Raw genomic sequence first — 110,748 nt, forward strand, 5'->3', positions numbered from 1 at the left:
CATTGATCCTTAGCAACAAAGTGTTACGGATTCAACCCCTGCGACAACCGGTCGCGCCCCGTATTCAAAGGGCTGCAGCCCGATCAGCCGGATGTCGGGTGGATGGTGCGGGGGTGGCGTGACAGAATGCCCCGGTTTTCTGGCCGGCCCATCCCAGGGGTCGGCACCTTCCCTGTAAAGGATGGTTCCATGAATGATCTGTTGACCCGGCGCGCGGTTGTCGCCGGGATGGGCGTACTGGGGCTTGGCCTGTTGGCGGGCTGCAGCCCGGCCAGGGGCCTGGACTTCAAGTACGGCAAGAACATGAGCAACGAGATCCTCGGGCGCAAGTTCAAGCTCAAGGACCCGCAAGGCAACGAGCGCACCTTGTCGAGCTTCTACGGCTCGATGCCGATGATCTTCTTCGGCTTCACCCAGTGCCCGGCCGTCTGCCCGACCGCCATGGCGCGTGTGGCGCAGATCCGCAAGATCCTGCGTGGCCGCGACCGCGACCTGTTCCAGCCGGTGTTCATCACCCTGGACCCGGAGCGCGACACCCCCGAGGTGCTCGATGCCTACGTCAAGGCCTTCGACCCGTCGATCGTCGCCCTGACCGGCACCCCCGAGGAAATCGACGCGGTGGCCCGTGAATTCAAGGTGTTCTACGAGAAAGTCCCGGCCGGCGATACCTACACCATCTCTCACTCGTCCACCAGCTACGTCTACGATACCCGTGGCACCCTGCGCCTGAGCCTGGGCCATTCCCTGAACGCCCAGGAATGCGCCGAAGACCTGGTCACCCTGATGGAGATCTGCTGAATGTCGATGCAACCGATCAAGCGCGGCCTGGCCGCCCTGGCACTGATGAGCCTGGCCCTGCCGGCCCTGGCCCAGACCACCGTAAGCGACGCCTGGGTACGCGCCAGCGTGCCGCACCAGCATGCCACCGGGGCCTTCATGACCCTGACCGCCAGCAGCGACAGCAAGCTGGTCAGCGTCGCCTCGCCCGTGGCCAAGACCGTGCAGGTGCACGAGATGACCATGAACGGCGACGTGATGGGCATGCGTGAGGTGAAGGCGGTGGAGTTGCCGGCCGGCAAGGCGGTGAAGCTGGACCCGAACGGCTTCCACGTGATGTTGATGGGCCTGAACCAGCAGGTGAAGGAGGGTGAGCAGGTGCCGCTGACCCTGACCATCGAGGATGCCAAGGGCGCGAAGGAAACCCTGCAGGTGCAGGCTCCGGTGCGTGCGCTCAACGCCGAGGCCGGCGCTGGCCACGACCATATGCACATGAACCACTGAACAAGTAGGGGGCGCTAGGCGCCCCTTTCGCTGGCAAGCCACCGAAGGACTGCAAGTCAGCCCCCTGCTTGATTTCTGACCGGCGCTACCTCAAAACCTTGCCTGTAGGTCAACTGCGGAATCTGGGCAGCGGCCGTTCGATGTTCAGCGAGGTCAGCGTCTTGCGCACCTGGGCGTCTTCGGCCTCGAGTTCCTTGAGGCTGGCGCGGATCTTGCCGGCGGCGGGCACGTCGCCCTGGCGGTCGATCCAGTCGGCGATCTCCTTGCAGGCGCTGCTCAGACAGGCTTGGCGCTGGCTCATCAGCGACAGGAGCGTGGTGATTTCTCGTTCGGACATGGCGGGTTCCTCCGTTCAGCCTTGTGAGTGTAGCAGCGGCTGGATCCGACGGTGTCAGCCGCGCAGATAGCGCAAATAGCCCAGGCTCAGCGCGCAGATGGCGAGCGCGATCAGCAGCAACCCAGGCGCCAGTATCTGCAGCATGCCGACCAGCAGCAGCCCCGCGCCGATCTGCAGGTAATACAGCAGGCCGAACAAAGCTGCCGCCGTACCCCGGCAATCGGCGTAGGCCACCAGTGCCGAGCCGAGCAGCAAGGGGATGGCCATGGCGAACGCGACCATCACCAGGGCCATTGGCGCGACGATCCACGGTGATTCACCGATCGCCGTCATGCCCAGCGCGCCGAGCACGAGCAGCAGCGCGGCACCCTTCATCAGGGTGGCGGCCGCGACTGCGGGCCCCAGCAGCAGGGCATTGAGCCTGGCGCCAGCCAGCGAGCCGAGGGCCAGGGCCACGCCCGAATAGCCCATCCACTGTGCCTGACCCAGGCGTTCGAAGACGAACGGCGCCAAGCTGTACCAGGCGAACACGGCGATATTGAACAAGGCCACCAGCGCACTGGCCAGCAGCACCCGGCGGTCCGCCAGCAGGCGCATCAGCACCTGGCGCAACGGTGTCAGTGCGGGCGCGGCGGCCTGGGTCTCGGGCATCGCCTGCCAGCCCCAGGCCAGCAATGCCGATGCCAGGCTCAGCTGTGCGGCCAGCACGCCGCGATAGCCGAACGCCTGATCCAACCAGCCGCCACCGAGCATGCCCAGTGCGGGGCTGATGGCCAGGCACGCGCCGATCAGGGAGAACACCCGGGCCAGTTCCGCGCCGTCGTAGCGGTCGCGCAATGCGGTCTGGGTCACCACCGAACCGACCGCGACGGCGAAAGCGGCGACCATCCGCGCTGCCAGCAACTGGCTGAAATCGCTGGCCAGCAGTGCCGCCAGCGCCGCCAGGGCGTACAGCGCAAGGCCCGCGAGCATGGTCGGCCGCCGGCCCTTGATATCGCACAACCGACCCCAGAACAGCACGCCGACCGCGAAGGCGACGAAGTACAACGACAGGGTCAACGAGGCATCCGCAGCGGAAACCGCGAAGCCTTCGGCCAGCGATACGAGTGCCGGGCTGTAAAGGGTTTCGGCTATTTGCGGGAACATGAGCATGGCAGTGGTGAAAGCCAGCCACCAACGATTTTGCATGGGCTTGTCCTCTGCAGTTTATCGGAGGCCCATGGTAGGGTTGGCAAGCTGTGATCCATTATCGTGATCAGGCCATAAAATCAATGAAACAGGACAAGCTGCAATGGCATGGCTCGCACCCGATAGCGCTTTTGACCCGGACGCCCACTGCGCACCGGTGATCGGCATCTGTTCGGCCCTGGGCGACCATGATTCCGGCAACCACTGGCATGTCCGAGGCCAGGTGCTGTTCACCCGCCAGGGCTGCGTGCGCATCGATTCGCCGGGGCTGCTGTGCCTGTTGCCGCCGAGCCGCGCAGCGTGGATACCGGGCGGTCTGGCACACCGCGCGCGGATGCGCGAGACGGTGGATTACCGCTCGGTGTACCTGGATGCGACGGCGGCGGCGGGGCTGCCGGAGCAGGTGACGATCCTCGACGTCAACCCATTGTTGCGCGAGTTGCTCGAGCGGATTGCCGAGGCACCCTTCGACAGCGACTGGCGGCATGGGGCCAATCATCATTTGCTGGGCTTGTGTCGTGCCGAACTGCAGCGCGCGCAGCGCCAGCCAATGCTGCTGCCGCTGCCGCGCGACCGACGCCTGGCGCGCCTGGTGGACGGACTCGACCGCTTGCCGCCGGCGCTGGGCGAACTGGCACGGCAAGCCGGGGCCAGTGAAAAGACCATCGGCCGCCTGCTGCGTCGCGACACCGGGATGAGTTACCAGCAATGGCGCCAGCAGTGGCGGTTGCTGCGGGCGGTCGAGCGTCTGGCGCTGAACGTGCCGCTGGGGGAGATCGCCGATGAGCTGGGCTTCTCCAGCGACAGCGCCTTCATCGCGTTCTTCCGCGGCATGACCGGGCTGACGCCGGGCGCCTGGAGTCGTGCCGCTACGCCAGGTTGAGACAGGCCTGGCGATAGGCGCCCGGCGGCACGCCATAGGCCTGCTTGAACTGCCGGCTCAGATGGCTCTGGTCGGCAAAACCCAGGGTAAAGGCGACTTCGAGGACGGCTTGGCCGCGTTTGAGCAGTTCCCGGGCGCGTGCCAGGCGGCGCTGCTTGAGCCAGGCATGCGGCGGCAGGCCGGTGGCCTGGCGGAATACCCGGGCGAAGTGGAACGGCGAAAGGTTCACAGCAGCCGCCAAGGCCTCCAGTGACGGCGGATCGGCCAGCTGGCTCTCCAGCAGCTCGCGGGCGCGGGCCACGGCCAGCGGTTCGTTGCCGGGGGCGACGGGTTCGGCGCAATGGCCATGGCGCTGCACCAGGGCCAGCACTGCCTGGCGCCAGGCGGTCTGTTGCTCAAGGGCGCTGGCGCAGGACTCCGAAAGCCGATGCAGGTGGCTGAACGTGGCGGCCAGGGCCGGGTCCTGGATCACGCTGTCCTTGAACCGGGGCAGGCCATGGCGGCCCAGTTCCAGTTCGTCGAGCACGCCGGTGACCCGTTCGTGCTCGGGGTAAAAGCCACGGTAGCGCCAGCCGGCCTCGTGGGCGGTGGCGCCGGTGTGCAGCTCGTCGGGGTTGATCAGCACCATGCTGCCCACCGGCGCCAGGTGCTCGCTGCCTCGGTGCCAGAAGCGCTGGGCGCCGGACTCGATCACGGTGAACACATAGCCTTCGTGTACGTGCGGAGCGAAGCGCTGCTGGATATAGCGGGCGTGCAGCATCTCGACATCGCCCAGGGCGGGCGCCTGCCACAGGTGGGCCTGTTCACGCAGGGGCGTGGTCATGCCAGCCAGCTGCGTAGGAGGAAGAAGATCAGCATGCTCGCCAGCATGCTCAGCAATACGCTGCGGGTCAACAGCACCAGGGCGATGGCCACCAGCGAACCGAGCAGGTAGGGGTTCAGCGGGCTCAGGTCGAGCTGGTGCCCGGGCAGGAAAATGATCGGCCCGCAGATCGCGGTGAGCATGCCGGGCACGGCAAAGCCGAGGAACTGCCGAGCATTGGAGCTCAGGCGCAGGGGCAGGCGCGGTTCGAGGAAGGCGTAGCGGTTGAGGAATACCACCGCGCCCATGGCGAAGATCAGCAGCCAGATCATGGGCGGCCTCCGGAAAACTTCTGGCAGATGAAACCGGCGGCCATGCCCAGCAGGCCGGCGGCGACCAGGGCGGTCTCCCAGTGCCAGTAACTGAACAGCACCGAGCAGAACAGCGACACCGCCACGCACACCACGGTCGGCAGGTTGCGCACCAGCGGCGCGATCAGTGCGACGAAGGTGGCGACGATGGAGAAGTCCAGGCCCAACTGATCCAGGTGCGGGATGTTCTGGCCGAGGACAATGCCGGCCAGGGTGAACAGGTTCCACGCCACATAGAACGTCAGGCCAACGCCCAGGGCGTACCAGCGGTTGAACTGCTGCTGGTCGTGGTGGCTGGTCAGGGCGAAGAACTCATCGGTGAGCAGGAAGCCCAGGCCCAGCCGCCAGCGAGTCGGCAGCCCCGACAGGACCGGGCGCATCGACAGCCCGTAGAGCAGGTGCTGGGAGGTCAGCAGCAGGGTGGTGAGCAGGATCGAGAACAGGTTGGCGCCCCCTTTGAGCATGCCGATGGCCACCAGTTGCGCGGCACCGGCGAAGACGATGGCCGACAGACCCTGGCCTTGCCAGGTGCTGAGGTTGGCTTCGATGGCCATGCTGCCTGCGAGCAGGCCCCAGGGGGCAACGGCCACGGACAGCGGCAGGATGGCGATGGCGCCGTGGAGGAACGCTTGGCGGGCGAGGGGTGGGCTGGGCATGGAAGCGGCAACGAATCGACAGGGCAGACAAGCATGCCAGAGGGGGCCGGAGGTGGCTTGAACGATCTTGCTTTGTTGTCGCCTTTGCTGGCCGCGTCAAAGGGCAAGCCCACAGGCTTGAGCAGCGGGCTTGCCCTTTACTTCAACGCAACTCGACCTGCGCGCACAGTCCTCCTTCGGCGCGGTTGCGCAAGGTCAGGCTGCCGCCCATGGCCTGGGTCAGTTGCTGGGCGATCGCCAGCCCCAGCCCGGTGCCGCCGGTACTGCGGTTGCGCGAGCTTTCGACCCGGTAGAACGGCTTGAGCACGTCATCGAGTTCCGCCTCGGGGATACCGGGGCCATCGTCGAGCACGCGGATCAGCGTCACGCCGTTCTCGCAGCCGACTTCCAGCTGCGCGGCACCGGAGAACTTCAGCGCATTGTCCACCAGGTTCACCAGCACCCGGCGCAAGGCGTGGGGGCGGGTTTCCAGGGTGGCCTGGGCGCTGCCGCTGCGATTCACCTGCGCGCCGCTGTCCTGGTAGTCGAATACCAGGCTGTCGAGGAAGGCGTCGAGGTTGACCCGGCACGGCGCCTCGGTGCCGCTGTCCATGCTGCGGGCATAGGCCACGCCCTCGCGCACCAGGTGCTCCATGGCGTCGAGGTCGTGCCACAGCTTGTCCTTCTCCAGCCCGTCGTCCATCTGCTCGACCCGCAGCTTCATGCGCGTGATTGGCGTCTGCAGGTCGTGGGAGATGGCGGCCAGCAATTGCATGCGCTCCTTGAGGTAGGCGGCGATGCGCGCCTGCAGCGCATTGAAGGCCACGGCGGCGTAGCGCACCTCGCGCGGGCCGCTTTCGTCGAGCAGCGGGCCGGGGCTGTTCGGGTCAAGGTCGTCCACGGCCTGGACCAGCCGGGTCAGCGGGCCGATGGCCAGGCGCACGGCGAGCCAGGTGCAGGCCAGCAGCACCGCCAGCTGAATCAGCAGCACCACGGGCAGCCAGGTGGCCACCGGTACCGGTGCCGGGGTGACGTCGATGGTCAGCGGCGCGCCGTCGGCCAGGCGCAGGTGGGCCTGGAAGTGCGCATTGGGGCCGGGGATTTCCTGGAAGGTCAGGCGGTAGCGGTCGCCGATGGCGTTGACGATCGAGTCGGCGGCCATCGGCGGGTTCTCGCTGGGCATGGCCTCGCCGGACAGCCCCTCGTCCAGCCGGTAGCGGTAGGTGCGCCGTTCCAGGCGCGACAGCCAGGCCGGGCGCTCGGCGGCGGGCAGGCGGTCGAGGATGGCGACCGAGGTCGACACGTCCAGCTCCAGGTTGCTGAGCATCATCGAGCGGCTGCTGACATAGCGCTCGTAAGCCTGCAGGCTGAACGACAGGCCGTAGGCCAGCACCAATCCTGTGAAGAAGATCAGCGCCAGGCGCGAGGCCAGGGTGCGTGGCCACTTCATGCCGGTGACTCCAGCAGCTGCACCGGCAGCGAAAACACATAGCCTTCGCTGCGCACGGTCTTGATGCAGGTGGGCTCGCGGGCGTCGTCGCCCAGGCGTTGGCGCAGGCGGCTGACCAGCAGGTCGATGGAGCGGTCGAAGATGTCCGCCTCGCGGCCCTGGGTCAGGTTGAGCAGTTGTTCACGGCTGAGCACCCGCTGCGGATGGTCGAGGAATACCCGCAGCAGGCGGTACTCGGCGCCGGACAGCGCCACCAGGGTGCCTTCGCTGTCGAGCAGGTGGCGCGCGGTGGTGTCCAGGCGCCAGGGGCCGAAGGCGATCAGGCGCCCGCTTTCGCTGATGGTCAGGTTAGGCGGCAGCATGCGCGTGCGGCGCAGCACGGCGTTGATCCGCGCCAGCAGCTCGCGGGCGGAGAACGGCTTGGTCAGGTAGTCGTCGGCGCCCATTTCCAGGCCGATGATGCGGTCGGTCTCGTCGTTGCGCGCGGTCAGCATCAGCACCGGCGTGTTGCGGTGCTTGCCGGCGCGCAGTTCGCGGCACAGCAGCAGACCGTCGTCGCCGGGCATCATGATGTCGAGGACGATCAGGTCGACCGTGTTGTTTTCCAGGAAGGCGCGCATCTGCCGGCCATCGGCGACGATGCTGGTGCGCAGACCGTTCTTCTTCAGGTAGTTGCCGACCAGTTCGCGGATTTCGCGGTCGTCGTCGACGACCAGGATGTGATCGACATGCTCCATCGGGGTGTCCTTGTAGGTGAGGGTTGGGCGCAGTGTACCGAGCGAATCCGGGCTTGCCTGCCACGGTTTGTATTGCAGTGTATCTGGCGCTGCCGTGGATACAGGAGCAAGCACTTCACAGCCTGGGCGGACACAAGTGGGATACCTGGCGGGAGTGAAATGGCTCTACCGGGGAGCGACGCCTCCCCAATGCCAAGACCTCGCATCAGGAGAACCACCATGACTATCAAGACCCTCGCCAGCGCCGCCCTGTTCGCCGCCCTCGGTCTCGGCGCCATCACCGCCCAGGCCAGCAGCACCTCGCTCAACGAGGCCAGCGTGATGCAGTACCGCTACGGCGACAAGCTGGATGTGAAGAAGGTGCTGTCAGTGAAGGATGACCGCAGTGACACCTGCGGCGTGGTCAACACCCGCATGGACTACCTCGACTCCCAGGGCAAGCCGCAGAGCGTCGAGTACCGCTCCTACGCCACCAGTGGCTGCCATGACAACTGAGGCGCGCGGCAAGCGCCGCCTGCTCAAGGCCGGCGGCGTGGCCCTGGCCCTGCTCGGGCTGAGCCTGGCCGGCCACCTGCTGGCCCGCGACAGCTATGGCCCCATGCCTTCGCTGGCCGGGGCCGAGCAGTGGCTCAACTCGCCGCCGCTGGACGGCCCGGCCCTGAAGGGCAAGGTGGTGCTGGTGGATTTCTGGACCTACGACTGCATCAACTGCCGGCGCAGCCTGCCGCATGTCAACGACTGGGCGCGGCGCTACAGCGCGCAGGGGCTGGTGGTGGTCGGGGTGCACACGCCGGAGTACGACTACGAGCATGACATTGACAGTGTTCGGGCGCAGGTGCAGCAACTGGGCATCGCCTATCCGGTGGCGGTGGATAACGGCTACCGGATCTGGAACGCCTGGGGCAACCAGTTCTGGCCGGCACACTACTTCGTCGACCGCAAGGGGCAGGTGCGCCATGTACACTTTGGCGAAGGCGATTATGCGGGGCAGGAGCGGGTGATCCAGGCATTGCTCGATGAGCAGGGCTGATCCGTTGTCCGTTCCGGCCCTATCACGGGGCAAGCCCGCTCCCACGACCGCCGTCTAGCAACCTGCGCGGGCTTGCCCCGCGATATGGCCCGCCCAGGCAGCATCATTCGCCGAGCCGCTGCTCCCGCGACGGCGGATAGCCGAAGTACGCCGCATAGCACTTGCTGAAATGCGATACCGAAACGAAGCCGCAGGCCACCGCCACCTCCATCACCGACAGGTCCGAATACTGTAATAGCCGCCGGCTCTTGGTGATGCGCAGTTCCATGTAGTAGCGCCTGGGCGAGGTCCCCAGCTGGGCCTGGAACAAACGGTCGATCTGCCGCCGCGAGCGCCCGGAGTAGGCGGCCAGCTGGTCGAGGCTCAGGGTTTCCTCGAGGTTGTTCTCCATCAGTTCGACGATGGTGCGCAGGTGCAGGCTCATGGACTTCTTCGCCCCGGGTCCGACCTGGCGATAGCGTGCGCCGGAGAACGACAGGATCTCTTCCACGCCTTCGGCCAGGGCATCGCCGTACAGGCGCCGTACCAGGCCGAGCATCAGCTCCATGGCGCCATTGGGGCTGGCGGCGCTCAGGCGATCGCGGTCCAGGGTGAAGCTGGCCGGGGTGATGCGCGTCTGTGGGCTGATCTCGGCCAGGCTGGCGCGCTGCTCGGGGTGTACGCTGCAGCCGTAGTCGTCGAGCACTCCGGCCCGGCCGAGGAACCAGGCGCCGTTCCACAGCCCGCCGAGGGTCATGCCGTGGCTGGCGCAATCGCCCAGCAGGCGGTCGAGGTCAGGGTACTTCAATGGCGTGCGCAGGCCGCCGCACACCACCAACAGGTCGAGGTCCTGCAGGCTGCGGGGATCGAGCGGGCTGGCGATCAGTTCCAGGCCCAGGTCGCTGAGCACGCGATCACCGCCCAGTGACAGCGGGGTGGAGGTGAAGCTGTCGGCGCGCAGCAGGTTGGCGGTGACCAGCACGTCCATCGCCACGGTGAAGCTGGCCATGGAGAAGTGTTCGAGCAGGACGAAGTCGACGCGATAGGGGCGCTGGTTGCCGGCGTCGCCGGACTTGAGCCGCAGCATGTTGCTGGTGCTGGTCTTTTTGCTGAACTGACGTGGCGTGGGCACTGCGGACTCCGCTTCCTGGCTGGCGGGGTCGAGTGTGCGGTGGGGCGGGGGGAAAGACAACAGGGCGTTGGATGTCGCTGAAAACACAGCGCCCCCTCGAGAGGGGGCGCCGGTTGTTGCCGTGCGGGGTTTAGAAGTCGCCGCGCAGGGTGAACATGTAGCTACGCGGAGTACCGTAGGTGGTGCCGCGACTCCAGTAGCCCATCGAGTCGAAGTACTTGCGGTCGAACAGGTTCTCGACGTCCACGCCTACGGTCCAGTGCTCGTCGAGCTTGTAGGCGGCACGCGCGTCGAAGATCGCCCGGCCGCTGTTGTACGCCTCGTTGTAGGCATCGACGTAGGAGTTCTGCGCCGAAACGCCACCCCCGACGCTCAGGCGGTTCCACTCGCCCGGGAAGGTGTAGTTGGTGTTCACGCGCACCATGTGTTTCGGGGTCTGCGCCGAGATCGGGCCACCTTCGGAGGAGCTGGTGGTGTTGTAGGTGTAGCCAGCCGCCACTTGCAGGCCCGGCAGCAGTTCGCCGGTGGCCTCGGCTTCAAAGCCCTTGCTGCGGTTGATGCCATCGCCGTTGACGTAGCACACCAAGCCCGCATTCGTAGGGCATACATTGGTTCGGTTTGGGTCCCGCTTATAGACATCTTCCTGCTCGATGTAGAACACCGCGAAGGACACGTTCAGGCGTTTGTCGAACAGCTCACCCTTGATACCGGTTTCGTAGTTCGAACCGACTGATGGATCCAGCACGCTGCCGCTGACGGTGCGGTAGTTGGACTGCGGCAGGAAGATGTCGGCATAGCTGGCATACCAGGACCACTGGTCGTTCAGGTCGTAGATCGCACCGACGAAGGGCGTGAACTCTTCATCCTGGCGACTGGTAGTTACCGTTGGGCCGTTCCAAGCTTCGTTCTTGTACCAGCTCAGGCGGCCACCGAGAACGAAGCTCAGGTCTTCGGTCGCGTGCAGTCGGGCGCTCAGGTAGGTGCCGTAGCGGGTGTCAATGGTGTCGTTCTTTGAATCCCAGCCTTGACGCGCCAGCTCAGGAATATTGCTATGGCTGGGGTTGAATACATCGAGCCAAATTGGCTCAGGCAGCCGCTCAGTACGGTCCTTGTCATTCATCTTGCGCTTAGACCAGTTAGCGCCCAGCGTGACCTGGTGGGTCAGGCCGAAGGCCTCGAATGTACCGTCCAGATGGCCGTCGACAGCGTTGGAGGTCACGTCAAACTTGTGGTAACTGACGTCATTGACTCTAGGACTATCGGGAGCACCGTACTCCAAGGTGGGATTGTCGTAACCCACGCCCCACTCGATGGCGCTGCGGTTGTAGCCGCCTTCGGAGTGAGACAGCGCCAGCTTGCCGGTCCAGTTGTCGTTGAAGCGGTGGGTGAGGTCGGCGAACACCTCGTCCATGTTGGTCTGCAACTTGGTCCAGTCCTGCCCGAGGTAGGTCGAGCGCTTCAGGTGCGGGTTGCTGCCGTCGGGGTTGTTGGGGATACCCAGCACACTGTAGCCGTCGATGCGCGAGGTCTGGCGGCGCAGGCCGACAGCGACGGTGGTGGCATCGTTGAGGTCGGCTTCGACGATGCCGTACAGCAGCGGCCGCTTGGACTTGGTGACGTCGGTGAAGTAGCCACGGTCTTCATAGGAGGCAACCATGCGCCCGCGCAGGGTGCCCTGGGGGTTGAGGCGGCCGCTGGCATCCAGGTCCAGGCGGTAGTTGTCCCAGGAGCCGGCGCGGGTGATGACGGAAAAACGCGGGTCGGCGGTCGGGCGCTTGCGCACCAGGTTCACCGCGCCGCCCGGGTTGCCCGCGCCCACCAGTAGGCCGGAGGCGCCGCGCAGCACTTCGACGCGGTCGAAGATCGCCATGTCCGGGGTCATCCAGCCGGTGTAGGCGTAGGCCTGGCCGGGCACGCCGTCGACCATGTAGCTTTCGTCGGTGAGGTCGAAGCCACGGGAGCTGAAGTGGTGGTTGCCATAGCCGCGGTTGGCGCGGGTGATACCGGTGGTCTGGGCCATCACCTGGTCCAGCGAGACCAGGTTCTTGTCGTCCATCAGCTTGCGCGTGACCACGGTGACCGACTGTGGGGTCTCGCGCAGCGATTGCGCGGTCTTGCCGATGGTCACCGCGCCGGTGGTGTAGGAGTTGCTGCCTTCGGTGGTGGCACCCAGCACCTGGCCATTGATGGTGGTGGCGTCCAGGGTCATGGCCGAGCCGGATTCAGCCGCGCCGCTGATGATCAGGGTGTTGTCCTGCACGCTGTAGCGAATCCCGCTGTTCTTCAGCAGCTCCCCAGCTGCCTGGGTTGGCGAGAAGCGGCCCTTGACCGGGCTGCTGCGCAGGCCCTGTACGGTTTCCGGGCTGAACAGCACCTGCAGATTGCCCTGGCGGCCCAGCTCTTGCAGCGCGCTGCTCAGCGATTGTGCAGGGATGTCGAAGTCCTGCTCCTGGGCTTGCACCTGGGCGGCGAGCGGCAGGGACAGGGCGAGGCCGAGGGTGGCCATGGCCGGCGAGGAACGCAGCATCCGGCGCAGCATCAGCGCCTTGCTCAAGGGGGTCAGTGTGTTGGCTGGTAGTGGCATTTTTATGCTCTGGCTCAAGGTACGCAAAGTAAATGAAAATTATTCCGTTGCGAGTAGGACGCATGCGCATGCCAAAACCGGAAAAATATTTTCGGTTGGCAGGGGCCTGACCTGTGACTTCCCTGTAGGCAGGAGTGATTCAGCGTGCGGCTATAGGGGAACGAGCGGAGCGGCGGGGAATTTACAACGTGCGGGCGGTGGCGAGGACCACCGCCCGTGAGGCGGGGTCAGGCGGGCAGGGCGGGTTCCTGGTTGCGCTCGACGACGATCTGGCCGCCGTGCATGCGCACCAGTTGGTCGGCCACCGGGAAATAACGGTCGTCGTGGGAGATGACGATGATGGTCTTGCCTTGCTGTTTCAGTTCCGGCAACAGCTCGGTGTAGAACACGCGGCGGAAGGCCGGGTCCTGGTCGGCGGCCCATTCATCGAACACCAGCACCGGGCGCTGGTCGAGCCAGGCATTGATCAGCGCCAGGCGCTTGCGCTGGCCGGTGGACAGGTCGGTGGTGGTGAAACTGCCGTCGCGGATGCTCACCTTGTGGGAGATATCCAGGCGCTCGAGGTACTTGCCGGCCTCGGGCGGCAGCTCGGCCTGGCCGGGCAGCGGCTCGTCGAACAGGTAGTAGTCGGCGAAAATGGTGGTGAACAGCTGGCGGTAGTCGTCCAGGCGCTGCGGGGTGACCGTTTCGCCATTGAGGCGCACTTCGCCCTGTTGCGGGCTGTACAGGCCCAGCAGCAGCTTGATCAGGGTGGTCTTGCCGCAGCCGTTCTCGCCGACGATGAAGACGATGTCGCCCTGGCGGATGCTCAGGTTCACCGGCCCCAGGTGGAACGGCTGGCTGCCCTCGACCTGCGGGTAGTCATAGCGCAGTTGGCGCAGCTCGATAGACTCGACGCTGGACACGGCCGGGGCGCGGTCGCTCACCAGCAGGTGCGGCTCGGGCGACGAGAAGCGCGCCGACAGCTCGGCGATGCGGCGCAGGGCGATCTGCGCGCGGCTGATGCTCGGCAGGTTGGTGATCAATTGCTCCAACGGCCCCTTCATGTACAGCATCACCAGTACGAAGCCGCCGAGCACGGTGCGCTCGGTGTTCGGCCACAGCGCCTGGAAGGCGATGGCGACGCCGATGACGGCGAAGAACAGCATCGAGCCGAAGGTCTCGGCGCTGACGAAGATGTTCGCCGCGCGGATGTTGGCCTTGCAGATGCGCTCGGTGGCGCCGTGGATCAGCTGGTCATGCATGTGCTGGCGGCGCTTGCGCTGGATGCGCAGTTCCTTGGCGCCGCCGGAGAGGGCCTGGTAGTGCTTCTGCAGCTCGTCCTCGCCGTTGCGGGCGGTGAGGATGTTCTTCATGCCGAAGCGGTGGGCGAGGAACTGCGCGCCAGTGCCGATCACCACGGTCAGGGCGGTGATCAGCAGGATCTGCCAGGACAGCAGCGCCAGGTAGGCCAGGCAGCCGAGGGTGACGGTGAAGGCGATGACCATCGGCGCCACGGACAGGGCGAAGGCGCTGATGGTGCTGACATCGTTTAGCAGCACCGGGATCAGGCGGTGGGCACGGTAGCGCTCCAGTTGCGCGATCGGCGCCACCAGCACCTTGGCGGACAATTCGCGGCGCAGCCGCGCCACCACCTTCTGGCCCACGTAGTTGGTCAGCAAGTTCGAGCCGGTGGAGCAGGCCAGGGTCAGCACGCACAGGCCGCCGAACAGCAGGGCGGTATGGGTGTCAGGCCCGCCGGCGGCATTCATCGCGCTGTTGATGGTGGCCAGCAGGGCGGTGACGCTCAGGCCGCTGACCACGCCAAGGGCCGCCGAAAGCGCGACCAGCATCCAGAACGGCTTGAGTATGCGCAGGGTTTCCTGGGCGAGGCTGGGTGTCTTGAGCGTCATGGGGGCATCTCGTGAGTATTCGTTGGCGCCGGGCAGGAGCAGGTCCTGATCTTGGTAGACGAGAGGGTTTTGCGCGGATTTAGTCGCCCGGCGCCGAGGGCGCCGGGGCGGGGCAGGGCTTACAGCTCGCGGGCGACGCGGAAACCGATCCAGTCGCCGCGCAGGGTGGAGCTGCGCTCGTTGCGGTTGCCCGAGCGCGAGAAGATCGGCGCCTCGGTGTAGTCGTTGCCGCGGATCACCCGACGATCCTCGCATTCGCTGCTTTTCGTCTGCGGGCTGCCGTCGGTGGGGGCGCTGGCGTAGCTGTCGACGTAGCAGTCGCGGGTCCATTCGTAGACGTTGCCGTGGCCGTCGTAGACGCCGAAAGCGTTGGGCGGGAAGCTGCCGACCGGCGAGGTGAAGGAGAAGCCGTCGGTAGGGCCGTAGGTGTTGGCGTGCTTGGAGATCTGGTACTTCTGCTCGTCGTTGTCATCGAGCGGGAAGGGGAACGGCCCGCTGCTGCCGCCACGCACGGCGTACTCGCGCTGGGATTCGCTGAGCACCTTATAGACCTTGCCGGTCTTCTTCGACAGCCAGCTGGCATAGGCCTCGGCTTCGTGGAAGTTCAGGCACACGGCAGGCTGGCGGTCGCCTTGCTGGTAGCGCGGCACGCCGGCGATGCACTCGCGGCCTGGGCGGGTATCGCCGTTGGGGACCTTGTAGCCGGTGGCCTTGAGGTAGGCCTTCCACTCCCCGTTGGTGATCTGGTACTGGCTGACAGCAAAGGCCTTCTTGAACGTTACCTCGTGCAGCGGGCCTTCGTCGTCCTGGCGGCCTTTTTCGTCAGCCGGGGTGCCCATCATGAAGCTGCCGGCGGGCAGCACCACCATTTCCGGGCAGGTCTTGGCGCAGTCGCGGAACACGCTGCCGGGTTTGTGCGCGGGCGCCGCGGCCAGGGCCGGCAGGCTGCAGGCGACCAGCAGGGCGGCCAGGGTGAGGCGGTTCAGGGGTGCGGTCATGGGGAAGCCTTGTTCAGGGTTGCTGGGCAGACAGCGGGAGTTCGTGCTGTTGGACGAACTGAACGAGGCGATGTTTAAGGGGGATTTGTATCCAGGTGTGGTAGGGCTGCGCCTGTAATCGCGCAGCCCGTACGCAATCAGCCCAACTCAAGCCAGATCGGCGCATGGTCCGAAGGCTTTTCCATCCCCCGCAGCTCATAGTCGACCCCGGCGGCCCTGACCCGCGGCAGCAGCCCATGGGAGGCCATGATCAGGTCGATGCGCAGGCCGCGCTTGGGCTCGTCCTCGAAACCGCGGCTGCGGTAGTCGAACCAGCTGAAGCGGTCGGCCACGTCCGGGTACAGGTGGCGGAAGCTGTCGACCAGGCCCCAGCCCTTGAGACGCTCCATCCACTCGCGCTCTTCGGGCAGGAAGCTGCACTTGCCGGTCTTCAGCCAGCGCTTGGCGTTGTCCGGGCCGATACCGATGTCGCAGTCCTGGGGCGAGATGTTCAGGTCGCCCATCACCACCACAGGCTGGTCGTTCTTGAACTGCCCCTCGAGCAGGGCCTGCAGGTCGCTGTAGAAGCGCTGCTTGGCCGGGAACTTGGTGGGGTGGTCGCGGCTTTCGCCTTGGGGGAAGTAGCCGTTCATGATGGTGATCGGCGTGCCGTCGGCATCGGCGAAGGTGCCCCAGATGAAGCGACGCTGGGCGTCCTCCTCGTCACTGGCGAAGCCCTTGGACAGTGACAGCGGTTTTTCCCGCGAGAGCAGGGCGACGCCATAGTGGCCCTTCTGGCCGTGGTAGTGCACGTGGTAGCCGAGTGCCTCGACGTCGGCCAACGGGAACTGATCGTCGCTGACCTTGGTTTCCTGCAGGCCGATCACGTCCGGCTGGTGTTTGTCGATCAGCGCCGCCAGCTGGTGCGGGCGGGCGCGCAGGCCGTTGATGTTGAACGAGACGATCTTCATGGAAAGACGATCCTGGTAAAAGCCACGGATGCTAGCCGACATCGCCGGCCACGGCCAGCATGGCGCCGCGCTGCGGGCGCTGCTAACGTGCTGGAGGAGGTGAACCCAGCGCCGGAATCTGGTTCCAAGGCCCTGTACGCCCATTCCAGGAGGACTGCCCGCAATGCCCGACGACATCGCCGCCCCGGCCCGGATCTGCCTGCTCGACGCCGGCTACGCCCGCGAGGCGCGTTCGCTGCTCTACCATGCCTACCGCCACGAACCGACCTTCGCCTGGCTGTTCGAGGCCCAGCGCCCCGGGTACGAGCGCCGCCTGCGGGTGATGGTGCGCGAGTGGGTGCGCCAGCACTTTTATCTGCAATTGCCGGCGATCGGCCTGTTGCTGGAGGATCGCCTGATCGGCCTGGCGCTGATCGTGCCGCCGCAACGCCGGCTCGGCGTGGCCGACAGTTGGGCCTGGCGCCTGCGCATGATCCTCGGCACCGGCCTGCGCTGCACCCGCCGCTACCTGGATTACCAGGCCGCGCTGGCCGGTTGCCTGCCGGGGGACAAGGTGCATGTGCTGCCGCTGTTGGGCGTGCATCCGCAGTTCCAGGGCCAGCACTACGGCGAGCAACTGCTGCAGGCCGTGCATGACTGGTGCGCCGAGGACGCCGGTACCGAGGGCGTGGTGCTGGACACCGGCAATGCGCACTACCTGGCGTTCTACCAGCGCCAGGGTTATGAAGAGATCGGCGAGATCGCCGTGGGGCCGATCCGTGAGCGGGTGTTCTTCCATCCCAACCCGCGCTCGTCGAGGGTAGCGAACCTGTGACAGGCGTTTTCTGAAAGCCCCTTGGCCGTTGCGCTCTGGTAGCATGCCGCGCATGACGTATTCAGGAAGACTTGGCTGGGGCCTGCTGTTGCTGGCCGCCAGCTCCATGGCATGGGCGCAGAGCGAATTGCTGGTGCGGGTCAAACCCGCCAACAAGGCGCTCAAGTCCAATATCGAAGGGTATATCGGCAGCCTGGGTGATCGCGACGAAGAGGCCTTGCTGCGCTTCAGCCGGGGGGCCGAGGAGCAGGCGCGCAAGGCGGCCCAGGCCCTGGGCTATTACCAGGCGCGGGTCGAGACCGAGGTCAAGGCGCCGGCCGAAAAAGACAAGCCACCGCAACTGATCATCCAGGTCGAGCCCGGCGAACCGATTCGCCTGCGCAACGTGACCGTGCGTATCGAAGGGCCGGCCAGCGAGCTCAGGGGGTTCCGCATTCCCGACAGCAAGGCGCTGCGTCCGGGCGAGCAGCTCAACCATGGCACCTACGAGGACGCCAAGCGGCTGATCCAGAACCAGGCCTCGCGCTACGGCTTCTTCGCCGGGCGCTTCGAGCGCCAGCGCCTGGCGGTCGATCCGCAGGCCGGTGTGGCCGACATCGAACTGGTCTACCAGAGCGGCCCGCGCTACCGCCTTGGCGCGGTGAGCTTCGGTGGCGATGCGCCGCTGGACAACGACCTGCTGCAGCGCATGGTGGGGTTCAAGCCCGGCACCCCGTACGACTCGGAACTGATCGCCGAACTCAACAACGACCTGCAGTCCAGCGGCTACTTCGACAGCGTGCGCGTGGACGCCGCGCCCACCGCCGCAGTCGGCGAGGACATCCCGGTGGACGTCCACCTCGACACCCGCAAGCCACGCACCCTAGGCCTGGGCCTGGGTTTCTCAACCGACGTCGGCCCGCGCGGCAAGGCCAACTGGACCCGCCACTGGGTCAACCCGCAAGGGCACAGCTACGGCTGGGAAACCGAGCTGTCGGCGCCCCGGCAGAACGTCGGCTTGTGGTACGACGTTCCGCTGGACCCGCCGCTCACCGACAAGCTGCGCTTCGCCGGCGGCTACCAGAACGAGGAGATTTCCGGCACCGATACCTTGAGCAAGCTGCTCACCGTCGGCCCGGAGTGGCACAGCAAGCTGCCCAGCGGCTGGCAGCGGGTGATTTCGCTCAAGTACCAGCGCGAGGAGTATCGCCTGGGCGACGACTCGGGGCTGAGCAACCTGCTGATGCCGGGTGTCAGCTTCTCCTACCTGCGTAGCGACAACCGCATCGACCCGCACAATGGCTATCGCCTGCAGTTCGACCTGCAGACGGCCAAGGAGGGCCTGGGTTCGGACACCAACCTGATCCACGGCAACGTGCTGCTCAAGGGCCTGACCACCCTGGGCCAGAACCATCGCTTCCTTGGCCGCGTGCAGTTCGGCGGCAGTGCCACCAATGGCTACCAGCAGAACATCCCGCCGTCACTGCGCTTCTTCGCCGGTGGCGACCAGAGCGTGCGCGGCTACGACTACCAGTCGCTGTCACCGAAGAACAACCAGGGCGACCGCATCGGTGGGCGCTACCTGGTGGCCGGCAGCGCCGAGTACCAGTACTCGATTGCCGAGAAATGGCGCCTGGCTACCTTCATCGACCAGGGCAATTCGTTCAACTCGCTGGAACTGCCCAGCCTCAAGACCGGCGTCGGCATCGGCGTGCGCTGGGTGTCGCCGGTGGGGCCGCTGCGCCTGGACCTGGCCCGCGCCCTGGATGACGACGGTGGTTTTCGTTTGCACTTCTCCATGGGGCCTGAGCTGTGACGCGTGTAGTCAAACCCATCCTGCTGGCACTGCTGGGCCTGCTGTTGCTGATCGTCCTGGCGCTGGGCCTGGTGCTGGGTACCCAGGGCGGCAGCCGCTGGGTGCTGGGCCTGGTGCCGGGGCTGCAAGTCAGCGATTTTTCCGGACGCCTCGGCGGCAGTTGGCAGGCCAGCCAACTGCGCTGGACGGCGGGCGAAGACCGTGTCGAGGTGCAGGCCCCGCAACTGGACTGGTCGCCAGCCTGCCTGCTGCGCGCCACCTTGTGCGTCGAGCGTCTGCAGGCCGAGCGTATCGACATGGCCTTCGCCCCGGGCGAGGACAAGCCCGATAGCGGCCCGCTGCAACTGCCGATGCTGAATCTGCCGTTGGCCATTGAGCTGGGCGAGGTCAAGCTGGGCCAGCTGCGCCTGGATGGCAGCGACCTGCTGGGCGACCTTAGCCTGGCCGCGCACTGGACTGCGAGCGGCCTGCGCGTGGACAGCCTGCAACTGCGCCGCGACGACCTGCGCCTGGACGTGCAGGGCGACCTTACGCCCCAAGGCGACTGGCCGCTGCAGTTGCAAGGTACGCTGCAACTGCCCGCGGTCGATGGCAAGCCTTGGCAACTGGCGTTGAGCGCCAAGGGCGAGTTGCAGAAGTCCCTTGCCGTCGACGCCACCAGCAGTGGCTATCTGGACGCACGGCTGAGCGGTGAGCTGCAGGCCCTGGCCGAGCACCTGCCGGCCCACCTGAGCATTCGCGCGGACAGCTTCAAACCCGCCGCCGAGCTGCCCGACACCCTGCAACTCGACCAGCTGCGGCTCGATGCCCAGGGTGACTTGCTCAAGGGTTATCAGCTGTCCGGCTCGGCCACGCTGCCCGCCGAGCAAGGGCCGATCGGCCTGGTGCTGGCCGGCAAGGTCGATGCCAAGGGTGCCCGGCTCGATGCCTTGGACCTGAACGCCAGCGACCAGCAACGCCTCAAGCTGCAGGCCAGCGCCGACTGGCAGCAAGGCCTGAGCGCCGATGCCAGCCTCGACTGGCTGGACTTCCCCTGGTTGCGCCTGTACCCGCTGGAGACGGCGCCCCAGGTCACGCTCAAGCGCTTCAACGCCCAGGTGCAGTACCGCGACGGCAGCTACAAAGGGGTGGTCAACGGCGATCTGGACGGCCCGGCCGGCGCCTTCAGCCTGGCCAGCCCGTTCGACGGCGACCTCGGTCAGGTACGCCTGTCGCAACTGTTGCTCAGCGCCGGGCAGGGCAAGGCCGCCGGCAGTGTCGCGCTGCGTTTTGCCGACACCCTGGCCTGGGATGTCGACCTGCAACTGTCGGCCCTGGACCCGGCTTACTGGCTGGCGGAGCTGCCCGGCACCCTGGCCGGCCCGCTGCGCAGCCAGGGCGAATTGAAGCACGAGCAACTGACGCTCAAGGCTCAGTTGGACCTCAAAGGGCGCCTGCGCGGCCAGCCGGCGCTGGTCAAGGTCGACGCCGAAGGCGCGGGCGAGCGTTGGACCTTGGGCAGCCTGGCGGTGCAGCTGGGCGACAACCGCATCAATGGCAGCGCCAGCGTGCAGCAGCGCCTGGTCGGGCGAATCGACCTCGACCTGCCGCGCCTGGGCCAGCTCTGGCCACAGCTGCAAGGGCAGGCCAAGGGCCGTCTGGACCTGGCCGGCACCCTGGCCGCGCCGCAAGGCACCCTGACCCTGCAGGGGCAACAGCTGGGCCAGGCCGACAACCGTGTGCAGCGACTGGACCTGGATGCCCGGCTGGACAATGCCCAGCGTGGCCAGGTGACGCTCAAGGCCGGCGGTATCCGGGTGGGTGATACCGCCCTGGGCAGTCTTGATGTGCAAGGCAAGGGCGATCTTCGCCAGCAGGCTGCCACCCTGGCCCTCGACGGCCCGCAACTCAAGCTCGACCTGGCGCTGGATGGCGCCTTGGCCAAGGGTGACTGGCGTGGTCGCCTGGCCAGCGGGCGGATCCAGGCCGGCGGCCAAGACTGGCAGTTGCAGGCCCCGGCGCGCCTGCAGCGCCTGGCCAGCGGTCAGCTCGATTTCGGCGCCCATTGCTGGCGTTCCGGCCAGGCCAGCCTGTGCGGCGAGGACCAGCGCCTGGCGCCGGAGCCGCGCCTGCGCTACCACCTCAAGCAGTTCCCGCTGGACAGCCTGGCGCAGTGGCTGCCCAAGGACTTCGCCTGGCAGGGCCTGCTCAACGCCGACATCAACCTCGACATCCCGGCCAGCGGGCCCAAGGGCAGTATCCGCGTCGATGCCGGCGGCGGCACCCTGCGGGTACGCGACAAGGACCGCTGGGTCGACTTCCCCTATCAGGTGCTGCGCCTGGACAGCACCCTGGCGCCACGCCGGGTCGACACCCGCCTGGACTTCCGAGGCGAGCGCCTGGGCGAGTTGAATGTGAGCATCCGCCTTGATCCCCTGGGCCGCAACAAGCCGTTGTCCGGTGATTTCCGCCTGGCCGGGCTTGAGCTGTCCGTCATTCGGCCGTTCCTGCCGATGGTCGAGCGCCTGGCCGGCCAGCTCAACGGCAGCGGGCGTCTGTCCGGCAGCCTGATTGCGCCCCAGGTCAATGGTAGCCTGGCCTTGAGTGGCGGCGAGGTCAGCGGCGCGGAGTTGCCGGTGAGCCTGGAGGACCTGTCGCTGCAGGCGCTGATCGCTGGTGAGCAGGTGCAATTGAACGGCAACTGGCGCAGTGGCGCGGCAGGGCGTGGGCAACTGACCGGGCATATGACTTGGGGCCAGGCGCTGGGCATGGACCTACGCCTGCAAGGCCAGCAACTGCCTGTCAGCGTCGAGCCCTACGCGGCGCTGGAAGTGGCGCCCGACCTGAGTATTCGCCTGGTGGACGACAAGCTTGCGGTGACCGGCAAGGTGCAGGTGCCCAAGGGCAAGATCACCGTGCGCGAGCTGCCGCCGTCGACGGTCAAGGTCTCGGACGACACGGTGATCGTCGGCCACCAGACCGAGCAGGGCAAGCCGGCGATGGCGGTGGCGATGGACATCGATGTCGATGTCGGCAGCGAAAAACTGTCGTTCAAGGGCTTCGGCCTGACCGCCAACCTGCTGGGGCACGTGCATATCGGCGACAACCTCGATACCCGGGGCGAGCTCAGCCTGGCCGATGGACGCTACCGCGCCTACGGGCAGAAGCTGACCATTCGCCGCGCGCGGCTGCTGTTCGCCGGCCCCATCGACCAGCCGTACCTGGACATCGAGGCGATCCGCCAGGTCGACGACGTGATCGCCGGCATCCGCCTGAGCGGCAGCGCCGAGCAGCCGACCACCAAGGTGTTCTCGGAGCCGGCGATGAGCCAGGAGCAGGCGTTGTCCTACCTGGTATTGGGTCGCCCGCTGAACAGCTCCGGCGAAGACAGCAACATGCTCGCCGAGGCGGCGCTGGGGCTGGGGTTGATGGGCAGCGCCGGTCTGACTGGCGGCCTGGCCTCGAACCTGGGCATCGACGACTTCCAGCTCGACACCCAGGGCACGGGCAACAAGACCAGCGTGGTGGCCAGCGGCAACCTCACCGAGCGCCTGAGCCTGCGCTATGGCGTGGGCGTGTTCGAGCCGGCCAATACCATTGCCTTGCGCTACAAGCTCAGCAAGAAGGTCTACCTGGAAGCCGCCAGCGGCCTGGCCAGCTCGCTGGATATCTTCTACAAGCGCGATTTCTGATCCAGACCGCCGAAGTATTGGGTACGCATCGCAATACCTTGCTCCGGCGCCTGGAGCGCGCCCAGGACATGCTGCCCATTCCCTTTGCCGACCACCGTATCCAGATTGCCGCGGCGCTCGAGCTGGTGCTGTGGAGCACACCACTCGAGGACGGCGAAAAGTAGTTCGAGGTTGCCGTGGCTACGCCTGTCGACGGATGTTGCCGATCTGTCGCAGGCTCAACCCATACTTGTCGGCGAGCAGGCTGCGTGACAGCCCGCTGGCGCTCTCCCGCTGGATCTGCTGGTTGCGCAGCTGGCGCTGGAAGTGGTCGGACTTGGGGATCTCCAGGGCAAGGCCGGCGAAGCGCTGGATCAGCGCATCGAGCGCCTCGGACGGCAACACATCGGCCAGTTTGGTGCGTTGGCGATGCTTGGGGATGTACTTGGGGCGTCCGCCAAAGGCATGGGTCAGCCGGTAGGCGTTGTCCAAACCGATGCATTCGATCAGTGCCTGCAGCGACTGAGGCAGTTGGGTGAGGTCGATGTTGCTCAGGTCTGGCATTTCCACGAAATGGTTCCTTCCGTCATTGGGTTTGGCCGGCGCCGAGGTCCCGATGGGCTGCGGCGTGGGTTGCCACGGGGAGGTCCGCGTGGCGTGGCCAGATTTTCGAACAGCGACGGAAAGGGTCGCTAGGCGCGAAGCGGACCGGGGCTTGTAGTCGTCCTTGTCTGTTGTTTGCGGGCAACTGGACGCCTTGAGGTAGGAAATGCCTTCACCCCTGCGCTGCAGGCCCCAAACCATCTAGAGAAAGGGTTCCATGATGGCTTAGTGGGTAGCTTACCTAGACATGCACATACGGGCGCATCTCGACGCTACCGTGGGGCAGGGGCAGGAAAGAGGGGATTGCTGCGTTGGGAGCCGGCAGGAACTGCAGCGAGGGGAAAGCGGCCGAGGTATCATGGCGTCGGCTCCGCTGGAGCCTCATGTCCCCGATGTCGCAAGGAACCTCCGATGACACACGTGCAGCGCCTGAAATATTCGATCCTGATCATCCTGGTGGTCCTGGGAATCATGCTTGGCCTAAGTTACCTGCAGAAGCAGGGCACTATCAGCGAGCAGACATTCCAGTACGTCGCCATCGCCATTGCGGTGGTCGTGGTGGTGATCAACGGGATCCTGCGGCGCAAGGTGAAACCCTGAAGCAGGCGGGCCGGCATATCCTTGCCGGCCATGCGCTCAGCGCGAGGCGGGTTGCTCGAGCACGGCCCGGGCCTGAGGGTTCAGGCTGTAGCATTTGTCGCTGCCCAGGTTGATCACGCCTTCGCTGCACAGGCGCTTGAGCACCTCGCGCACGCTCAGGAACGACAGCGGGATATCCAGCTGCTCGAGTTGCGCATGCACGCCACGCACACCAATGCTGCGGCCATTGCGGCCGGCGGTGTGCAGGGCGTCGATGACCTTCAGGCGGATCAGGCTGGTGCGCAGGCCGTAGGCGCGCAGCAGCTCGCGGATCTGTTCGTTGCCCACGCGTTCCTCCTGGGAGGCGGCGGCCTGGCTGGGTGCAGGCTGCGCCGCTAGCGATTGTTGCGGGTTGTACATGTGAATGCTCCTTTTCGTGGACTGTCCCGAAATCATGGGTGCCTCACATCTAAAGACGTTTGAGCTCGACAAAACTGCAACCCTCGGTGAAAAAAATCTGACACGTTCTGTTGAGAACGTTGCAGCACTGCGTCGAACGTAAAATTTTCATCTGGCCATTCGTCTGTTCGGGATGACCCCGATAAGCACGAGGAGTGCCTGTGATCCCTCTTCCCCTGTTTCGCCTGGGCCTTGCCGCCGCCCTGGTCGCTTCCAGCCTGACCCTGCAGGCGCGCGAGGTCGATGGTGATGCCTCCGCGCAGATCCGGCGCACCAGTTTCGGCGTGCCGCACATCCTGGCCAAGGACGAGCGCGGCCTGGGCTACGGCATCGGCTACGCCTATGCCCAGGACAACCTGTGCCTGCTGGCTGGCGAAGTACTGACCGTCAATGGCGAGCGCTCCCGCTATTTCGGTGCCGACGGCAAGACGGTCGAGCAGCGTGACAATCTCTCCAGCGACCTGTTCTTTACCTGGCTCAACGAGCCTGCGGCGGTAGACAGTTTCCTCAAGGCGCAGCCGGTGGCGGTGCGCGACCTGCTTGATGGTTATGCCAACGGCTACAACCGTGCCCTGGGTGAACGACGGGCCGAGGGGCTGCCGGCCGAGTGCGGGGCAGGGGAGTGGCTACGACCGATCACCAGTCGCGATCTGGTCAAGCTGACCCGGCGCTTGCTGGCCGAGGGCGGTGTGGGGCAATTCGTCGAGGCCGTGGTCGCCGCGACGCCACCCAAGCTGGCGGCGCAGCGCCCGGTGGTCGACTACAGCGTGGCCTTGGCGCGACAGGCGCAGTTCGCCGCCGAGCGTGGCAGCAATGCCGTGGCCGTGGGCGCCGAACGTTCGGCCAATGGCCGTGGGTTGCTGCTGGCCAACCCGCACTTCCCGTGGGTCGGTGGGCTGCGTTTCTACCAGATGCAGTTGACCATCCCCGGGCAACTGGATGTGATGGGCGCGGCCTTGCCGGGCCTGCCGGTGGTCAATATCGGTTTCAACCGGCACCTGGCCTGGACCCACACGGTCGACACCTCCAAGCACTTCACCCTCTACCGCCTGCAACTGGACCCCAAGGACGCCACCCGCTACCTGTATGACGGCCAGTCGCTGCCGCTGGAGCGCAAGCTGCTGACGGTCACGGTGAAGGGTGAGGACGGTACGCTCAGCCAGGTCGAACGCACGATTCACCTGTCGAAGTTTGGCCCTGTGGTGCAATGGCCCGGCCGTCTGGATTGGGACAATCACGCCGCCTACAGCCTGCGTGACGCCAACCTCGACAACACCCGGGTATTGCAGCAGTGGTACCGGATCAACCGTGCCGACAGCCTGCAGGCGCTGAAGGCGTCGGTGGGCGAGCTGCAGGGCATCCCCTGGGTCAACACCTTGGCAGTGGACGCTGCTGGCCAGGCCTTGTACCTCAATCAGTCGGTGGTGCCCTATGTCGACCAGGGGATGCTGGAACAGTGCAGCAACCCGGGCGCGTCGGGCCCGCTGGTGGTGCTCGACGGCTCGCGCAGTGCCTGTCAATGGAAGGTGGATGCGCAGGCGGCCCAGCCAGGGATCTTCCCGGCCAACCTGCTGCCGAGCCTGGAGCGGCGCGATTATGTACAGCACGCCAACGATTCGGCGTGGATGGCCAACCCGGCCCAGCCGTTGACCGGCTTCTCGCCCTTGGTCAGCCGTGCCGACCAGCCCCTGGGCCTGCGTAGCCGCTTTGCCCTGCAGCGCCTGCAAGGCAAGGGCAAGCTGGGCAGCGCCGAGCTGCAGCACATGGTGTTCGATGACGAGGTGTACCAGGCCAGCCTGCTGATGCCGGACCTGTTGCAATGGTGCAAGGGCGTGGAGGCGGACATACAGTCGGTGTGTGCCAGTCTGCAGGCGTGGACCGGCAAGGCCGATCCGGATAGCGGCATCGGCCTGGTTCATTTCATCAACATCGCAGGCGCGTTGGCCGAGCATCCGCAAAGCTGGCGCGTGCCGTTCGATCCGGCCGACCCGTTGCACACGCCTCGTGGCCTGGCGGTGGAGCAGGCCGCGGTGCGCAAGCTGCTGCACGAAGCGGCGCTGGACTCGCTGGCGCAGGTGAAGGAGGCCGGTATCGCCGCCGACCAGCGTTGGGGGCAGATCCAGCAGGCCGCCGATGGCACGCCGGTGCCCGGCGGGCCGCAGGCGTTGGGCGTCTACAACGCGATGGTCAGTGTGCCGGTAGGGCCGGGCAAGCGCCTGGTGGTCAGTGGTTCGAGCTATCTGCAAGTGGTCAGTTTTACCGAGCACGGCCCTCAGGCCCAAGGGCTGCTGGCTTTCTCGCTGTCGAGCGAGCGGGCGTCGGCGCATGCCGCTGACCAGACGCGAGCTTTCGCGGCCAAGCAACTGGCGCCGATACCGTTCACCGAGGCGCAGATCAAGGCTGATCCGCAGTATCGGCAGTATGTGATCAGCGAGCGGGACAAGGGGCGGGTGGTCAGCGCCCAATAGTGCCGGTGAAGACATCGCGGGGGAGACCCGCGATGTTTCAGGAGAAGTCGAACGGGGCCAGCTGGAAACCCTGTTCATCAACCTGCAACGCCCAGCCACGCCGGTCCCAGTCGCCCAGCACGATACGCCGTGCCGGCTGGCCATCGACCACCAGCTTGTGCAGCGCCGGCCGATGGGTGTGGCCGTGGACCAGGGTGCGCACGCCGTGGGCGGCCATCACCTTGGGCACTTCCTCGGGGGTGACATCGACGATCTCGGTGCTCTTCATCCGTGTCTGCGAGCGGCTTTCGCTGCGCAGCTTGCGTGCCAGCTTGTGCCGCGTGCCCAGCGGCAGGTGCCGCAGGATCCACAGGGTCAGCGGGTTGCGCAGGTAGCGGCGCAGCTTCATGTAGGCCACGTCACGGGTGCACAGGGTGTCGCCGTGCATCAGCAATACCGCCTCGCCACCGAGCTCGACCACGCTGGGGTCGGCCAGCAGGGTGCAGCCCGCGGCGTCGCAGAACGCCTGGCCGATAAGGAAGTCGCGGTTGCCGTGCATCAGGTAGATCGCCGTGCCGCTGTCGCTCAGCCGGCGCAGGGCCTGGCAGATCGACTGCTGGAAGGGCGTCATCGCATCGTCGCCGATCCAGGCCTCGAAGAAATCGCCGAGGATGTACAGCGCCTTGGCGTGGCGGGCGCGGCCGTCGAGCAGATCAAGAAACGCCCGGGTAATGTCCGGGCGTTCTTCTTGCAGGTGCAGATCGGAGATCAGCAGTATCACTCAATGATCTCGGCTTTCTCGATGATCACGTCGTCCTTCGGCACGTCCTGGTGGCCGGCCTTGGAACCAGTGGCGACCTTTTCGATGGCGTCGACGATTTCCTTGCCTTCGATCACTTCACCGAACACCGCGTAGCCCCAGCCCTGGACGTTCTTGCCGCTGTGGTTGAGGAAGTCGTTGTCGGAGGCGTTGATGAAGAACTGCGCGGAGGCCGAGTGCGGCTCCATGGTACGAGCCATGGCAATGCTGTACTTGGTGTTCTTCAGGCCGTTGTCGGCTTCGTTCTGGATGCTGGCGCGGGTTTTCTTCTGGCTCATGCCAGCCTCGAAACCGCCGCCCTGGATCATGAAGCCCTTGATCACGCGGTGGAACACCGTGCCATCGTAGTGGCCGTCCTTGACGTACTGAACGAAGTTCTCGGTGGTCAGCGGGGCTTTCTCGGCGTTCAGTTGCAGGACGATATCGCCGTGGTTGGTGCTCAGTTTGACTTTGGACATGCTGAAAATTCGCTCTTTCAAGGCATTCGGGAAATAGGGTGCGCGCTGCGCTCGGACAACCTGACGCAGGATCAGGCAGCCGCGGCACACGCCACTGGGGCGCCATTGTGCCGGATTGTAGACCGCTGCGGCGACAAAACGCGCCACTTTGTCGGTGCTCCGGCTGTCAGCAGCTTGACTGCTTCGGCTATGATAGGCCCTTTGATTCAATCGGCCTACCCGGCCGGCTACCTGCATTCAAGGACACTATGAGCAAGCCCACTGCCGACAACGCGCCAAACGCCCCTGCCAAAGGCGCCCCCGCCGTCCCTGTGAACTTCCTGCGGCCGATCGTCCAGGCCGACCTGGACGCGGGCAAGCACCAGAGCATCGTCACCCGTTTCCCGCCGGAGCCCAACGGCTACCTGCACATCGGCCACGCCAAGTCGATCTGCGTCAACTTCGGCCTGGCCAAGGAATTCGGCGGCGCCTGCCACCTGCGTTTCGACGACACCAACCCGGCCAAGGAAGACCAGGAGTACATCGACTCCATCCAGCGTGACGTCAAGTGGCTGGGCTTCGAGTGGGCAGGCCCGGTGCGCTATGCATCCGACTACTTCGACCAGTTGCACGCCTGGGCCGTGGAGCTGATCAAGTCGGGCAACGCCTACGTCTGCGACCTGACCCCCGAGCAGGCCAAGGAATACCGCGGCAGCCTGACCGAGCCAGGCAAGAACAGCCCGTTCCGCGAGCGCAGCGTCGAGGAGAACCTCGACCTGTTCGCCCGCATGAAGGCCGGCGAGTTCAAGGACGGCGAGCGCGTGCTGCGTGCCAAGATCGACATGGCCTCGCCGAACATGAACCTGCGCGACCCGATCCTGTACCGTATCCGCCATGCCCACCACCACCAAACCGGTGACAAGTGGTGCATCTACCCGAACTACGACTTCACCCACGGCCAGTCGGACGCCATCGAAGGCATCACCCACTCGATCTGCACCCTGGAGTTCGAAAGCCACCGTCCGCTGTACGACTGGTTCCTCGACAAGCTGCCGGTGCCGGCGCACCCGCGCCAGTACGAGTTCAGCCGCCTGAACCTGAACTACACCATCACCTCCAAGCGCAAGCTCAAGCAACTGGTCGACGAAAAGCATGTCAGCGCCTGGGATGACCCACGTATGTCGACCCTGTCGGGCTACCGCCGCCGTGGCTACACCCCGGCTTCGATCCGCAACTTCTGCGAGATGATCGGCACCAACCGTTCCGACGGCGTGGTCGACATGGCGATGCTCGAGTTCAGCATCCGTGACGACCTCGACCGCACCGCGCCGCGCGCCATGTGCGTGCTGCGCCCGCTGAAGGTGGTCATCACCAACTACCCCGAGGGCCAGGTCGAGCAGCTCGAACTGCCGCGCCATCCGAAGGAAGACATGGGCGTGCGCGTGCTGCCGTTCGCCCGCGAGCTGTACATCGACCGCGACGACTTCATGGAAGAGCCGCCCAAGGGCTACAAACGCCTGGAGCCGGCCGGTGAAGTGCGCCTGCGCGGCAGCTACGTGATCCGCGCCGACGAGGCTATCAAGGACGCCGAAGGCAACATCGTCGAGCTGCGCTGCTCGTACGACCCGGACACCCTGGGCAAGAACCCCGAAGGCCGCAAGGTCAAGGGCGTGATCCACTGGGTGCCGGCTGAAGGCAGCATCGAGTGCGAAGTGCGTCTGTACGACCGTCTGTTCCGCTCGGCCAACCCAGAGAAGACCGAAGACGGCGGCACGTTCCTCGACAACATCAATCCCGATTCGCTGCAGGTGCTCAGCGGTTGTCGCGCGGAACCTTCCCTGGGCCAGGCCCAACCGGAAGACCGCTTCCAGTTCGAGCGCGAAGGCTACTTCTGCGCCGACCTGAAAGACTCCCAGCCGGGTCGCCCGGTGTTCAACCGCACCGTGACCCTGCGCGACTCGTGGGGCAGCTGAGGAACCTTCGTGCTTACCATCTACAACACGCTGAGCAAGACCAAGGAAGTTTTCAAGCCGCTGGACGGCAACAAGGTGCGCATGTACGTGTGCGGCATGACCGTGTATGACTATTGCCACCTGGGCCACGGCCGCAGCATGGTGGCCTTCGACCTGGTCACCCGCTGGCTGCGCAAGAGCGGCTATGAACTGACCTATGTGCGCAACATCACCGACATCGACGACAAGATCATCAACCGGGCCAACGAGAACGGTGAGTCGTTCGACGCGCTGACCGCCCGAATGATCGACGCGATGCACGAGGACGAGCGCCGCCTGAGCATCCTCAAGCCGGACCTGGAGCCGCGTGCCACCGACCATATCCCCGGCATGCACGCGATGATCCAGACCCTGATCGACAAGGGTTACGCCTACGCGCCGGGCAATGGCGACGTGTACTACCGGGTCGGCAAGTTCGTCGGCTACGGCAAACTGTCACGCAAGAAGATCGAAGACCTGCGCATCGGCGCGCGTATCGAAGTCGACGAGGCCAAGCAGGACCCGCTGGACTTCGTGCTGTGGAAGGGCGTCAAGCCCGGCGAGCCGTACTGGGATTCACCGTGGGGCCCGGGCCGTCCGGGCTGGCACATCGAGTGCTCGGTGATGTCCACCTGCTGCCTGGGCGAGAGCTTCGACATCCACGGTGGCGGCAGCGACCTGGAGTTCCCGCACCACGAGAACGAGATCGCCCAGAGCGAGGCGGCCACCGGCAAGCAATACGCCAACGCCTGGATGCACTGCGGCATGATCCGCATCAATGGCGAGAAGATGTCCAAGTCCTTGAACAACTTCTTCACCATCCGCGACGTGCTCGACAAGTACCACCCGGAAGTGGTGCGTTACCTGCTGGTGGCCAGCCACTATCGCAGCGCGATCAACTACTCCGAGGACAGCCTGCGCGACGCCAAGGGCGCGCTCGAGCGTTTCTACCATGCGCTGCGTGGCCTGCCGCGCGTGGCTGCCCAGGGTGGCGAGGCGTTCGTCGAGCGCTTCACCGTGGCGATGAACGACGACTTCGGCACGCCTGAGGCCTGCGCGGTGCTGTTCGACCTGGTGCGCGAGATCAACCGCCTGCGTGACAGCGACCCCGAGGCCGCCGCCGGCCTGGCCGGTCGTCTGCGCGAGCTGGGGGATGTGCTGGGTGTATTGCAACTGGAAGCCGATGACTTCCTGCGCGCCGGTGCAGAGGGCAAGGTCGATGCCGCCGAAGTGGAGGCGCTGATCCAGGCGCGTCTGCAGGCGCGCACCGACAAGAACTGGGCCGAATCCGACCGCATCCGCGACCACCTGGCCGCCATGGGCGTGGTGCTGGAAGACAGCAAGGGCACCACTACCTGGCGCCTGGCTGACTGATCGCCAGAGGGGCTGCTGCGCAGCCCTTTCGCCGCGGTGGCTTCTACATTCAGGCCATGCGCGGTCCCTGTGGGAGCCGGCTTGCCGGCGAAAGGGCCGCAAAGCGCCCCCTCTCTTTATTGAGCAACCCCAGCCAATGGGCAGTGCAGCACCAATCTCGCTCCACCCAGCTCGCTGGCCCCCACTTCCAGCCCGAACCCATGCAGGTCGACAATCGCCGCGACGATCGACAGCCCCAGCCCGAACCCCGCGTGGCGATGGCCTTCCTCGCTGCGGTAGAAGCGCTTCAACACCGCCTCGCGCTCATCCGCCGGGATCCCCGGCCCACTGTCCTCGACTGCAATATGCACGCCGGCCTCGTACTCGCTGGCGACGATACGCACCTGTCCGCCTTCGGGGGTGAACTTGATGGCATTGCCCACCAGGTTGGCCAGGGCTTCGAACAACAACTCCCGGTCGCCATGCAGCGCCGCCAACTGCGCAGGCTGCTCCAGGTGCAGGCGAATACCGCCATCCTCGGCCAGCGGCAGGTAGAAGTCATGAAGCTCCACCAGCAACCCCTGCGGGTCGAGCCGGACGAAGCCGGCGCGGCGCTGGCGGTCTTCCAGTTCGCTGATGCGCAGCAGGCCGCGAAAGCGTGCCATCAGCGTGTCGGTCTCGCCAATCGCCTGGTCCAGCGCCGCGCCTTCAGCGGAGTCGCTGCTGCTTTGCTGGCGGATGCGGTAGAGCTGGGCGCGCAGGCGTGTCAGTGGCGTGCGCAGGTCGTGGGCGATGTTGTCACAGACGCCCTTGACCTCGTGCATCAGCCGCTCGATGCGGTCGAGCATGGCGTTGACGATGGCGGCAAGCATGTCCAATTCGTCGCGCCGGGCCGACAGGGGCAGGCGGTGGGTGAGGTCACCGGCGACGATCAGCTCGGCCTGGGCCTGGATTGCGCGGATGCGCTTGAGCGGCCGGCGCCGCAGCAGGTACCAGCCGGCAAAGCCAGGGATCAAGGTCAGCGAGATACCCCAGAGCAGGGCATCGAGGATGATTCTTGTCACCACGAACAGCGAGCCGTTGTCGCGCACCAGCACCAGCCAGCGACCGTCCTGCACCTTGATCGCCACGGCATCGCAGCTGTCGCGGGGCAGGTGGGGGTCGTCGGCGTCCAGGCATCGCTTGAGCTCATGGACCTTGCCGTCAAGACCCAGCTCCGAGGGTATTGCACGGATGCGCCCGCCGATCGGGTTGAGCTGGGCGTCGAACAGGCCGTAGGCGTCGAAGCTGCGTTCCTCGAAGGCCTGGCTTGCCACCAGCGCGTCGTCCAGCTGTTTGCCGCTCATGTGGGCGAACAGGTGCTGGCGTTGCAGCATCGAGTGGCGGGTGAGCTTGTTCAGGTAGCTGGTGACCTCGAAGTACAGCACCCCCATGAGGATGCTGCTCCAGGCCACGAACAGGAAACTGTACAGCGCCAGCAGACGGCTGGTGGAGGAGCTCCAGCCCTTAGACGGGTTCGGCAATGGCATAGCCGGAGCCCCGCACGGTGCGAATCAGCGGGTTCTGGCCGGGCGAGTCGATTTTTTTGCGTAGGCGGCCGATGTGCACGTCGATCAGGTTGGTGCCAGGGTCGAAGTGGTAGCCCCAGACCTCCTCGAAGATCATCATCCGGGTGATCACCTGGCCGGAGTGGCGCATCAGGTACTCGAGCAGCTTGTACTCGGTGGGCAGCAGGTTCAGCGCCTGTTCGCCGCGGCGGGCTTCGTGGCTGATCAGGTCCAGCTCGAGGTCGGCGACCTGCAGGCGGGTCTGGGTCATCGGCACGCTATTGCGGCGCAGCAGCACCTCGACCCGGGCGGCCATCTCGTCGGAGGCGAACGGCTTGGTCAGGTAGTCGTCACCGCCGGCGCGCAGGCCGCGCACACGCTCGTCGACGTCCGACAGCGCACTGATCATCAGGATCGGCGTGGCGATCTTCAGGTTGCGCAGGGTGGTGACGATGGTCAGGCCGTCGACCTCGGGCAGCATGCGGTCCAGGGTGATCAGGTCGTAGCCGCCGGCGATGGCCTTGGCCAGGCCTTCACGGCCATTGTCGGCCCAGTCGACTTCCAGACCGTGGCTGGACAGTTCGGCGACGATTTCCTGGGCGGTGACAGCGTCGTCTTCGATGGTCAGTACGCGTGGCATGCTGGTTCCTGGGCGGCGAGTGGAGACCTGATTGTGCCAAAGAATAGACAACCGGCGATTTAAGAAAAATTCATCTACGCAATACTGCCGTGGCTGACCGGGCGATGGCTCAGCAGTAAAGAAAAAGGGGCGTGCTATTGCTGGCACGCCCCTTTCTCATGACGGCACAGGCTTAAACGACCTTGACGATCCAGCCCGCTGGCGCCTCGACGTCACCGCTCTGGATGCCGGTCAGCTCGGCGTACAGCTTTTGCGTCACAGGGCCGACTTCGGTTTCGCTGTGGAATACGTGCAGCTTGCCGTTGTACTGGATGCCGCCGATCGGCGTGATCACCGCGGCGGTACCGCAGGCACCGGCTTCGACGAAACGGTCGAGCTTGTCGATTTCCACGTCGCCCTCGATGACCTTCAGGCCCAGGCGCGATTCGGCCAGTTCCATCAGCGACAGGCGGGTGATGCCCGGCAGCACCGAGACCGACTTCGGCGTGACGAATTCGTTGTTGGCGGTGATGCCGAAGAAGTTGGCCGAACCGACTTCCTCGATTTTCTTGTGGGTCAGCGGGTCGAGGTAGATACAGTCGGCGAAGCCGGCTTTCTTGGCTTCATAGCCTGGCTGCAGGCTGGCCGCATAGTTGCCGCCGACCTTGGCCGCGCCGGTGCCTTGCGGGGCGGCACGGTCGAAGTCGGAGATGAGGAATTTGTGCGGGGTCATGCCGCCCTTGAAGTACGAACCGACCGGGATGGCGAAGACCGAGAAGATGAACTCGGGGGCGGTGCGCACGCCGATGTTGTCACCGGTGCCGATCACGAACGGACGCAGGTACAGGGCGCCTTTGCCGTGCGGTGGAACGAATTTTTCGTTGGCCTTGACTACCTGCTTGCAGGCTTCGATGAACTGTTCGGTCGAGACGCGTGGCATCAGCAGGCGGTCGCAGCTGCGCTGCATGCGCACGGCGTTCTGGTCGGGGCGGAACAGGTTGATCGAACCGTCCTTGCAGCGGTAGGCCTTCAGGCCTTCGAAGCACTGCTGGCCATAGTGCAGGGCGGTGGAGCCTTCACTGATGTGCAGCACATTGTCTTCGGTCAGGGTGCCCTTGTCCCACTCGCCGTTACGCCATACGGACAGGTAACGTTTGTCTGTCTTGATGTAGTCGAAACCCAGCTTGTCCCAGTTAATGCTTTCGTTACTCATGACACCCTCATTGCTCTTGCCCGAACACGGCGGGCTGCTTTTATATGCGCACCCCGCCACCTTAATACATCCGGCGCGGATCGGGAACGGCCAGTCACACAATCCGCCGGGCGTGTACGTTCGGGTCAGTCGCTGTCGTGATGACGATTACGATGAACGAACAGGCCTGAGCCTGTGCAGAACAGAAATGTTACCCACATGGACAATTCCACGCCCAGGTACAGACCATGAGGAAGGAACCGCCAAATCAGCACACCTGCGCCAAGCAGAGACAGCCCAGCCCATTTGCGTACCTTTGCAGCGCGAAGGTTGTGGTAGAGCACGGCTGCTGCAAGTATGAGCAGCGCCGCGGCGATGAAGGCATTCATGGGTGCGCCTGGATGATAAGCGATTGGCTTGACCGTTGCGGCCCGATTCCTCCGCTGACACTCGCCTCTACGTGTACCATCCTGTCGCCCATGTGGTAAGTCGGTAACCTGCTGCTTGCCAGTGGGCCGATGGCCACCCCCAGCGCGGCACCGGTTATTGGCGCGACCAGGCCGACAGGTACGCCAATAGATGTGCTGATTAGCGCACTGACGTGCCCGCGTTGGTCATTCAGTGCATCGGCTTGTTCTCTGGTGAGCGCCATAGAGATCGATACCCGAACTTGGCATGGACCCTTCGTCTGCATACGGTCGTAGACCTGTATCAAGGTTTCTGTCACTCGATAGCTGGCCTGCCGAGCGCTCGTGAAATCAAGCATTGCAAGCTTTGCGCGGTCTGCTGGATGAATAGTCAGTTCATGAACATCAAGCACGATGCCGCGGTTGGCGATGACTTGATAGGTTTTCTCGAATTGCACTGTGACTTCCCTTTCGTTGCTGGGGCGTGTTTCCCAGGGCCTGACAGTGAAAGGTTTTTGCAGTTGAACGAAGCTCCGTGCTTCCGAATTGGTTGTGGGATTCTTCTGTAATTTTACCCGTGCGAGGGCTGGCCTCAGCGCAAGCGCCGGTTCCAGTCCCCGCCATGATCGCGCCAGCAGGCTTCTTCGCTGTCGAAACGCACATGCCAGGCCACATGGTCCAGCGCGATCCCCGCGTCGCTCAGCGCCTGGCCAGTCAGCGCGATCATCCGTGCCTTGTCCGTGCCGGCCAGCGCGCGAGCCTTGTCGGTGTCGTCGGTGAACACCCAGGTGATGCGCAGGCTGGCGGGGAAGTCGTTGAGGTCCACCTGGTGGGTGAGCCAGGCGAAACCGACGATCTCGCCCTGAGCAGTGGCGCAGGCTTCGGTCAGGCAGGCGACCATCTCCCGCTCCAGGCGCGCCAGTGCACGCTTGCCGCTGGCCATCAGACGTTGTCGATCTGCTGGCAGAAGCGCAGGCGGTTGCCGAACGGGTCGGCAACCTGCATTTCCAGGCCCCAGTCGACCGCCTCGGCCTGCGGGCGGGCGTAGCCGTAGCGCTTGGCCAGCAGTTCGCGCTCCAGCGCCTTGAGGTCCTCGACCCGGGCAAACACCGCCGAGCCCGGCGTGGCGTCGCCGTGGTGCTCGGACAGGTGCAGGATCAACCCATCGCGGTGGATCTGCATGTACAGCGGCAGGTCCGGGGCGAAGCGGTGTTCCCAATCGAGCTGGAAACCCAGGAAATCAAGGTAGAACTCCCGGGCCTTGTCGACCGAGAAGATCCGCAGAATCGGAATGGCGGGGGCGAATTGCATGGGGGCATCCTTGGCTCGAAAAAGGGCAGGGTGGTCACTTTAGCCTACTTCGCCACGCCGGCAGGCACTTGAATTGCGCGTCCGGGCGCAGCCGCTCTGGCCCGCAGCCTTGCGGCATGACTGACGGTTCGAAAGTTTCATCATCGTTCATCTGCGCAGTTGGCCCGCTCCCTGCTATATCCCTCCAGCGAATATTGATCGAGTGGTCAGCCCGGCGCGCCCGCAAGCGCCCCGCGCAGGGCCCTCATCCGGCCGTCAGGCCATGGATTTCAGGGGTTTGAGGATGTCGTTGGCGCAGCAGATCGACCCACCGCAGGCAGACCCGGGCTGGAGCGCCCACCTGCAGTTGCGCTTCGTCCAGCGCGATGACGTGACCCGCCTTGGTGCGCGGCGTCATGTCGGACCTCTTTTGGTGCAGCGGCCGTTCTATCCGGAGGGTGCGCCATGCCATGTCTATGTGCTGCACCCGCCAGGGGGCATCGTCGCCGGCGACCGCCTCGAACTTGATGTCCACCTCGAGCCCGGCAGCCATGCCTTGCTGACGATGCCCGGCGCGAGCAAGTTCTACCGCAGCATCGGCCCCACCGCACGGCTCGCCCAGCGATTTCACCTCGCCGCCGGCAGCACTCTGGAATGGCTGCCGCAGGACAGTATCTTTTTCAATGGCGCCCGCGCCTGCCTCGACAACTGTTTCAGCCTTGAGCCCGGCGCGCGCCTGCTGGCCTGGGAGACGCTGTGCCTGGGTCGCCCGGTGATGAACGAGCGCTTCGAAGAGGGCGCGCTGGACAGCCGCCTGCGCATCGAACTGCCCGGCGACCCCGGCCTGCACGAGCGCCTGCGCATCGAGGGCGGGCAGCTGGGCAAGGTGGCCGGGCACCCGTTGCTCGCCACCTTCTGCGCAGCGCCCGCCGACTCAGCGATGCTGGAGCGGGTGCGTCAGGTTCTCGACGAACTCGACACCCCAGCTGGCGCGACGCTGCTCGGCTCACTGCTGGTGATCCGCCTGCTCGACCACGACAACCAACACCTGCAACGCAACCTGCAGCGCCTCTGGCACCTGCTGCGCCCGGCCGTGCTTGGCCTGGCGCCGTGCCCGCCGCGCATCTGGGCCACCTGAGAGAGCCGCCATGGAGCTGACCCCGCGAGAGAAAGACAAACTGCTGCTGTTCACCGCCGCCTTGCTGGCCGAGCGGCGCTTGGCCCGTGGCCTGAAACTGAACTACCCGGAGGCGGTGGCGTTGATCAGCGCCGCGGTGCTCGAAGGCGCCCGCGATGGCCGCACGGTCGCCGATCTGATGAGCCTGGGCCGCGAGGTGCTGGTGCGCGAGCAGGTGATGGCCGGCGTGCCGGAAATGCTGCACGACGTCCAGGTCGAAGCGACCTTCCCCGACGGCACCAAGCTGGTGACCGTGCATGAACCCATCGTTTGAGGAGGCCGGCATGATTCCCGGAGAAGTCCAGGTCGCCGCAGGCGACATCGAGCTCAATGTCGGCCGCCAGAGCGTCAGCGTCAGCGTGGCCAACCATGGCGACCGCCCGGTGCAGGTGGGCTCGCACTACCACTTCTACGAAGTCAACGACGCCCTGGTGTTCGAGCGCGAGCCGACCCGGGGCTTTCGCCTGGACATCCCGGCCGGCACCGCGGTGCGCTTCGAACCGGGGCAGGCGCGCACCGTGCAACTGGTGGCCTACGCCGGCAAGCGCGAGGTGTACGGCTTTCAGGGCAAGGTGATGGGCGTGCTGGAGGGCAGGGCATGAGCCGCATTTCCCGGCAGGCCTACGCCGACATGTTCGGGCCTACCGTCGGTGACCGCGTGCGCCTGGCCGACACCGCGTTGTGGGTGGAGGTGGAGAAGGACTTCACGATCTACGGCGAGGAGGTCAAGTTCGGCGGCGGCAAGGTGATCCGCGACGGCATGGGCCAGGGCCAGATGCTCGCGGCCGAGGCCATGGACCTGGTGCTGACCAATGCGCTGATCATCGACCACTGGGGCATCGTCAAGGCTGATATCGGCGTCAAGCATGGCCGTATCGCCGCCATCGGCAAGGCCGGCAATCCTGATGTTCAGCCCGGCGTCACGGTACCGGTAGGGCCGGGCACCGAGGTGATCGCCGCCGAAGGCAAGATCGTCACCGCCGGCGGCATCGACTCGCATATCCACTTCATCTGCCCGCAGCAGGTGGAGGAGGCGCTGACCAGCGGCGTGACCACTTTCATCGGCGGCGGCACCGGGCCGGCCACCGGCACCAACGCCACCACCTGCACCCCGGGGCCCTGGTACCTGGCGCGCATGCTCCAGGCCGCCGACTGCCTGCCGATCAACATCGGCCTGCTGGGCAAGGGTAATGCCTCGCGGCCCGAAGCCCTGCGCGAGCAGATCGCCGCTGGCGCCGTGGGCCTCAAGCTGCACGAGGATTGGGGCTCGACGCCTGCCGCCATCGACTGTTGCCTCGGCGTGGCCGAGGAAATGGACATCCAGGTGGCGATCCATACCGACACCCTCAACGAGTCGGGCTGCATCGAGGACACCCTGGCCGCCATCGGCGATCGCACCATCCATACCTTCCACACCGAAGGGGCGGGCGGCGGCCACGCGCCGGACATCATCCGCGCGGCGGGCCAGGCCAACGTGCTGCCGTCCTCGACCAACCCGACACTGCCCTACACCGTGAACACGGTGGACGAGCACCTGGACATGCTCATGGTCTGCCACCACCTGGACCCGAGCATCGCCGAGGACGTCGCCTTCGCCGAGTCGCGCATCCGCCGCGAGACCATTGCCGCCGAGGACATCCTCCACGACTTGGGCGCCTTCGCCATGACCTCGTCCGACTCCCAGGCCATGGGTCGGGTCGGTGAGGTGGTGCTGCGCACCTGGCAGGTGGCGCACCAGATGAAGCTGCGCCGCGGCCCGTTGGCCCCGGACAGCAGCTACAGCGACAACTTCCGGGTCAAGCGCTACATCGCCAAGTACACCCTCAACCCGGCGCTGACCCACGGCATCGCCCACGAGGTCGGCTCGGTGGAGGTGGGCAAGCTGGCCGACCTGGTGCTGTGGGCGCCGGCGTTCTTCGCGGTCAAGCCAGCGCTGGTGCTCAAGGGCGGGATGATTGCCACGGCGCCGATGGGCGATATCAACGGCTCGATCCCGACCCCGCAACCGGTGCACTACCGGCCGATGTTCGGCGCCCTGGGCGCGGCCCGGCATGCCACGCGCATGACCTTCCTGCCCCAGGCCGCACTGGACCGTGGCCTACCCGAGCAACTGAAGCTGCAGAGCCTGATCGGTGTGGCCCACGGTTGCCGGCGGGTACGCAAGGCCGACATGGTCCACAACACCCTGCAACCGCTGATCGAAGTCGACGCGCAGACCTACCAGGTTCGCGCCGATGGCGAGCTGCTGGTGTGCGAGCCGGCGCACGAGTTGCCGCTGGCGCAGCGTTATTTCCTGTTCTGAAGGAGCGAACATGATTGTCCTCACCCGTCGGATCACTGAGTCCGAAGCCATCACCGGCACCGTCACCCTGGATGTCGACAGCCGCATCAAGAGCCGCCTGCGCGTCACCCTGGACGATGGTCGCGAGGCTGGGCTGATGCTCGAGCGCGGCCATCTGCTGCGAGGCGGCGAACTGCTGGCCGATGCTGAAGGCCAGCAGGTCATTCGCGTGCTCGCTGCTCCCGAGACGGTCTCGACTGTGCGCTGCGCCGATCCGCTCCTGCTGGCCCGCGCCGCCTACCACCTGGGCAACCGCCACGTACCGCTACAGATCGAGCCGGGCCTGTTGCGCTTCCAGCACGACCATGTGCTCGACGACATGCTGCGTGGCCTGGGGCTGGAGGTGGTGGCCGAACAGGCACCGTTCGAGCCCGAGGCCGGCGCCTACCAGAGCGCATCTCACAGCCATTCCCACGGCCATGACCACCCGTTCGTGCGCCTGCCAGCCCATTCCTGACCTCACCCTGGAGCCCACAATGAAAAAGACGTTCGCCCTGGTACTGCTGATGGTGGCCTTGCCGGCCTTCGCCCATCCCGGCCATGACAGCAACCCGTTGCAGGATGGCCTGCTGCACCCGCTGACCGGCCTCGATCACTTGCTGATGCTGCTTGGCACCGGCGTACTCGCCGCCCTCACGCGACGCAACCTGACCTTGCCATTGGCGACCCTGGCCGCGATGTTCGGCGGCGCGGTGTGTGGCCATCTGTTCGGCGATGTGGTCGGCATGGAGCAGATGATCCTCGGCTCGCTGCTGGTGGCCGCCGCCGCCATGCTGTTGCCGAGCCGTCAGCTGCTGCTGTCGCTGATCATGCCGGTATTCGCCCTGTTCCACGGTTGGGCCCATGGCGTGGAAGCCACCCCCAGCGCGTTCTGGCAGTTCAGTGCCGGTTTCGTCACGGTCAGCGGCCTGCTGCTGGCGGCGGGCTTTGGCGTCGGTTGCCTGCTGCGGCGCCATGCCGGCCTGCAGAAGGCCTTCGGCGGCGGTCTGCTGGCGGGCGCTGCGCTGGTGCTGGCCGGCTGATGCACAGCGACCTGGCGCTGCTGCGCTTGCTGCAGTTGGCCAGCCCCGGCTTGCCGGTGGGCGGCTTCACCTACTCGCAAGGCCTGGAATGGGCCGTGGAAGCCGGTTGGGTGAAGGACGCCAAAGGCTTCGCCGCCTGGCAGCGCGAGCAGTTGCACGACACCCTCGGCTACCTCGACTGGCCGTTGCTGGCGCGCCTGTACAAGGCCTGCCAGGCGGACGATGCCGACGCCTTCGCGCACTGGAGCCAGTTTCTTTTGGCCAACCGCGAGACCGCCGAACTGCGCCTTGAGGAACGGCAGCGCGGCAGCGCCCTGGCACGTCTGCTCGATGGCTGGCAACTGGGGCAGGAGCCGGCCTGGCGCGCCAGCCTTGAGCTCAGCCAGCTGGGCGGCATGGCCTGGCTTGGGGTGCACTGGTCGATCCCGCTGCGCCAGCTCGCCCTGGGCCATGGCTTTGCCTGGCTCGAAGGCGCGGTGATGGCGGGGGTGAAGCTGGTGCCGTTCGGCCAGCAGGCCGCCCAGACCCTGCTGCGCGACTTGGGCGAGGAACTGCCTGCCGTGCTCGATCATGCCCTGACCCTGGACGACGAACAGCTAGGCGGTAGCCTGCCATTGCTGGCCATCGCTTCGTCGCGCCATGAAACCCAATACACCCGTTTGTTCCGTTCCTGAGGACTGCCACGATGCAAAACTACCAGCAACCCCTGCGTGTCGGCGTCGGCGGCCCGGTCGGCTCCGGCAAGACCGCGCTGCTCGAAGCCCTGTGCAAGGCCATGCGTGATCACTACCAGATCGCCGTGGTGACCAATGACATCTACACCAAGGAAGACCAGCGCATCCTCACCGAAGCCGGGGCCTTGGAGCCTGAGCGTATCGTCGGCGTCGAGACCGGCGGCTGCCCGCACACGGCGATCCGCGAGGACGCCTCGATGAACCTGGCCGCCGTCGAGGCGCTGGCGCGCCAGTTCGGCAACCTCGAGGTGATCTTCGTCGAGAGTGGCGGGGACAACCTCAGCGCCACCTTCAGCCCGGAACTGGCCGACCTGACCATCTATGTGATCGATGTCGCCGAGGGCGAGAAGATCCCGCGCAAGGGCGGGCCGGGCATCACCAAGTCGGACTTCCTGGTGATCAACAAGACCGACCTGGCGCCCTATGTGGGGGCGTCGCTGGAGGTGATGGAGCGCGACACCCGACGCATGCGCCCGGAGCGGCCGTGGACGTTCAGCAACCTGAAGAAGGGCGAGGGGCTGCAGGCAGTGATCGATTTCATCGTCGAGCGCGGGATGCTGGGGGTTGGGCGGTAGAGGGCAGCAGCCGTGAGGCCGAGCGCAGCCCGCGCGGCCTCACGGCGGCTGGCCCGGTACCTGGCGCCGACATGTCCTCCAGTACTATTTCCCACAAGCTAGCGGAGTGCTTTAAAGCGGCGAAGTGGTCTTTTCCTAACGCTGCCTGGGATGAATGACAGATAGAGTCTGTCGGGCTGCAGGAGAAAATGCTTCGTCTGCGCTAATGAAACCAGAAATTACTGTAAGGACACTGTATGAAAAAGGTTGTATCGGCCGCGTTGCTGGTATCTGCAAGCTTGACCCAGATAGCCTATGGCAATGAGCCGGAGAGCTCTCCCAAGGGCGCTTCACCGTTTTTCCAAAGCAGCATTGCGCAGAAGACGCTGCAGGTTGCCGCCACGTTCATCGGTGACGTTGGATCAAGCGTATGCCCGGCCGGGACGGCTCGAAGTTCAGCCGGCGACTGTCAGCCTCCTATTGAGTTCGACTGATGTAACTCGGGGTGGGCAGCTCAGTGAAATGGCGAACATAACTGCATTCCCCTCAGGGCCGCAGCGATTGGCCAATGCATTGAAGTCAAAGAGAACCGTCTCATCTACACCCGCATCAGCGTGCTCTTGATGACCGAGTCCACCGCAGCAACCGTCCCTCCGCTAAGCGCTCTCTATCAAGCACATCGCGGCTGGCTCCAGCGATGCCTGGACTACGCCAATATCACCGCCCGCCTGCGGGTCAGTGAGCGTCAGTGAGCGCACGGCCAAGCGCTACATGGTCAGGGCGTGCGAGCATTGCCTGTTGGTGGCGCTGTGAACGCGCGCACTCAGGGCATCACCCTCCAACAGGTGCATTGCGGATGTCCCTGAACTCTCTGATTCGCCCCTTGCCCACGCCTGTGCGCCAGCGTGCAAAATGTGCTCGACATCGCCTACTGGCCTGACCTGGCGGGTATCGGCAACGGTCGGTTTCTGATGCCTAGCGGGCCAAGGCCTGGTTCGGCTTGTAGAACAGGAAGTGCGTCGTCTGGGCCGTCTTGCGATAGGCCTTGGCCCAGTCGGGGCGGACGCTACGGTCATGGAAATACAGGGCGCCGCCGGTGGGGTCCTTGAGCTGCTGGTTGAGTGCCTTGCGGGCGATTTCCTTGGCCACGGCGTAGCGCTGCGCTTCTTCCACCTGATCGGGGCGCCCGTCGCACCACCAGGAGAACTGGCAGCTCTTGCTCTCGACTCCCTGCTTGACCACCGCGCAGATACTGTCGGGGAAGCCTTCGTGGCCGAGGCGATTGAGCACCACGCTGGCCACCGCGCTCATGTCCTCGGCGTCGGCGCCCTTGGCTTCCCAGTAGATGGTGCGGGCCAGGCAGGTGATGCTGTCGTCCATCGGCGCCTGGCCCGCCGGGTCGACGGCCTGGACTTCGCCGGGAGTCAGGGTTTCCTGTTTTTTCGGCGGCGGGGCGTCCTCGACCACCTTCTCCTCGAGCACCTGCGCCTTGTCTTCGGCAACGGCGGCCTGCTGGCTGTCAGCGGCGGGGAGGGGGCCTGCGAGCAGGGTCAGGGACACACCGAACAGCATCCACGCAAGGCGCATGATCGAGACTCCGCGAGAGGGCTGTTCACAGTCTAGCCGTTCGGCTTCAATTCAGTGTCAGGCTCAGCACCAGGGGCAGGGTCGCGGCGGCGGTGATGGTCTGCAGGGCGATGATGGTGGCCATCAACGGTGCATTGCCGCCCATCTGCCGGGCCATCACATAGGACGAGGAAGCGGTGGGCAGTGCCTGGAACAGCACCGCCACCACCGCTGCCTGGCCACCCAGCCCGAGCAACCGGCACAGGCCCCAGGTGGTCACCGGCATGACCAGGAACTTGAATAGCGACGCCGCCAGCACCGGCCTGACCTGCTGGCCCAGTCGCGCCCCGCCGAGCGCCGCGCCGACGCACAGCAAGCCAAGCGGCAGCGCCGCCTGGCCCAGGGCCTTGACCGTGGGCTCCAGGCCGGCCGGCAGGCCGAGGCCGGTTACCCGTAGCAACAGGCCAGCCGCGCAGCCGATGATCAACGGGTTGGCGAAGATCGCCTTGAGCACTGTGGTCGGTGAGCTGTGGCGTGCGCTGAAGCGGGCGAATACCAGCACACAGAGCAGGTTGACCAGCGGCACGATGGCGGCGTTGGCCACCGCCGCCAGGGCGATGCCGGCAGTGCCGTAGAGGCCGGCGGCCAGGGTGGCGCCAATGTAGTTGTTGAAGCGCACGCCACCCTGGAACACCGAGGTGAAGTCGCCGCCGTCATGGCTGGCAACGCCCTGGTAGAGCACCAGCAGCAGGGCGCCGAGTAGGGTCGAGAGCATCAGCACGCCGACCATGCCCAGTACCGGCACGCCTTCAAGGTTGGCGGTGGCCAGGCCGTGCAGGAACAACGACGGCAGCAGCACGTAATAGCTCAGGCGTTCGGCGCCGGGCCAGAAGGTTTCGGCGAGAAAGCCACGGACCCGCAGCCAGGTGCCCAGGGCGATGAGCAGGATGATCGGGACGAGAGTAGTGAGCAGCAGGTGGAGCATGGCGGGTGGTCCGTGGCCGGGTACGGGCACAGACTAGCGGAGTTGAGTGAGCAGAAAAAACGGTGTTTTCTTGAGTGACCGTTGAGAAAAATGCACTGTCTACACCGCTGCGTAGCGCGTTCGCCAGTATTCAAGCCTCGAGCGCGGTCTTCAACACCGCGCTCAGGTGCCGCCGCTGGCTCTTTTCATGTTCCAGCAGCACCATGCGCCGGGTCAGCTGCGGTTCACCGAAGGGCAGCACGGTGGCGGCGGGCAGCCGGTCGAGGTCGTCGTCGCTCATGGGGATGACCGCCACCCCGAGCCCCATGGCCGCCATGCGCGCCAGGGCCTCCTGGCTGTCCAGCTCCATCTGTTCGTTGACTTGCAGGCGCTGGCGGCGCAGTTCCTGTTCGATCTGGCGGCCGGCCCATGCGCGTTTGTCGAAGCGCAGGAACGGCTGGCTGGCGAGCAGCGCAGACAAGCTCTGGCCCGACAGATCCGGGCTGGCGATGGCCCAGAAGCGGTCCTCGAACAGCGGCGTGTACTGCAGGCTTTGCGGGTAGGGGCTGACCGGTTCGGTAGTGATCGCCGCGTCCAGCTCGCCATCTTCCACCCGTCGGGCGAGTTCCGCAGACATGCCCGACACCACGCTGACATGCAGCTCGGGGTGGTGCGCCTTGATCCACACCAGTGCCCTGGGCAGGCGCCGGGCGAGCACGGTGTGGATCGCGCCGATGCGCAGGCGACCGCGCAGGCTGGTGCCACTGGCCAGGGTGTCGGCCAGTTCGTCGTAGGCAGCCAGGATGCCTTCGGCGCGGGCCACCGCCAGTTGGCCGGCCTCGGTCAGCATCACCTGGCGGCGGCTGCGGTCGAACAGGGCGACCTGCAGCTCGTCTTCCAGGGTCTTGATGTGCAGGCTCACCGCCGAAGGGGTCAGGCTCAGCAGGTCGGCGGCGCGGGCGAAGGTGCCATGGCGGGCGATGGTGACCAGGGTGCGCAGGGCTTTGAGGGACACGCGGGGCTCCGGTTCGTGACGTGGCGGGCTCACCCTGTCGAGGGCAATAGGTACGATACGCGAATGCGAGCCTCAACGCCCGGGGCGTCCGTATGCCTGGCTGATGCGGTCGATCACCATCGCCAGCGCGACGATCGCCAGGCCCGCCTCGACGCCTTGGCCGACGTTGAGGGTCTGGATACCGGCCAGCACGTCCTCGCCCAGCCCGCGGGCGCCGATCATCGAGGCGACCACCACCATCGACAGGGCCATCATCACCGACTGGTTGAGCCCGGCCATGATGCTTGGCAGGGCCAGCGGCAAGGCGATGCGTCGCAGCCGTTGCCAGCGGCTGGCACCCAGGCCGTGGGCGGCCTGCAGCAGCGACGGGTCGATCTGCGAAAGGCCCAGCTCGGTCAGGCGCACCAGCGGCGGTAGGGCGTAGATCAGCGTGGCGAACACTGCCGGCACCTTGCCCAGGCCGAACAGCATCAGCACCGGGATCAGGTAGACGAAGGCCGGCAGGGTCTGCATCACGTCGAGCACCGGCAGGATCAGGCGCCGGGCCAGGGGCCGGGTGGCCAGCAGGATGCCCAGCGGCACCCCGATCAGCACGCACAGGCCGGTGCTGACCAGCACCAGGGCGAGGGTCTGCAGCAGCTTGTCCCACAGCCCGAGCATGCCAATCAGTGCCAGCAGTAGTGGCAGCATCAACGCCCGGACCAGGCTGCGGCTGGCATGCCAGGCCAGCAGGCCGACCAGCACCAGCAGCAGCCACCAGGGCAGCAGGCGGAGCAGGTTTTCCAGGCCTAGCAGCAGTTGCAGCAACTGGTCGGAGACGGTGCGCAGATGGTCGCCATAGTGCAGGACCAGCCAGTCGACCAGGCGGTTGACCCAAGCGGCGAAAGAAAATTGCAGGGCTTCGGGAAAACCACCGCTCACAGGCCGGCCTCGACCTTGGCGGCGTTTTCGGCGGGCAGCCAGGCCTTCCACACCGCGGGGTTGTCACGCAGGAAGGCGATCGCCGCGTCGCGAGGTTTCTGCCGGGTTTCGCTCATGTCGGCGAGTGCCTTGTTCAGGGTGTCGATGGGCAGGTCGACTTTCTCGAATACGGCGACCAGGTCCGGGTGGGCGTCACGAAACGCCTTCGACACCCCGATCGAGAGCTTGGCCGGCAACGAACGGCTGCCTTTGGGAGCGGGATTGGCGGGATCTGTGAGGGTGGCCCAGGCGGCTGCATCGAACGGGGGCTCTTCGAGGCGTACCAGGTCGTAGCGGCCCATCAGCGGAGTAGGGCTCCAGTAGTAGAACAGCACGGGCTTGCCGAGCTTGATCTTGGCGGCGATCTCGGCGTCGAGGGCCGCGCCGGTGCCGCTGCGGAAGTTGTTGTACAGCCCGTCCAGGCCATAGGCCTTGAGCTTCTGGCTGTTGACGGTCTCGGAAGTCCAGCCGCTGGGGCTGTTGAGGAAGCGGCCCTTGCCGGGCGCCTCGGGGTCGTCGAATACCTGGGGGTAGCGTTTGAGGTCGTCGACGCTGCGCAGGTCCGGCGCAAGGGGTTCGAGGTTGCGTGCCGGGTCGCCCTTTATGATGTAGGCCGGTACCCACCAGCCTTCCTCCGCGTTCTTCACCGTGTCGCCCAGGGCGAACACCTGGCCGGCCTGCTCGGCCTTGACCCAGGCTGGGCTGCGCCCGGCCCATTCCTCGGCGATCACTTGCAGGTCGTTGCGCGCCAGGGCCACTTCCATGCTCACGGTGCTGCCGGGCAGGGTGTCGGTGGGGTAGTCGTAGCCACGTTCGACGATCAGGCGCAGGATCTCGGTGGTCAGTGCGCCGCTTTCCCAGCCGATGGCGCCGAAGTGGATGGGTTGCTCGGCCGCAGCGGCGGAGTCGGTGCTGGCCAGGCCGAAGGCAAGGAGCAGGCTGGCCAGCAGGGTAGGAACTTTCTTCATCGGGGCCTCGTCGGTGCCGGTCCGTGGGTTCCGGCAAAAGTGTAGACGACGAGGCTTTGCAGCCGAGACCACCTGCGAGCGGCCCTGGCGTTTGGCAGTTAAACGCGGAACTGATCCATCAACCCCTGCTGCTGGTTGGCCAGGCTGTTGAGCGACTGGCTGACCCGTGCCGATTCGTTGGCCTGGCCGCTCAGCGACTCGGTCACGTCACGGATGGTGGCGACGTTGCTGTTGATCTCCTCGGCCACCGCGCTCTGTTCCTCGGCGGCGCTGGCGATCTGCAGGTTCATGTCGGTGATCACGGTCACCGCCTGGCCGATGCGCTGCAGCGCGGTAACGGCCTGGCCGACCTGTTCCACGCCACCCTGAGCCTGGCGATGGCTGCTGTCCATGGCGCCGACCACTTCCTGGGTGCCGGCCTGCAGGGCCTCGATCACCTGGCGTGTTTCCTCCACCGACTCCTGGGTGCGGCGCGCCAGGTTGCGCACTTCGTCGGCGACCACGGCGAAGCCGCGGCCAGCCTCGCCGGCACGGGCCGCCTCGATCGCGGCGTTGAGCGCCAGCAGGTTGGTCTGCTCGGCGATCGAGCGTATGACCTCGAGCACCGAACCGATCTTCTCGCTGTTGCGCGCCAGACCTTCGACCTGTGCCATGGCGCCGCTCATGTCGGCGGCCAGGGTGTCGATGCTGGTGGTGGTGCGGTCGATCACCGCCAGGCCTTCGCGGGTGGCCTGGTCGGCTTCACGCGCGGCCTGGGCGGCCTGGGCCGCGCTGCGGGCGACATCCTGGGCAGTGGCGCTCATTTCGTGGGAGGCGGTGGCCACCTGGTCGACCTGGCGGTACTGCTGTTCCATGCCGGCGCTGGTCTCGGCGGCGATGGCCGCAGACTGGTCGGCGGTGCCGCGGGCGGCCTGGACCGAGCGCTTGACCTCGGCGATGGTCGGCTGCAGCTTGTCGAGGAAGCGATTGAACCAACCGGCCAGTTCGCCCAGTTCGTCCTGCTTGTCGTATTGCAGGCGGCGGGTCAGGTCGCCTTCGCCGCTGGCGATGTCCTTGAGCATGGCGGCCACGCCAAGGATCGGCCGGGTCACGCCGCGGGCCATCAGCCACACCAGCAGCAGGCCGGCGATGGCGGCGGCCAGGCCCAGGCCCAGTTCGAGCAGGGTGCCGCTGGTGTTGAGGGCGTCGAGTTCTACCTTGAGCGCCTCGGCCGGCCCGGTCAGGGCGCTTTCGGGTACGTCCAGCAGCACGCCCCAGGGCTTGCCGCCGGGGATCGGCTCGAAGGCGGCCAGTACTTTCAGGCGCTGCTGGTCATGGAGGATCTGCAGCTTGCCTTCGGCGAGCTTGCGCACCAGTTCCGCGCCCAGGGTCCGGTCGACCTGGTCGAAGCGCTGAGCCAGCTTGCCGGCATCGGCGCTGTAACCGGCCAGCAGGCCCACGGGGCTGAGGATGCCGACGGTGGTCTGGCCCTCGTAAAGGCTGCGGCTGGCGGTCTGGCTCAAAGCCTGCAAACTGTTGAGGTTGATGTCGATGGACAGGGTGGCGATGACCTTGTCGCCAGCCTTGAGCGGGAAGACGATGCTGGTCATCAGCACCCGCTGTCCGTCGATGTCATAGAAGTACGGCTCGACCACGCACACGGTGCCGGTGCTGCGCGGGCACACCCACCAGGTGTTGGCCGGCTGGCCGCTGGGGCCGATCTCGGTGTTGGCCATGTCGTGCTCGGGCAGCGCCATCGAGGTCAGCTGGCCGACCCGCGGCTGCGACCAGTACAGGGCGAAGCGCCCGGTCTCGTTGCTGCCCAGCTCGCCCTGGCCGGCGAACAGCTTGTCCTTGCCATCCAGCGCGCCCGGTTCGAACACCAGCGACAGGCCGAGCAGGTCGGGGTTGGCCTGCAGCGCGGCACGCACCTGGGCAGTCATGTCCTGGCGCAGATCGTAGGCGTCGAGGAAGCGCTTTTCCGCCTGCTCACGCAGGAACAGCACCTGGCGGGCGAAACCGGCGCCGTACTGGTAGGCGTCCATGAACTGACGACGGATGTTCAGGGCCTGGACCTCGCCCTGGGACTCGATGCGCGACTGGGCCGAGTCGGAGAGCATGCGCATGCTGCTGGCTTTCACCAGGTCCGAACTGTGGTCCATGCGGTACAGCGAAAGGCCGACGAGCAGGGTGACGATTGCCGCCAGGCACAGGCCCGCCAGCAGGGTGATCTTCCATTGGATGGAGAGTTGTCGCAGCAAAGGCATGGGGAAAATCCCTTGTAATAGGTTTGATGCTGCCGACTGTGTCGGCCTGCTCGGATTTTTCTTTATTCAAACGTTCAATTAAACCCTGCGACTTTCGTCTATTCCCTACAAAGGGCCGCGGCGCAGACGCTTTTGACTTCTGCCGGTCTGTGCTTCAGAGTGTGCGCCCTTCATAACAACATCCCCTGGTCCGGCCACTGCCTGCGCGCAGTCTGTCGCCGGAATGCCCGCTTTTTGTCTGTCGTAATGAGGTTTGCACACCATGAATGCAGTGATTGCCGCGGTCGGGCTCATGCTGATCCTGAGCCTGTCCCGTGTGCATGTGGTCATCGCCCTGATCATCGGCGCCCTGGCCGGAGGCCTGGTCGGTGGGCTGGGTATCGAGGGCACCCTCAAGGCCTTCAATGGTGGCCTGGGTGGCGGTGCCACGGTGGCGTTATCGTACGCGCTGCTCGGCGCCTTCGCGGTGGCCATTGCCAAGTCCGGCCTGGCCCATGCCCTGGCCGATCGGGCCCTGGCGATGATCGATCGCCAGGGCCATGCCGACGGTGGCAAGATCAAGTGGCTGCTGATCGGCCTGATGCTGGTGGTGGCGGTGTCGTCGCAGAACATCCTGCCGATCCACATCGCCTTCATCCCGTTGCTGGTGCCGCCGCTGCTGTACGTGCTGACCCGCCTGCGCATCGACCGCCGGCTGATTGCCTGTGTGATCACCTTCGGCCTGATCACCCCGTACATGTTCCTGCCGGTCGGTTTCGGCAACATCTTTCTCAACGAGATCCTGCTGGCCAACGTCGCCCGCGCCGGCGTCGACGTGAGCGGGGTCAATGTCACCCACGCCATGGCCATTCCCGCCGCGGGCATGCTCGCCGGCCTGTTGCTGGCGGTGTGCTTCAGCTACCGCAAGAAACGTGATTACGACCTGGCGCGGATCGAGCAGGTCGAGCAGGTCAGCGTGCAGTACAACCCGGTGACCCTGCTGGTGGCTGGGGTGGCGATCGCCGCGGCGTTCATCATCCAACTGTGGCTGGACTCGATGATCATCGGCGCGATGGTCGGATTCCTGATCTTCTCGCTGTCGGGGATCGTGCGCTGGAAGGACACCGACGACCTGTTCACCGAAGGCATGAAGATGATGGCGATGATCGGCTTCATAATGATCGCTGCCTCCGGCTTCGCCGAAGTGATGAAGGCCACCGGCGAGGTGAAGAGCCTGGTGGAGACATCAGCGCAATGGATCGACCACAGCAAGGGCATTGGTGCGTTGCTGATGCTGCTGGTGGGGCTGCTGGTGACCATGGGCATCGGTTCGTCGTTTTCCACCGTGCCGATCCTGGCGGCGATCTTCGTGCCGCTTTGCGTGCAGTTGGGCTTCGATCCGCTGGCCACCGTGTGCATCGTCGGTACTGCCGGTGCACTAGGCGATGCCGGTTCGCCGGCTTCGGACTCGACCCTGGGGCCGACCTCCGGGCTGAACGTGGATGGCCAGCACCACCATATCTGGGACACCGTGGTGCCGACGTTCCTCCACTACAACCTGCCGCTGCTGGCGTTTGGCTGGTTGGCGGCGATGACGCTCTGATTCCGAGGGGCCAGCGTGGGAGCGGGCTAGCCCCGCGATCACCGGCGCAGCCGGTGCCATATGACGCATCGCTCCCACGCGCCCCAGGAGAGCACAGGCCGCCTCTGATCAGCCGCGGGTCGGCGCCGGCACGATACGGTTGAGGACGGTGCTGCCGTCCTTGCTGCGGGTCAGGTATACCGGCAGCACCTTGGGCAGCGTGTCGACCAGGCGTTCCACCTCGCGGGTGCTGTAGATGCCACTGATGCGAATGTTGGCGGTGCTGTCGTCGGCCAGGGTGAGCGGTTTGTCCAGGTAACGGTTGATCACCGGCAGCGCCTGGCCGAGGCTGAGGTTGTCCAGCACCAGCCTGCCGCTGCGCCAGGCCAGACTGTTGGCGTAGTCGTCGCTCTGGTTCAGTTCGGGTTCGAAATCGCCCTTGTGGTAGCTGGCCTGCATGCCCGGGCCAAGGCGATAGCCGCCGGAGCCGCCGCCGCTGCTGACCAGCACCGAACCTTCCACCAGCGTCACCTTGACCTGGTCCTTGTACTTCCACACGTTGAACTGGGTGCCGGTGACCCGGGTCTGGCCGTCGGCGGCGTGGACGATGAACGGGTGGCTGCTGTCGTGGGTGACCTTGAAGAACGCCTCGCCCTTGATCAGGGTGACCCGGCGCTCATCCTTGAAGTTCAGGAAGCGCAGCTCGCTGTTGAGGTTCAGCTCGACGCTGCTGCCGTCGCCCAGGCGTACCTGCCGCAGGTGGTCGGTGGCTTCGAAATGCTGGTAGCCGTTGGGCAGCCAGCCCTGTTCCCAGCCGAGCCAGCCTGCCAGCGGCAGGGCGAGCAGGGCGATGGCCGCGGCGGAGGCGAACGGGCGCCAGTGGCGCGTCGCCGCAGGGCGCCGCACGGGCAGCGGGATCACCTGGGCGGTGCGCGGCAGCAGGTCGGCGGTGTCCCAGATTTCCAGCATCGCCTGGTATTCCTCGGCATGCCGCGGGTCGGCAGCCAACCATTGGCCGAACGCCTCACGCTCGGCCGCCGTGCAATCGTCGGCGTGCAGGCGCATGCACCAATGCGCGGCGGCATCGGTGATTGCATCGTCTTCGCTTGGAATGTGGCGGTCCTGATTCATCGCGGCTCCCGGTTTTGCGGCATTCTACCCCCGGGCGGGGGGTTCCGAGAACGAGTTAATGGCGAATGACTATCAATTGTGCAGTTTTTCGTCGTATCTGCGGTTGGGTTTCATCTGCGACAGGGCAGGGGACTTCGTGGGCGTCGACAAGGGCGGTAGCGCCAAGCCTTGACTTTTTCTTGCGCCACACGCTAGTTTCCCAGCCCATGAACCTATTCCCGCAGTACAGCGCCCTCAGCATTATTACCGCCATTATCAGATTGGCGGGCTAGCGCACACATGCACTGAACCCGCCCTGGAGGCGGGTTTCTTCTCTCTGACTCCTGGGCACGACAAAAAAACCAGGAGTCATCGATGTCCAGCCTCAGCGCCACCCCTCGTACCCCGGCAACCCCCCAACAACTGCTGTCCGAGCAAGTGCGCCGGATTCTCTCGGCGCCGGTGTACGACCTGGCCATCGAAACCCCCTTGCAAGCGGCGCCGGCCCTGTCGGCCAGCCTGGGCAACCAGATCCTGCTCAAGCGCGAAGACCTGCAACCGACGTTCTCCTTCAAGATCCGCGGCGCCTACACCCGTCTGTCACGCCTGACACCCGAACAGCGCGCCCGCGGCGTGATCACCGCTTCGGCCGGCAACCATGCCCAGGGTGTGGCCCTGGCCGCGTCGCACCTGGGCATCAAGGCCACCATCGTCATGCCGACCACCACACCCTCGCTCAAGGTCGAAGGCGTGCGCTCACGGGGCGGCCATGTGGTGCTGCACGGCGAGAGCTTTCCGCACGCATTGGCCCACGCCCTGCAACTGGCCGATCGCGACGGCGCCACCTTCGTACCGCCGTTCGACGACCCCGATGTCATCGCCGGGCAGGGGACCGTGGCCATGGAGATCCTGCGCCAGCACCCGGGCCCGTTGCATGCGATCTTCGTCCCCGTCGGCGGCGGTGGCCTGGTCGCAGGGATCGCCGCCTATGTCAAGTACCTGCGCCCGGAGGTCAAGGTGATCGGCGTCGAACCGCAGGACTCCAACTGCCTGCAGGCCGCCCTGGCCGCAGGTGAGCGGGTGATCCTGCCGCAGGTCGGTACCTTCGCCGACGGTGTGGCGGTGGCGCAGGTGGGGGCGCACTGCTTCGAGCTGTGCCGCCACTTCGTCGACGAGGTGGTGACGGTCGGTAGCGACGAACTGTGCGCCGCGATCAAGGACATCTACGATGACACCCGCTCGATCACCGAGCCTTCCGGGGCCCTGGCGGTGGCCGGCATCAAGCGCTACGTGGCCCGTGAAGGGCTGCAAGGGCAGACCATGGTCGCCATCGACTCCGGCGCCAACGTCAACTTCGACCGCCTGCGCCACGTGGCCGAGCGCGCCGAGTTGGGCGAGCAGCGCGAGGCGATCATCGCCGTGACCATCCCCGAGCGCCCCGGCAGTTTCCGCGCGTTCTGCCTGGCCCTGGGCAAGCGCCAGATCACCGAGTTCAACTACCGCTACTACCCAGGCAAGGAGGCACGCCTGTTCGTCGGCGTGCAGACCCACCCGCAGCAGGACCCGCGGCAACAGTTGCTGGCCAGCCTGGGCGAACAGGGCTACCAGGTGCTCGACCTGACCGACAACGAACTGGCCAAGCTGCACGTGCGCCATACCGTCGGCGGTCACGCGGCACCCGGCGCCGGTGAGCGCGTGCTGCGCTTCGAATTCCCCGAGCGCCCGGGGGCATTGCTGGGCTTTCTCGAGCGCCTGGGCAAGCGCTGGAACATCAGCCTGTTCCACTACCGCAACCATGGCGCGGCACAGGCACGGGTGTTCGCCGGGCTGGAGGTGCCCGAGGACGAGTTGGCCGGGTTGCCACGGGCACTGGACGAGATGGGCTACCAGTACTGGGACGAGACGGAAAATCCGGCGTATCGGTTGTTCATGGGGTAGGCCGGCTTGAGCTGGATCAATGCCCACCTGCCCATTCCGGCGGATGCTGAAAACCTACCGTCAGCTTGAGAGGACCCCGGCCATGAGCAGCACGTTCTTCATCCCCGCAGTAAACATCATGGGTATCGACTGCCTGGAAGAGGCGATGGCGGCGATTGCCGGCTACGGCCTGCGCAAGGCGTTGATCGTCACCGATGTCGGGCTGGCCAAGGCCGGCGTGGCCGAGCGCATCGCCGGCATGCTGGCCATGCGCGACATCGATTCGCGGGTGTTCGACGGCGCCAAGCCCAACCCGAGCATCGCCAACGTCGAGGCGGGCCTGGCGATGCTGCGCCGCGAGGGCTGCGACTGCGTGATCTCCCTGGGCGGTGGCTCGCCCCATGACTGCGCCAAGGGCATCGCGCTGTGCGCCACCAACGGCGGGCATATCAGCGACTACGAGGGCGTCGACCGCTCGAGCAAGCCGCAGCTGCCGCTGATCGCGATCAACACCACGGCGGGCACCGCCAGCGAGATGACGCGCTTCTGCATCATCACCGACGAGGCGCGGCACGTGAAAATGGCCATCGTCGACCGCAACGTCACCCCGATCCTGTCGGTGAACGATCCGGCGCTGATGGTCGGCATGCCCAAGGGGCTCACCGCGGCCACGGGCATGGATGCCTTGACCCACGCCATCGAGGCCTATGTGTCCACCGCCGCCACGCCGATCACCGACGCCTGCGCGCTCAAGGCCATCAGTCTTGTCAGTGCCAACCTGCGCCAGGCGGTCGCCGACGGTGGTGACCTGGTGGCGCGGGAGAACATGGCCTACGCCCAGTTCCTGGCGGGCATGGCGTTCAACAATGCCTCGCTGGGTTATGTGCATGCCATGGCCCACCAGTTGGGTGGCTTCTACGACTTGCCCCATGGTGTGTGCAACGCGGTGCTGCTGCCCCATGTGCAGCGCTTCAATGCCAAGGTCAGCGCCACGCGCCTGCGTGATGTGGCCAAGGCCATGGGGGTGAAGGTATGCGCGCTGGACGCCGAGCAGGGGGCCGGCGCTGCGATTTCGGCCATCGAGCACCTGGCGGCGGCCATCGGCATCCCGGCCGGGCTGGCGGAACTGGGGGCCAAGGTCGAGGATGTGCCGGTGCTGGCGGCCAATGCGTTGAAGGATGCCTGCGGGTTGACCAATCCACGGGTGGCCAGCCAGGTGGAGATCGAGGCGATCTTCAAGGCGGCGTTTTAGCCTGGTCGAGTCATCGCGGGGCAAGCCCGCTCCCACAAGAGCCGCGAGACCCGGCTCTTGTGGGACTTCCCCTCAGCGTTCGCGCATGAAGAACCCGGCCACATATTTGCGGAAGGTGTCCAGGCTCTTGAAGTCGGCGTAGCGCTTGAAGTTCTCGGTATCCGGCTCCGGCCCGATCGGTTGCTCCAGCAGCGATACCGACAGCACCCGGTCCTGGTCCGAGGTCAGCACCAGTTCATCCATCACTTGGCCGCCAATCACCGGACGGCGCATCAGCACCTTGACGCCCTTGCCGGCCATCCAGTCGATCAGCGACACCAGCGCCTTGAGCGGCTCGCGTTCTTCGTCGCGGTACACCGGGAACAGGTGCCCGCGCGACAGCACCGGCACGCTGGCGACGTGGATCAGTTCGTAGAAATGGCTGCCTGCGGTGGCCGGCGAGTACAGCGCCAGGGCTAGCAGTGGGCCGCTGGCGCGGTTGCCGCCCCAGTACTGATGGTGGCCCTGGAAGTCGAATCCGTCCTCGCTGCGGTTGTTGAACAGCTTGCGTCCCTTGACCTGGTCCACGCAGTCGAGCAGCAGGCCATGCCGGCGGTGGTTGCCGAACACCGTGGCCTCGCGCAGGCGTGCCTTGAGCATCATCATGTGCTTCATGTCCAGGCGGGTTTCCAGGTAGTTGCTGGCAGGTACCCGCTCCAGCAGCGGGTAGCGGCTGGCGACAGTGCGCAGGTCGGCGAACTGCGCGGTGAGGTCCTTTTTCAGGTGGCTGGCGTAGACGTTCAGGCCGCTGGCCTCGATCCAGGTCAGCAGCAGCGACAGCAGGCGCTGCTGCTCGCGGCGCTCGCCGGGCTCGCGTGACGTTGCGGGTGTTTCGCCGTCACTGGCGCGGCGATAGTCGCCGAGCAGGCGCAGTGGCGCATCCGGCGCCAGCCAGGCCGCTGGCGCGGCGCTTTCCTCGGCACGTTCGCCGGCCTCACGCTCATCCTTGCTGAACGGGCAGCCTGGGTTGTGCTCGGGAGTTTCGGGGTTGTTGCGCAGGAACAGGGTGCCGGTGCTGCCGTTCAACGAGACGTTGAGCACCGGCAGGGCATCCTTGCGGCAGTCGCAGGCCAGCCATTGGTTGGCGCTGCGTATTTTCATCAGCCATTGGTTGGCCTGCAGCAGGCGGGGGCCGGTGAGGGTGCCGTAGGCGAAGCCCACCAGCAATTCGTCCTCTGCCGGGGTCAGGCTGCGCACCAGGGCGCCGGATTTTTCGATGATTCGCATTGAGGGGCAGCTCCAAGCTACAAGCCCCAAGCTTCAGGCAAAGCGCGGCGGCTTTCAACTCGAAGCTTGCAGCCTGGGGCCCACCGCTCACTGGCCGCCGAACATTTTGGCGGCGCGGGCGCGGATTTCCTCGGGGCTGAGGTCTTCCTTGTGGGTGGAGACGAACCACAGGTTGTTGAACGGATCCTTCAGGGTGCCGCTGCGGTCGCCATAGAACTGGTCCTGCACTTCGCGTACTGCTGTCGCGCCGGCGCGCAGGGCCTGGGCATAGACTTTGTCGCAGTCCTCGACATACAGGTGCAGGCCGACAGCCGGCGTCTCGATGGTCTCGCTGGGCTTGAGGCCGCCCTCCATGTCGCAGGGCGAGCCGAGCATCAGCGAGGAGTCGCCGATTTTCAGTTCGGCATGGCCGATGCTGCCGTCAGGGCCTTCGAGGCGGAACATTTCCATGGCGCCGAAGGCGCTCTTGTAGAACTCGATGGCCTTGGCGGCGTCCTTGATGCCGAGGTATGGGGTCAGGCTGTGCTGGCCTTCGGGGATGGGCTTGGCTGCCATTTGCGTAATCTCCTTTCACGTGGGGGGGGGCAACGCCTTGATGATTAGAGTCGCTCATGAGCCTGGAAAATCGACACTTGCTTTATATCGATTCTCTATAAAAACAACGGGCCGCGTTGCGCCCCATCGCCGGCAAGCCGGCTCCCACAGGGATGGTGCTTGGCTTGAGGGCCGCGCGGTCGGTGTGGGAGCCGGCTTGCCGGCGATGGGCTGCGCAGCAGCCCCGATCAGGCGAATTGTTCAGAAGATGTAGTCGGTCGTAAGGAAGCTCGACTGCCGGTTGCGGATGATCTCGCTGATCAGTTCTTTGTTGGCTTCCTGGAACTTGGTCGCCACCAAGGTGCGGATGGAGAACACGCGCAATGCGTCATGCACCGACAAGGTCCCTTCGGCACTGTTCTTGCGGCCGTTGAATGGATAGGTATCCGGGCCGCGCTGGCATTGGGCGTTGAGGTTGATCCGGCCGACCTGGTTGGCGAAGGTATCGACCAGCGCGCCAATGGTCTGCGGGTCGTTGCCGAACAGGCTCAGCTGCTGGCCGTAGTCGGAATCGAGCACGTAGTCGATCACGCTCTGCAGGTCGCGGTAGGGGACCACGGGCACCAGGGGGCCGAATTGTTCCTCGTGATAGACGCGCATGTCCTGGCTGACCGGGTAGAGCAGCGCAGGGTAGAAGAACGAGCCGCGGCTCTGCCCACCGCCCTCGTTGAGCACCCGGGCGCCTTTGGCGATGGCGTCGTCCACCAGGCTGTCGAGGTAGTCGAGCTTGCCGGGTTCCGGCAGCGGCGTCAGCGCCACGTCGGGTTCCCAGGGCATGCCGGGCTTGAGCGCGGCGAGCTTGCGCTGGAACTTGTCGAGGAATGCCTCGACCACGTCCTCGTGCACGAACAGGATCTTCAACGCGGTGCAACGCTGGCCGTTGAACGACAGGGCGCCGGTGACGGCCTCTTCGACGGCGTTGTCGAGGTCGACCTGGGGCAGGACGATGCCGGGGTTCTTGGCGTCCAGGCCCAGCGCCGCGCGCAGGCGGTGCGGGCGTGGGTGGAGCTTCTTCAGGTCGCTGGCGGCCTTGTGGGTGCCGATGAAGGCGAACACGTCGACCTTGCCGCTGGCCATCAGTGCGCTGACGGTCTCGCGGCCACGCCCGTAGATGACGTTGATCACCCCAGGCGGGAAGCTGTCGCGGAAGGCTTCGAGCAATGGGCGGATCAGCAGCACGCCGAATTTGGCGGGCTTGAACACCACGGTGTTGCCCATGATCAGCGCCGGGATCAGCGTGGTGAAGGTTTCGTTGAGCGGGTAGTTGTATGGGCCCATGCACAGCGCAACGCCCAGCGGTGCGCGGCGGATCTGGCCAAGGGTGCCCTGCTCGAGCTCGAAGCGGCTGGAGCGACGGTCGAGGTCCTTGAGCGCCTCGATGGTGTCGACGATGTAGTCGCAGGTGCGGTCGAACTCCTTCTCCGAATCCTTGAGGTTCTTGCCGATCTCCCACATCAGCAGCTTGACCACCGCCGTGCGCTGCTCGCGCATGCGCGCCAGGAAAGTTTCGACATGCCCGATACGCTCGGCCACGCGCATGTTCGGCCAGGCGCCGCGGCCCTTGTCGTAGGCGGCCACGGCCGCGTCAAGCGCGGTGAGCGCCGTGTCGGCGTCAAGCAGGGGGGCACTGCCGAGGATGACCTGGCGCTCACTGTCGCCTTCCTTGAGCCAGACCGGGCTGCGCACGGTAGCCAGGGGGCCGGCCCAGTGCCGCAGTTCACCGTTGACCAGGTAGTCGCGTTGCTCCAGGGGGGCGCCGAGGCGCCAGGCTTCGGGGATGTCCTCGAGGGTGGGAAACAGCGAGTCGAGCAGACGGTCCATGGGTACTGCACCTCTCCAATTCGGATGATGAAACGCTTCAGCTTGCGAGCATGCGCCGACCTCCGGAAAATTACCAGTCCGGCGCCGTCGTCGCCGATCACTCCTCGAATGGTGGCGGGAACGCCTTGGCCTCCAGCAGCCTCATTGCGCCGATCGCCAGGCCATAATCCATGGCTCGCGGATCTGCACAGGTGCGCCGCCATTGCCACAGCCGGGTTTGATCGTAGTCTGGCAGATCCGCTGCATTCGTTGGCGCAGTACATCGACACCTCTGGCGCCGGGCCAAGGTCGCCAGCGACCCGGCGCGGGGTTGGGCAGCCGCTGCCAGTGTTCGGGCGTGGCTTCCCGCGCCCAGGCCGGCAGGCAGCGCTCAAGAATAGATTGGTGCGGGTTGGAGGTATCCGATGTCCTGTTTGGCTCCTCGCAAAGCTCGCATCAGAGCAGTCGCGATGGCACCGACGGTGGTGCAGATGCATGCCGGCCTGCGGGCTGGGAAAACAGGCCTCAATATTGGCCGCGCAACGCCGATAACTGCTAAATCGACTGCCATCGCCTGCCTATGACCATTCCCCAGCATTCTCCTGAACCTACGCATCTGCCATCCGGCACCTTGCGGCACACGCTCAACCGCCTGTTGCCGGTCGGTCTTGCCCTGGTGGGCATCGGCCTTTCGGTCGCCCTGGGTCACCTAGACGCGCAGCGCGAGCGCAGTGAGCAACTGGGCAACCTGGCAGCCCACCTGGCGGGGATGCGGGGCGCGCTGGAGGCGCAGTTGGGCGCGGCGTTCGGCGAGGCCGAAGGCATCGCCCAGCTGATCAGTGCCGACGGCGGCATCAGCCCCGCGCACTTCCATGGCATGGCCCGCGATGCCTTGCAGTCGGTGCCCTACATGCGCCATATCGCGCTGGCGCCGGATGATGTGATCAGCGATGTCTACCCGTTGTCCGGCAACGAGCGGCTGATCGGGCTGGATTACCGCCAGTTGCCGGAGCAGTTTCCCCTGCTGCGCTCGGCCCGCGAGCATGCCCAGCCGGTGCTGGCCGGCCCGCTGCAGCTGTATCAGGGCGGGCGGGCGTTGATCTACCGGCGGCCGGTGTTCGTCACTGGCAACCGCGGCGTGCGTTTTTACTGGGGCAATGTGTCGATCGTTGCCGATATCGACCGATTGCTGCATACGGCGGGGCTGCGCCCGGACACCGAGTTCGAGCTGGCCGTGCGTGGGGGCGATGGCAAGGGCGCCGAAGGCGCGCTGATCTGGGGCGACCCACGGCTGTTCGACGAGCCGCAGGTTAAGATGACCGTGGAGGTGCCGGGCGGCCTCTGGCAATTGGTCGCCGCGCCACGGGGTGGCTGGTCGGGGCTGGACTTGTTCGGCTCGCCGCTGTTCCTGTTCGCCTTGAGCTGCACGGGTGTGTTCAGCCTGTTTGTCGCGCAGCTCAATCGCAAGCAGCGTCTGCTCGAGCAACGCAATCGCGAGCTGCAGCGCTACCAGGCCCAGCTCGAACGCCTGGCCCACTACGACACCATCACCGGGTTGCCCAACCGCATCCTGTTCCAGCAGCAACTGAGCACTGCCATCTTGCAGGGCCATGGCCTGGCGGTGCTGATGCTCGACATCGACGGTTTCAAGCAGGTCAATGACAGCCTGGGGCACCCGATGGGCGATCTGCTGCTGCAGCAGGCGACCGCACGCTTCCTGCAGGAGCTCGACAGTCAGGACCGGCTCTGCCGCCTGGGCGGCGACGAGTTCGTGTTCATGCTGCAAGGCGCCCAGGGGCAGGTGAGCCAGCAGGTCCGCGCCTTGCTGCGTTGCCTGCAGCGGCCATTCGACCTTAATGGCAACGCCGCCCTGGTTACTGGCAGCATTGGCCTGGCCTGGTGCCCGCAGCATGGCGAGGATGCCGACAGCCTGTTGCGCCATGCCGACACCGCCATGTACGCGGCCAAGGAGGCCGGCCGCGATGCCTGGCGGCCTTATCACCCGGACATGACCGAGCGCCTGCAGCAGCGCCTGGAGCTGGAGCGCAATCTGCGCCGGGCGCTGGAGCACAACGAGTTCGAGCTGTGGTACCAGCCCAAGGTTGACCTGTTCAGCGGGCAGCTGGAGGGCGTCGAGGCGCTGTTGCGCTGGCGCGACCCGGAGCATGGCCTGATCTCGCCCGGTGAGTTCATCCCCCTGGCCGAGCGCACCGGGTTGATCATCCCGCTCGGCGAGCGGGTGCTGGAACTTGCCTGCGCCCAGTTGGCCGAATGGCGCGCCAGTGATGGCCTGCCCGGGCCGCTGGCGATCAACGTAGCGGCCCTGCAGATCGAGCGCAGCGACTATGTGACCAGCCTCGCCTCGGCGCTGGAGCGCCACGGCCTGCCGGCCAACCTGCTGGAGGTGGAGATCACCGAGAGCCTGCTGATGGAAAGCCAGCAGCAAGCCTGCGCGGTGCTGGCGCAATTGCAGGCCATGGGCGTGGCCACGGCGGTGGACGACTTCGGTACCGGCTATTCGTCACTGGCCTATCTGCGCGCGCTGCCGATCGACCACCTGAAGATTGACCGGGCCTTCATCAAGGACCTGCCCGCAGACGACGACGCGGTGGCCATCGCCAGGGCGATCATCGATCTCGGGCATGCCCTGGGGTTTCGCATCACCGCTGAAGGCATCGAGACTCAGGAGCAGTACGATTTCCTGCGCCACGCCGGTTGCGACCAGGGGCAGGGCTTTTTGCTCGGGCGGCCTATGCCGGCCGAGGCACTGCGCGGCTGGCTGGCCGACAACCACGAGCGCCGGCATCGGCCACCGGGGCGCTAGCGGGTGGGCTTTCAGCCCATCTCCTGGATGCCCAGGCTCGCATACCCCACCCTTGGCACCTGCCCCAGGCGCTGCTCGACCAACGCCAGCAGCGATTCGCCGCTGGCCAGGTAGGCATCGCCGAAATCGTGCCCGCCCAGCGCGCTGGGATGGGCGACTACCTCCAGCACGCCGTGTGCGGGGGCCAACCCGGCCTTGAGGTCGGCCGGGGTGCAGACGAAGTCGGCGGTGCTTCCGGCGAGCTGGCGCAGGCGCCGGTTGAGCAGGCTCTTGAACATGCGCTTGGCCGGCCCGATGTTGTGCCCCACATTGCGTGCCAGGCGAATCGGCACCCCCTGGGCGCGGGCGAAGCGGGCGACGATGACGCCCACCGGCCAGATGTTGTGCACGTGCTGGTGCGAGTCCAGGTGGCTGGGCATCAGGCCGTGATCCAGGCAGTGTTTCCACTGGGCCTCCAGTTCCGCTTCCACGGCGGCCCGCTCGCGCCGCGACAGGTGCAGGGTGCGTTGCTTCAGGCGCAGGTCGAACTCGCCATGGGGCGTGCAGAAGCGCGGCTCGGCGAGGATCGCCTGGCTCAGCGGGCGGCCGTAGGTGAGGTTGAAGTGCAACCCCACCCGTCCCTTGAGCGCCGGCTGCTGGGCCAGCATGCAGGCGGTGGCGAAGGCCGGCATGTTGGCCATGGCCGTGGCCGAGCTGATCAGCCCGGCCTGGAAGGCATGCAGGATGACTGCGTTGGTGTGGGCGCTGAGGCCGAAATCGTCAGCGTTGACTATGACCTGGGATGGCATCCGGGCGCTCCTGTGGCGGGGTGGGGGCGACAACATCGGCTTCCTGGCGCGGCGAGCGTCTGCGCAGGCGTGGCTTGAACCAGTGCCAGCAGCGTAGCGCCAGCCCCAGCAGCACGCCGTCGGGGCGCCAGCTGTAGCTGCTCAGGCGCCACTGTTCGACCTGGCCGGTCATGCGCTCGTGCAACTGGTGGCTGGAGTTGTCCAGGCTGACCCGCGAAGCGTCGACCCATTTCCAGTCTTCGTCCAGGCCCCAGTGAATCCATTCCTCCAGCAGCACGCGGCCACTGCCCAGGTCGCGGTACTCAGGAACGAAGGCCAGGTTGTAGTCGTACACCCGGCCGCGCTCCAGCAGGCCCAGGCGGTAACTGATGCAGCGCCCGTCCAGTTCCAGCAGCACCAGGCACACCAGGCCTTCGCCGGCCAGGGCGGTGAAGGCCTGGTACATCCATGGGCGACGCTGGGGGCCGGAGAAGATGCCGACCTCGTCGTCGCCTTTCCAGCTGGTCGCTTCGACGGCGCTGATGGCGTCGAGCAGTTCACCCATGTTCTCGGGAGTGGCCACGACCCGGCGCACGCTGGCACCGCAGGCCTTGATGCGTTTGCGCGCGCGGCGCAGCTTGTAGCGTGGGTCGCCGCTGACTTCCTGGCGGTCCTGTTCGTTGATGCGGTGCACCGGCACCCGGCAGGTCAGGCGCTGCTGCCAGGTGGAGCTGGCGCCGGCCCACTGGCGCAGCCAGCCATCGTGCTCGGCACTGTCCGGTACTTCACTCAACTGCAGCAAGGCATGCGGTAGCCGCTTGCGTATGGCCTGCAGGACCTGGTCGGCATATAGCGCCGGCAGGTCGATGAGCAGGGCGATGCGGTCGCTCAGCGGGTATCCCAGGTGGCGCACCACCGGGGCGAACAGCGGGCCGAACGGTTCGCGGGCACGGATCAGCGGCAGGCACAGGCACAGGCGTTCGTCCTGGTAGCCGAGCAGGACCTGCAGCCGCTGGCCCGGCAGCAGGGCTGACTCGGCGGCGCGCAGCCAGCCGAGGTGGTTGAACGGCGTGCTGTCGGGCAGGCGCCTGCGCAGCGCCTCGTAGTCGGCGGCGGGAAAGTCGCCGGCGCGCAGCGAGGCGCACCATTTCAGTTGCAGGCCCATGGGGGTCAGCCCGCCGTGGCCGAGGAGGCCGGAGCCTCCGGCTTGCGCAACGGCTCGAGTCGCGAGGCGGTGTAGCGGCTTTCGCGGAAGAACTTCCAGCGGCCAAACAGGCAGTACACGTTCATGATCCGTCCTTGTTCCTGATAACCCATGCGCAGGTGCAGCTTGAGCGCCGGAATATTGTGCTGCTCGCACACGTCCACCACCTTGGTGCAGCCCTGTGCGGCCATGGCCTTCCACAGTTCCAGCTGCAGGTCCACCGACAGCTCGGTACCCCAGTATTTGCGGATCAGCTCGCCGCCGAACTCGAAGAACTCCCCCGGCCCGACCGGGAACCAGCAACCGTAGTAGTGACGGTCGTGGTAATGGCGGCTGCTGCCCCAGATGAATGCCACGGCGTCGTTGTCGTCGTCGAGGAACATCAACCCGGTATGGCCTTCGGCGGCCAGCTCGCGCATGGTCTCGACGCGGTCGCCGAAGTGGCGGGCGAAGGCGCGCACGTTATGCACGGTGATGTGCTCGACCCGCAAGGTGCCGTAGGGCTTGAGCCGGTGCGGCGGCACCGGGCTGACCAGGTCGCGCTCCATCCACAACAGTTCCCAATGATAGAAGACGTAATGCCGGAAGGCGCTACGGCAGGTGTCTCGCAGTCCCTTGCGCTTGATGCGGTCCTGGATCTTGGTGAATGCAGTCATGGTGCCTCCTGGGCATGGCTGATCGAGGTGCGTCTCATGACGCGCTCCAGGTCAGGGCGAATACGGTCTGCCCTGGCAGTTGAAAATGGATCTGGCCATCGGTGCAGCTGAAGCTGGCGCGGCGGCTCTGGTTGTCGGGGCCGAACAGTTCGAGCTGGCCGTTGGGGCAGCCGCCGAGGGTCAGCGCCACCTGCTGCAGGCGCTCGGCCTTGTTCACCCCCAGCAGGCTGCGCTGGTGCTGGCGGGCCATGGCCAGGGCGTCGACCTCGAAGGCGTCGTTGTCCAGGGCCAGCACCTGGTCCAGCCAGTGGCGCTGGATGAACTGCTGGGCCAGGCCTACCGGCTTGAGTTCGTAGCGCTGGCCGCCGGCATCGCGCAGCATGCCCTTGGGCCATTCGGGCTCGTCGGCGACATGGAACCAGTTGAGCATGTCGAGCAGGCCGTCACTGGCGGCGTTGATCACCACCGAGGCCCACCACAAGCCGGCGTAGTGGGTGTTCTGCTCGTAGGGGCTCAGGCTCGAGCCGCTGGACAGGTTTGTCTGGTCCAGCAGCAGCGCCTTGCGCGGCCGCCCTTGGCCATCCAGGCCCACCAGCGCGGCAGCCTGGCGCACGCTGTCGCGGTAGCTGCGGGTGGCGAGCAGGTCGCGGACCATCCATTCGTGCCACGCCAGGGCGTCGATCTGCGCGCCTTGCTCGGCCAGCAGGCGCCGCGCCCAGTCGATGCCGCGGCGCTGCTTGCCGTCGTCGGTGAAAGGCCCGCCGAGCAGGCGCGAGGAGGCCGGCATGGCGATACGCACGCCGGCCTCGTAGGCACCGGGATACTCGCGCACGCGTTTGGCCATGGCCTGGAAGAAATCGCGGTAGCTGGCGTAGTCGCGGTAGTTGAGATTCGGCTCGTCGGCGAAGGCCAGGTAGTGAGTGCCCTTGCCGCCCAGGGCTTTGGTCGCCTCGAGCCAGGCGCTCAGCCCGTCGGTGCTGGTACGGTCGCTGCGCAGGTCGGCGACCCGGGCGCTGCCAGCCAGCAGGGTGATGTCCTGGAGAATGCCGAAGCGCTGCTGATAGAGCTTGCGCCAGGCGTTTTCGAAGTCCGGCTGGCGTTGCAGTACGTCGACGAAACTGTAGAAGCCGGCGGCCTGGGGGCGCAGGGCGTCCAGCGCGGCAAAGCTCGAGGCTGGTGGCAGCACGTAGGGCAGGGCGACGCCCAGCCGTGGGGTGGGGCCGAGGACCTTGTCACCCAAGGCAAGGGTTACCTGGCCCGGCAGTTGTGGCAGCTCGCCCAGGTCGGCGGCGCGCTGGGCGAACAGGTTGGCGCTGCCGTCGAGCCAGAACGCCGCCTTGCCGCTGCCCTGCAGGCCCAGTCGCCAGATCTCGTCACGGCCGCTGGCGGGCAGCGCCTGTTGATCGAAGCGCCAGTAGGTACGGTAGGGCTTGAGTGGTAGCTGGATGCGCCGGCCATCGCTCAGGCGTTCGGCGAACAGGCCATGCACGCCGCCGTGGTGCTTGCCGGCCAATACCGCCTGCTCGCCGGCCTTGACCCGGAAATACAGGCTAACGCCTGGCCCGACTTCAGCGCTGAAGTGCACCTTTGCCGGGGCGAACAGCGCGCGGGTGCTGTTGTCGTGCTGGATGCGATAGTCACGGAAGCTGTAGCCGGGCACCTCCAGGCGATAAGCGCCGCCGCCCGCCGCCAACGGCCAGCGTTGCTCGCCGCGCACCTGCGCGGCTTCGATCCGCCGGTTGCCGGCCAGGCGGCCCTGGCCGTCCAGCAGGTACAGACGCTCGGCGTTGGCATCGGCCTGCCAGGCGGGCTGCCACTGGATACGCAGTTCGTCGGCGCGGTCGGGGAGTAGGTACAGGCTGCCGTCGCGGATGTCCGCCCACTGCACCGGCGCGGCGAACACGCCCTGCGCCAAGAGCGCGCCGCACAGCAAGGCGGCCTTCATGCCGCCCTCCGTTGCAGCATCTGGCGCAGCGGCGTCAGGTCGGCGGGCAGGATGATCAGGGTCTGGCCCAGCGGCACGCCGCTGAGGCGGCAGTACAGCACCAGCATCGTCACGGTGACCGCCAGGTAGGCGATGGACGAAGCCGCGGCCGCGCCGACGATTCCCCAGGCCGGAATGAGGAAGATGTTGAGCACCAGGTTCAGCGCGGCACCAGCGCCCATCATCAACGACACCGTGCCGGGACGGTTCTTGCCTAGCAGGTCCAGGCGCAAGATGCTGGCATAGCACAGTCCCAGCAGGCCCGGCAGCAACGCCAGCAGGGCCGGGTAGGCCGGGGCGTAGTCGGCGCCGAACAAGGTGACGATCAGCCAGTGGCCGATCAGCGCCATGCCCAGGCAGGCGCCGAGCATCACCGTGGCGGTCAGGCGCAGGGCCAGGGGAGTGATGCGCTCCATGCCGGCATCCTGCTGCAGCAGGCGCTTCATCAGCGGTGTGGTCACCGCCTCGGGGACGATCAGCAGCAGTTCGGCGGCGGCGCTGGCCATGGCGTAGTGGCCCAGGGCGGTGCTGCCGAGCAGCGCGCCGATGAACAGGTAGTCCGAGCGCAGGATCAACTGCTGGAACAACAGGTCGGGGTGGCTCTTGGCGCTGTAGCTGAGCAACTCACGCTGGCCACTGCGGTCCCAGCGCAGCGCCAGCGGGTACTGGCGGCGCAGCCACCACAGGCCCAGCGCCAGGACCAGGGCGATGCCGCACAGCCAGCTGATCAGCGCCGCTTCCAGCGCCTCGTCTCGCCACATCCAGAACAGCCCGAGGAACAGCAGCAGCGGCGCCAGCGACTCGGTCAGGCGCAGGGCGTTGAAGGCGCCGACGCCGCCGCTGGCGTTGTGCAGGGTCAGCAGGCCGCTCTTGAGCACGGTCATCGGCACCGCCAGCAGCAATAGCCAAGCCAGCAGGCCCAGTTGCATGGTGACTTCCAGGTTGGCGCCGAACTCGCGCACCAGGAACACGCAGGCCAGGGTCAGCACGCCGGCCAGCAGGCAACCGTAGACCAGCACCTGGGTCAGCAGCAGGCCCATGTCGCGCTGCTTGGCCGCCTGGTAGCCGACCGCGCTGTTCAGGCCGCCGCTGGTGGCGGCGCTGATCAGGTCGGGCAGGGTACTGAGCAGGGCGAACAGGCCGCGCTCGCTCGGCCCGAGGATGCGCGCCAGCAGCACGTTGCGCAGCAGGCGCAGGGCGATCATCGCAAGCTTGGTGCCCATGCTCAGCGCCAGGTGGCGCATATAGCTGTTGCGATTCATCAGCGTTCTCCACGACTGATGCGCCAGGCCAGCAGCGAGGGCCGGCTGGCATTGCGCTGGCTGACGCCGATGCGCGGCAGGGCCAGCGGATCGTCATGACCCTGGCAGATGCCCGGGCGGGTGCTCAGGGCGTAGGGGTAGCGATGCGCGGCGACCTGGGCACGCACGCGCTCGTCGTGGTCGCCGTTGGGGTAGCAGTACACCGGCAGCGGTGTGCGGCAGCCTTCGTTGAGTGCCGCATGGCTGCGGGTCAGTTCTTCGTTGAGGCGATGGTCGTCCAGGTAGGGCAGCAGGGCATGGCTGGCGCCATGCGGGCCGAAACGCACCAGGCCTGAGTCCTCCAGGGCGCGCACCTGCTGCCAGTCCATGGCCTGGGGCAGCGACTCTGTCGGGCAGGCGTCGGTCAGCACGTGCAGGGCCTGGGGGCTCAGGCTCTTGAGGGTCTGCAGGTAGCGCGCCAGCACCAGGCTGCGGGCCTTGCTGTGGTCGTGCATGAAGTAGGCCGCCGGTAACGGTCGGCCGAGTTTGCGCAGGCGTTCGATCAGTTGCCGCCGGGCCTCTTCGCCATGGCTGCCCCACAGTGTCTCGCCGACGCTTTCCCACCAGAAGCGCTGGCGGCTGCCGATGTAGTCGGTGGACAGGAAGATGCTTGCCGGCACCTGGTGACGCTGCAGCAGCGGGAAGGCGTTGACGGCGTTGTCGCGCCAGCCGTCGTCGAAGGTCAGGGCTACCTTGGGGCGGCAGTCGGCGCGGGGTTCCTCGTGGCTCTGCAGCAGGTCCATGAGGCTGACGCAATCGAAATGCCGGGGCAGCCAGCGCAGCAAGCCCTCGAAGGCCCGCGGGCCGACGCACAGCTCGTTGCGGTGGGGCAGCGCGGCGCTGGCGTCATCGGCCAGCACCCGGTGCAGCATGAGGATCACCCCGGCGCCACGCAGCTCGGCGCGTCCGCGTGGCGAGTTGAAATAGAACCAGCCGCTGGCCTGCTTGATGTGGGTCTTGATCGGCATGTCCGTCGCTCATCGATTCTGGTCGGGGTTCCATTGGCTGTAGCTGTGCCCGCGCAGGAACTGCCACAGGCCCACGCTCATGCCGGCGAGGGTGACCAGCACGAAGGCGGCCAGGCGGAACGGGCGGGGCAAGCGCCGGCGGGCGTCGAGCAGGCCGGCGATGGCGGCGGCGTAGCCGAGCAGTTGCAGGGCCAGGGTCAGGCGGTAGAAACCGGGCTCGGCGGCCAGCCACAGGTTGGCCAGCAACAGCGGCAGCAGCAGTACCGGGGCCAGGCGGCGGATCAGCTTGTGGCTGATCAGGGCGATGGCGTACAGGCCGTGGCGCGCCGGATTGAGCAGCTCGCGGCGGGCGGCCAGGCTCAGCAGGCCACCGACGGTGACGCGCTGGCGGCGGCGGAACTGCTTGTCGGCCTCGTCGACGCCCTGATCGAGCACCACCGCCTCGGGCACATAGACGATGCGCAGGCCTGCGGCCGGTGCGCAGGTGCTGATGAAGAAGTCGTCGTTGACCTGTTTCGGGATTGGCTGGTACAGCCCCCGGCGCAGGGCCAGCAGGGCGCCGTCGGCCGAGACCATGCAGCCGGTGCGGTTCTCCACCTTGCGCACCCAGGCTTCGTAGTGGCGGTACAGGCTGTCGCCGATGCTCAGGCCCTTGCCCGGGTCGGGAATGATCATGTGCCCTGCAGTGCCGCCGACCTGCACGTCGGCGAAGGGGGCGAGCAGCAGGCCGAGGGTGTCGGTCGACCACTGGTTATCGGCGTCGGTGAACACCAGCAGGTCGCCCGTGCACACCTGCACGGCACTGTTCAACGCACCGGCCTTGCCCAGGCGTGGCAGGTCCAGCACCTGCACCCGGAGGTCGCCCAGGCCACGGGCCAAGGCCACGGTGCGGTCGCTGGAGCCGTCGCTGGCCACCACCACCTGCAGCTCCGCGGCTGCGTAGTTCTGGCCGAGCACGCTGGCAAGCTTGGCTTCGATATGCCGCTCTTCGTTGTGCGCGGCGATCACCACACTGACCCGTTGCGCGGGCAACGGCATGGCGGTGCGACGGGCGAAGAACGGCGCAGCCAGGGTCAGCAGCAGCGGGTAGCCGACCCAGGCGTACAACGGCAGCAGCAGGCATAGCCAGAAAATGAACTCAGCCACGGGCGGGCCTCCTTGCGGTGCGGTTGAACAGGCTGAGGATGAAGGCCGCGCCGGCCAGGTGCAGGCGCAGCCAGTGCAGGCCCCAGAGTTGCAGCGTGAGCAGCGGGTCGCGGTGCCTGCGGCTCTGGCGCAGGCTGAGGAACAGCGCGGGCAGGGCGCTGACCAGCAGGAAGAACAGCGCGACATGAGGGAAGCCGTCGAGCAGCGCCGACAGGGCAACGGCATCCAGCACCCAGGCGCCCACCGAGAGCATCGGAAAACGCAGCAGGCGCAGGCTCACGCCATGGCTGCGCAGCAATTGCAGGTGGCTGCCCTGGCGCCACATCTCCTTGCCCAGCCACTCGCGCCAGTTGGCTTCATAACCCCAGTGCAGCACCGCAGGTTCGCGCAGCACGCGAAGGCGCGCGCCGGCTTCATGCAGGCGCAGGGTGAAGTCCTTGTCCTCGCCGGTGCGCAGGCGCTCATCGAAACCGCCGACCTGCTCGAACCAGTGGCGCCGCATCAACAAGTTGGGGGTGGGCAGCCAGGTACAGTCCTGCACTGTCTGCCCGGTGCGCAGGGTGCGCCGTTGCCAGGCCTGGGCGAACCAGGGCGCTTGGCGCGGGGTGTCGCAGTCCAGGGCGAAGACATCGCCTTCGCCTCTGCGTTGCAGGTCCAGCAGCAGGTCCAGCCAGTGTTCCGGGACCTCGATGTCGGCATCGAGGAAGGCCAGCCAGTCGCCTTGACTGGCGTTCACGCCGGCATTGCGCAGGGCGCCGATGGCCACGCCCGGCAGGCTCAGCACCTGGGCACCGTGGGCGCGGGCGATCGCCGGGCCGTCGTCACTGGAGCCGTTGTCCACCACGATCAGCTCGCAGGCCAGCCCGGCTGCGCTGGCCGAGCGCCGGGCGGCATCGAGGGTGCGGCCGATATGGCGGGCTTCGTTGAACATCGGGATGACGATACTCACCCGGCTCATCGGGCCACCTCCACGGGCTGCTGCTCACGCGCCTGGCCAAGCAGCACGCTGGACAGCGCCAGCATCAGCCACAGGTACTTGTGGCTCGGGGCGCTGAGGAACATCAGGAACAGGCCGATGGCGAGCATGCTCATGGTCAGGTGGGTCATCAGGTCGGCGCGGTCCGGGTCGCCGGCTGCGCGGAAGGCGGCGCGGGCCTGCCAGAAATTGCGCAGGGCCAGCACGATCATGCCGACGAACAGCAGCCCCGCCGGCAGGCCGACCTCGCTGAACAGCTCCAGGTAGGTATTGTGAGCGCGGCGGTAGAGGTCGGTGGTCTTGCTGTTGACCGGGGCAAAGGCCTTGGAGAAACCAGTGTCGGCATAGTGCAGCGGGAAGGTGCCGGGGCCGGTACCGAGCAGCGGGCTGTGGCTGATCATTTCCTTGCCCACCACCAGGTAGGAGGCGCGCCGGCCCAGCGATTCGTCCTGGTGGGCGTTGACCCCGGACTTGAGCAGCATCAGCGACTGGATGCGGTCGGCGTAGCCGGCGGGCATCAAGGCCACGCCCAGGGGCAGGACAATGGCCAGGCCAAGGATGGCGAAGCCCAGGTGGCGCGGGCGGATGCGCGTCAGCTGTTCGCGGTAGTTGTACAGCACGATGCCCAGGCTGATCAGCAATACCACCAGCCCCGAGCGCGACTCGGTCTTGGTCATGCCCACCAGCAGCAACACGCAGCAACCGGCCCAGAACAGCTTGACCGGGATCTGCCGCGCCTTGATCGCCAGCCATAGCCCCAGGGGCATGGCGATGGTGATCAGCAGAGCGAAGGCGTTGGGGTCGAGCATGGCCGAGGCGCGGCCCTGCTCCTGGTATTTGGTGGAGAAGATCGCGAACAGGCAGGTTACGCACACGCTGACGGTGATCAGCCGCGCCAGCAGCGGCAGGTTGAGGTCGCGACCGACCAGCAAGGTAATGACGAACACCACCAGGCCCACCAGCAGCTCACGCAAGTGCCCGCCCGACAGGGCCAGATCGTCGCTGGCCCACAGGCTCAGCAGGTACAGGGCCATGAACGGCAGCAGCAGGCGCCATTGATTGCTGCGCAGGCGCTCGCCGGGAAGTTGGCGCACTGCCAGTTGCAGGCTGAGGATCAGTACCAGGCCGATGCCCACCAGCTTGGCGCCGGACACCAGGCCGTCCTTGAGCAGCCCCTCCAGCGGCACCAGGGTGGCGATCACCAGCAGGCCCCAGGCCGGTTTGCGGTACAGCACCAGCACGCCGGCCAGGCCGATCACGCCGCCGGGCGCCAGGAACGGGTAGGGGCTGGCCAAGAGACCCAGGCTCAGCAAGGCCACCAGGGCCACCAGCGACAGGGGAATGATCATGCGACAACCTCCTCGGTCGTGCCTCGATACACCTGGGCCCAACGTTGTGCCAGGGTTGGCAGGTGGTAGCGTTGACGTTGAGTCTGGCGAGCCCGGGCAACCAGTTCGTCGGCCTGCTCGGGGTCTTGCAGCAGCGCTTCGAGATGCTCGCCCAGTTCGGTCGTGGCCAAGGGACGGGCGAGCAGGCCGTTGTGGCCGTGCTCGATGACGTCGGGGATGCCGCCCACACCGAAGGCCACCACCGGCACGCCATCCTGCATGGCTTCCAGCAGGATCATCGGCGTGCCTTCGGTGCGCGAGCTGATGACCAGGGCATCCAGCCGTTTCATCCAGCCGCGCATGTCGCGCTGGAAGCCCGGCAGGGTGATGCGCTCGCCCAGACCGGCAGCGTCGATGCGCTGTTGCAAGGCATCGCGTTCAGGGCCTTCGCCAAGCATCACGGCGTGGACCCGCGGTTGGCGTTGACACACCGGGATCAACGTGTCGAGGAACAGGTCGGGGCCTTTTTCGCTGGACAGCCGGCCAACGTAGGCGGCTAGCCAGGGGGCGCCGCCTGGCTGTGCCGCCCCCAGGCCATCCTTTGCCTGCGTTTCACAAATCTCGGGCAGCCCATTTGGAATCACCTGCAGCTTGGCCGCTGGCACCCCGGCATCGCGATGGATACGGGCAATGCTCTCGGCCACGCACACCACCGTGTCCACTGTCGGCGTGCGGCACAACTGCAGGCTCAGCCAGGTGTAGAAACGCTGTTTGCGGCTGCGCGGGGTAAAGCCATGCTGGGTGCTGACCATCGGCAGGCGCCACAGCGTGGCGCCGATCCAGCCGAACAGCTGGCCCTTGAAGTTATGACTGTTGACCAGTGGACGTTCGCCGCGCTGCGCGCCGAGCACCTTGAGCACCGCCCCCAGCCCGTGGCAGGTGTCGCACTCGACACCCGCCTCGCGAAAGCGCGCCACCAGGTCCGCCGGGGCATCGAGGAACAGCACCCGATGCCGGCCGGGGGTGGCCTGGCAGTGGTCCAGGAGCATGCGCTCGGCGCCATAGAACCCGCCGCTGCTCAGCAGGTGCAGGATCGGCCGGCCAGCGTGCAGCGCGGCGTTCAATTGCGCACCCAGTGCCACAGGCGTGGCAGCGACCAACTCTTGTGCGGGTTGGGCAGCGCCGGGGTCTGGTCGTTGATCACCAGCAGTACTGGCAGGCCCAGCTCGTGGCTGATCTGCGCCGGATGCTTGAAGCGGTGGTCGAAGAACTCCCTGACGTAGACCACGGCAATTGCCAGCAGCAGGCCGGTGACCAGGCCGAACGGAATGATCAGGCCAGGTTTCGGGAAGCTCGCCGCGGTGGGTTCGTAGGGGGCACTGAGGATGCGCGCGTTGGACTGGCTGCCATCGAGTAGGCCCTGGCCACGGCTTTCCTCGTAGCGCTGGGCGTAGGTGGAGAAGGCCTTGTGCAGGGCATCGATCTCGGTGTCCAGCTGCCGGGTCTTGCTCTGGGTCTCGCGCAACTGGAGGATGCGCTTGCTGTAGTCGGCGATGCGCTGGGTCTTCTGCTCGATCACCTGCTGGGTCACGGCCAGGTCCTGCTGGCGTTCACGGATGCGGTTCTCGACGATCTTGAGGAACTGCGCGCGCAACTGGGCAATCTGCTGGCGGGCCATGACCATCTGGTCGGAGCCTGGCTGGAACACCGTGGCGTCACCGTTGTAGCGGGCCAGCTGGGTGGTCAGCTGCTCGCCGAGCTGCTTGATCTCGCGGTCTTCGAAGGCGACGTTGTCGACCGTGGTGGTGAAGGTGTAGGGGAAAGCGTAGTCGGCCATCTTCGCCTTGTTGGCCGCGGCCAGGCTGCTCTGCAGGTAGTCCAGCCACTTCTGGTTCTGCAGCTGGCGGTCACGTTGCAGGTTGAGCGCCTGCTCTTCGGTGTTGATAGCGTTGAGGCGGAAGGTGATCTCCTCCTTCGGATCCGACGAGCCGATGGCGGTGAGCAGGCCCAGGCGCTGGCTTTCCAGGTCGCCCAGGCGGGCCTGGTAGTGCAGCTTCTTCTGCTCGTAGAAGGCTTCGGGCAGTTCATTGGACTGCAGGTCCTGGCGGTTGGCCAGGAAGTTCTCCAGCAGGCGGCTGACGAACAGCGTGCCCAGCTTCGCGTCATTGGCGCTGTAGGTGATGGAAATCACGTTGGAGCCGGGCAGGGTCTCGACCTTGAGGTCCTTGACGGCCTGGTCGGTGAGGGTGTCGAGCTGGGTGTCGCGATCGTCCGCCACGGCATTGCCGAACAGCCGGTGCAGGGGCTCGATCACCGTGTGACGCAGCGGGTCGAGCACGGTGCGCCGCAGCAGGCCGGGCTCGTCCGGATAGTGGCCTTCCTTGCGCAGCTCGCCGATGGTCTGGCGGATCAGGGTTGGCGAGCGCAGGATGTTGCTCTCGGTCTCCATGTCGGCCAGCGACGGCGGGATGAACTGGTCGGCCTGCTGGCTGAGCGCCGAGGTGGTGTCGCTCTGCGAGAGTTTCTTGGACTGCACGATGACTTCGGCGGTGATGTCGTAGCTCTGCTTGAGCACCAGCGGCAACAGCACGGCGATCACCGCGAACACCAGGAACACCCGTTTCACCAACTGGCGGTTGGCGAAGAAGATGCGGAAGAACTCATGCACATAGTTTTCTTTCGGTTGCGTAGTCATGGTCCGTCCCCCGGTCAGTCGTTGCTTTCTTTATTGTCGACGCGGTAGCTGAAACTGAAGCCGAAGCCCTGGAACAGCACCACGTCGGCCAGTTGCCGGGACAGCTCGGCGGCGCTGGCCAGCTTGGTCTTGGGCACGTAGAGCATGTCTTCGGGCTGCAGGTAGGCGAGTTTCTGGCTGCCGCCGGAGAGCGCCTGGTCGACGTCGTAGTTGACCGCATGCACGGTGTTGCCCTCGCGACGCATGATCACCACCGAACCGAGCTTGGCCTTGAGGGTCGGGCCGCGGGCCAGGGTCAGCGCCTCGAGCACGGAGATCGGGCGGCGGATCTGGAAGGCGCCGGGCTGGCCGACTTCGCCGAGCACGTAGATCTCGTTGGCGGCGGTGGACTTGAGCAGCACATCCACGCTCATGCGCCCTGGCAACGTGGCGTAGCGCTCGTTGAGGTAGTCGCGCAGTTGGTTGACGGTCATGCCCTGCAGCGGCACCGAGCCGATTTCCGGGAAGGTGGCGCGGCCGTCGTTGCCCACGGTGATGTCGCGGCTCATGCCGGTGCCGGGGTGGCTGAGGGCGTTCTTCAGGTTGACCTCGTCGGTCATTGGGCTCATCACCCGCACGGTGACCTGGTCACGGTTGGGCTTGAACACCCGCTTGTCCTGGTAGGCCTGGCGGATGGCGCTCTCGGCTTCGCCGGGGGTCATGCCCTCGACGCGCACCGCGGCGTTGGTGCTGGGCAGGGTGATGGTGCCGTCGGGCTGCACCAGCTGGTTGCCGTTCAAGCCGCTGGCGGCCATGAAGTTCAGGTCCAGGGTGTCGCCGGACTGGATCCGGTAGGCCCCGGCCGAGCGGTTGCTGACATGGAAAATCACTTCCAGCACGTCCTGCGGGCGTAGTACCTGTTCGCGGCGGGCGACTTCGGTGGCCTGGCTTTCGGCGGGAGGCGCGGTGAGGATCTGCACCGGCATCTCGCGGTTTTCCTGGCTGGCGCAGCCGGCCAGGGCCAGTACGCACAGGGCAATCGAGGGATATCTCATGGCGTTCATCCTGTGCGGCCTCTCAGAGATTTTCGTACAGCCACTTGGGCATGTAGTACTTGCGCTTGTTGAACACGCTGCCGATCAATCGCGCGCCGGCCTGGGTCAGGCGCTGGCTGGCGGCCTGGGCCACCTCCCAGCGGGTCTCCTCGGCGCACACGACCAGGATCACGCCGTCGACCAAGGTACCGATTACCAGGCTGTCGGCGCTGGCATAGATGGCTTCGCCGTCGATCACCACGAAACGGTACTGGTTGCTCAACTGGTTCAGCAGTACGCGCAACTGCTCGTGGTCGAGGCGGTCGCGGCCGCGCTTCCAGGTGCCCACCGGGAGCACGTCGAACGGCTGGTCGGACAGGCGCACGATGCAGTCCTGGGCCAGCGGCGGGGTGTCCTGGTTGAACAGCAGGTCACTGTAGCCGCGCAGCTTGGCCAGGCCGAGCTGTTGGCTGAGGCCGCCGGGGCTGAGGCTGGCATCGATCAGCAGCACGTTGCCCGCACTCATGAGGGCCAGTTGGCTGGCGAAGGCCAGGGCGCTGGTGCTGGTGCCGCTGCCGGTGTTGGCCGCGGTCAGCAGCAGGGTGCGCTGGTCGAGGTCGAGCACGGTGGCGGTCAGGTTGGTCTCGCTTGGGGTAGCGATCGTCAGGCTTCTTGAGGATGAACCGTCCATCTCAGCTTGCTCCGTGGCCAGTGAAGACTTTGAACGGGGTCTTGAGCAGGATCTTCAGGTCCAGCATCAGGCTCTGTTCGTTGATGTAACTCAGGTCCAGCTCCACCCGTTGGTCGAAGTCGATGTTGCTGCGCCCGGAGATCTGCCACAGGCCGGTCATGCCCGGGTAGATCGACAGCCGCGCCAGGTGGTTGTCGTGGTAGCGGTAGGCGTTGAATGAAGTGGGGCGCGGGCCGACCAGGCGCATATCGCCGGTGACCACGTTGATCAGGTTGGGCAGCTCGTCCAGGCTGCTTCTGCGCAACCAGCCGCCGACCGAGGTGATGCGCGGATCCTTGTCGATCTTGAAGTCGATGGCATCGGCGCCGTGCTTGTTCAGGTGGCGCACCGAATCCTTCAACGCCTCGGCGTTCGCCACCATCGTGCGGAACTTGAACATGCCGAAGGCGCGGCCGCGGTAGCCGGTGCGCTTCTGCACGAAGAACACCGGACCTGGACTGGACTGCTTGATCAGCAGCGCCAGCACCAGGAACAGCGGCGACAGCAGCAGCAGCAGGGTCAGCGCGGCCAGGCACGACAGCACGCGGTTGGTGCGCGAAAGGGTCCAGGGGCGACCACCGACGCGGCCGGTGATCCAGCCGCGGCCCTGCATGTGGATGGCGGCATCAATGCGCTGTCGGTGCGCCGGGTCCATGCGTTTGTCCTGGTACAGCGCCTGCAGTTGTGCGCTCTTGGGTTGTCCTGTCATACCGCCCTCCGTTGATCTGGCTGCTCACCCGTGGGCGCCGCTTCGCTGGCGGCGGGCGAGTAGTAGCTCTTGAACCAGGCGACGAAGCGCCTGAGCCCCTCATCGAGGCCTATCTGTGGGGTGAATCCGGTGACCCTGGCCAGGGCGCTGGCATCGGCGCAGGTGGCCAGGACATCGCCTGGTTGCAGCGGCAGCAGTTCGATCACCGCGTTGCGCTGCAGGTGTTTCTCCAGGAGCGCCAGGTAGTCGAGCAGCTCCACCGGACGCTGCCCGCCGATGTTGTACAGCCGCCACGGCGCGTGGCTGCTGGCCGGATCCGGGGTTAGCGCATTCCACTGCGGGTCGGCGACCGGGGGCAGGGGGATCAGCCGCACCAGGCTCTCGACGATGTCGTCGATATAGGTGAAATCGCGCTGGTGGCGGCCATGGTTGAACAGCTGGATCGGCCTGCCTTCGCTGATCGCCCGGGCGAACTGCATCGGCGACATGTCCGGGCGGCCCCAGGGGCCGTACACGGTAAAGAAGCGCAGGCCGCTGCAGGGAATGCCGTACAAGTGGCTGTAGCTGTGGGCCATGGCCTCGTTGGCCTTCTTGGTGGCGGCATACAGCGACAGCGGGTGGTCCACGGCGTCTTCGACCCGATACGGCGTTTGCTGATTGGCGCCGTACACCGAACTGGACGAGGCGTACAGCAGGTGCTGGACCGGGTGCCGGCGGCAGCCTTCGAGCACGTTGAGGAAACCGGCCAGGTTGCTGTCCAGGTAAACCTGCGGGTTCTGCAGCGAGTAGCGCACACCGGCCTGGGCGGCCAGGTGCACGACCACGTCCGGGCGTTCGCTGGCGAACAGCCGGGCCATGCCGTCGCGGTCGCCCAGGTCCAGGCAGTGCAGCGGGAAATCGCCCGCTGTCTGGCGTACCCAGTGCACGCGGGCATGCTTGAGCGACGGCTCGTAGTAGTCGTTGAAGTTGTCCAGCCCCACCACCTGATGCCCCTCGAGCAACAGCTGGCGGCAGGTATGGGCGCCGATGAAACCGGCCGCGCCGGTGACCAGCACTTTCATGGCGCATCCGCCTGCGGGCTGACCTGGCGCAGGCCGATGCCGCTGTAGTGCAGGCCGTGGGCCGCCACCTGTTCAGGGTTGTACAGGTTGCGGCCATCGACGATCACCCGCGCGCGCAGCTTGCTGGCCAGCATCGAGAAGTCCACTACTCGGAAGTTTTTCCACTCGGTGCAGATCACCAGGGCGTCGGCGTCCTGCAAGGTGTCGTCGCGGGTGGCGCACAGTTGCAGGTCGTCGCGGTAGCCGTACAGGCGCCGGCATTCGTCCATGGCTTCGGGGTCATAGGCGCGCACCGTGGCGCCTTCGGCCCACAGCGCTTCCATCAGGTAGCGGCTGGGCGCTTCGCGCATGTCGTCGGTGTTGGGTTTGAAGGCAAGCCCCCACAGGGCGATGGACTTGCCCGCCAGGCCGCCGAGGCGCTGCTTGAGCTTGGCGAAGAGGATGCGCCGCTGCTGATCGTTGACCTCGCTGACACTCTGCAGCAGGCGCAGCGGCATGCCGCTGTGCGCGGCGGTGTGCAGCAGGGCCTTGATGTCCTTGGGGAAGCACGAACCGCCAAAGCCGCAGCCGGGGTAGATGAAGTGGTAGCCGATGCGCGGGTCGGAACCGATGCCGCGGCGTACCGCCTCGATATCGGCGCCCAGGTGTTCGCTGAGGTTGGCCAGCTCGTTCATGAAGCTGATGCGGGTGGCGAGCATGGCGTTGGCGGCGTACTTGGTCAGTTCGGCGCTGCGGTTGTCCATGAACATCAGTTTTTCGTGGTTGCGGCAGAACGGCGCGTACAGTTCGGCCAACTGGTCATGGGCGACCTCGTCGAGGGTACCGACGATGATGCGGTCCGGGCGCATGCAATCGGCCAGGGCGCTGCCTTCCTTGAGAAACTCGGGGTTGGACACCACGCGTACTTGCAACTGACCCTTGCCCAGGCGCTGCAACTCGTCGCGGGCCAGGGCCATGACCTGGTCGGCGGTGCCCACCGGCACGGTGGACTTGATGATCAGGGTATGGTCGGTCTCCATCAGCGCGGCGATCTGCCGGGTGACGTTGAGCACATGGGTCAGGTCGGCCGAACCGTCCTCGTCGGGCGGGGTGCCCACGGCGATGAAGATCAGCTCGGCATGGCTGACGGCGTCGCTGGCCTGGGTGCTGAACAGCAGGCGACCTTCCTTGATGTTGTCCTCGAGCAAGTCCGACAGGCCCGGCTCGCTGATCGGCGGCACACCCTGGCGTAACTGGTTGATCTTGTGGGTATCGACATCCACGCACAGTACCCGGTGACCTACGTCCGCCAGTGCTGCTGCCTGTACCAGTCCGACATAACCGGTGCCAAAAACGCTCACGTCCATGCGCGGTGCCTCGAATGGATGAGTAAGGGAGATGAAACAGTGGTGTGAATTGGGTATAGCTCAGCCCGGTGGAATTGCGTCAAAGCAATGGCATGTTTCGTCGCATTTACAGAGTCCAACGCAACGGGCCTTCTGCCACCAACCCGTTTCCAATCCGTGTGTTAGCGAACATAGCTAGTGGCAATTGGCCGTTCGGCGAGCCGATGAACGGTGCAATGCAGCGAAATAAGCGGTCTGCGGACGATAGAGATAATCAACAACAGCTTGCGGCCTGTGCCAGATTCCGGTGTCGGTATGTCGTCGGAAATTTGACTTTTTTGCGTTGTGGTTTGTTTCACAGGTGCTACGGTTTGAGAAGAATTCCATGACCGGAGTGGTCGAAACATGCGCGGATGGGTCAAGCTTTTGCTGCTGCTGGTTTACCTGACCAGCTTTCATGGCTATTACCGTGAGCGCATAGAAGCCTTGGGTATTGGCGTGCCGCTGGTCCTTTACCTGGGTATGTTTGCGGTTTTGGCGGTGGCGCTTGTGCTGACGGCGTTCACGCGTGCGGGGTGGCTGCGCTGGGCGTTGGCCCTGATGTTCACGGTCAGCGCGATCTTTCTCGACGCTTATAACCGCATCACCGATTCGTACCTGACCTATAGCGCCTTCGTGTCCATGGTCTACGCCGGTGGTTTCGTCCAGGAGGCGCTGCAGCAATATCATTACGCCATAACCCTCGCTGCGGCACGGGCGCTGCTGTTGCTGCTGGGCATTGGCCTGCGTCCGGGGCCGACGCCGAAGTTGCCGCGCCTGTTGCCACCGTTGGCACCGCTGCTGGGGTTGCTGGCGCTGGTCGCCATCCTGTTCGTGCGGGCCGGCGAGGGCGCCCGCGGGCTGCCCGTGATGTACACGCCGCTGGCCTATCTGAGCCTGTTCACCTACGAGACCCTGCACGACCATGTCGGGCCACGTCAGCCCGTGACCCTTGCCCAATCAGGCCCGGCGATGGCGCGGGACATCGTGTTGCTGATCGACGAGAGCATCTCGGGCAACTACCTGGACCTGAACACCCCGGCCGGGGTCACCAGCCATCTGGCCCAGGCCCAACCCGGCGTGCAAATCGTCAATTTCGGTTACGCCGCGTCGATTGCCAACTGCAGCGCCGACACCAATGTCACCCTGCGCTATGGCGGCACCCGCGCCGACTATCTGCGCATCAACTCGACCCAGCCGTCGATCTGGCAGTACGCCAAGCGCGCGGGCCTGGAGACGGTCTACATCGACGGCCAGCGCACCGGCGGCAACCTGCAGAACCTGATGACCGAAACCGAGAAGCGCGATATCGACCAGTTCATCCAGTTCGACGACACCCCCGTGGTGCAGCGCGACATGGCAGCGCTGGAGCGGCTGGTGGCGCTGCTCAAGGATGGCAAGCCGCACCTGATCGTGGTGAACAAGGTCGGCGCCCACTTCCCGGTGCACGACAAATATCCAGACGACTTCCTCAAATACCAGCCCGCGTTGCCCCGGGGCCTCTACGTCGATATTGCCGACACTGGCACCCGCGACGGTTTCGATGGCCGCCCGCAGGACTGGGTGCTGTACCGCAATGCCTACCAGAACACCGTGCTGTGGAGCGTCGGTGAGTTCTTCCGCCGGCTATTCGCCGAGGCCGACCTCAGCCAGGCCGTGGTGCTGTACACCTCCGACCATGGCCAGGACCTGCATGAGCGCGGTAACCCGGGGCTGAACACTCATTGCGACAGCGACCCGGTGCCGGAGGAGGGCCTGGTGCCGCTGGTAGTGATCCAGGGGCAGGGCCTCAGGACACTGGATTGGGAAGGCAACCTGGCGGTGAACCGTAACGCCTCCAGCCACTACAACCTGTTCCCCACAATGCTCAAGCTGATGGGCTACGACGACAAGGCGGTCAGCGCGCTCTACGGGCAGTCGCTGGACATGCCGACCGACGACCCGTTCACCTTCAACGTGCGTTTCAATGCGCGGCTGGGGGCCAAGCCGGATTTCCGTCATATCGACCTGGGCCAGGTGGTCACCCCCGCCAGTGTCCTGGCGGGGCAACCGATGCCGGTAGGCAAGGCTGACTGACGTCAGAAGTCGATGCTGGCGGACACCTGCACGGTGCGTGGCGCACCCAGCCCCAGGCTGGTGAGCAGCGGCATGCCCCAGTAGGCCTTGTTGGTCACGTTTTCCACCGTGCCGCGCAAGGTCACCGGGTGGTCGGCTACCTGCAGCCGGTAGCGGGCACCGACATCGTAGATGGTGTAGCCGGGAATCGACTGGCTGTTGTCGCTGCTGATGTACTGTTTCGACACGGCGGTGGCGTTGGCGGTCAGGGTCAGTCCATCGAGCAGTGGGGTATCCCACTCCACGCCCAGCTTGCCCTGCAGTTTCGGCTGGCCGGTGGCGGTCTTGCCTTCATCCGAGCCGCTGGCAGCCTTGGTCACTTTGGGATCGAGGCGGGCCACGCCGCCCATCAGCCGCACATCGGTCAGCGGTGTGCCGAAGAAGCTCCACTCGAGCCCGCGGTTGCGTTGCTCGCCGCCGAAGGAGAAAACGTTGGTTGCGGGGTTGGTGTAGCTGCTGGGACGCTCTATCTGGTACAGGCTCAGGGTGTGGGCGAAGTCGCCGAGGTCGAGCTTGATACCGACCTCCTTCTGCTTGGACTTGTACGGGGCGAACACCTGGCCGGCGTTGGGCGCGGTAAGCGGGGCGACGGCGCCTTTGCTCAGGCCTTCAATGTAGTTGGCGTACAGCGACACTTCGTCGGTGACCTTGATCAGCACCGCTGCGGCCGGGGTGGTGGCGCTTTCGTTGTAGCGACTGGTTTGCGCGCCGGTGTCGACGTTGAAGCTGTCGGTCAGCACCTGCTGGCGGCGCACGCCCAGGGTGAGCTGCACACGCTCGTCGAAGAACGACAGGGTGTCGGCCAGGCCGTAGCTGCTCAGGCGTGACTCGGTGTGGGCGATGGCGGGGTAGCTCCTGGCGGCCTCCGGGCCCCAGACCGGGTGGTAGATGTTGGTGATCCACTCGGCACCCGGAACGTTGCGCCGGCCATAGTCGCGCTGTTTGTCCGAGTAGTGCGTGGCATTGAGCGACCACTGGTGGCCGACGCCGAAGGTGTCGAAATGGCCACGCAGGCCGGCTTCGCCCGAGGTCTTCTCCAGGTCGATCTTCAACTGGCCCATGCGCGTCTCGAAGTCGCCGGCGGTGTTGAGCACTTCTGCGAGCATGGTGCCGCTGTACTTGTAGTCGGTCTTGCTGGTGCCGGCTGAGGCATAGGCCATGAGGTTGTCGTTGAGGTCATATTCGCCGCGCACGATCACGCCCTTGTCGCGGGTCTGTACGAAACCCCAATCCGGGTTGAGCAAGGTCTCGGACTTCGGCGGTCTGGGCACCGGCACGCCTGCGGCCAGGCCGATGCCGCGGTTCTGGCCCCTGACCCGGTCCTCGCTTTCGTACAGGTCGGCCGACAGGCGCGCGCGCTCGCCACGCCAGTCCAGGCCCAGGGCATTGAGCTCGGCCTTCATGCGCTGGTGGTCGGTGGCGGTATCGCCGTCGCGGTAGACGCTGTTGAAGCGCACGCCGAACTGTTGTTCCTCGCCGAAGCGACGGCCGACGTCCAGGTGCCCGCCGAACTGCGCGTCCGACATGTAGGTGCCGGTGATCCGCGTCAGCGGTTCGGCGCCCGCGCGCTTGGGCACCAGGTTGATGCTGCCGGCCACCGATCCACCTGGCGGCATGCCGTTGAGCAGGGCGGACGGGCCCTTGAGCACCTCGATGCGCTCGTACATCTCCGGCGAGATCCGGTAGTAGGGCGCCATGCCATACAGGCCGCCAATGCTCACGTCGCTGATGTTGGAGTTGAAGCCGCGGATGGAGTAGTTCTCGCTGTAGGTGCCCTTGAGCCCGTTGCTGAAGACTGCGGGGTCGGTCGCGGCGATCACGTCGGTGATGGTCTGGGCCTGGGTGTCCTCGATGTATTTCTCGGTGTAGCTGATAGTGCTGAATGGCGTTTCCATGAAGTCCTTGTTGCCCAGCAGCCCGACCCGGCCACCCGAGGCCACCTGGCCACCGGCGTAGACCGGCGGCAACGCACTGGGGGCGTCGCGGCTGCCTTCGACCATGGTTTCGGACAGCTCCAGGCTGCCGGCGCCTTGGCCGTGGCGCGCCTTCTCCACTTCTTCCGCAGGTTCCACTGCGTGTGCCGCAGCCAGGTTCATGGCGGCACCGCCCAGCCCGAGGAGCAATGCCATGTGCACGGCGGCGAAGGTGCGATTGCAGGTGAAGTGCGGTACAGCCGGTGGATGTGCCGGGCTGACAGGTTGTTGCGACATACTGGATTCCTTTCGATTCGCAAGTAAGTGAAGGCATTCACTAGGGATTCCGAATCAGAAAGGCAAAACCTCAATGCTAATCATTAGCATTAAAAGTGGTGTTGATCTAAGTCGCCGACAGTGCCAATGGGTGCATGGCGCGAAAGCTCTGCGCTTCTTCCACCAACCAGTCATGCACCGCCCGCGCCCCAGGTTGGCTCAATCCGCCCGGTGGATACAGCAGCACATAACGCTTGTGGTTGGCGATAGGCACCCCGAACGGCACGATTAGCGCGCCGCGTTCCAGTTCGTCGTTGAGCAGGGTGCGCCGGGCGATGGCCACGCCGACCCCGGCGATGGCGGCCTCGATGGTCAGGTGGTTGCGGTTGAAGGTATGTCCGCGGCGTACGTCCAGCCCGCCGGCACCGATGCCGTCGAGGTAGAACTCCCACTCGGCGTATTCCGAGCTGCCGCGCCAGGCGGTGATGTCATGCAGCAGCGGGTAGTGGGCCAGGCCGGCCGGGCCGTGCAGGGGCGGGCGGCCGCGCAGCAGGGCAGGCGAGCACACCGGGAAGATCTGCTCGTCGAGCAGAGGCGTGGAGAGCATGCCCGGATAGCTGCCATCGTTGAGATCGATGGCCAGGTCGAAGTCTTCCGGGTGCAGCGCCTGGTTACTGTCCTCGGCCACCAGGCGCAGCTCAATGTCCGGATAGCGTTGCTGGAAACGCGGCAGGCGCGGGGTCAGCCACTTGGCCAGGAACGAGGGGATCGAGCGCAGGCGCAAGGTGCCGCGGATCTCGCCGGCGTCCAGGCGCAGCAGCTCGGCCTCGATGCTGCCGTAGGCTTCGGCCACGGTCTGCGCCAGGCGCTGGCCTTCGGCGGACAACTCGACGCCGCGAGCACGGCGCAGGAACAGGCGAAAGCCCAGGCGCTCCTCGAGCTGGCGCATCTGCTGGCTGACTGCTCCGGGAGTGATGTGCAGCTCTTCGGCGCAGCGGGTGAACGACAGATGTCGCGCCGCACAGGAGAACACGTGCAGCCAGACGAACACCTGGCCATTGAGTGGGCCTTTCATTGTTTAGTCCTGCTAAAGGCTTGTGTAGGAAGTTTCGTTGGTCAAGCTGGCCTGAGCGCGGCAGTATCGCGCAACTTGGCAATACCGCTCAAATTTTCCGGAGAGCCGTGGCGTGTCGCAGATTGCCGTCACGGTCAGGCATTAGCATGGCTATCAGTGTTTTCGACCTTTTCAAGATTGGCATCGGCCCATCCAGCTCCCACACCGTCGGCCCCATGCGCGCCGCGGCGACCTTTGCCCAGGCCCTGCGCGAGCGCGGCTTGCTGGCCCAGGTTCGCCGGGTCGAGGTACGCCTTTATGGCTCGCTGTCGGCCACGGGGGTCGGGCACGCCACCGACCGTGCCTGCCTGTTGGGGCTGATGGGCCAGTGGCCGGACCGGATCGACCCGCACAGCATCGAGCCACGCATCGACCAGCTGATGCAGGAGCACTGCCTGATGCTCGACGGCAGTCATCCAATCGACTTCCAGTACAGCCGCGACATGCGCCTGCTGGACGAGAGCCTGGCCTACCATCCCAATGCGATGACCCTGGAAAGCTTCGACGGGCAGGGCAGCCAGTTCAGCCAGACCTACTTTTCGGTGGGCGGAGGCTTCATCGTCGAACAAGCTGAAATCGATGCGCCTTCGAGCGATGAAGGCCTGGTCGAGCTGCCTTACGAATTTTCCAGCGGTGCCGAACTGCTTGCCCTGTGCAAGGCCCACAACCTCAGCGTCAGCCAGCTGATGCTGGCCAACGAGTGCGCCTGGCGCCCGGAAAGCGAGGTCCGCGAAGGCCTGTTGAAGATCTGGGCGGCGATGGGCGAGTGCGTCGACAACGGCCTGCGCAACGAAGGCATCCTGCCGGGTGGGCTCAAGGTCAAGCGCCGGGCGGCGCGCCTGCACCGCAGCCTGCAGGAGGTCGGCAAGCCGAACGTGATCGGCTCGACCCTCAGCGCCATGGAGTGGGTCAACCTGTTCGCCCTGGCGGTGAACGAAGAGAACGCCGCCGGCGGGCGCATGGTCACCGCGCCCACCAACGGCGCCGCCGGCATCATCCCGGCGGTGCTGCACTACTACATGAAGTTCAACCCCGGCGCCTGTGACGACGATGTGGTGGCGTTTCTCCTGGCGGCGGCCGCAGTGGGCATTCTGTGCAAGAAGAACGCTTCGATTTCCGGCGCCGAAGTCGGTTGCCAGGGTGAAGTGGGCTCGGCCTGCTCGATGGCTGCCGCAGGGCTCGCCGAGGTGCTTGGCGCGACCCCGCCGCAGCTGGAAAACGCCGCCGAGATCGCGCTGGAGCACAACCTCGGGCTGACCTGCGACCCCGTGGGTGGCCTGGTGCAGATCCCGTGCATCGAGCGCAATGCGATTGCCGCGGTGAAGGCCATCAACGCCGTGCAGATGGCCTTGCGTGGCGACGGCGAGCATTTCATCTCCCTCGACCGGGTGATCCGCACCATGCGCGATACCGGCGCGGACATGCACGCCAACTACAAGGAAACCTCCCGCGGCGGCCTGGCCGTCGCGTTCGTCGAGTGCTGAGAAACAGGCTCCCGCGAAGTGCCCCGCAAACCTGATTGAACCTGCAACACCCGCTGTACCTGCGACAAAAACAACTACAAGGCGATACCCATGACTGATGTACAAAGCACCACGAGCGTTCGTGCGGATTCGGCTGCCCCGGCTTCGGCCAGTGGCTCGACCACCTGGAACCGCCACGACACCACCTGGGCCCTGGGCCTGTATGGCACGGCGATCGGCGCCGGCACCCTGTTCCTGCCGATCAACGCCGGGGTCGGGGGCTTCTGGCCGTTGCTGATCCTGGCATTGCTGGCCTTCCCCATGACCTTCTTCGCCCACCGCGCCCTGACGCGCTTCGTGCTGTCCGGGCGCAAAGGCGGTAACGAGGACATCACCGAAGTGGTGGAGGAGCATTTCGGCGTGGGCGCCGGCAAGCTCATCACCTTGCTGTACTTCTTCGCCATCTTCCCGATCCTGCTGGTCTACAGCGTGGCATTGACCAATTCCCTGACCAGCTTCTTCGAGCACCAGCTACACATCGGTGCGCCGCCCCGAGCGCTGTTGGCGTTGCTGCTGATCTGCGGGTTGATGATCGTGGTGCGCTGCGGCCAGCAGATCATCGTCAAGGCCATGAGCGTGCTGGTGTATCCCTTCGTCGCCTCGTTGCTGCTGCTGGCGCTGAGCCTGATCCCCAACTGGAACGGCGCCTTCTTCGCCCAGGCCAACGAGGGCATCAGTGCCTCGAAGCTGTTGCTGACCTTGTGGCTGGCGATTCCGGTGATGGTGTTCTCGTTCAACCACTCGCCGATCATCTCGGCTTTCGCCGTCGACCAGAAGCACCGCTATGGTAATGATGCCGACCGCAAGAGTGGCCGGACCCTGGCCGCGGCCCATGTGATGATGGTGCTGACGGTGATGTTCTTCTGCTTCAGCTGCGTGCTGGCCCTGAGCCCGGCGGACCTGGCCGCGGCCAAGGCGCAGAACATCTCGATCCTGTCGTACCTGGCCAACCACTTCCAGACCCCGGTGATCGCCTTCGTCGCGCCACTGATCGCGCTGGTGGCTATCACCAAGTCTTTCCTCGGCCACTACATCGGGGCCAGCGAAGGCTTCCAGGGCATGATCGTCAAGAGCCTGCGCGGGCGCGGCAAGACATGGCCGGCCAAGCGCCTGGAGCGCGCCACCGCGTTGTTCATGCTGGTGACCTGCTGGGCGGTGGCCACCCTCAACCCAAGCATCCTCGGGCTGATCGAGAGCCTTGGTGGGCCGGTGATCGCCTGCCTGCTGTTCCTGATGCCGATGTACGCGGTACAGAAGGTGCCGGCGTTGCGCCAGTACTCGGGCAAGCTGTCGAATGTGTTCGTGGTGCTGATCGGCTTGATCACGCTGTCGGCGATCGCCTACAGCTTCATGGCCTGACCAATGAACGCGGGGCAAGCCCGCTCCCACGTGAAAGCGTGGGGGAGGACTTGCCTCGCGGACCGCTCAGGTCAGACGCTTTCCAGGTGCCTGATCGCGGCCTTCAGGCGCTCCGCTGGTCGCGGTTGATCCTGGTGGGTGATGTCCGGCGCCTTGCGCACGCGGCCATGCTGGTCGACCCAATGGCCGTTGATGAAGTAGCGGTAGCTGGCAGTGCCGACATTCCAGCCCTGGTCGAGCAGACCCTGCAGGTGGAAGGTCTGGGCAATCTGGCTGAGCGGGCCGCTAGGGCTGCCATCCAGGTGCAGGACGATCGACGGGCTACCCGCGGGCGCGAACGGCAGCTCGCTGTAGCCGCCCCACACCTTGGCGTGGAACACCTGAACCGGATGCGTGGTCTGGATGATGGAAGCCCTGCCGGTGACCTTCTTCTGCACGGTATTCACCAGCAGGTCGAGGGTCAGGATCGGTGCGCCGAGCAGCCCGTTGCTGACGTTCAGGCGGGTATGAAAAAGTCCGAAGGACATGCTGATTCTCCTTGTCTGCTCAGGCTTTCTTGGCGGCCTTGGCGGCCGGGCTTTTGGTCGAGGCAAGAGCTTGGTCCAGGGCTTTGCCCACGGCACCGCTGGCCAGATGCTTGAGTTGCGCGACATCACCGGTGGCGATCACTGCCTCCAGGGTGGCGTTGTGCAGTTCGGTCGTCAGGTCGACGTTCGCCAGTGTCTGGATGCGCTTGAGCTCCAGCACGACGGGTACGTTGTCCACCTCGATCCAGCGCTGGCCGTTGTAGTAGCGGTAGCTGGCCGTACCTTTCTGCCAGTCCTGGTCGAGAAGCGCACGCAGTTCGAACTGCTCCGGCGAGTTGGCGTGCGGTCCGCCATGGTTGCCACGTACCGTCAGCAGGATCTTGCCTTCGCTTGGCGGCTGCACGGTGAGGTAGCTGTAGGTGCCCCAGACATCCAGCCCCAGCTCCAGCGGTGGGTTGGTGGTCTGGGTGATCAGCGCGTGGCCGTTGACGCTGCGGTCTGGCGTGTAGACCAGCAGGTCGACTTGCAGGCGCGGGGCACCTGGCGCGTTGGTACCAATGAGGTAGGACACCGGGAAAAGACCTTCCGACGGTGCGAGCAGCGATTCAGACATGATTGCCTCCATTGCATTCGATGAATGACATACCGATAACCACGACTGGCGCAGGCGGGCGAAGAGGCGGAGGAGGTGGGAGACCGGGCGGGGAGAACAGGCTTGCCCGGTGCGAGCGGCTGTTGGCAGCCGGCTTGTGCAGCCATCCCTGGTACGCGGTGCCGCCTGCCTGGCAGCCCGCTTGAGTTAAGCAGGCCGGCCAGGCAGTGATGGCCTTTTTACAGTACGTCCGACGAGTGGTCGCGCATTGACCGAATGGTCACTTACTTCGCTTTCTGTTGCAGGGCCACGAAGCTGCGGCGCATGTCGCTGGCCCAGCCGTCGAGCACCGGCTTGACGTCGTTCAGGGTCAGCTGCGTGGTGTCGTTCTCCAGGTCCTTGCCACTGCCCTTGCGCACCACCTGGGCCAACACGTTCTGGCTGGCGCCATCGAGGAAGGCCGCCTCCACGGCGATGTCCACGGCCTGGTCGCGGCCACCGGCGGCGGTGTTGACCGCCGCGGCGACCAGGGCGATGGGGATCACTTCATAGGGTTTGAGGCCTTCGGTGCTGGTGGAGACCGCGGTGATCGCCGGGCGCACCACGATGGTATTCGGCCCGGGCTCCTTGACCAGGGTAAGCACACTGCCGAGTTCGCGGCGCATCGCTTCGTTGAAGTAGCGGGTGATCTCTTGCAGGGTCTGCGCCGAGATCACGTTGGTCGGTTGCGGCTTGGGGTAGAACTGGCTCGGTTCGATGAACACCTTGGTGTACTGGCTGGCCTTCACGTCCGGGTCGATCCAGCGCATCACCGGCGCGCCGGAGACGCTTTCGGCCGGCTTCAGGCGGCTGTAGTCCTTGAGAAACCCGGAATAGTCCTTGGGGTCGACACGGTTGCTGGAGCAGGCAACCAGGGCCAGCAGAGCAGCGCACAGCAGGGTGGTGCGAGGCAGGTGCTTCATGATGACGAGGTCCATGAGGGAAGGGGCCAGGACAACGCTAGCAGGTGGTGGGCCGAAGGCCAGCGTTCGGGCTGTCGACAGTTGCCGTTTCCCACCGATCAACCTGATTGGGCTGACTATCCATTCATCACTGAAAGTGGAAAAGTATGCCCTTTACGGGTATGTTTAGAGTGCCGATCATGGATGTCTACAAGCGTAGGGAGTTTGCCCGCTGGCAAGCCAGGGAGTGCTTGCCGGACCACCTGCTCTGCCGAGCAGTTGCAGAAATGCAGAGTGGGTTGGTTGACGCGAGTCTTGGCGGTTTATTATTCAAGAAGCGCATTGCTGGCCTTTGCAGTGGCAAGCGGGGTGGTTACCGCACGCTACTGTCGGCTCGTATAGGCGATCGATATGTGTTCTTGCATGGATTCGCCAAAAGCGACCTGGCCAATGTCACGCCGGCCGAGCAAAAGGCCCTGCAGTTTACCGGCAAGGTATTTCTGGAATTATCACCCCACGCCCTGGCCAAGGCATTGGGTTGCGGGGTATTGATGGAGGTCCACTGTGACCAGCAAACTCATTGAGTCATTGCGTGCCGACCTGTCGGCCCTGGAACAGGCCGGTGCTGTCGGCAAGGTTACACTTAGGGACTTCGAGGCGATCTGCCCGGCTCCGGTGCGAGCGTTCACTGCCCAGGACATCCGCGACCTGCGTGAAGCCCTTAACTTCAGCCAACCGGTGTTCGCCCTGCACCTGCACACCAGCGCATCGACAGTGCGCAAATGGGAGCAGGGCGAAACACGCCCGGCCGGGCCGGCCTTGAAGCTGCTGAACATCATTGCCGACAAGGGGCTTCAAGCCATCCTTTGAAGGTGGGCCGTCAGCCCAGTGCCTCGCGCAAGCGGTACCACAGCATCCCCAGTGCCAGCAGCGGCGAGCGCAGTGCCTTGCCGCCGGGGAAGGTCAGGTGCGGCACCGCGCGAAACACATCAAAGCCATGGCTTTGCTCGGTGGCAATGGCCTCGGCGAGCAGTTTCGCGGTCCAGTGGGTGACGTTCAGGCCATGCCCGGAGTAGCCCTGGGCATAGAACACGTTGGGGTGTTGGCTGAGCCGGCCTACCTGGGGGAAGCGGTTGGCGGTGATGCCGATCATGCCGCCCCACTGGTAGTCCAGGCGCACCTCGGCCAGTTGCGGGAACACCTTGAGCACCTTGGGCTGCATGTAGGCGCCGATGTCCTTGGGGTCGCGCCCGGAATAGTGGCAGGCACCGCCGAACAGCAGGCGGTTGTCGGCGGTCAGGCGGTAGTAGTCCAGGCCCACTTTCTGGTCGCACAGCGCCATGTTCTGCGGGATCAGCGTACGCGCCAGGCCTTCAGGCAGTGGCTCGGTCGCCACCACGTAGCTGCCGGCCGGCAGCACCTTGCCACTCAAGCGTGGCTCCAGTTCGTCGAGGTGGGCGTTGCAGCCGAGTACCAGGCTCTGCGCGCGCACCTTGCCGCGGGCGGTGTGCAGGGTCACCGTACTGCCATGTTCGATGCGCAGTACCGGGCTTTGCTCGAAGATGCGCACCCCCAGGCCATGGGCGGCGTGGGCTTCGCCCTGGACCAGGTCGAGCGGGTGCAGATGGCCCGAGCCCATGTCGACCAGGCCACCGGCGTACAGGTCGCTGGCGACGATCTCGTGCATGCGCTCGGGGCCGACCAGGCGGGTCTCATGCGGGTAGCCCAGTGTGGCGAGGTCGCGTTGCTCGTCCTCGAATGCGGCGAACTGGGCGGGGGTGTTGGCCAGCTCGCAGAACCCCCAGCGCAGGTCGCAGTCGATGCCATATTGCGCGATACGGCGGGCGACCAGGGCCACCGAATCGATCCCGGCCTGCTTGAGGTAGCGCACGCCGTCCTGGCCGACATGGCGGGCAAAGCCCGAGACGTCATGGCCGATGCCGCGGATCAGTTGCCCGCCGTTGCGCCCGCTGGCGCCCCAGCCAATACGGCGGGCCTCCAGCAGGATCACCGAGAGGCCGCGTTCGGCCAGCTCCAGGGCCGCGTTGACCCCGGTCAGGCCACCGCCGACCACGCAGACATCGGCCTGCAGGTCCTGGTCGAGCGCGGGGTAGGTCGCCGCCTGGCGCGCCGAGGCGGCGTAGTAGGAGGCAGTGTGTTCAGTCATGTGGGGCATGGGTGGGCTCGACTCAGCGGTTGGACTTGATCTTGCTCCAGGAGCGGGTCATCTGCCGCAGGATCGGCGGGCTCTGCATGGACGAGACATACAGTTTGTCCAGCACCTCCTGCGGCGGGTAGATTTCGGGGTTGTCGACCAGCGCCGGGTCCATGTCGGCCTTGGCGTCGGGGTTGGCGTTGGCATAGCCGACCGTGGCACTGACCTTGGCGATCACCTTGGGGTCGAGCAGGTAGTTGATGAAGGCCAGGGCCTGCTCGGGGTTCTTGGCGTCCTTGGGGATGGCCAGCAGGTCGAACCACAGGTTGCTGCCTTCCTTGGGAATGCTGTAGGCGACCTTGACGCCGTTGCCGGCCTCTTCGGCGCGGTGCGCGGCCTGCAGTACGTCGCCGGAGTAGCCGAAGGCGATGCAGACATCACCGTTGGCCAAGTCCGAAACGTACTTGGAGGAATGGAAGTAGGTGATGTACGGGCGCAGCTCCAACAGGCGGGCCTCGGCCTTCTTGTAGTCATCGGCCTTCTCGCTGCGCGGGTTCATGCCCAGGTAGTTGAGCATGGCGGGGTAGAGCTCGTCGGGCGAGTCCATGAACGCCACGCCGCACTGCTTGAGCTTCTTCAGGTTCTCGGCTTCGAACAGTACGGCCCAGGAGTCGATCCTGTCGATGCCCAGCACCGCCTTGACCTTGTCGACGTTGTAGCCGATGCCGTTGGTGCCCCAGAGGTACGGTACGGCGTACTGGTTGCCCGGGTCGTTCTGCTCCAGTTGCTTGAGCAGTTTCGGGTCCAGGTGCCGCCAGTTCGGCAGCTTGCTGCGGTCCAGCGGCAGGAACGCGCCGGCCTGAGCCTGGCGCGCGAGGAAATGGTTGGAGGGCACGACCACGTCGTAGCCGGTGCGCCCGGCCAGCAGCTTGCCCTCCAGGGTTTCGTTGGAGTCGAACACGTCATAGACCACCTTGATCCCGCTGCTGGCCTGGAAGTCGGCCAGGGTGGTGTCACCGATGTAGTCGGTCCAGTTGTAGACGCTCACCGTCGGCTGGGCCTGGACGGCCGCGCCGAACAGCAGGGCGAAGGTTGCGGGGATCAAAGCTTGCGGATGACGCATGTCGACACCTCGTTGGTCTTGTTTTTCGAGTTCGGTGGTGTAGGGGCTGCTTTGCAGCCCATCGCCGGCAAGCCGGCTCCCACAGGCATCTTGGTTCTGCCGTGGGATCTGGCCTGCCAGAAAGCGGATCAGACGCTCAACAGCAGGAACTCGCGCTCCCACGAACTGATCACGCGCTTGAAGTTTTCATGCTCGGCACGCTTGACCGCGACGTAGCCCTGGACGAACTGCTGGCCGAGGTACTGCTGCACCTTTTCGCAGTCTTCCATGTGCTGCAGCGCGTCCTCGATGGTGATCGGCAGGCGCAGGTTGCGCCGCTCATAGGCGCGGCCCTGTACCGGGGCGCTGGGTTCGAGTTTCTCGACCATGCCGATGTAACCGCACAGCAGGCTCGCGGCGATGGCCAGGTAGGGGTTGGCGTCGGCGCCCGGCAGGCGGTTCTCCACGCGCATCGCTTCGGGGCTCGACGTTGGCACGCGCAGGCCGGCGGTACGGTTTTCCTCACCCCATTCGACGTTCACCGGCGCCGAGGTGTCAGGCAGGAAGCGGCGGAACGAGTTGACGTTCGGCGCGAACATCGGCAACAGCTTGGGGATGTACTTCTGCAGGCCGCCGATATGGTGCAGGAACAGCTCGCTCATGCTGCCGTCGTCATTGGCGAAGATCGGCTTGCCCGTGGCGATGTCGACCACGCTCTGGTGCAGGTGCATGGCGCTGCCCGGTTCATCGGTGATCGGCTTGGCCATGAAGGTGGCGGTGACGTTGTGCTTGAGCGCCGCCTCGCGCATCGTGCGCTTGAATACGGTGATCTGGTCGGCCAGGTCCAGGGCGTCGCCGTGGCGGAAGTTGATCTCCATCTGCGCCGGGCCGTCTTCATGGATCAGCGTGTCGAGGTCCAGACCCTGGATTTCACACCAGTCGTAGACGTCCTCGAACAGCGGGTCGAATTCGTTGGCGGCATCGATGGAAAACGACTGACGGCCACTTTCGGCACGGCCCGAGCGGCCCAGCGGCACCTGCAGCGGCAGGTCCGGGTCCTCGCAGCGCTGGGTGAGGTAGAACTCCATCTCCGGCGCGACGATCGGCTGCCAGCCCCTGTCGGCGTACAGCTTGAGCACCTTCTTCAGTACGTTGCGCGGCGACAGCTCGATGGGGTTGCCTTGTTTGTCGAAGGTGTCGTGGATGACGATCGCGGTCGGTTCGATGGCCCAGGGGATCTGGTACACCGCCGTGGGGTCGGGGCGGCAGACCATGTCGATATCGGCGGCGTCGAGCAGGCTGTAGTAGATGTCGTCGTCGACATAGTCGCCGGTGACGGTCTGCAGCAGCACGCTCTCGGGCAGGCGCATGCCGCGCTCGTGGAGGAACTTGGCGGTCGGGGCGATCTTGCCGCGGGCGATGCCGGTCAGGTCGCTGATCACGCATTCGACTTCGGTGATCCGGTGTTCTTTCAGCCAGGTGGACAGCTGATCGAAGGGGGCGTTCATACAAACCTCTTGGTTGGGTAGTTGTGGTGGGACGCAAGGCGTTCAGTGCCGAGGGGCACTTCCCACAGGTGACGCTGAGGACTATCTTGGTCGCTGCCCCCCAGGGTGATCTATCCACTTTCTTCGGCAATTAATGCACCAAAAGAGTGCAACTAGGACAGCGCGTGACAACGCCAACCGCCTTGCAGGTCCAGGATTACCGCACCACCGATGTGACCGAACAGACCCGCGTCACCCCTGGCTGGCAGCAGCAATACCGGCAGATGTCGCCCGGGCATTTCAACGGCCAGCTGCGCTGGCTGGGCCTCGATGGCGTGGAGGTCTACGAGGAGCGTCTGAACACCCGGGTCGAGCAGTTCTTTCGCGCGCCCAGCGGCGCCCTGGCGTTCTGCTTCGACCGCAGCGAAAACAGCCTCTATCTGCTCAATGAAGACAGCCGCAATATCTGGATCACCCCGGAGAACTACCAGGAAGTGGCGGTGGTGTTCGAGCAGCCGTTTTTGGCCAGCCACGGCCTCGACCTGGACCGCCTGCGCGGTCTGTTCATGGTGCCGCTGACCTGCCAGCAGAACGCTTTGTTCGGCAACTGGCTGAGCGCCACGCTCACGCAGCTGGGACAGGCCGATTGCCCGCTGGAGGGCGGGGCGCTGGGCGAGCAGTTGCTGGAGGACTGCCTGTTCATCCTCGACAACGCCGGCCAGCGCCTGCAGGGCGAGGCGCTGGGGCGGCGCGACGAGGAGCGGGCGATCATGCGCCGGGTCAGCGAGTGGGCCGCCGACTGCCCCGACGAAACCCTAAACCTGCTGCAGCTGGCCAAGGTCGCCGGGGTTTCCGTGCGTCAATTGCAGCAAGCCTTCAAGGGTTTCACCAACCTGCCACCGGCGCATTGGTTGCGCCTGCGTCGTCTGAACGGCGCGCGGCGCGATCTGCTGGCCGGTGACGCGACCGTGGCCGAAGTGGCGATGCGCTGGTCGTTCTGGCACCTGGGACGGTTTTCCGAAAGTTACCGGCAGCTGTTTCGCGAACTGCCGAGCGAAACGCTCAAGCGGCGACGGGCAAGCTAGGGTCTGTAGCAAATGTGTCTGCGCGAAGGCCAGACAAGGCGAAACGGGGTGAGGAAGCGGAATGTACTGGCGTACATGAGCATTCCGAGCGAGTGCAGATACATTTGGTGCAGAGCCTAGGACAGTGCGGCAAAGCTTGCTAGTGTGCCTGCCGCAGTTTATCGGAGGACCGGTATGGACACCGCGCAGACGCCCCGTTTCACCTACCAGAAAGTCCACCGCTACCTGAGCGACTGGCTTGATGCCCGCGCACCGGAGCTGGCGCATCGGTTGCCCTCGCTGCGCGATGTCGCCCGGCACCTGAACGTCTCGCTGTCGTCCAGCAAACAGGCTTTCGCCCTGCTTGAAACCCAGGGGCGGATCCAGGCACGCCCCAAGATTGGTTACTTCAGCGTGGCCGGTGCAGCATCGTCGCGGCTGCCGCCTGCGCTCAGCCTGATCGACTGTTTGTATGCCAGCGCCCGGCAACCGGGCATGCTGGCCTTGAGCAGCGACTCCCCGACCATGCTGGCGTCCCTGGAGGGGCCGTTGCTGAGTGTCGAACGCGAGCTGCTGCGCCAGTTGCCCCGTGCCGACGCACCACCGTTCGCGCCCTTTGGCGAACCGGCGCTGCGCGAGGCCCTGGCCCGCCGCTACAGCCGTGGCGTGGATGATCATTGGCAGGCCGACCAGGTGTTCGTTGGCGCCGATTGGCGCAGCGTGTTCGAGCTTGCGCTGCGCACACTGCTGCCACGGGGGGCCTGGGTACTGGTCGAGTCGCCTTGCTCCTGGCTGGTCCTGCGGCTGCTGCAGGCGGCGGGGATGCAGATCGTCGAGGCACCCCTTGGCGCGGACGGTAGCTTCGATCTGCAGGCCGTGGCGCGAGTATTCAGCGAAAAGCCGATCAGGGCGGCGGTACTGTCCTCGACCGTCAACATACCCCAGGGCGGCGTGATGCCGATCCAGGATAAACAGCACCTGTGTGCCCTGTTGGCCGAGCACCAGGCATGGCTGATCGAAAACGACAGTTATGGTGCGCTGTGCGAGGCTGCGACGGGCCAGCGCTACCGTGACTATGCCGACCCAGAGCGCTTGCTGGTGCTGGCCGGCTTCGACAAGTGCATCGGCGCAGAGGCGCCGTTCGGCTACCTGTTGTGCCGTGGCGCGACGCCGAGCCTGGCCCAAGCCTTTCTTGCCCAGGGCTTTCGATTGCCGAGCTATCGGCAACAGGCCGTTGCCCGTTTGTTGAGCTCCGGACGCCTGGCTCGGCACCAGGGCCAGCTGATCCGGCATCTGGCACGCAGCCGGCAGCGCATGGCGCAGTTGCTTGAGCGTCACGCCGCCGACTGCCTGCGCCTGACGATGCCCGTGGCGGGCGCCACGTTCTGGCTGCAGGCGGTGCGCCCGGTAGACATGCAGGCCGTGTGCAAGCAGTTGCTGGATCAGGGCGTGGTGATCGTGCCGGGGGCGTTGTTCAGCCAGGCTGGGTTCTGGTGCGACCATCTGCGGCTGAGCTTTACCGTCGATTGGCAGCTGGACATCGAAGCTGCGCTGGTCAAGCTGGCCCGGGCGATCCGTCAGGCACCTCAGCTGCCGTAGCAATGCTCGCGTTCAGGGAACTCACCCTGACGCACTTCATTGGCATAGCGGGCGCAGGCTAAGCGGATGACTGTCGACACGTCGGCGTACTGCTTGACGAACTTCGCCTTGCGCGGCCCGCTCAGCCCGAGGAGATCCTCGGTGACCAGGATCTGGCCATCGCAGGCCGGGGAGGCGCCGATACCGATGCAAGGCTGCCGACTTTCTTCGCTGATTCGTCGGGCCAGTGGCTCGGCCACGCCCTCGAGCAGCAGGCTGAAGGCGCCGGCGGCCAGGTTGGCGCGCGCATCGGCATGGATGGTGGCGGCGCTTTCCTCGGTCAGCCCTTGTGCCTTGTAGCCGCCCAGGACATTGACGAACTGCGGCATCAGGCCGACGTGGGCCATCACCGGAATACCCCGCTCGACCAGGAACGCCACCGTGGCGGCCAGTGCGCGGTTGCTTTCCAGCTTCACCGCGTCGCAGCCGGTTTCGGCCAGTACCCTGGCGCAACTGCGCAGTGCCTGTTCAGGGGACTCCTGGTAACTGCCGAACGGCATGTCGGCGATCACGCAGGCGTGCTGGGTGCAGTCGACCACGGCACGGGTGTGGCTGATGGTTTCGTCCAGCCGCATGAACAAGGTTGAGCGCCGTCCATAGGCGACCATGGCGGTCGAGTCGCCCACCAGGATGAAGTCCACCAACGGGTCGATCAGGCGAGCGATCGGCGTGCTGTAGGCGGTGAGGGCGACGATCTTCTGCCGGCCCTTCATGGCGGCCAGTTCAGGGACGGTCAGGCGACGGGTGTCGGGTTGCAGGCTCATGGGTACCTCCGGTTCGCTGGGGAGGTGCTCGATTATTCGTGTATGGGAAGGGGATTCAAGATACAGGATCGGGCCGATTTGCAGCCCAGTTGCGCATGGCCAGGCGGCAACGTCAGGTGCGGGGCGGCTGGAGCCGCTCCCGCAGCGGTGGTAACGGGGAGCGGGGATCAGTTGCGATCCAGCCACACCGTCTGGGCATTGGTGAACTCGCGCACGCCGAAGTGTGACAGCTCACGGCCAAAGCCACTTTTCTTCACGCCACCGAACGCCACGCGGGGGTCGGATGCGCAGTAGCCGTTGATGAACACGCCGCCGGTGTCCAGCGCAGCGGTCATGCGCTCGGCCAAGGCATAGTCGGCGGTGTAGATGGTTGCGGCCAAGCCGAATTCGCTGTCGTTGGCCAGCGCCACGGCGTGGTCGGCGTCGCGGGCGCTGATGATCGCCGCCACCGGCCCGAACAGCTCCTGTTTGAACGCGGTCATGTCCGGGGTGACGTTGGCGAATACAGTCGGCTCGTAGAAGTTGGCCGCACCCTCGACCTTTTTGCCCCCCAGCAGCAGGGTGGCGCCTTCGGCGAGGGTCGCCTGGACCTGGCCGTCGAGTTCATCGCGCAGGTCGTAGCGGGCCATCGGGCCGATGTAGGTGGCGTCGTCCAGCGGATTGCCGACGGTCAGCGCACGGGTGGCCTCGACGAACTTGTGGGTGAACGCCTCGACAATGCTTTCTTCGACAATCAGGCGCTTGGCCGCGGCGCAGACCTGGCCGGTGTTCTGGTAGCGGCCGATCACGGCGGCCTTCACCGCGGCATCAAGGTCGGCATCGGCCAGTACGATGAACGGATCGGAGCCGCCCAGCTCCAGCACGCACTTCTTCAGCGCCGCACCGGCTTGCGCGCCGATGGCCATGCCGGCGCGCACGCTGCCGGTCAGGGTGATGGCGGCGATGCGCGGATCGTTGATGGCGCGGGTGACGCCCTCTGGGGTGACATTGAGCACTTCGAACACGCCCTCAGGCAGGCCGGCGCGTTTGAACAGGTCGGCCAGCAGGTAGGCGCTACCCATCACGTTGGGCGCGTGCTTGAGCACGTAGGTGTTGCCCGCCAGCAGCGCCGGCACCGCGCCGCGCAGCACCTGCCAGACCGGGAAGTTCCACGGCATCACGGCGAGGATCGGGCCAAGCGGACGGTATTCGATACGGGCCTTTTCGATCTGGGTCGGCTCCGGCGCGAGCATGGCCGGGCCGTGTTCGGCGTACCACTGGCACAGGCCGACACACTTGCTGACTTCACCGCGGGCCTGACTGATCGGCTTGCCGATCTCGCGGGCGATCATCTGCGCGAAGGCCTCGGCGTTGGCCTGCAGGGCCTGCCCGAGCGCGACCAGGTACTCGCTGCGCTGACCCAGCGACACTTTGCGCCACTGGCTGTAGCCGGCCTTGGCGCGTTGCAGCGCCGCGTCCAGTGCGGCGTCGGTGTCGAAGGCGTAATGGCCGATCCGTTCGCCGCTGTAGGGGTCGACGGAGATGGCGTGGGTCAGGCTGCTGATCTCGCTCATGGCAGGACTCTCATTGTTCTGATGGGGTGAGCGCAGACTAGTGGTGGCGCGCTTTAATGAAAACTGAATAATAATGAGCGAAACATTCACGTTTGGAGAATGACTGTGGACCTGGTGCAACTCGAGATGTTCAAGGCCGTGGCCGAGCACGGCAGCATCAGCGCCGCCGCCCAGCAGATCCATCGGGTGCCGTCGAACCTGACCACCCGTATCAAGCAGCTGGAGGAGGACCTGGGTGTCGAGCTGTTCATCCGCGAGAAGAGCCGCCTGCGCCTGTCACCGGCCGGCTGGAACTTCCTCGAGTACACCCGGCGCATCCTCGATCTGGTACACGAGGCACGCCTGACCGTGGCGGGGGAGGACCCCCAGGGCACTTTTGCCCTGGGTTCGCTGGAAAGCACCGCCGCGGTGCGCATCCCGGCCTTGCTGGCGGCCTACAACCAGCGCTACCCGAAGGTCGACCTGGACCTGTCCACCGGGCCGTCGGGGACCATGCTCGAAGGGGTGTTGTCCGGGCGCCTGGTGGCGGCTTTCGTCGATGGACCGGTGCTGCACCCGACGCTGGAAGGCATGCCGGTGTTCGAGGAAGAGATGATGGTCATCGCACCGCTCAACCACCCGCCCGTGACCCGTGCCCGGGACGTCAACGGCTCGAGCATCTACGCCTTTCGCGCCAACTGCTCGTACCGCCACCATTTCGAAAGCTGGTTCATTCATGACCAGGCGGTGCCGGGCAAGATCCACGAGATGGAGTCGTACCATGGCATGCTCGCCTGTGTCAGCGCAGGCGCAGGCCTGGCGATGATGCCGCGCAGCATGCTCGAAAACATGCCGGGGTGCAGCACGGTCAGCGCCTGGCCGATGGCCGAGGATTTTCGCTACTTGAAGACCTGGCTGGTGTGGCGACGGGGGACGGTGTCGCGCAGCTTGAGCATGTTCATCAAGTTGCTGGAGGAGCGTCGTGAGCTGCCCTTGTCTTGAGGGCAACGCCTCGCGGACTAACGGTGCGTCAACGGGCGAACCCGAGCCCCGGAAAACCCTCCAAATTGTGTAGACCATCCCACCAGGGAGGAATGCACCATGCGCACTCACCATTACGGCCTTTGCGCCGCGCTGTTGCTGGCATTGGCCATGCCTTGGAACCTTGCAGCGGCCACCGACCTGAATACCCCCATCGATCCGCAGGGCGTGCAATTGCAGCCCCAGGAACAGAACGGCATCCGCTACCTGCAGGGCGGTATCGGCCAGGATGAAGCCGATGCCCTGCGCCGCACACCCGGCTACGACCTGCACATCACCCTCTCGACCGGTGCCGAAGGCAAGTTCCAGAGTGGTGCCGCGGTGGATATCCAATCGGCCCAGGGCCAGTCGGTACTGACGTTGCAGGACGTCGGTCCGTTGATCTTCGTGCAATTGCCCCCTGGGCACTACCGCGTGGTCGGCAATGCCGAGGGCCAGACGGTGCAGCAGCAGGTGACGGTGGACGGCAAGGCGCCGGCGCGGGTTGATCTCAATTGGCGGTAAGTTTCCTGTCGCGGGGCGAGCGACGCCCAGGCAGCGCCGATTGCTGGGTGAACACGAGGAAGCGGAATACGACTGAACCAATGGCGAGCACCCAATGTCCTTTAGCCAATAGTGGCAAATCACTTCCCACTATCAGTACATTCTGACAATAATCAAAGAAGTATTACCGCTTGTAACCCTTGTACAGTCTGGGGGTGCCAATGCAGGAAAAACGAGGGGCGTAGCCTCCATCGACGCAGGGACGCGCATTTCGCGGCCCTGTCCGTGAAGACCATCAGGAGAAAGTCATTGATGAAAACCCGTCTGGCCACAACGTTGGCCGTTGCAGTGCTGGCACTCGCCGGCGCCAACCTGGCCCAGGCCGCGCAGATGTCTGGTGCCGTGGGCGCCACTGGCCAGGGCGACATGACCTACCGCATCGGCCTGTCCTTCGATTGGGACAAGAAATGGCTGGAAAGCAGCACCGGGCACCTGACCGGATACTGGGATGCGGCCTACACCTACTGGGAAGGCGGCGAGGCCAGTGGGGCCCACTCGCTGTCGATCAGCCCGGTGTTCGTCTATGAATTCAGTGGCTTTACCTACACTCCGTTCATCGAGGCGGGTATTGGCCTGGCGGCGTTCTCCAAGACCGACGTGGGCGACCAGCGCCTTGGCTCGTCGGTGAACTTCGAGGACCGGATCGGTTTCGGCCTGAAGCTGCCGGCGGAGCAGAAGATCGGCATCCGCGCCATGCACTACTCCAACGCCGGGCTGAAGCAGCCTAACGACGGGATCGAGTCGTACTCGCTGTTCTACAGCAAAGCGTTCTGATCCTGTACTTGCGCTCCACCGCGGAGCAGCCCCGCTTCCACGCGCTGGAAACGGGTTTGCCCCGCGATGACTTCAGCGCACCGCCTTGATCGCCAGCACGTTGCACAGCGGATGCTCCATCACATGCGCCGTTGTGCCGCCGAGAAATGCCTGCAGGGCATCGTGACGGTGATTGCCCATGACGATCACATCGACCCGGTTGGCGGCAATGTACTGGGTGAGCGCCTTGACCGCCGGCCCTTCGAGGAAGTGACGGCGGTCAAGGTCGATCTGGTAATGGTCGCCCAGGCGGTTGAAGGCCGTGCGCTGGGCCGTGCGCACGCTGGTGTCGAAGCCAGGCATGGTCACGGTGCCGGCACCGAAGTCGGCGATATGGGTCCTGGCCGCATCGCACACATGCAACAGGTGCAGTTCGGCGTTGCATTGCAGAGCCAGGGCATGGGCGCTATGGATCACCGCGTCGTCCAGGTGCTCGCCGGCGCCATGGCAGTTGAGGTCGACCGCTGCGGCGATCTGCCGGGGCAAAGGCAGGCGGATGTCGCTGACCAGGTGCACCGCCACCGGGCTGTCCTTGAGCAGTTGCCAGTCCAGCGGGGTGACCAGCAGGCGCTTGAGGATGGGTTCGTGCTGCACGTCCTTGACCAGCAGGTCGCAGCCCAGCCGCTCGATCTGCGCCAGCACGCTGCCCAGCGGATCACGGGTCAGCAGCAGTTCGGTAGAGACATCCAGGCCGGCATTGCGCAGCTGCTCGGCCTCGTCGGCCAGCCACTGGCGATTGTCGTCGAGCAGTCGCTCGCGTTCGCGGCTGTCGCTCATCAAGCCAAAGGTGTCGACATCGTCGACGAAGACGTTGAGGTCCAGCAGTGCCCCGCTGGACTCGGCCAATGCCGCGGCGCGCTGCAGGGCAGGCGTATGGCGCATCTGCGGGCCGAGCATGACGAACAATCGCTTGAACTGGCTCATCTCACACCTCCACGTGTGGCAGCCCCCTGTTCAGTCTAGACCCGCCGCCGGTGAAGTCTGTTGGAGCGACGACGGGTCATGCCTCAGTGCGGCGCGCGCGGGATGGTCTTGAGCAGGTCTTCGGGGCTGATGTGCCCGACCACCTGGGCCACCGCGCTGCCTGGTGTCGGCAGGTCGATGATATGGCTCTTCATCTTGCCGATCACATGCATCTCGCAAGGCTTGCAGTCGAACTTCAGGGTAAGCACTTCATCGCCCTGGATCAGCTGCATCGGCGCCACCTTGGTGCGCACGCCGGTCACGCCCTTGGCCTGCTTGGGGCACAGGTTGAAGGAGAAGCGCAAGCAGTGCTTGGTGATCATCACCGGCACCTCGCCGTGCTCTTCATGGGCCTCGTAAGCGGCATCGATCAATTGCACACCGTGGCGGTGGTAGAAGTCGCGGGCCTTCTGGTTGTAGACGTTGGCCAGGAACGACAGGTGGGATTCGGGGTACACCGGCGCTGGCGTGGTCTCGGCCTTGCGACCGCCACGCGGGTGGGCCTTGACCCGTGCTTCGGTCAGCGCTTCGATGGCCTCGCGACGCAGGGCCTTGAGCTGCGAGTTGGGAATGAAGAACGCCTGGGGCGCATCGAGTTCGATGGCGTTGGCGTGGTACATCGTGGTGCCCAACTGGCCGAGCAGGTCGTGCAGTTGCTCGAGCGCCTGTTCCGGCTTGTTGGCGGCACCGAACGGGCCGTCCAGGGCGACCTGCACGCTGACGCCTTCCTCGCTGCTGAGGGTCAGCATCAGGCGCTGCTCACGCAGTACGGCATGCCATTCGACACCCACCCGGCGCTCGGACGACGTGCGTTGCAGCGCCTGTTGCCAGTTGTGGTCGAGGTTGCGCGAAAGCGGATGGTTGGGGCGCAGCTTGTACAGGCCCTCGGGCATCTCGTTAGGCTCGACGCGGTAGCGGTAGCGCTTTTGGCCGTCCTCCTCGGATTCACTTTTCAGCTCGGCGATGTTGGCGCGGAAGCCCACCACCTCGCGTTTGACCAGCACATTGAGGCCGTCGCCGTTGGTCAGCGGGACATCGGTGGTCACCAGCAGGTCGCGCTTGCCGACTTTCTCGACCACGCCCACCGGCAGGCCAGTGAAGGTTGGGGAATCGAAGGCGCCGATGTCGATCTTGCGGTCGCTGACAAAGTAGTCGGTGCTGCCACGGTGGAAGGTCTTGTCCGGGTCCGGCACGAAGAAGTGTTCGGTGCGGCCACTGGAGGCGCGAGCCAGCTCAGGGCGGTCCTCGAGGATGGCGTCGAGCTCCTTGCGGTAGTGGGCCGTGATGTTCTTCACATAGCCCATGTCCTTGTAACGGCCCTCGATCTTGAACGAGCGCACGCCGGCATCGACCAGGTCGCGCAGGTTGGCGGTCTGGTTGTTGTCCTTCATCGACAGCAGGTGCTTCTCGAAGGCCACCACGCGGCCCTGGTCGTCCTTGAGCGTGTACGGCAGGCGGCAGGCCTGGGAGCAGTCGCCGCGATTCGCACTGCGCCCGGTCTGGGCGTGGGAGATGTTGCATTGGCCGGAGAAGGCCACGCACAGCGCGCCGTGGATGAAGAACTCGATGGCCGCGTCGGTCTCGGCGGCGATGCTGCGGATCTGCTGCAGGTTGAGCTCGCGGGCCAGCACCAGCTGGGAGAAGCCGGCCTGGTCGAGGAACTTGGCCCGCTCCAGGGTGCGGATATCGGTCTGGGTGCTGGCATGCAGCTCGATCGGCGGGATATCCAGCTCCATCACCCCCAGATCCTGCACGATCAGCGCGTCGACACCGGCGTCGTACAGCTGGTGGATCAGCTTGCGTGCTGGCTCCAGTTCGTTGTCGTGGAGGATGGTGTTGATGGTGGTGAACACGCGGGCATGGTAGCGCCGGGCGAACTCGACCAGCTCAGCGATTTCGCTGACCTCGTTGCAGGCGTTGTGGCGTGCGCCGAAGCTCGGGCCGCCGATGTAGATGGCGTCGGCGCCGTGCAGGATCGCCTCGCGGGCGATGCTCACGTCACGGGCAGGGCTGAGCAGTTCCAGGTGGTGCTTTGGAAGGGACATGTCGTTATAGGTTCGGGCTGTCACGGTAAGGCAGGCATTGTAGCGGTGAATCGGGGCGGGGGCATCCATAACCGATGAACTTGCCCAAACGGTGGGAGAGGGCCTGGCATTTTTGTCAGTTATGCGTGCGGCGCGATAGTGATAGCGTCGGGTCCAAAATCGTTCTGCAAAAAGGTTATGCGATGACTTCCGGCCGTTTGTCCGTGATCGACCAGCAGCGATCAGTGCTGGGGAGCTCCAGCCTGCCCAGGGCTTACACACCGCATGGGGCCTTTCCTGATAAGTGTGGAGCCGTTTTGGCCTATTGCGGCCAGGCCCGTGATTCACTGACGGGGCATTACCACCTGGGCAATGGGTATCGAGCCTTTAATCCTTTGCTCATGCGGTTTAACTCGCCCGATCGATTGAGTCCGTTTGCGGCGGGGGGCTTGAATGTCTACGCGTACTGCATGGGCGACCCTGTCAACCGGAACGATCCTACGGGGCGTATCGCGACGTTGAACGTAGCGTTGTACACAGCTGGCGGGTATGCGTCAGGAAAGTTGCATGAGCACTTGCTGACCCTTTGGAACATGTTCAGTTACAAAGTGGACAGAGCAAAGGCACTGAAACTGGATCCAGCAGCGGCCAGGGATCTTCCGGCGCTTTCCAAAAGGGATGTAGGACAGGCTGTATTCGGTGCGCTCACCAGTACTGTTGCATTTGGTGTTGCGGCAGGCGGTACGTACCGCGAGCTTCAGATGAGTGCCAAGGCTGCCGACATCAGTCCAGGTGCGTCTGGCGTATCTGATCCGTTTGGGGAAATCGTTCTACCGGTTCTCAATCTTCTGACCGCTGGCGCCTCCAAAATGAGCGATGCCATGGCTGGGGACTTGAATGGGAAGTACAAAGCACTTGCTCGCAAGGGCTCGGAGAAAGTCGAGGAGTTGAACGGTAGAGGGGAGTCTATAAGACAACCTGATGGTGCCTCACAAGCAAGACGAATTAGTCGGCCGAGCACCCTGACTGAAAGTTCGGTTTGAGGGGCACGCCGCCTGACAAGCAGATGCAGTTGGCAGACGGCGCAGTGCAAGAAAAAGTCGATATTCTTGATGCGATCAGCCCTTGGCCGCCATCGCCGTCACTTCCACACGCATCCCCTCGAACGCCAGCGAAGCCACGCCCACCGCCGCGCGCACCGGCCATGGCTTGCTGAAGAACCGCTGGTACACCTCGTTGAACGCCGCCCGATCGGCCATGTCGGTCAGGTAGATGGTCAGGTGCAACACCCGGTCCATCGAGCTGCCGGCACGCTCCAGGGCAACTTTCAAAGCCTGCAGGGTGCACTCGCACTGGGTGGTGATATCGCCCAGCTCCAGGCTGCCGTCGGCCTGCACGGGGATCTGGGTGCTGACCAGGATGCCGTTGTATTCGGCAACGTCCGAGGATATCGAGTCGGCGTCCGGGTCGGGGGTGTAGATGATGTCGCTGTGTGCCATGGGTTTTCGCCTTGCAACGGAAGGAAACCGCCAAGCCTACGCGAGCGTGCAGGGCAGGTCGAGGCAGGGCGGTCGGTCGAGGGCATTTGAAATACCTGGCCGGGACCGGCAGAATCGCGCCCCACCCGGCCACAGGCGTCGGGCCCTGGTCGTGAAAAGAGGCTTGCGTTGAACGAACACACATTGTCCATGCGCCTGGAGCGCGTGGCAGCCCATGTGCCGGCGGGTGCGCGACTGGCCGATATCGGCTCGGACCATGGCTACCTGCCGGTGGCGCTGGCGCGTCGGGGCGCGATTGTCGCGGCCGTGGCCGGCGAAGTGGCGCTGACGCCGTACCAGGCCGCGCAGCGCACCGTGCGCGACAACGGCCTGGAAGACCGCATCACCGTGCGCCATGCCAGTGGCCTGGCAGCCATCGAGCCAAATGATGGCATCACCGCAGTCAGTATCTGCGGCATGGGTGGCGAGACCATTCGCGACATCCTCGAGGTCGGCAGGCAACACCTGGGCGGCCACGAGCGGTTGGTACTGCAACCCAACGGCGGTGAACAGGCGCTGCGCCAGTGGCTGATGGACAACGGCTATCGGATCGTCTGCGAGGAAGTGTTGCGTGAAAACCGTTTCGACTACGAAATCATCGTCGCCGAACGTGCCGAGTCGGTCAGCTACAGCGCCGAGCAGCTGTACTTCGGCCCGCTGCTGATGCAGGCGCGCAGCCCGGCGTTCCTGTTCAAGTGGCAACGCATGCTGCGCCAGAAACACCAGACCCTGGCCAATTTCGCCCGGGCGCGCCAGCCAGTGCCCGAGGAAAAGGTGCGCGATATCACCCGTCAGGCGCTGTGGATTACCGAGTTGCTGGCGTGAAGCGCCTCACCTTGGGTTGACCACGTTGGCTGGCACCTTCAGCACCAGCACGGCGCCCAGTACGATGGCCACGGCCAGTACCTGCAAGGCCAGGCCCGGGCTGGCAGTGCTGTCGCGCATCCAGCCGATCAGGTAAGGCGCGGCGAACGAGGCGATACTGCCGAACGAACTGATCATGGCGATGCCGGCGGCCTGGGTGCCGCCCGCCAGGAAGGCCGGCGGCAGTTGCCAGAACATCGGCAGCGCCGCGCTGGCGCCCATACCCGCGACCACCAGCCCACTCATCACCAGCAAGGCGTCGTCCGGCGCCCATCCGGCCAGGGCGATGCCAGCGGCGGCCATCAGCAACGGCCCGCACAGGTGCCAGCGGCGTTCGCGGTGACGGTCGGACGAGCGTCCGCAGCCGAGCATGAACAGACAACCGGCCAGATAAGGGATGGCGCTGAGCAGGCCGACCTGGCCATCACTGCCGATGCCGGCGCCGTGGATCAGGCTGGGCATCCAGAAGGCCAGGGTGTTGACTGCCAGCATCACCGCGAAATAGATCGCCACCAGCAACCAGACATGGGCGTCGCCCAGCAGCCCGCGCATCGAGTCGATCGGCTTGTGCCGCTCCTCGCGGGCCATTTCCTCGCGCATTGCACGCTTCTGATCGGCGGTGAGCCAAGCCACCTGCTCGAAACTGTCCGGCAGGGCCTTGAGCACCACCAGCCCGAGCAACACCACCGGCAGCCCCTCGATCAGGAACATCCACTGCCAGCCCCGCATGCCGCCCTGGTCGTGAAACGCCTGCAGGATGCCGCCGGACAGCGGCCCGCCGACCACTCCGGCCAAGGGCACGGCGATGGCGAACAGTGCCGTGATCTGGGCGCGGCGCCGGGCCGGATACCAGCGATTGAGGACTACGAGGATGCCGGGGAAGAAACCGGCCTCGGCCACTCCCAGGAGAAAGCGCAAGGCATAGAAGCCGGCTGCGTCCTGCACCCACATCATGGCGGTGGACAACAGCCCCCAGGTCACCATCAGGGTGGCGATCCAGCGTCGCGGGCCGACCCGCTCCAGGGCCAGGTTGCTGGGCACGCCAAACAGCGCGTAGGCGATGAAGAACAGGCCGGCGCCCAGGCCGTAGACGGTATCGGAAAAGCCCAGGTCGGCGCTCATCTGCATCTTGGCGAAGCCGATGTTGATGCGGTCCAGGTGGGCGAACAGGTAGCACACCAGCAGCAGCGGCATCAGCCGCCAGGTGATGCGGGTGTGGGTAGCGTCGCAGGCGCGCACGGACGGCGCCGTGGAGGTATCGATCGTATTCATGGTCCGAGACGTTCTTGTTGTTGTCCCGGCAGATCATGCGACGCCGTGTCAGGCGGGCAAATGCACTTTCAGCAAGATGGCTGGTATTTTTGCCATGGGGTTACAGCTGCGAGCAGTTGCCCATCTGGCGGTAGTCGACTTCGCGGGTCTGGCCCTGGTGGTCGACGTAGACCATGTGCGCGGTACCGACCTGGCAATCGGCGTCGTTGCTGGCCGGAGTAATCGAAATGACCTTGGCGATGTCCAGCGGCATGCCGTATTCGTAGGTGCTGGAGCTGTTGTCGGCGAAGGCGCCGAACGAGGCGAGGGTGGCGCTGAGGGCGAGCAGGGCGATCGAACGTTTCATGACAGGTACCTCATTTCTTACGGATAACTAATGATCCATTCATTTGTGTTTCACAATAAATGGGCTATCCCGTGATAGATTCCTGCCTTTCATGTATGAATGAGAGTGCCTGCCCATGGACATGCTGCATGCGATGCGAACCTTCGCCCGAGTAGTGGAGTGTGGCAGTTTCGCCGGGGCGGCCCAGGCCTTGGATATTTCCGCCGCGCAGGTGTCGCGGATCGTCGCCGAGCTCGAGAACCAGTTGCAGACCCGCCTGCTGCACCGCACCACCCGGCGCCTGCGCATGAGCGAGGCGGGCGAGCGCTTTCTCGAGCGCACCCGGCAGATCATGCTGCTTACCGAAGAGGCCGTGGACGAGGCCCGTGGCGCCCACCTCACGCCCCGTGGCCGCTTGCGCTTCCATTGCACCCATGGCCTGGGGCTATTGATGATGCCGCTGGTGGCGCGCTACAACGCGACCTGCCCGGAAGTGGTGATGGAACTGACTCTGTCGCAGCGCAACCCCGACCCGCTGGCCGAGGGGCACGACGTGGTGATCACCATCGGCCAGGGGCTGCCGGACTCGCAACTGATCGCCATCCCGCTGGGCAGCATCCACAGCATCCTGTGCGCATCCCCGGATTACCTTGCCCGTCACGGCGTACCCGAGCGCCCCGAGGACTTGCACGGGCACGTCTGCCTGCGCACCGTCGACCCGCTGTTCGAGGAGGACTGGTCGTTCGAAGGCCACCCCGACAATTGCGTGATCGTGCCCCAGGACACCTTCCTCACCAACGTTGCAGACGCCATGCTCAAGGCCACCGAACTGGGCATGGGGGTGGGCTTGTTGCCGTACTACTCGGCGAGCCAGGCGATGCAGGAGGGGCGCTTGTGCCGGTTGCTGGCGCCGCATCGGCTGCGCCAGCGCGAGATCTATGCGATCTATCCGTCACGGCATTACCTGGACGCCAAGGTGCGCACCTGGCTGGACTTTCTCAAGGAGCAGCTGCCGTTGTTGTTCGCCGAGCACCAGCGCGTGGTGGACGAGCCCCGGTACTGGCGCTGAAATCCGCGCGCATCGCGGGTCAGCGGCTGTCCTGATCCTCGGCGCTGCCACCAGAGGCCCCGGCGCCGCTGCCGGTGGCTTCCCCCGTGTTGTTGGAGCCACCGGCAGCGCCGTCGGCAGCATCGGAATTAGTGCCGGTGTCACTACTGTCATTGTCGTTGCTACTGCC

103 protein-coding genes and 2 pseudogenes (1 of these 105 only partly in view) are annotated in these 110,748 nt (G+C 65.6%); 39 read left to right on the plus strand and 66 right to left on the minus strand.

Annotated elements, in window-relative coordinates; genetic code table 11:
* The first annotated feature begins 189 nt into the window (after positions 1-189).
* The gene (locus ACQ4OD_RS07840; protein ID WP_031315095.1) at positions 190-798 is read left to right on the plus strand and encodes an SCO family protein; all 609 of its coding nucleotides are present in this window, start codon (positions 190-192) and stop codon (positions 796-798) included.
* On the plus strand, positions 799-1,281 hold the full coding sequence (locus tag ACQ4OD_RS07845; protein WP_038705971.1) for a copper chaperone PCu(A)C: 483 nt from the start codon (positions 799-801) through the stop codon (positions 1,279-1,281).
* A gap of 109 nt (positions 1,282-1,390) precedes the next feature.
* On the opposite strand, the gene ACQ4OD_RS07850 is transcribed toward ACQ4OD_RS07845, so the two are convergent.
* Positions 1,391-1,618 (minus strand): hypothetical protein, encoded by a 228-nt coding sequence (locus ACQ4OD_RS07850; RefSeq protein ID WP_198754542.1) that lies wholly within the window; start codon positions 1,616-1,618, stop codon positions 1,391-1,393.
* Between the two features lie 54 nt (positions 1,619-1,672).
* Positions 1,673-2,806, minus strand: coding sequence for an MFS transporter (locus ACQ4OD_RS07855; protein ID WP_430944125.1), 1,134 nt, complete (start codon positions 2,804-2,806; stop codon positions 1,673-1,675).
* A 103-nt stretch (positions 2,807-2,909) separates the two neighbouring features.
* Here ACQ4OD_RS07855 and ACQ4OD_RS07860 point away from each other — a divergent pair, with 103 nt between their 5' ends.
* Positions 2,910-3,689, plus strand: a complete 780-nt coding sequence (locus tag ACQ4OD_RS07860; protein ID WP_430944126.1) for an AraC family transcriptional regulator — start codon at positions 2,910-2,912, stop codon at positions 3,687-3,689.
* Here the strand turns inward: ACQ4OD_RS07860 and ACQ4OD_RS07865 are convergent.
* From ACQ4OD_RS07865 to ACQ4OD_RS07885, 5 genes are all read right to left on the minus strand, one after another.
* Positions 3,676-4,512 carry an AraC family transcriptional regulator gene (locus tag ACQ4OD_RS07865; protein WP_102685401.1) on the minus strand — a complete coding sequence of 279 codons (837 nt, stop codon included), beginning with the start codon at positions 4,510-4,512 and terminating at the stop codon, positions 3,676-3,678. The two genes, ACQ4OD_RS07860 and ACQ4OD_RS07865, sit on opposite strands and share 14 nt — an antisense overlap.
* On the minus strand, positions 4,509-4,823 hold the full coding sequence (locus ACQ4OD_RS07870) for an AzlD domain-containing protein (RefSeq protein WP_102685400.1): 315 nt from the start codon (positions 4,821-4,823) through the stop codon (positions 4,509-4,511). Before ACQ4OD_RS07870 ends, ACQ4OD_RS07865 begins: the two co-directional genes overlap by 4 nt.
* The gene (locus ACQ4OD_RS07875) at positions 4,820-5,518 is read right to left on the minus strand and encodes an AzlC family ABC transporter permease (protein WP_430944127.1); all 699 of its coding nucleotides are present in this window, start codon (positions 5,516-5,518) and stop codon (positions 4,820-4,822) included. The genes ACQ4OD_RS07870 and ACQ4OD_RS07875 overlap by 4 nt, the downstream gene beginning before the upstream one ends.
* 142 nt (positions 5,519-5,660) lie before the next feature.
* Complete coding sequence (locus ACQ4OD_RS07880; protein WP_277503775.1) at positions 5,661-6,947, minus strand: sensor histidine kinase; 1,287 nt, start codon at positions 6,945-6,947, stop codon at positions 5,661-5,663.
* On the minus strand, positions 6,944-7,684 hold the full coding sequence (locus tag ACQ4OD_RS07885) for a response regulator (RefSeq protein ID WP_046855862.1): 741 nt from the start codon (positions 7,682-7,684) through the stop codon (positions 6,944-6,946). The genes ACQ4OD_RS07880 and ACQ4OD_RS07885 overlap by 4 nt, the downstream gene beginning before the upstream one ends.
* Before the next feature lie 219 nt (positions 7,685-7,903).
* Here ACQ4OD_RS07885 and ACQ4OD_RS07890 point away from each other — a divergent pair, with 219 nt between their 5' ends.
* Complete coding sequence (locus tag ACQ4OD_RS07890; protein ID WP_139670899.1) at positions 7,904-8,179, plus strand: DUF2790 domain-containing protein; 276 nt, start codon at positions 7,904-7,906, stop codon at positions 8,177-8,179.
* 19 nt (positions 8,180-8,198) lie between these two features.
* Positions 8,199-8,714, plus strand: coding sequence for a thioredoxin family protein (locus ACQ4OD_RS07895; protein ID WP_430944155.1), 516 nt, complete (start codon positions 8,199-8,201; stop codon positions 8,712-8,714).
* A 103-nt stretch (positions 8,715-8,817) separates the two neighbouring features.
* Here the strand turns inward: ACQ4OD_RS07895 and ACQ4OD_RS07900 are convergent, their stop codons facing one another.
* The 5 genes from ACQ4OD_RS07900 to xthA all read right to left on the minus strand — a co-directional run bounded on the left by ACQ4OD_RS07900 (position 8,818) and on the right by xthA (position 16,249).
* Complete coding sequence (locus ACQ4OD_RS07900) at positions 8,818-9,825, minus strand: GlxA family transcriptional regulator (protein ID WP_046855860.1); 1,008 nt, start codon at positions 9,823-9,825, stop codon at positions 8,818-8,820.
* A gap of 130 nt (positions 9,826-9,955) precedes the next feature.
* Positions 9,956-12,409 (minus strand): TonB-dependent siderophore receptor, encoded by a 2,454-nt coding sequence (locus tag ACQ4OD_RS07905; protein WP_430944128.1) that lies wholly within the window; start codon positions 12,407-12,409, stop codon positions 9,956-9,958.
* A gap of 227 nt (positions 12,410-12,636) precedes the next feature.
* Complete coding sequence (locus ACQ4OD_RS07910) at positions 12,637-14,301, minus strand: cyclic peptide export ABC transporter (protein ID WP_430944129.1); 1,665 nt, start codon at positions 14,299-14,301, stop codon at positions 12,637-12,639.
* A 119-nt stretch (positions 14,302-14,420) separates the two neighbouring features.
* The gene (locus tag ACQ4OD_RS07915) at positions 14,421-15,299 is read right to left on the minus strand and encodes a formylglycine-generating enzyme family protein (protein WP_430944130.1); all 879 of its coding nucleotides are present in this window, start codon (positions 15,297-15,299) and stop codon (positions 14,421-14,423) included.
* A gap of 137 nt (positions 15,300-15,436) precedes the next feature.
* The gene (gene xthA / locus ACQ4OD_RS07920; RefSeq protein ID WP_102682351.1) at positions 15,437-16,249 is read right to left on the minus strand and encodes an exodeoxyribonuclease III; all 813 of its coding nucleotides are present in this window, start codon (positions 16,247-16,249) and stop codon (positions 15,437-15,439) included.
* A gap of 163 nt (positions 16,250-16,412) precedes the next feature.
* On the opposite strand from xthA, the gene ACQ4OD_RS07925 reads away from it, so the two are divergent.
* The 4 genes and pseudogenes from ACQ4OD_RS07925 to ACQ4OD_RS07940 all read left to right on the plus strand — a co-directional run.
* Positions 16,413-17,063, plus strand: coding sequence for a GNAT family N-acetyltransferase (locus ACQ4OD_RS07925; RefSeq protein WP_102682350.1), 651 nt, complete (start codon positions 16,413-16,415; stop codon positions 17,061-17,063).
* A gap of 52 nt (positions 17,064-17,115) precedes the next feature.
* A complete protein-coding gene (locus ACQ4OD_RS07930; protein ID WP_430944131.1) occupies positions 17,116-18,858 on the plus strand; it encodes an autotransporter assembly complex protein TamA in 1,743 nt (580 codons plus the stop codon).
* Entirely contained in the window at positions 18,855-22,529 is a 3,675-nt protein-coding gene (locus ACQ4OD_RS07935; protein WP_430944132.1) for a translocation/assembly module TamB domain-containing protein, read from the plus strand. The genes ACQ4OD_RS07930 and ACQ4OD_RS07935 overlap by 4 nt, the downstream gene beginning before the upstream one ends.
* Before the next feature lie 17 nt (positions 22,530-22,546).
* Positions 22,547-22,591: pseudogene (locus ACQ4OD_RS07940) on the plus strand (hypothetical protein); the annotation flags it as partial.
* Between the two features lie 118 nt (positions 22,592-22,709).
* Here ACQ4OD_RS07940 and ACQ4OD_RS07945 read toward each other — a convergent pair.
* A complete protein-coding gene (locus ACQ4OD_RS07945; protein WP_139670908.1) occupies positions 22,710-23,078 on the minus strand; it encodes a Mor transcription activator family protein in 369 nt (122 codons plus the stop codon).
* A gap of 444 nt (positions 23,079-23,522) precedes the next feature.
* Between ACQ4OD_RS07945 and ACQ4OD_RS07950 the strand changes: the two genes are divergently transcribed.
* A complete protein-coding gene (locus ACQ4OD_RS07950; protein ID WP_023632313.1) occupies positions 23,523-23,711 on the plus strand; it encodes a hypothetical protein in 189 nt (62 codons plus the stop codon).
* 36 nt (positions 23,712-23,747) lie between these two features.
* On the opposite strand, the gene ACQ4OD_RS07955 is transcribed toward ACQ4OD_RS07950, so the two are convergent.
* Entirely contained in the window at positions 23,748-24,110 is a 363-nt protein-coding gene (locus ACQ4OD_RS07955) for a fe2+ zn2+ uptake regulation protein (protein WP_102682323.1), read from the minus strand.
* A 200-nt stretch (positions 24,111-24,310) separates the two neighbouring features.
* Here ACQ4OD_RS07955 and ACQ4OD_RS07960 point away from each other — a divergent pair, with 200 nt between their 5' ends.
* Complete coding sequence (locus ACQ4OD_RS07960; protein WP_430944133.1) at positions 24,311-26,617, plus strand: acylase; 2,307 nt, start codon at positions 24,311-24,313, stop codon at positions 26,615-26,617.
* 37 nt (positions 26,618-26,654) lie between these two features.
* On the opposite strand, the gene lpxH is transcribed toward ACQ4OD_RS07960, so the two are convergent.
* Both lpxH and ACQ4OD_RS07970 read right to left on the minus strand, forming a co-directional pair.
* Positions 26,655-27,377, minus strand: a complete 723-nt coding sequence (gene lpxH, locus ACQ4OD_RS07965; RefSeq protein ID WP_102682322.1) for a UDP-2,3-diacylglucosamine diphosphatase — start codon at positions 27,375-27,377, stop codon at positions 26,655-26,657.
* Positions 27,374-27,874, minus strand: a complete 501-nt coding sequence (locus ACQ4OD_RS07970) for a peptidylprolyl isomerase (RefSeq protein WP_102682321.1) — start codon at positions 27,872-27,874, stop codon at positions 27,374-27,376. Before ACQ4OD_RS07970 ends, lpxH begins: the two co-directional genes overlap by 4 nt.
* Positions 27,875-28,122: 248 nt before the next feature.
* Between ACQ4OD_RS07970 and ACQ4OD_RS07975 the strand changes: the two genes are divergently transcribed.
* A complete protein-coding gene (locus ACQ4OD_RS07975; protein WP_430944134.1) occupies positions 28,123-29,826 on the plus strand; it encodes a glutamine--tRNA ligase/YqeY domain fusion protein in 1,704 nt (567 codons plus the stop codon).
* Between the two features lie 9 nt (positions 29,827-29,835).
* Positions 29,836-31,218 (plus strand): cysteine--tRNA ligase, encoded by a 1,383-nt coding sequence (gene cysS, locus ACQ4OD_RS07980; protein WP_430944135.1) that lies wholly within the window; start codon positions 29,836-29,838, stop codon positions 31,216-31,218.
* Between the two features lie 116 nt (positions 31,219-31,334).
* Here cysS and ACQ4OD_RS07985 read toward each other — a convergent pair whose 3' ends face one another.
* The 7 genes from ACQ4OD_RS07985 to ACQ4OD_RS08015 all read right to left on the minus strand — a co-directional run bounded on the left by ACQ4OD_RS07985 (position 31,335) and on the right by ACQ4OD_RS08015 (position 36,273).
* Positions 31,335-32,726: a sensor histidine kinase gene (locus tag ACQ4OD_RS07985; protein WP_430944136.1), complete on the minus strand. Its 1,392-nt coding sequence runs from the start codon at positions 32,724-32,726 to the stop codon at positions 31,335-31,337.
* The gene (locus tag ACQ4OD_RS07990; RefSeq protein WP_038706001.1) at positions 32,704-33,384 is read right to left on the minus strand and encodes a response regulator transcription factor; all 681 of its coding nucleotides are present in this window, start codon (positions 33,382-33,384) and stop codon (positions 32,704-32,706) included. Before ACQ4OD_RS07990 ends, ACQ4OD_RS07985 begins: the two co-directional genes overlap by 23 nt.
* Positions 33,385-33,556: 172 nt before the next feature.
* Positions 33,557-34,576, minus strand: coding sequence for a branched-chain amino acid aminotransferase (locus ACQ4OD_RS07995; protein WP_430944137.1), 1,020 nt, complete (start codon positions 34,574-34,576; stop codon positions 33,557-33,559).
* Between the two features lie 125 nt (positions 34,577-34,701).
* On the minus strand, positions 34,702-34,944 hold the full coding sequence (locus ACQ4OD_RS08000; RefSeq protein WP_198754554.1) for a hypothetical protein: 243 nt from the start codon (positions 34,942-34,944) through the stop codon (positions 34,702-34,704).
* Positions 34,941-35,420 (minus strand): hypothetical protein, encoded by a 480-nt coding sequence (locus ACQ4OD_RS08005; RefSeq protein ID WP_139670920.1) that lies wholly within the window; start codon positions 35,418-35,420, stop codon positions 34,941-34,943. Before ACQ4OD_RS08005 ends, ACQ4OD_RS08000 begins: the two co-directional genes overlap by 4 nt.
* A 134-nt stretch (positions 35,421-35,554) precedes the next feature.
* Positions 35,555-35,908: a hypothetical protein gene (locus tag ACQ4OD_RS08010; RefSeq protein ID WP_110699731.1), complete on the minus strand. Its 354-nt coding sequence runs from the start codon at positions 35,906-35,908 to the stop codon at positions 35,555-35,557.
* Entirely contained in the window at positions 35,905-36,273 is a 369-nt protein-coding gene (locus tag ACQ4OD_RS08015) for a glyoxalase superfamily protein (protein WP_046855821.1), read from the minus strand. Before ACQ4OD_RS08015 ends, ACQ4OD_RS08010 begins: the two co-directional genes overlap by 4 nt.
* Before the next feature lie 283 nt (positions 36,274-36,556).
* Between ACQ4OD_RS08015 and ACQ4OD_RS08020 the strand changes: the two genes are divergently transcribed.
* The 9 genes from ACQ4OD_RS08020 to ACQ4OD_RS08060 all read left to right on the plus strand — a co-directional run bounded on the left by ACQ4OD_RS08020 (position 36,557) and on the right by ACQ4OD_RS08060 (position 42,574).
* Positions 36,557-37,390 carry an urease accessory protein UreD gene (locus tag ACQ4OD_RS08020; RefSeq protein WP_198754557.1) on the plus strand — a complete coding sequence of 278 codons (834 nt, stop codon included), beginning with the start codon at positions 36,557-36,559 and terminating at the stop codon, positions 37,388-37,390.
* A 10-nt stretch (positions 37,391-37,400) separates the two neighbouring features.
* On the plus strand, positions 37,401-37,703 hold the full coding sequence (locus tag ACQ4OD_RS08025; protein ID WP_139670924.1) for an urease subunit gamma: 303 nt from the start codon (positions 37,401-37,403) through the stop codon (positions 37,701-37,703).
* 10 nt (positions 37,704-37,713) lie between these two features.
* Positions 37,714-38,031, plus strand: a complete 318-nt coding sequence (locus ACQ4OD_RS08030; protein WP_110699374.1) for an urease subunit beta — start codon at positions 37,714-37,716, stop codon at positions 38,029-38,031.
* Positions 38,028-39,731, plus strand: a complete 1,704-nt coding sequence (gene ureC / locus ACQ4OD_RS08035) for an urease subunit alpha (RefSeq protein WP_102682313.1) — start codon at positions 38,028-38,030, stop codon at positions 39,729-39,731. Before ACQ4OD_RS08030 ends, ureC begins: the two co-directional genes overlap by 4 nt.
* A 10-nt stretch (positions 39,732-39,741) precedes the next feature.
* A complete protein-coding gene (gene ureE / locus ACQ4OD_RS08040; protein ID WP_430944138.1) occupies positions 39,742-40,227 on the plus strand; it encodes an urease accessory protein UreE in 486 nt (161 codons plus the stop codon).
* Positions 40,228-40,246: 19 nt separating this feature from the next.
* On the plus strand, positions 40,247-40,792 hold the full coding sequence (locus ACQ4OD_RS08045) for a HupE/UreJ family protein (RefSeq protein ID WP_110699368.1): 546 nt from the start codon (positions 40,247-40,249) through the stop codon (positions 40,790-40,792).
* Positions 40,792-41,466 (plus strand): urease accessory protein UreF, encoded by a 675-nt coding sequence (locus tag ACQ4OD_RS08050; protein WP_198754559.1) that lies wholly within the window; start codon positions 40,792-40,794, stop codon positions 41,464-41,466. The genes ACQ4OD_RS08045 and ACQ4OD_RS08050 overlap by 1 nt, the downstream gene beginning before the upstream one ends.
* Positions 41,467-41,477: 11 nt before the next feature.
* Positions 41,478-42,101, plus strand: coding sequence for an urease accessory protein UreG (ureG, locus tag ACQ4OD_RS08055; RefSeq protein WP_102682309.1), 624 nt, complete (start codon positions 41,478-41,480; stop codon positions 42,099-42,101).
* Between the two features lie 236 nt (positions 42,102-42,337).
* Complete coding sequence (locus tag ACQ4OD_RS08060; protein ID WP_139670928.1) at positions 42,338-42,574, plus strand: hypothetical protein; 237 nt, start codon at positions 42,338-42,340, stop codon at positions 42,572-42,574.
* A gap of 481 nt (positions 42,575-43,055) precedes the next feature.
* Here ACQ4OD_RS08060 and ACQ4OD_RS08065 read toward each other — a convergent pair whose 3' ends face one another.
* From ACQ4OD_RS08065 to ACQ4OD_RS08095, 7 genes and pseudogenes are all read right to left on the minus strand, one after another.
* Positions 43,056-43,667 carry a cell wall hydrolase gene (locus ACQ4OD_RS08065; RefSeq protein WP_198754561.1) on the minus strand — a complete coding sequence of 204 codons (612 nt, stop codon included), beginning with the start codon at positions 43,665-43,667 and terminating at the stop codon, positions 43,056-43,058.
* A 46-nt stretch (positions 43,668-43,713) separates the two neighbouring features.
* The gene (locus ACQ4OD_RS08070) at positions 43,714-44,631 is read right to left on the minus strand and encodes an AEC family transporter (RefSeq protein WP_102682307.1); all 918 of its coding nucleotides are present in this window, start codon (positions 44,629-44,631) and stop codon (positions 43,714-43,716) included.
* A 130-nt stretch (positions 44,632-44,761) separates the two neighbouring features.
* A complete protein-coding gene (locus tag ACQ4OD_RS08075; protein WP_430944139.1) occupies positions 44,762-45,625 on the minus strand; it encodes a LysR family transcriptional regulator in 864 nt (287 codons plus the stop codon).
* 72 nt (positions 45,626-45,697) lie between these two features.
* The gene (locus tag ACQ4OD_RS08080; protein WP_102682305.1) at positions 45,698-46,546 is read right to left on the minus strand and encodes an ABC transporter permease; all 849 of its coding nucleotides are present in this window, start codon (positions 46,544-46,546) and stop codon (positions 45,698-45,700) included.
* Positions 46,543-47,553: an ABC transporter substrate-binding protein gene (locus tag ACQ4OD_RS08085; protein WP_198754563.1), complete on the minus strand. Its 1,011-nt coding sequence runs from the start codon at positions 47,551-47,553 to the stop codon at positions 46,543-46,545. Before ACQ4OD_RS08085 ends, ACQ4OD_RS08080 begins: the two co-directional genes overlap by 4 nt.
* A gap of 98 nt (positions 47,554-47,651) precedes the next feature.
* Entirely contained in the window at positions 47,652-48,407 is a 756-nt protein-coding gene (locus tag ACQ4OD_RS08090; RefSeq protein WP_371041468.1) for a methyl-accepting chemotaxis protein, read from the minus strand.
* A gap of 102 nt (positions 48,408-48,509) precedes the next feature.
* A pseudogene (locus ACQ4OD_RS08095) lies at positions 48,510-49,799 on the minus strand (HAMP domain-containing protein); the annotation flags it as partial.
* A 262-nt stretch (positions 49,800-50,061) separates the two neighbouring features.
* On the opposite strand from ACQ4OD_RS08095, the gene ACQ4OD_RS08100 reads away from it, so the two are divergent.
* Complete coding sequence (locus ACQ4OD_RS08100; RefSeq protein ID WP_102682302.1) at positions 50,062-51,381, plus strand: Na+/H+ antiporter family protein; 1,320 nt, start codon at positions 50,062-50,064, stop codon at positions 51,379-51,381.
* Between the two features lie 108 nt (positions 51,382-51,489).
* Here ACQ4OD_RS08100 and ACQ4OD_RS08105 read toward each other — a convergent pair whose 3' ends face one another.
* Complete coding sequence (locus tag ACQ4OD_RS08105) at positions 51,490-52,491, minus strand: FecR family protein (RefSeq protein ID WP_139670938.1); 1,002 nt, start codon at positions 52,489-52,491, stop codon at positions 51,490-51,492.
* 354 nt (positions 52,492-52,845) lie between these two features.
* Between ACQ4OD_RS08105 and ilvA the strand changes: the two genes are divergently transcribed.
* Together ilvA and yiaY are read left to right on the plus strand one after the other, a co-directional pair.
* Positions 52,846-54,408 (plus strand): threonine ammonia-lyase, biosynthetic, encoded by a 1,563-nt coding sequence (ilvA, locus tag ACQ4OD_RS08110; RefSeq protein WP_139670940.1) that lies wholly within the window; start codon positions 52,846-52,848, stop codon positions 54,406-54,408.
* Between the two features lie 82 nt (positions 54,409-54,490).
* A complete protein-coding gene (gene yiaY / locus ACQ4OD_RS08115) occupies positions 54,491-55,639 on the plus strand; it encodes an L-threonine dehydrogenase (RefSeq protein WP_102682299.1) in 1,149 nt (382 codons plus the stop codon).
* A gap of 72 nt (positions 55,640-55,711) precedes the next feature.
* Here the strand turns inward: yiaY and ACQ4OD_RS08120 are convergent, their stop codons facing one another.
* From ACQ4OD_RS08120 to ACQ4OD_RS08130, 3 genes are all read right to left on the minus strand, one after another.
* Positions 55,712-56,905, minus strand: coding sequence for a hypothetical protein (locus ACQ4OD_RS08120; RefSeq protein WP_139670942.1), 1,194 nt, complete (start codon positions 56,903-56,905; stop codon positions 55,712-55,714).
* A gap of 87 nt (positions 56,906-56,992) precedes the next feature.
* Complete coding sequence (locus ACQ4OD_RS08125) at positions 56,993-57,460, minus strand: VOC family protein (protein ID WP_102682297.1); 468 nt, start codon at positions 57,458-57,460, stop codon at positions 56,993-56,995.
* A gap of 240 nt (positions 57,461-57,700) precedes the next feature.
* Positions 57,701-59,320 carry an NADP-dependent glyceraldehyde-3-phosphate dehydrogenase gene (locus ACQ4OD_RS08130; protein ID WP_430944140.1) on the minus strand — a complete coding sequence of 540 codons (1,620 nt, stop codon included), beginning with the start codon at positions 59,318-59,320 and terminating at the stop codon, positions 57,701-57,703.
* A gap of 559 nt (positions 59,321-59,879) precedes the next feature.
* Between ACQ4OD_RS08130 and ACQ4OD_RS08135 the strand changes: the two genes are divergently transcribed.
* Positions 59,880-62,123 carry a putative bifunctional diguanylate cyclase/phosphodiesterase gene (locus tag ACQ4OD_RS08135; RefSeq protein WP_256659290.1) on the plus strand — a complete coding sequence of 748 codons (2,244 nt, stop codon included), beginning with the start codon at positions 59,880-59,882 and terminating at the stop codon, positions 62,121-62,123.
* An 11-nt stretch (positions 62,124-62,134) separates the two neighbouring features.
* Here ACQ4OD_RS08135 and ACQ4OD_RS08140 read toward each other — a convergent pair whose 3' ends face one another.
* Genes ACQ4OD_RS08140 through ACQ4OD_RS08215 form a run of 16 tightly spaced genes read right to left on the minus strand, consistent with a single transcriptional unit; the run spans position 62,135 to position 80,007 of the window.
* Positions 62,135-62,911, minus strand: a complete 777-nt coding sequence (locus tag ACQ4OD_RS08140; RefSeq protein WP_102682359.1) for a ChbG/HpnK family deacetylase — start codon at positions 62,909-62,911, stop codon at positions 62,135-62,137.
* The gene (locus tag ACQ4OD_RS08145) at positions 62,883-64,055 is read right to left on the minus strand and encodes a GNAT family N-acetyltransferase (RefSeq protein WP_139670946.1); all 1,173 of its coding nucleotides are present in this window, start codon (positions 64,053-64,055) and stop codon (positions 62,883-62,885) included. Before ACQ4OD_RS08145 ends, ACQ4OD_RS08140 begins: the two co-directional genes overlap by 29 nt.
* Before the next feature lie 5 nt (positions 64,056-64,060).
* Entirely contained in the window at positions 64,061-64,750 is a 690-nt protein-coding gene (locus ACQ4OD_RS08150; RefSeq protein WP_139670948.1) for a GNAT family N-acetyltransferase, read from the minus strand.
* A gap of 34 nt (positions 64,751-64,784) precedes the next feature.
* Positions 64,785-66,695 carry a hypothetical protein gene (locus ACQ4OD_RS08155; protein WP_430944141.1) on the minus strand — a complete coding sequence of 637 codons (1,911 nt, stop codon included), beginning with the start codon at positions 66,693-66,695 and terminating at the stop codon, positions 64,785-64,787.
* Entirely contained in the window at positions 66,692-67,996 is a 1,305-nt protein-coding gene (locus ACQ4OD_RS08160) for an oligosaccharide flippase family protein (RefSeq protein WP_139670952.1), read from the minus strand. Before ACQ4OD_RS08160 ends, ACQ4OD_RS08155 begins: the two co-directional genes overlap by 4 nt.
* Positions 67,996-69,003, minus strand: coding sequence for a polysaccharide deacetylase family protein (locus ACQ4OD_RS08165; RefSeq protein ID WP_430944142.1), 1,008 nt, complete (start codon positions 69,001-69,003; stop codon positions 67,996-67,998). Before ACQ4OD_RS08165 ends, ACQ4OD_RS08160 begins: the two co-directional genes overlap by 1 nt.
* A gap of 9 nt (positions 69,004-69,012) precedes the next feature.
* On the minus strand, positions 69,013-70,149 hold the full coding sequence (locus tag ACQ4OD_RS08170) for a glycosyltransferase (RefSeq protein ID WP_198754568.1): 1,137 nt from the start codon (positions 70,147-70,149) through the stop codon (positions 69,013-69,015).
* Complete coding sequence (locus tag ACQ4OD_RS08175; RefSeq protein WP_198754569.1) at positions 70,142-71,107, minus strand: glycosyltransferase; 966 nt, start codon at positions 71,105-71,107, stop codon at positions 70,142-70,144. Before ACQ4OD_RS08175 ends, ACQ4OD_RS08170 begins: the two co-directional genes overlap by 8 nt.
* Entirely contained in the window at positions 71,104-72,474 is a 1,371-nt protein-coding gene (locus ACQ4OD_RS08180) for an O-antigen ligase family protein (protein WP_198754570.1), read from the minus strand. The genes ACQ4OD_RS08175 and ACQ4OD_RS08180 overlap by 4 nt, the downstream gene beginning before the upstream one ends.
* The gene (locus tag ACQ4OD_RS08185) at positions 72,471-73,577 is read right to left on the minus strand and encodes a glycosyltransferase family 4 protein (protein WP_232967994.1); all 1,107 of its coding nucleotides are present in this window, start codon (positions 73,575-73,577) and stop codon (positions 72,471-72,473) included. The genes ACQ4OD_RS08180 and ACQ4OD_RS08185 overlap by 4 nt, the downstream gene beginning before the upstream one ends.
* Complete coding sequence (locus tag ACQ4OD_RS08190; RefSeq protein WP_198754571.1) at positions 73,574-75,148, minus strand: GumC family protein; 1,575 nt, start codon at positions 75,146-75,148, stop codon at positions 73,574-73,576. Before ACQ4OD_RS08190 ends, ACQ4OD_RS08185 begins: the two co-directional genes overlap by 4 nt.
* A gap of 14 nt (positions 75,149-75,162) precedes the next feature.
* On the minus strand, positions 75,163-76,182 hold the full coding sequence (locus ACQ4OD_RS08195; protein ID WP_198754572.1) for a polysaccharide biosynthesis/export family protein: 1,020 nt from the start codon (positions 76,180-76,182) through the stop codon (positions 75,163-75,165).
* 22 nt (positions 76,183-76,204) lie between these two features.
* On the minus strand, positions 76,205-76,852 hold the full coding sequence (locus ACQ4OD_RS08200; protein WP_102682284.1) for a CpsD/CapB family tyrosine-protein kinase: 648 nt from the start codon (positions 76,850-76,852) through the stop codon (positions 76,205-76,207).
* A gap of 1 nt (position 76,853) precedes the next feature.
* A complete protein-coding gene (locus tag ACQ4OD_RS08205; protein WP_046855782.1) occupies positions 76,854-77,600 on the minus strand; it encodes a sugar transferase in 747 nt (248 codons plus the stop codon).
* A complete protein-coding gene (locus tag ACQ4OD_RS08210) occupies positions 77,597-78,661 on the minus strand; it encodes an NAD-dependent epimerase (protein ID WP_430944143.1) in 1,065 nt (354 codons plus the stop codon). Before ACQ4OD_RS08210 ends, ACQ4OD_RS08205 begins: the two co-directional genes overlap by 4 nt.
* Positions 78,658-80,007, minus strand: coding sequence for a UDP-glucose dehydrogenase family protein (locus ACQ4OD_RS08215; RefSeq protein WP_139670965.1), 1,350 nt, complete (start codon positions 80,005-80,007; stop codon positions 78,658-78,660). The genes ACQ4OD_RS08210 and ACQ4OD_RS08215 overlap by 4 nt, the downstream gene beginning before the upstream one ends.
* Positions 80,008-80,391: 384 nt before the next feature.
* Here ACQ4OD_RS08215 and ACQ4OD_RS08220 point away from each other — a divergent pair, with 384 nt between their 5' ends.
* Positions 80,392-82,101, plus strand: coding sequence for a sulfatase-like hydrolase/transferase (locus tag ACQ4OD_RS08220; RefSeq protein ID WP_430944144.1), 1,710 nt, complete (start codon positions 80,392-80,394; stop codon positions 82,099-82,101).
* Between the two features lie 2 nt (positions 82,102-82,103).
* Here ACQ4OD_RS08220 and ACQ4OD_RS08225 read toward each other — a convergent pair whose 3' ends face one another.
* Complete coding sequence (locus ACQ4OD_RS08225; RefSeq protein ID WP_430944145.1) at positions 82,104-84,350, minus strand: TonB-dependent receptor; 2,247 nt, start codon at positions 84,348-84,350, stop codon at positions 82,104-82,106.
* A 106-nt stretch (positions 84,351-84,456) separates the two neighbouring features.
* The gene (locus ACQ4OD_RS08230) at positions 84,457-85,404 is read right to left on the minus strand and encodes a LysR substrate-binding domain-containing protein (protein ID WP_102682279.1); all 948 of its coding nucleotides are present in this window, start codon (positions 85,402-85,404) and stop codon (positions 84,457-84,459) included.
* Between the two features lie 146 nt (positions 85,405-85,550).
* On the opposite strand from ACQ4OD_RS08230, the gene ACQ4OD_RS08235 reads away from it, so the two are divergent.
* Together ACQ4OD_RS08235 and ACQ4OD_RS08240 are read left to right on the plus strand one after the other, a co-directional pair.
* A complete protein-coding gene (locus tag ACQ4OD_RS08235) occupies positions 85,551-86,927 on the plus strand; it encodes an L-serine ammonia-lyase (protein WP_430944146.1) in 1,377 nt (458 codons plus the stop codon).
* A 90-nt stretch (positions 86,928-87,017) separates the two neighbouring features.
* The gene (locus ACQ4OD_RS08240; RefSeq protein WP_430944147.1) at positions 87,018-88,325 is read left to right on the plus strand and encodes a serine/threonine transporter; all 1,308 of its coding nucleotides are present in this window, start codon (positions 87,018-87,020) and stop codon (positions 88,323-88,325) included.
* Positions 88,326-88,396: 71 nt separating this feature from the next.
* Here ACQ4OD_RS08240 and ACQ4OD_RS08245 read toward each other — a convergent pair whose 3' ends face one another.
* From ACQ4OD_RS08245 to ACQ4OD_RS08255, 3 genes are all read right to left on the minus strand, one after another.
* The gene (locus ACQ4OD_RS08245) at positions 88,397-88,852 is read right to left on the minus strand and encodes a DUF1842 domain-containing protein (protein WP_102682276.1); all 456 of its coding nucleotides are present in this window, start codon (positions 88,850-88,852) and stop codon (positions 88,397-88,399) included.
* A gap of 19 nt (positions 88,853-88,871) precedes the next feature.
* The gene (locus tag ACQ4OD_RS08250) at positions 88,872-89,465 is read right to left on the minus strand and encodes a DUF1842 domain-containing protein (RefSeq protein WP_139670973.1); all 594 of its coding nucleotides are present in this window, start codon (positions 89,463-89,465) and stop codon (positions 88,872-88,874) included.
* Positions 89,466-89,728: 263 nt separating this feature from the next.
* Positions 89,729-90,406, minus strand: coding sequence for a DUF3313 domain-containing protein (locus tag ACQ4OD_RS08255; RefSeq protein ID WP_046857799.1), 678 nt, complete (start codon positions 90,404-90,406; stop codon positions 89,729-89,731).
* Between the two features lie 179 nt (positions 90,407-90,585).
* Here ACQ4OD_RS08255 and ACQ4OD_RS08260 point away from each other — a divergent pair, with 179 nt between their 5' ends.
* Positions 90,586-90,969 carry a type II toxin-antitoxin system RelE/ParE family toxin gene (locus ACQ4OD_RS08260; protein ID WP_198754574.1) on the plus strand — a complete coding sequence of 128 codons (384 nt, stop codon included), beginning with the start codon at positions 90,586-90,588 and terminating at the stop codon, positions 90,967-90,969.
* Positions 90,950-91,255: a helix-turn-helix domain-containing protein gene (locus ACQ4OD_RS08265; RefSeq protein WP_198754575.1), complete on the plus strand. Its 306-nt coding sequence runs from the start codon at positions 90,950-90,952 to the stop codon at positions 91,253-91,255. Before ACQ4OD_RS08260 ends, ACQ4OD_RS08265 begins: the two co-directional genes overlap by 20 nt.
* A 10-nt stretch (positions 91,256-91,265) precedes the next feature.
* Here ACQ4OD_RS08265 and ACQ4OD_RS08270 read toward each other — a convergent pair whose 3' ends face one another.
* The 3 genes from ACQ4OD_RS08270 to ACQ4OD_RS08280 form a co-directional block, all read right to left on the minus strand.
* Positions 91,266-92,561 (minus strand): NAD(P)/FAD-dependent oxidoreductase, encoded by a 1,296-nt coding sequence (locus ACQ4OD_RS08270; protein WP_430944148.1) that lies wholly within the window; start codon positions 92,559-92,561, stop codon positions 91,266-91,268.
* 13 nt (positions 92,562-92,574) lie between these two features.
* The gene (locus ACQ4OD_RS08275) at positions 92,575-93,663 is read right to left on the minus strand and encodes a polyamine ABC transporter substrate-binding protein (RefSeq protein WP_023631637.1); all 1,089 of its coding nucleotides are present in this window, start codon (positions 93,661-93,663) and stop codon (positions 92,575-92,577) included.
* A gap of 128 nt (positions 93,664-93,791) precedes the next feature.
* A complete protein-coding gene (locus ACQ4OD_RS08280; RefSeq protein ID WP_198754577.1) occupies positions 93,792-95,150 on the minus strand; it encodes a glutamine synthetase family protein in 1,359 nt (452 codons plus the stop codon).
* A 164-nt stretch (positions 95,151-95,314) separates the two neighbouring features.
* Between ACQ4OD_RS08280 and ACQ4OD_RS08285 the strand changes: the two genes are divergently transcribed.
* Together ACQ4OD_RS08285 and ACQ4OD_RS08290 are read left to right on the plus strand one after the other, a co-directional pair.
* Positions 95,315-96,214, plus strand: coding sequence for a helix-turn-helix domain-containing protein (locus ACQ4OD_RS08285; protein ID WP_139670980.1), 900 nt, complete (start codon positions 95,315-95,317; stop codon positions 96,212-96,214).
* Positions 96,215-96,388: 174 nt separating this feature from the next.
* Positions 96,389-97,792, plus strand: a complete 1,404-nt coding sequence (locus tag ACQ4OD_RS08290) for a PLP-dependent aminotransferase family protein (protein ID WP_430944149.1) — start codon at positions 96,389-96,391, stop codon at positions 97,790-97,792.
* Here the strand turns inward: ACQ4OD_RS08290 and panB are convergent.
* Together panB and ACQ4OD_RS08300 are read right to left on the minus strand one after the other, a co-directional pair.
* A complete protein-coding gene (gene panB / locus ACQ4OD_RS08295) occupies positions 97,780-98,595 on the minus strand; it encodes a 3-methyl-2-oxobutanoate hydroxymethyltransferase (RefSeq protein ID WP_139670984.1) in 816 nt (271 codons plus the stop codon). The genes ACQ4OD_RS08290 and panB overlap by 13 nt on opposite strands.
* Before the next feature lie 167 nt (positions 98,596-98,762).
* Complete coding sequence (locus ACQ4OD_RS08300) at positions 98,763-100,148, minus strand: aldehyde dehydrogenase family protein (RefSeq protein ID WP_110699293.1); 1,386 nt, start codon at positions 100,146-100,148, stop codon at positions 98,763-98,765.
* A 105-nt stretch (positions 100,149-100,253) separates the two neighbouring features.
* Between ACQ4OD_RS08300 and ptrR the strand changes: the two genes are divergently transcribed.
* From ptrR to ACQ4OD_RS08315, 3 genes are all read left to right on the plus strand, one after another.
* Positions 100,254-101,129, plus strand: coding sequence for a putrescine utilization regulator PtrR (gene ptrR / locus ACQ4OD_RS08305; protein WP_102682356.1), 876 nt, complete (start codon positions 100,254-100,256; stop codon positions 101,127-101,129).
* Positions 101,130-101,228: 99 nt separating this feature from the next.
* Positions 101,229-101,672, plus strand: a complete 444-nt coding sequence (locus tag ACQ4OD_RS08310) for a carboxypeptidase regulatory-like domain-containing protein (RefSeq protein WP_198754581.1) — start codon at positions 101,229-101,231, stop codon at positions 101,670-101,672.
* A 291-nt stretch (positions 101,673-101,963) separates the two neighbouring features.
* A complete protein-coding gene (locus tag ACQ4OD_RS08315; protein WP_139670987.1) occupies positions 101,964-102,485 on the plus strand; it encodes an acyloxyacyl hydrolase in 522 nt (173 codons plus the stop codon).
* A gap of 72 nt (positions 102,486-102,557) precedes the next feature.
* On the opposite strand, the gene ACQ4OD_RS08320 is transcribed toward ACQ4OD_RS08315, so the two are convergent.
* The gene (locus ACQ4OD_RS08320; protein ID WP_139670989.1) at positions 102,558-103,448 is read right to left on the minus strand and encodes a universal stress protein; all 891 of its coding nucleotides are present in this window, start codon (positions 103,446-103,448) and stop codon (positions 102,558-102,560) included.
* Positions 103,449-103,531: 83 nt separating this feature from the next.
* Complete coding sequence (locus tag ACQ4OD_RS08325) at positions 103,532-105,532, minus strand: peptidase U32 family protein (RefSeq protein ID WP_430944150.1); 2,001 nt, start codon at positions 105,530-105,532, stop codon at positions 103,532-103,534.
* Positions 105,533-105,606: 74 nt separating this feature from the next.
* Here ACQ4OD_RS08325 and ACQ4OD_RS08330 point away from each other — a divergent pair, with 74 nt between their 5' ends.
* On the plus strand, positions 105,607-106,554 hold the full coding sequence (locus tag ACQ4OD_RS08330; protein WP_430944151.1) for an RHS repeat-associated core domain-containing protein: 948 nt from the start codon (positions 105,607-105,609) through the stop codon (positions 106,552-106,554).
* Between the two features lie 75 nt (positions 106,555-106,629).
* Here ACQ4OD_RS08330 and ACQ4OD_RS08335 read toward each other — a convergent pair whose 3' ends face one another.
* On the minus strand, positions 106,630-107,010 hold the full coding sequence (locus ACQ4OD_RS08335; protein WP_038706040.1) for a RidA family protein: 381 nt from the start codon (positions 107,008-107,010) through the stop codon (positions 106,630-106,632).
* A gap of 168 nt (positions 107,011-107,178) precedes the next feature.
* On the opposite strand from ACQ4OD_RS08335, the gene ACQ4OD_RS08340 reads away from it, so the two are divergent.
* Positions 107,179-107,874 carry a tRNA (adenine(22)-N(1))-methyltransferase gene (locus ACQ4OD_RS08340; protein ID WP_430944152.1) on the plus strand — a complete coding sequence of 232 codons (696 nt, stop codon included), beginning with the start codon at positions 107,179-107,181 and terminating at the stop codon, positions 107,872-107,874.
* A gap of 6 nt (positions 107,875-107,880) precedes the next feature.
* Here the strand turns inward: ACQ4OD_RS08340 and ACQ4OD_RS08345 are convergent, their stop codons facing one another.
* Both ACQ4OD_RS08345 and ACQ4OD_RS08350 read right to left on the minus strand, forming a co-directional pair.
* Positions 107,881-109,185 (minus strand): MFS transporter, encoded by a 1,305-nt coding sequence (locus tag ACQ4OD_RS08345; protein WP_430944153.1) that lies wholly within the window; start codon positions 109,183-109,185, stop codon positions 107,881-107,883.
* A 100-nt stretch (positions 109,186-109,285) separates the two neighbouring features.
* Complete coding sequence (locus ACQ4OD_RS08350; RefSeq protein ID WP_139670997.1) at positions 109,286-109,531, minus strand: DUF2790 domain-containing protein; 246 nt, start codon at positions 109,529-109,531, stop codon at positions 109,286-109,288.
* Positions 109,532-109,646: 115 nt separating this feature from the next.
* Here ACQ4OD_RS08350 and ACQ4OD_RS08355 point away from each other — a divergent pair, with 115 nt between their 5' ends.
* Positions 109,647-110,579 carry a LysR family transcriptional regulator gene (locus tag ACQ4OD_RS08355; protein WP_046855759.1) on the plus strand — a complete coding sequence of 311 codons (933 nt, stop codon included), beginning with the start codon at positions 109,647-109,649 and terminating at the stop codon, positions 110,577-110,579.
* Positions 110,580-110,598: 19 nt separating this feature from the next.
* Here the strand turns inward: ACQ4OD_RS08355 and ACQ4OD_RS08360 are convergent, their stop codons facing one another.
* A protein-coding gene (locus ACQ4OD_RS08360) for a hypothetical protein (protein WP_139670999.1) crosses the window boundary here: on the minus strand, positions 110,599-110,748 show its 3' end. It continues 162 nt past the right edge of the window; 150 of the gene's 312 nt are visible here — the last part of the coding sequence; its start codon lies beyond the right edge, outside the window; the stop codon is at positions 110,599-110,601.

The sequence above is a fragment of the Pseudomonas sp. WC1 genome, assembly GCF_050586565.1.
GTDB lineage: Bacteria > Pseudomonadota > Gammaproteobacteria > Pseudomonadales > Pseudomonadaceae > Aquipseudomonas.

What these genes read in the sequence shown, in the direction of transcription:
- ACQ4OD_RS07840 (WP_031315095.1), top strand. Translation starts at nt 190, where the DNA reads ATGAATGATCTGTTGACCCGGCGCGCGGTTGTCGCCGGGATGGGCGTA.
- ACQ4OD_RS07845 (WP_038705971.1), top strand. Translation starts at nt 799, where the DNA reads ATGTCGATGCAACCGATCAAGCGCGGCCTGGCCGCCCTGGCACTGATG.
- ACQ4OD_RS07850 (WP_198754542.1), bottom strand. Translation starts at nt 1,618, where the DNA reads ATGTCCGAACGAGAAATCACCACGCTCCTGTCGCTGATGAGCCAGCGC.
- ACQ4OD_RS07855 (WP_430944125.1), bottom strand. Translation starts at nt 2,806, where the DNA reads ATGCAAAATCGTTGGTGGCTGGCTTTCACCACTGCCATGCTCATGTTC.
- ACQ4OD_RS07860 (WP_430944126.1), top strand. Translation starts at nt 2,910, where the DNA reads ATGGCATGGCTCGCACCCGATAGCGCTTTTGACCCGGACGCCCACTGC.
- ACQ4OD_RS07865 (WP_102685401.1), bottom strand. Translation starts at nt 4,512, where the DNA reads ATGACCACGCCCCTGCGTGAACAGGCCCACCTGTGGCAGGCGCCCGCC.
- ACQ4OD_RS07870 (WP_102685400.1), bottom strand. Translation starts at nt 4,823, where the DNA reads ATGATCTGGCTGCTGATCTTCGCCATGGGCGCGGTGGTATTCCTCAAC.
- ACQ4OD_RS07875 (WP_430944127.1), bottom strand. Translation starts at nt 5,518, where the DNA reads ATGCCCAGCCCACCCCTCGCCCGCCAAGCGTTCCTCCACGGCGCCATC.
- ACQ4OD_RS07880 (WP_277503775.1), bottom strand. Translation starts at nt 6,947, where the DNA reads ATGAAGTGGCCACGCACCCTGGCCTCGCGCCTGGCGCTGATCTTCTTC.
- ACQ4OD_RS07885 (WP_046855862.1), bottom strand. Translation starts at nt 7,684, where the DNA reads ATGGAGCATGTCGATCACATCCTGGTCGTCGACGACGACCGCGAAATC.
- ACQ4OD_RS07890 (WP_139670899.1), top strand. Translation starts at nt 7,904, where the DNA reads ATGACTATCAAGACCCTCGCCAGCGCCGCCCTGTTCGCCGCCCTCGGT.
- ACQ4OD_RS07905 (WP_430944128.1), bottom strand. Translation starts at nt 12,409, where the DNA reads ATGCCACTACCAGCCAACACACTGACCCCCTTGAGCAAGGCGCTGATG.
- ACQ4OD_RS07910 (WP_430944129.1), bottom strand. Translation starts at nt 14,301, where the DNA reads ATGACGCTCAAGACACCCAGCCTCGCCCAGGAAACCCTGCGCATACTC.
- ACQ4OD_RS07915 (WP_430944130.1), bottom strand. Translation starts at nt 15,299, where the DNA reads ATGACCGCACCCCTGAACCGCCTCACCCTGGCCGCCCTGCTGGTCGCC.
- xthA (WP_102682351.1), bottom strand. Translation starts at nt 16,249, where the DNA reads ATGAAGATCGTCTCGTTCAACATCAACGGCCTGCGCGCCCGCCCGCAC.
- ACQ4OD_RS07925 (WP_102682350.1), top strand. Translation starts at nt 16,413, where the DNA reads ATGCCCGACGACATCGCCGCCCCGGCCCGGATCTGCCTGCTCGACGCC.
- ACQ4OD_RS07930 (WP_430944131.1), top strand. Translation starts at nt 17,116, where the DNA reads ATGACGTATTCAGGAAGACTTGGCTGGGGCCTGCTGTTGCTGGCCGCC.
- ACQ4OD_RS07950 (WP_023632313.1), top strand. Translation starts at nt 23,523, where the DNA reads ATGACACACGTGCAGCGCCTGAAATATTCGATCCTGATCATCCTGGTG.
- ACQ4OD_RS07955 (WP_102682323.1), bottom strand. Translation starts at nt 24,110, where the DNA reads ATGTACAACCCGCAACAATCGCTAGCGGCGCAGCCTGCACCCAGCCAG.
- ACQ4OD_RS07970 (WP_102682321.1), bottom strand. Translation starts at nt 27,874, where the DNA reads ATGTCCAAAGTCAAACTGAGCACCAACCACGGCGATATCGTCCTGCAA.
- ACQ4OD_RS07975 (WP_430944134.1), top strand. Translation starts at nt 28,123, where the DNA reads ATGAGCAAGCCCACTGCCGACAACGCGCCAAACGCCCCTGCCAAAGGC.
- ACQ4OD_RS07985 (WP_430944136.1), bottom strand. Translation starts at nt 32,726, where the DNA reads ATGCCATTGCCGAACCCGTCTAAGGGCTGGAGCTCCTCCACCAGCCGT.
- ACQ4OD_RS07990 (WP_038706001.1), bottom strand. Translation starts at nt 33,384, where the DNA reads ATGCCACGCGTACTGACCATCGAAGACGACGCTGTCACCGCCCAGGAA.
- ACQ4OD_RS07995 (WP_430944137.1), bottom strand. Translation starts at nt 34,576, where the DNA reads ATGAGTAACGAAAGCATTAACTGGGACAAGCTGGGTTTCGACTACATC.
- ACQ4OD_RS08000 (WP_198754554.1), bottom strand. Translation starts at nt 34,944, where the DNA reads ATGAATGCCTTCATCGCCGCGGCGCTGCTCATACTTGCAGCAGCCGTG.
- ACQ4OD_RS08015 (WP_046855821.1), bottom strand. Translation starts at nt 36,273, where the DNA reads ATGCAATTCGCCCCCGCCATTCCGATTCTGCGGATCTTCTCGGTCGAC.
- ACQ4OD_RS08020 (WP_198754557.1), top strand. Translation starts at nt 36,557, where the DNA reads ATGTCGTTGGCGCAGCAGATCGACCCACCGCAGGCAGACCCGGGCTGG.
- ACQ4OD_RS08025 (WP_139670924.1), top strand. Translation starts at nt 37,401, where the DNA reads ATGGAGCTGACCCCGCGAGAGAAAGACAAACTGCTGCTGTTCACCGCC.
- ACQ4OD_RS08030 (WP_110699374.1), top strand. Translation starts at nt 37,714, where the DNA reads ATGATTCCCGGAGAAGTCCAGGTCGCCGCAGGCGACATCGAGCTCAAT.
- ureC (WP_102682313.1), top strand. Translation starts at nt 38,028, where the DNA reads ATGAGCCGCATTTCCCGGCAGGCCTACGCCGACATGTTCGGGCCTACC.
- ureE (WP_430944138.1), top strand. Translation starts at nt 39,742, where the DNA reads ATGATTGTCCTCACCCGTCGGATCACTGAGTCCGAAGCCATCACCGGC.
- ACQ4OD_RS08045 (WP_110699368.1), top strand. Translation starts at nt 40,247, where the DNA reads ATGAAAAAGACGTTCGCCCTGGTACTGCTGATGGTGGCCTTGCCGGCC.
- ACQ4OD_RS08050 (WP_198754559.1), top strand. Translation starts at nt 40,792, where the DNA reads ATGCACAGCGACCTGGCGCTGCTGCGCTTGCTGCAGTTGGCCAGCCCC.
- ureG (WP_102682309.1), top strand. Translation starts at nt 41,478, where the DNA reads ATGCAAAACTACCAGCAACCCCTGCGTGTCGGCGTCGGCGGCCCGGTC.
- ACQ4OD_RS08060 (WP_139670928.1), top strand. Translation starts at nt 42,338, where the DNA reads ATGAAAAAGGTTGTATCGGCCGCGTTGCTGGTATCTGCAAGCTTGACC.
- ACQ4OD_RS08065 (WP_198754561.1), bottom strand. Translation starts at nt 43,667, where the DNA reads ATGCGCCTTGCGTGGATGCTGTTCGGTGTGTCCCTGACCCTGCTCGCA.
- ACQ4OD_RS08070 (WP_102682307.1), bottom strand. Translation starts at nt 44,631, where the DNA reads ATGCTCCACCTGCTGCTCACTACTCTCGTCCCGATCATCCTGCTCATC.
- ACQ4OD_RS08085 (WP_198754563.1), bottom strand. Translation starts at nt 47,553, where the DNA reads ATGAAGAAAGTTCCTACCCTGCTGGCCAGCCTGCTCCTTGCCTTCGGC.
- ACQ4OD_RS08090 (WP_371041468.1), bottom strand. Translation starts at nt 48,407, where the DNA reads ATGGAACAGCAGTACCGCCAGGTCGACCAGGTGGCCACCGCCTCCCAC.
- ACQ4OD_RS08100 (WP_102682302.1), top strand. Translation starts at nt 50,062, where the DNA reads ATGAATGCAGTGATTGCCGCGGTCGGGCTCATGCTGATCCTGAGCCTG.
- ACQ4OD_RS08105 (WP_139670938.1), bottom strand. Translation starts at nt 52,491, where the DNA reads ATGAATCAGGACCGCCACATTCCAAGCGAAGACGATGCAATCACCGAT.
- ilvA (WP_139670940.1), top strand. Translation starts at nt 52,846, where the DNA reads ATGTCCAGCCTCAGCGCCACCCCTCGTACCCCGGCAACCCCCCAACAA.
- yiaY (WP_102682299.1), top strand. Translation starts at nt 54,491, where the DNA reads ATGAGCAGCACGTTCTTCATCCCCGCAGTAAACATCATGGGTATCGAC.
- ACQ4OD_RS08120 (WP_139670942.1), bottom strand. Translation starts at nt 56,905, where the DNA reads ATGCGAATCATCGAAAAATCCGGCGCCCTGGTGCGCAGCCTGACCCCG.
- ACQ4OD_RS08125 (WP_102682297.1), bottom strand. Translation starts at nt 57,460, where the DNA reads ATGGCAGCCAAGCCCATCCCCGAAGGCCAGCACAGCCTGACCCCATAC.
- ACQ4OD_RS08130 (WP_430944140.1), bottom strand. Translation starts at nt 59,320, where the DNA reads ATGGACCGTCTGCTCGACTCGCTGTTTCCCACCCTCGAGGACATCCCC.
- ACQ4OD_RS08135 (WP_256659290.1), top strand. Translation starts at nt 59,880, where the DNA reads ATGACCATTCCCCAGCATTCTCCTGAACCTACGCATCTGCCATCCGGC.
- ACQ4OD_RS08140 (WP_102682359.1), bottom strand. Translation starts at nt 62,911, where the DNA reads ATGCCATCCCAGGTCATAGTCAACGCTGACGATTTCGGCCTCAGCGCC.
- ACQ4OD_RS08145 (WP_139670946.1), bottom strand. Translation starts at nt 64,055, where the DNA reads ATGGGCCTGCAACTGAAATGGTGCGCCTCGCTGCGCGCCGGCGACTTT.
- ACQ4OD_RS08150 (WP_139670948.1), bottom strand. Translation starts at nt 64,750, where the DNA reads ATGACTGCATTCACCAAGATCCAGGACCGCATCAAGCGCAAGGGACTG.
- ACQ4OD_RS08155 (WP_430944141.1), bottom strand. Translation starts at nt 66,695, where the DNA reads ATGAAGGCCGCCTTGCTGTGCGGCGCGCTCTTGGCGCAGGGCGTGTTC.
- ACQ4OD_RS08160 (WP_139670952.1), bottom strand. Translation starts at nt 67,996, where the DNA reads ATGAATCGCAACAGCTATATGCGCCACCTGGCGCTGAGCATGGGCACC.
- ACQ4OD_RS08165 (WP_430944142.1), bottom strand. Translation starts at nt 69,003, where the DNA reads ATGCCGATCAAGACCCACATCAAGCAGGCCAGCGGCTGGTTCTATTTC.
- ACQ4OD_RS08175 (WP_198754569.1), bottom strand. Translation starts at nt 71,107, where the DNA reads ATGAGCCGGGTGAGTATCGTCATCCCGATGTTCAACGAAGCCCGCCAT.
- ACQ4OD_RS08180 (WP_198754570.1), bottom strand. Translation starts at nt 72,474, where the DNA reads ATGATCATTCCCCTGTCGCTGGTGGCCCTGGTGGCCTTGCTGAGCCTG.
- ACQ4OD_RS08190 (WP_198754571.1), bottom strand. Translation starts at nt 75,148, where the DNA reads ATGACTACGCAACCGAAAGAAAACTATGTGCATGAGTTCTTCCGCATC.
- ACQ4OD_RS08195 (WP_198754572.1), bottom strand. Translation starts at nt 76,182, where the DNA reads ATGAGATATCCCTCGATTGCCCTGTGCGTACTGGCCCTGGCCGGCTGC.
- ACQ4OD_RS08200 (WP_102682284.1), bottom strand. Translation starts at nt 76,852, where the DNA reads ATGGACGGTTCATCCTCAAGAAGCCTGACGATCGCTACCCCAAGCGAG.
- ACQ4OD_RS08205 (WP_046855782.1), bottom strand. Translation starts at nt 77,600, where the DNA reads ATGACAGGACAACCCAAGAGCGCACAACTGCAGGCGCTGTACCAGGAC.
- ACQ4OD_RS08210 (WP_430944143.1), bottom strand. Translation starts at nt 78,661, where the DNA reads ATGAAAGTGCTGGTCACCGGCGCGGCCGGTTTCATCGGCGCCCATACC.
- ACQ4OD_RS08215 (WP_139670965.1), bottom strand. Translation starts at nt 80,007, where the DNA reads ATGGACGTGAGCGTTTTTGGCACCGGTTATGTCGGACTGGTACAGGCA.
- ACQ4OD_RS08220 (WP_430944144.1), top strand. Translation starts at nt 80,392, where the DNA reads ATGCGCGGATGGGTCAAGCTTTTGCTGCTGCTGGTTTACCTGACCAGC.
- ACQ4OD_RS08225 (WP_430944145.1), bottom strand. Translation starts at nt 84,350, where the DNA reads ATGTCGCAACAACCTGTCAGCCCGGCACATCCACCGGCTGTACCGCAC.
- ACQ4OD_RS08230 (WP_102682279.1), bottom strand. Translation starts at nt 85,404, where the DNA reads ATGAAAGGCCCACTCAATGGCCAGGTGTTCGTCTGGCTGCACGTGTTC.
- ACQ4OD_RS08235 (WP_430944146.1), top strand. Translation starts at nt 85,551, where the DNA reads ATGGCTATCAGTGTTTTCGACCTTTTCAAGATTGGCATCGGCCCATCC.
- ACQ4OD_RS08240 (WP_430944147.1), top strand. Translation starts at nt 87,018, where the DNA reads ATGACTGATGTACAAAGCACCACGAGCGTTCGTGCGGATTCGGCTGCC.
- ACQ4OD_RS08245 (WP_102682276.1), bottom strand. Translation starts at nt 88,852, where the DNA reads ATGTCCTTCGGACTTTTTCATACCCGCCTGAACGTCAGCAACGGGCTG.
- ACQ4OD_RS08250 (WP_139670973.1), bottom strand. Translation starts at nt 89,465, where the DNA reads ATGTCTGAATCGCTGCTCGCACCGTCGGAAGGTCTTTTCCCGGTGTCC.
- ACQ4OD_RS08255 (WP_046857799.1), bottom strand. Translation starts at nt 90,406, where the DNA reads ATGAAGCACCTGCCTCGCACCACCCTGCTGTGCGCTGCTCTGCTGGCC.
- ACQ4OD_RS08260 (WP_198754574.1), top strand. Translation starts at nt 90,586, where the DNA reads ATGGATGTCTACAAGCGTAGGGAGTTTGCCCGCTGGCAAGCCAGGGAG.
- ACQ4OD_RS08270 (WP_430944148.1), bottom strand. Translation starts at nt 92,561, where the DNA reads ATGCCCCACATGACTGAACACACTGCCTCCTACTACGCCGCCTCGGCG.
- ACQ4OD_RS08275 (WP_023631637.1), bottom strand. Translation starts at nt 93,663, where the DNA reads ATGCGTCATCCGCAAGCTTTGATCCCCGCAACCTTCGCCCTGCTGTTC.
- ACQ4OD_RS08280 (WP_198754577.1), bottom strand. Translation starts at nt 95,150, where the DNA reads ATGAACGCCCCCTTCGATCAGCTGTCCACCTGGCTGAAAGAACACCGG.
- ACQ4OD_RS08290 (WP_430944149.1), top strand. Translation starts at nt 96,389, where the DNA reads ATGGACACCGCGCAGACGCCCCGTTTCACCTACCAGAAAGTCCACCGC.
- panB (WP_139670984.1), bottom strand. Translation starts at nt 98,595, where the DNA reads ATGAGCCTGCAACCCGACACCCGTCGCCTGACCGTCCCTGAACTGGCC.
- ACQ4OD_RS08300 (WP_110699293.1), bottom strand. Translation starts at nt 100,148, where the DNA reads ATGAGCGAGATCAGCAGCCTGACCCACGCCATCTCCGTCGACCCCTAC.
- ACQ4OD_RS08310 (WP_198754581.1), top strand. Translation starts at nt 101,229, where the DNA reads ATGCGCACTCACCATTACGGCCTTTGCGCCGCGCTGTTGCTGGCATTG.
- ACQ4OD_RS08315 (WP_139670987.1), top strand. Translation starts at nt 101,964, where the DNA reads ATGAAAACCCGTCTGGCCACAACGTTGGCCGTTGCAGTGCTGGCACTC.
- ACQ4OD_RS08320 (WP_139670989.1), bottom strand. Translation starts at nt 103,448, where the DNA reads ATGAGCCAGTTCAAGCGATTGTTCGTCATGCTCGGCCCGCAGATGCGC.
- ACQ4OD_RS08325 (WP_430944150.1), bottom strand. Translation starts at nt 105,532, where the DNA reads ATGTCCCTTCCAAAGCACCACCTGGAACTGCTCAGCCCTGCCCGTGAC.
- ACQ4OD_RS08330 (WP_430944151.1), top strand. Translation starts at nt 105,607, where the DNA reads ATGAACTTGCCCAAACGGTGGGAGAGGGCCTGGCATTTTTGTCAGTTA.
- ACQ4OD_RS08335 (WP_038706040.1), bottom strand. Translation starts at nt 107,010, where the DNA reads ATGGCACACAGCGACATCATCTACACCCCCGACCCGGACGCCGACTCG.
- ACQ4OD_RS08345 (WP_430944153.1), bottom strand. Translation starts at nt 109,185, where the DNA reads ATGAATACGATCGATACCTCCACGGCGCCGTCCGTGCGCGCCTGCGAC.
- ACQ4OD_RS08350 (WP_139670997.1), bottom strand. Translation starts at nt 109,531, where the DNA reads ATGAAACGTTCGATCGCCCTGCTCGCCCTCAGCGCCACCCTCGCCTCG.
- ACQ4OD_RS08355 (WP_046855759.1), top strand. Translation starts at nt 109,647, where the DNA reads ATGGACATGCTGCATGCGATGCGAACCTTCGCCCGAGTAGTGGAGTGT.